The organism is Streptomyces sp. NPDC029014 (genome assembly GCF_055564695.1).
Genome location: NZ_JBVHVT010000029.1, coordinates 1 through 95,227, shown reverse-complemented (window position 1 = coordinate 95,227; position 95,227 = coordinate 1). Strand labels below are relative to the sequence as shown.

At 72.3% G+C, this 95,227-nt stretch carries 83 protein-coding genes, 3 tRNA genes and 2 pseudogenes; 48 read left to right on the top strand and 40 right to left on the bottom strand.

The features are described 5' to 3' along the window. Window positions 1-509 precede the first annotated feature (509 nt). The 6 genes from rsmG to rpmH all read right to left on the bottom strand — a co-directional run bounded on the left by rsmG (window position 510) and on the right by rpmH (window position 3,790). Window positions 510-1,226: a 16S rRNA (guanine(527)-N(7))-methyltransferase RsmG gene (gene rsmG, locus ACZ4VL_RS18110; RefSeq protein WP_361093074.1), complete on the bottom strand. Its 717-nt coding sequence runs from the start codon at window positions 1,224-1,226 to the stop codon at window positions 510-512. Between the two features lie 118 nt (window positions 1,227-1,344). After that, window positions 1,345-1,857 (bottom strand): Jag family protein, encoded by a 513-nt coding sequence (locus tag ACZ4VL_RS18105; protein WP_468200620.1) that lies wholly within the window; start codon window positions 1,855-1,857, stop codon window positions 1,345-1,347. Window positions 1,858-1,872: 15 nt separating this feature from the next. Then, on the bottom strand, window positions 1,873-2,976 hold the full coding sequence (gene yidC / locus ACZ4VL_RS18100) for a membrane protein insertase YidC (RefSeq protein WP_468200618.1): 1,104 nt from the start codon (window positions 2,974-2,976) through the stop codon (window positions 1,873-1,875). A gap of 3 nt (window positions 2,977-2,979) precedes the next feature. Further along, complete coding sequence (yidD, locus tag ACZ4VL_RS18095) at window positions 2,980-3,261, bottom strand: membrane protein insertion efficiency factor YidD (protein WP_179171824.1); 282 nt, start codon at window positions 3,259-3,261, stop codon at window positions 2,980-2,982. After that, window positions 3,258-3,632, bottom strand: a complete 375-nt coding sequence (gene rnpA / locus ACZ4VL_RS18090) for a ribonuclease P protein component (protein ID WP_361093065.1) — start codon at window positions 3,630-3,632, stop codon at window positions 3,258-3,260. The genes yidD and rnpA overlap by 4 nt, the downstream gene beginning before the upstream one ends. A 20-nt stretch (window positions 3,633-3,652) precedes the next feature. Further along, a complete protein-coding gene (gene rpmH / locus ACZ4VL_RS18085) occupies window positions 3,653-3,790 on the bottom strand; it encodes a 50S ribosomal protein L34 (protein WP_018547628.1) in 138 nt (45 codons plus the stop codon). A gap of 356 nt (window positions 3,791-4,146) precedes the next feature. On the opposite strand from rpmH, the gene dnaA reads away from it, so the two are divergent. The 11 genes from dnaA to ACZ4VL_RS18030 all read left to right on the top strand — a co-directional run bounded on the left by dnaA (window position 4,147) and on the right by ACZ4VL_RS18030 (window position 18,660). After that, window positions 4,147-5,928: a chromosomal replication initiator protein DnaA gene (gene dnaA, locus ACZ4VL_RS18080; protein WP_468200614.1), complete on the top strand. Its 1,782-nt coding sequence runs from the start codon at window positions 4,147-4,149 to the stop codon at window positions 5,926-5,928. 1,047 nt (window positions 5,929-6,975) lie between these two features. Beyond that, on the top strand, window positions 6,976-8,106 hold the full coding sequence (dnaN, locus tag ACZ4VL_RS18075; protein ID WP_361093059.1) for a DNA polymerase III subunit beta: 1,131 nt from the start codon (window positions 6,976-6,978) through the stop codon (window positions 8,104-8,106). A 204-nt stretch (window positions 8,107-8,310) separates the two neighbouring features. Then, entirely contained in the window at window positions 8,311-9,189 is an 879-nt protein-coding gene (gene gnd / locus ACZ4VL_RS18070; RefSeq protein WP_438312985.1) for a phosphogluconate dehydrogenase (NAD(+)-dependent, decarboxylating), read from the top strand. Window positions 9,190-9,299: 110 nt separating this feature from the next. Then, complete coding sequence (recF, locus tag ACZ4VL_RS18065) at window positions 9,300-10,436, top strand: DNA replication/repair protein RecF (RefSeq protein WP_468200611.1); 1,137 nt, start codon at window positions 9,300-9,302, stop codon at window positions 10,434-10,436. Next, entirely contained in the window at window positions 10,433-10,990 is a 558-nt protein-coding gene (locus ACZ4VL_RS18060) for a DciA family protein (RefSeq protein WP_468200608.1), read from the top strand. Before recF ends, ACZ4VL_RS18060 begins: the two co-directional genes overlap by 4 nt. A gap of 425 nt (window positions 10,991-11,415) precedes the next feature. Beyond that, window positions 11,416-13,476 carry a DNA topoisomerase (ATP-hydrolyzing) subunit B gene (gene gyrB, locus ACZ4VL_RS18055; protein WP_468200605.1) on the top strand — a complete coding sequence of 687 codons (2,061 nt, stop codon included), beginning with the start codon at window positions 11,416-11,418 and terminating at the stop codon, window positions 13,474-13,476. Window positions 13,477-13,517: 41 nt separating this feature from the next. After that, entirely contained in the window at window positions 13,518-16,109 is a 2,592-nt protein-coding gene (gyrA, locus tag ACZ4VL_RS18050) for a DNA gyrase subunit A (protein WP_468200602.1), read from the top strand. A 3-nt stretch (window positions 16,110-16,112) separates the two neighbouring features. After that, window positions 16,113-16,784: a DUF3566 domain-containing protein gene (locus ACZ4VL_RS18045; RefSeq protein WP_468200599.1), complete on the top strand. Its 672-nt coding sequence runs from the start codon at window positions 16,113-16,115 to the stop codon at window positions 16,782-16,784. 93 nt (window positions 16,785-16,877) lie between these two features. Further along, a tRNA-Ile gene (locus ACZ4VL_RS18040) sits at window positions 16,878-16,951 on the top strand. Window positions 16,952-17,096: 145 nt separating this feature from the next. Beyond that, entirely contained in the window at window positions 17,097-17,231 is a 135-nt protein-coding gene (locus ACZ4VL_RS18035) for a DLW-39 family protein (RefSeq protein WP_208809277.1), read from the top strand. A 145-nt stretch (window positions 17,232-17,376) separates the two neighbouring features. Next, window positions 17,377-18,660 (top strand): hypothetical protein, encoded by a 1,284-nt coding sequence (locus ACZ4VL_RS18030; RefSeq protein ID WP_468200597.1) that lies wholly within the window; start codon window positions 17,377-17,379, stop codon window positions 18,658-18,660. 10 nt (window positions 18,661-18,670) lie between these two features. Here ACZ4VL_RS18030 and ACZ4VL_RS18025 read toward each other — a convergent pair whose 3' ends face one another. Then, window positions 18,671-20,059: a serine/threonine-protein kinase gene (locus ACZ4VL_RS18025; RefSeq protein WP_468200594.1), complete on the bottom strand. Its 1,389-nt coding sequence runs from the start codon at window positions 20,057-20,059 to the stop codon at window positions 18,671-18,673. A gap of 94 nt (window positions 20,060-20,153) precedes the next feature. Then, the gene (locus ACZ4VL_RS18020; RefSeq protein WP_361093032.1) at window positions 20,154-20,702 is read right to left on the bottom strand and encodes a helix-turn-helix domain-containing protein; all 549 of its coding nucleotides are present in this window, start codon (window positions 20,700-20,702) and stop codon (window positions 20,154-20,156) included. Window positions 20,703-20,863: 161 nt separating this feature from the next. Here ACZ4VL_RS18020 and ACZ4VL_RS18015 point away from each other — a divergent pair. Both ACZ4VL_RS18015 and ACZ4VL_RS18010 read left to right on the top strand, forming a co-directional pair. Next, window positions 20,864-20,936: transfer RNA gene (locus tag ACZ4VL_RS18015), tRNA-Ala, on the top strand. 207 nt (window positions 20,937-21,143) lie between these two features. Further along, entirely contained in the window at window positions 21,144-21,623 is a 480-nt protein-coding gene (locus ACZ4VL_RS18010) for a LysM peptidoglycan-binding domain-containing protein (RefSeq protein ID WP_468200592.1), read from the top strand. A gap of 72 nt (window positions 21,624-21,695) precedes the next feature. Here ACZ4VL_RS18010 and ACZ4VL_RS18005 read toward each other — a convergent pair whose 3' ends face one another. Then, window positions 21,696-22,382, bottom strand: coding sequence for a DUF5324 family protein (locus ACZ4VL_RS18005; protein ID WP_468200589.1), 687 nt, complete (start codon window positions 22,380-22,382; stop codon window positions 21,696-21,698). A gap of 175 nt (window positions 22,383-22,557) precedes the next feature. On the opposite strand from ACZ4VL_RS18005, the gene ACZ4VL_RS18000 reads away from it, so the two are divergent. Together ACZ4VL_RS18000 and ACZ4VL_RS17995 are read left to right on the top strand one after the other, a co-directional pair. Further along, window positions 22,558-23,085, top strand: a complete 528-nt coding sequence (locus ACZ4VL_RS18000) for a peptidylprolyl isomerase (protein WP_468200638.1) — start codon at window positions 22,558-22,560, stop codon at window positions 23,083-23,085. Between the two features lie 124 nt (window positions 23,086-23,209). Next, entirely contained in the window at window positions 23,210-24,085 is an 876-nt protein-coding gene (locus tag ACZ4VL_RS17995) for a rhomboid family intramembrane serine protease (protein ID WP_468200587.1), read from the top strand. A 146-nt stretch (window positions 24,086-24,231) separates the two neighbouring features. On the opposite strand, the gene crgA is transcribed toward ACZ4VL_RS17995, so the two are convergent. Beyond that, a complete protein-coding gene (gene crgA / locus ACZ4VL_RS17990; RefSeq protein ID WP_468200584.1) occupies window positions 24,232-24,483 on the bottom strand; it encodes a cell division protein CrgA in 252 nt (83 codons plus the stop codon). A gap of 91 nt (window positions 24,484-24,574) precedes the next feature. Between crgA and ACZ4VL_RS17985 the strand changes: the two genes are divergently transcribed. From ACZ4VL_RS17985 to ACZ4VL_RS17965, 5 genes and pseudogenes are all read left to right on the top strand, one after another. Further along, window positions 24,575-25,363 carry a DUF881 domain-containing protein gene (locus ACZ4VL_RS17985; RefSeq protein WP_468200582.1) on the top strand — a complete coding sequence of 263 codons (789 nt, stop codon included), beginning with the start codon at window positions 24,575-24,577 and terminating at the stop codon, window positions 25,361-25,363. Window positions 25,364-25,410: 47 nt separating this feature from the next. After that, window positions 25,411-25,611, top strand: a complete 201-nt coding sequence (locus ACZ4VL_RS17980) for a hypothetical protein (RefSeq protein ID WP_179171779.1) — start codon at window positions 25,411-25,413, stop codon at window positions 25,609-25,611. Beyond that, window positions 25,608-26,246, top strand: coding sequence for an aminodeoxychorismate/anthranilate synthase component II (locus ACZ4VL_RS17975; protein ID WP_361093013.1), 639 nt, complete (start codon window positions 25,608-25,610; stop codon window positions 26,244-26,246). Before ACZ4VL_RS17980 ends, ACZ4VL_RS17975 begins: the two co-directional genes overlap by 4 nt. Before the next feature lie 8 nt (window positions 26,247-26,254). Then, window positions 26,255-27,055 (top strand): annotated as a pseudogene (locus tag ACZ4VL_RS17970) (class E sortase); the annotation flags it as partial. A 42-nt stretch (window positions 27,056-27,097) separates the two neighbouring features. Then, window positions 27,098-27,814 carry a class E sortase gene (locus ACZ4VL_RS17965; RefSeq protein ID WP_468200581.1) on the top strand — a complete coding sequence of 239 codons (717 nt, stop codon included), beginning with the start codon at window positions 27,098-27,100 and terminating at the stop codon, window positions 27,812-27,814. Window positions 27,815-27,901: 87 nt separating this feature from the next. On the opposite strand, the gene pknB is transcribed toward ACZ4VL_RS17965, so the two are convergent. From pknB to ACZ4VL_RS17935, 6 genes are all read right to left on the bottom strand, one after another. Further along, a complete protein-coding gene (gene pknB / locus ACZ4VL_RS17960) occupies window positions 27,902-29,923 on the bottom strand; it encodes a Stk1 family PASTA domain-containing Ser/Thr kinase (RefSeq protein ID WP_468200579.1) in 2,022 nt (673 codons plus the stop codon). A gap of 222 nt (window positions 29,924-30,145) precedes the next feature. Continuing rightward, the gene (locus ACZ4VL_RS17955) at window positions 30,146-31,612 is read right to left on the bottom strand and encodes a peptidoglycan D,D-transpeptidase FtsI family protein (protein ID WP_468200578.1); all 1,467 of its coding nucleotides are present in this window, start codon (window positions 31,610-31,612) and stop codon (window positions 30,146-30,148) included. Further along, entirely contained in the window at window positions 31,609-33,033 is a 1,425-nt protein-coding gene (locus ACZ4VL_RS17950) for an FtsW/RodA/SpoVE family cell cycle protein (protein ID WP_468200576.1), read from the bottom strand. Before ACZ4VL_RS17950 ends, ACZ4VL_RS17955 begins: the two co-directional genes overlap by 4 nt. Before the next feature lie 31 nt (window positions 33,034-33,064). Continuing rightward, entirely contained in the window at window positions 33,065-34,528 is a 1,464-nt protein-coding gene (locus ACZ4VL_RS17945) for a PP2C family protein-serine/threonine phosphatase (RefSeq protein ID WP_468200574.1), read from the bottom strand. A 144-nt stretch (window positions 34,529-34,672) separates the two neighbouring features. Beyond that, the gene (locus ACZ4VL_RS17940; protein ID WP_361092995.1) at window positions 34,673-35,173 is read right to left on the bottom strand and encodes an FHA domain-containing protein FhaB/FipA; all 501 of its coding nucleotides are present in this window, start codon (window positions 35,171-35,173) and stop codon (window positions 34,673-34,675) included. 10 nt (window positions 35,174-35,183) lie between these two features. Next, entirely contained in the window at window positions 35,184-35,996 is an 813-nt protein-coding gene (locus tag ACZ4VL_RS17935; protein ID WP_468200572.1) for an FhaA domain-containing protein, read from the bottom strand. Window positions 35,997-36,289: 293 nt separating this feature from the next. Here ACZ4VL_RS17935 and ACZ4VL_RS17930 point away from each other — a divergent pair. From ACZ4VL_RS17930 to ACZ4VL_RS17905, 6 genes are all read left to right on the top strand, one after another. Then, window positions 36,290-36,372, top strand: a tRNA-Leu gene (locus ACZ4VL_RS17930). A 183-nt stretch (window positions 36,373-36,555) separates the two neighbouring features. Continuing rightward, a complete protein-coding gene (locus ACZ4VL_RS17925) occupies window positions 36,556-38,223 on the top strand; it encodes a sensor histidine kinase (protein WP_468200636.1) in 1,668 nt (555 codons plus the stop codon). 23 nt (window positions 38,224-38,246) lie between these two features. Further along, window positions 38,247-38,894, top strand: a complete 648-nt coding sequence (locus ACZ4VL_RS17920; RefSeq protein ID WP_468200635.1) for a response regulator — start codon at window positions 38,247-38,249, stop codon at window positions 38,892-38,894. 115 nt (window positions 38,895-39,009) lie between these two features. Beyond that, window positions 39,010-40,437, top strand: coding sequence for a DUF2252 domain-containing protein (locus ACZ4VL_RS17915; RefSeq protein ID WP_468200632.1), 1,428 nt, complete (start codon window positions 39,010-39,012; stop codon window positions 40,435-40,437). Between the two features lie 129 nt (window positions 40,438-40,566). Next, window positions 40,567-41,424, top strand: coding sequence for a J domain-containing protein (locus ACZ4VL_RS17910; protein ID WP_468200571.1), 858 nt, complete (start codon window positions 40,567-40,569; stop codon window positions 41,422-41,424). Between the two features lie 55 nt (window positions 41,425-41,479). Beyond that, window positions 41,480-41,824 carry a rhodanese-like domain-containing protein gene (locus ACZ4VL_RS17905; protein WP_468200569.1) on the top strand — a complete coding sequence of 115 codons (345 nt, stop codon included), beginning with the start codon at window positions 41,480-41,482 and terminating at the stop codon, window positions 41,822-41,824. Window positions 41,825-41,843: 19 nt separating this feature from the next. On the opposite strand, the gene ACZ4VL_RS17900 is transcribed toward ACZ4VL_RS17905, so the two are convergent. The 6 genes from ACZ4VL_RS17900 to paaA form a co-directional block, all read right to left on the bottom strand. Continuing rightward, a complete protein-coding gene (locus tag ACZ4VL_RS17900; RefSeq protein ID WP_468200568.1) occupies window positions 41,844-42,986 on the bottom strand; it encodes an acyl-CoA dehydrogenase family protein in 1,143 nt (380 codons plus the stop codon). A 197-nt stretch (window positions 42,987-43,183) separates the two neighbouring features. Further along, entirely contained in the window at window positions 43,184-44,323 is a 1,140-nt protein-coding gene (locus ACZ4VL_RS17895) for a 2Fe-2S iron-sulfur cluster-binding protein (protein WP_468200567.1), read from the bottom strand. Continuing rightward, entirely contained in the window at window positions 44,324-44,842 is a 519-nt protein-coding gene (gene paaD, locus ACZ4VL_RS17890; RefSeq protein WP_438312954.1) for a 1,2-phenylacetyl-CoA epoxidase subunit PaaD, read from the bottom strand. Further along, window positions 44,836-45,567, bottom strand: coding sequence for a 1,2-phenylacetyl-CoA epoxidase subunit PaaC (gene paaC / locus ACZ4VL_RS17885; protein WP_468200566.1), 732 nt, complete (start codon window positions 45,565-45,567; stop codon window positions 44,836-44,838). Before paaC ends, paaD begins: the two co-directional genes overlap by 7 nt. Then, window positions 45,564-45,848, bottom strand: a complete 285-nt coding sequence (gene paaB / locus ACZ4VL_RS17880; RefSeq protein ID WP_468200564.1) for a 1,2-phenylacetyl-CoA epoxidase subunit PaaB — start codon at window positions 45,846-45,848, stop codon at window positions 45,564-45,566. Before paaB ends, paaC begins: the two co-directional genes overlap by 4 nt. Beyond that, window positions 45,845-46,858 carry a 1,2-phenylacetyl-CoA epoxidase subunit PaaA gene (gene paaA / locus ACZ4VL_RS17875; protein ID WP_468200563.1) on the bottom strand — a complete coding sequence of 338 codons (1,014 nt, stop codon included), beginning with the start codon at window positions 46,856-46,858 and terminating at the stop codon, window positions 45,845-45,847. The genes paaB and paaA overlap by 4 nt, the downstream gene beginning before the upstream one ends. Window positions 46,859-46,993: 135 nt before the next feature. On the opposite strand from paaA, the gene ACZ4VL_RS17870 reads away from it, so the two are divergent. The 3 genes from ACZ4VL_RS17870 (at window position 46,994) to ACZ4VL_RS17860 (ending at window position 50,027) form a co-directional block, all read left to right on the top strand. Next, window positions 46,994-47,743, top strand: a complete 750-nt coding sequence (locus ACZ4VL_RS17870; RefSeq protein ID WP_468200561.1) for a DUF5819 family protein — start codon at window positions 46,994-46,996, stop codon at window positions 47,741-47,743. Next, on the top strand, window positions 47,731-49,014 hold the full coding sequence (locus tag ACZ4VL_RS17865) for an HTTM domain-containing protein (RefSeq protein WP_468200560.1): 1,284 nt from the start codon (window positions 47,731-47,733) through the stop codon (window positions 49,012-49,014). Before ACZ4VL_RS17870 ends, ACZ4VL_RS17865 begins: the two co-directional genes overlap by 13 nt. Window positions 49,015-49,283: 269 nt before the next feature. Continuing rightward, complete coding sequence (locus ACZ4VL_RS17860) at window positions 49,284-50,027, top strand: TrmH family RNA methyltransferase (protein WP_468200558.1); 744 nt, start codon at window positions 49,284-49,286, stop codon at window positions 50,025-50,027. Window positions 50,028-50,034: 7 nt separating this feature from the next. Here ACZ4VL_RS17860 and paaN read toward each other — a convergent pair whose 3' ends face one another. Continuing rightward, window positions 50,035-51,735: a phenylacetic acid degradation protein PaaN gene (gene paaN, locus ACZ4VL_RS17855; RefSeq protein WP_468200556.1), complete on the bottom strand. Its 1,701-nt coding sequence runs from the start codon at window positions 51,733-51,735 to the stop codon at window positions 50,035-50,037. Between the two features lie 167 nt (window positions 51,736-51,902). Here paaN and ACZ4VL_RS17850 point away from each other — a divergent pair, with 167 nt between their 5' ends. From ACZ4VL_RS17850 to ACZ4VL_RS17835, 4 genes are all read left to right on the top strand, one after another. Next, complete coding sequence (locus ACZ4VL_RS17850) at window positions 51,903-53,468, top strand: 3-hydroxyacyl-CoA dehydrogenase (protein WP_468200554.1); 1,566 nt, start codon at window positions 51,903-51,905, stop codon at window positions 53,466-53,468. Next, a complete protein-coding gene (locus ACZ4VL_RS17845) occupies window positions 53,465-54,055 on the top strand; it encodes a TetR/AcrR family transcriptional regulator (RefSeq protein WP_468200552.1) in 591 nt (196 codons plus the stop codon). Before ACZ4VL_RS17850 ends, ACZ4VL_RS17845 begins: the two co-directional genes overlap by 4 nt. 145 nt (window positions 54,056-54,200) lie before the next feature. Continuing rightward, complete coding sequence (locus ACZ4VL_RS17840) at window positions 54,201-55,883, top strand: hypothetical protein (RefSeq protein ID WP_468200551.1); 1,683 nt, start codon at window positions 54,201-54,203, stop codon at window positions 55,881-55,883. Window positions 55,884-56,018: 135 nt separating this feature from the next. Next, the gene (locus tag ACZ4VL_RS17835; RefSeq protein WP_468200549.1) at window positions 56,019-56,573 is read left to right on the top strand and encodes a CAP domain-containing protein; all 555 of its coding nucleotides are present in this window, start codon (window positions 56,019-56,021) and stop codon (window positions 56,571-56,573) included. A 127-nt stretch (window positions 56,574-56,700) separates the two neighbouring features. Here the strand turns inward: ACZ4VL_RS17835 and ACZ4VL_RS17830 are convergent, their stop codons facing one another. Then, window positions 56,701-57,258: an Lrp/AsnC family transcriptional regulator gene (locus ACZ4VL_RS17830; RefSeq protein ID WP_468200630.1), complete on the bottom strand. Its 558-nt coding sequence runs from the start codon at window positions 57,256-57,258 to the stop codon at window positions 56,701-56,703. A gap of 193 nt (window positions 57,259-57,451) precedes the next feature. Between ACZ4VL_RS17830 and pdhA (ACZ4VL_RS17825) the strand changes: the two genes are divergently transcribed. The 3 genes from pdhA (ACZ4VL_RS17825) to ACZ4VL_RS17815 are packed head-to-tail and all read left to right on the top strand — an operon-like array spanning window position 57,452 to window position 60,941. Then, window positions 57,452-58,588 (top strand): pyruvate dehydrogenase (acetyl-transferring) E1 component subunit alpha, encoded by a 1,137-nt coding sequence (gene pdhA, locus ACZ4VL_RS17825; protein ID WP_468200547.1) that lies wholly within the window; start codon window positions 57,452-57,454, stop codon window positions 58,586-58,588. Beyond that, on the top strand, window positions 58,585-59,583 hold the full coding sequence (locus ACZ4VL_RS17820; protein WP_468200546.1) for an alpha-ketoacid dehydrogenase subunit beta: 999 nt from the start codon (window positions 58,585-58,587) through the stop codon (window positions 59,581-59,583). Before pdhA (ACZ4VL_RS17825) ends, ACZ4VL_RS17820 begins: the two co-directional genes overlap by 4 nt. Further along, a complete protein-coding gene (locus tag ACZ4VL_RS17815; protein WP_468200545.1) occupies window positions 59,583-60,941 on the top strand; it encodes a dihydrolipoamide acetyltransferase family protein in 1,359 nt (452 codons plus the stop codon). Before ACZ4VL_RS17820 ends, ACZ4VL_RS17815 begins: the two co-directional genes overlap by 1 nt. Window positions 60,942-60,984: 43 nt before the next feature. Here the strand turns inward: ACZ4VL_RS17815 and ACZ4VL_RS17810 are convergent. Both ACZ4VL_RS17810 and ACZ4VL_RS17805 read right to left on the bottom strand, forming a co-directional pair. Next, window positions 60,985-61,307 (bottom strand): annotated as a pseudogene (locus ACZ4VL_RS17810) (FAD-dependent oxidoreductase); the annotation flags it as partial. A 29-nt stretch (window positions 61,308-61,336) separates the two neighbouring features. Further along, window positions 61,337-62,314 (bottom strand): NAD(P)H-quinone oxidoreductase, encoded by a 978-nt coding sequence (locus tag ACZ4VL_RS17805; protein WP_468200544.1) that lies wholly within the window; start codon window positions 62,312-62,314, stop codon window positions 61,337-61,339. Between the two features lie 147 nt (window positions 62,315-62,461). Between ACZ4VL_RS17805 and ACZ4VL_RS17800 the strand changes: the two genes are divergently transcribed. Then, window positions 62,462-63,031: an RICIN domain-containing protein gene (locus ACZ4VL_RS17800; protein ID WP_468200543.1), complete on the top strand. Its 570-nt coding sequence runs from the start codon at window positions 62,462-62,464 to the stop codon at window positions 63,029-63,031. Between the two features lies 1 nt (window position 63,032). Here the strand turns inward: ACZ4VL_RS17800 and ACZ4VL_RS17795 are convergent, their stop codons facing one another. The 9 genes from ACZ4VL_RS17795 to ACZ4VL_RS17755 all read right to left on the bottom strand — a co-directional run bounded on the left by ACZ4VL_RS17795 (window position 63,033) and on the right by ACZ4VL_RS17755 (window position 74,144). Beyond that, window positions 63,033-64,133, bottom strand: coding sequence for a potassium channel family protein (locus tag ACZ4VL_RS17795; RefSeq protein ID WP_468200541.1), 1,101 nt, complete (start codon window positions 64,131-64,133; stop codon window positions 63,033-63,035). Beyond that, window positions 64,121-65,407, bottom strand: a complete 1,287-nt coding sequence (locus ACZ4VL_RS17790) for a molybdopterin molybdotransferase MoeA (protein ID WP_468200629.1) — start codon at window positions 65,405-65,407, stop codon at window positions 64,121-64,123. The genes ACZ4VL_RS17795 and ACZ4VL_RS17790 overlap by 13 nt, the downstream gene beginning before the upstream one ends. Before the next feature lie 23 nt (window positions 65,408-65,430). Continuing rightward, complete coding sequence (locus tag ACZ4VL_RS17785) at window positions 65,431-66,354, bottom strand: NTP transferase domain-containing protein (RefSeq protein ID WP_468200539.1); 924 nt, start codon at window positions 66,352-66,354, stop codon at window positions 65,431-65,433. Window positions 66,355-66,478: 124 nt separating this feature from the next. Continuing rightward, the gene (locus tag ACZ4VL_RS17780) at window positions 66,479-67,018 is read right to left on the bottom strand and encodes a bacterial proteasome activator family protein (protein WP_468200538.1); all 540 of its coding nucleotides are present in this window, start codon (window positions 67,016-67,018) and stop codon (window positions 66,479-66,481) included. A 94-nt stretch (window positions 67,019-67,112) separates the two neighbouring features. Then, window positions 67,113-69,842, bottom strand: a complete 2,730-nt coding sequence (locus tag ACZ4VL_RS17775; protein WP_468200626.1) for an FtsX-like permease family protein — start codon at window positions 69,840-69,842, stop codon at window positions 67,113-67,115. Between the two features lie 95 nt (window positions 69,843-69,937). Continuing rightward, window positions 69,938-70,672, bottom strand: a complete 735-nt coding sequence (locus ACZ4VL_RS17770; RefSeq protein WP_468200536.1) for an ABC transporter ATP-binding protein — start codon at window positions 70,670-70,672, stop codon at window positions 69,938-69,940. 26 nt (window positions 70,673-70,698) lie between these two features. After that, the gene (locus tag ACZ4VL_RS17765; RefSeq protein ID WP_468200534.1) at window positions 70,699-71,403 is read right to left on the bottom strand and encodes a PadR family transcriptional regulator; all 705 of its coding nucleotides are present in this window, start codon (window positions 71,401-71,403) and stop codon (window positions 70,699-70,701) included. Window positions 71,404-71,510: 107 nt separating this feature from the next. Further along, window positions 71,511-71,966 carry a hypothetical protein gene (locus ACZ4VL_RS17760; RefSeq protein WP_468200532.1) on the bottom strand — a complete coding sequence of 152 codons (456 nt, stop codon included), beginning with the start codon at window positions 71,964-71,966 and terminating at the stop codon, window positions 71,511-71,513. A 495-nt stretch (window positions 71,967-72,461) separates the two neighbouring features. Next, complete coding sequence (locus ACZ4VL_RS17755) at window positions 72,462-74,144, bottom strand: protein kinase domain-containing protein (RefSeq protein WP_468200530.1); 1,683 nt, start codon at window positions 74,142-74,144, stop codon at window positions 72,462-72,464. A 229-nt stretch (window positions 74,145-74,373) separates the two neighbouring features. On the opposite strand from ACZ4VL_RS17755, the gene ACZ4VL_RS17750 reads away from it, so the two are divergent. Continuing rightward, a complete protein-coding gene (locus tag ACZ4VL_RS17750) occupies window positions 74,374-75,981 on the top strand; it encodes a protein kinase domain-containing protein (protein ID WP_468200528.1) in 1,608 nt (535 codons plus the stop codon). 136 nt (window positions 75,982-76,117) lie between these two features. Here the strand turns inward: ACZ4VL_RS17750 and ACZ4VL_RS17745 are convergent, their stop codons facing one another. After that, the gene (locus tag ACZ4VL_RS17745; protein ID WP_468200527.1) at window positions 76,118-76,780 is read right to left on the bottom strand and encodes a response regulator; all 663 of its coding nucleotides are present in this window, start codon (window positions 76,778-76,780) and stop codon (window positions 76,118-76,120) included. 324 nt (window positions 76,781-77,104) lie between these two features. On the opposite strand from ACZ4VL_RS17745, the gene pdhA (ACZ4VL_RS17740) reads away from it, so the two are divergent. The 6 genes from pdhA (ACZ4VL_RS17740) to ACZ4VL_RS17715 all read left to right on the top strand — a co-directional run bounded on the left by pdhA (ACZ4VL_RS17740) (window position 77,105) and on the right by ACZ4VL_RS17715 (window position 84,696). Then, window positions 77,105-78,316 (top strand): pyruvate dehydrogenase (acetyl-transferring) E1 component subunit alpha, encoded by a 1,212-nt coding sequence (gene pdhA / locus ACZ4VL_RS17740; protein WP_468200525.1) that lies wholly within the window; start codon window positions 77,105-77,107, stop codon window positions 78,314-78,316. Next, window positions 78,316-79,296 (top strand): alpha-ketoacid dehydrogenase subunit beta, encoded by a 981-nt coding sequence (locus ACZ4VL_RS17735; protein WP_468200523.1) that lies wholly within the window; start codon window positions 78,316-78,318, stop codon window positions 79,294-79,296. The genes pdhA (ACZ4VL_RS17740) and ACZ4VL_RS17735 overlap by 1 nt, the downstream gene beginning before the upstream one ends. A gap of 12 nt (window positions 79,297-79,308) precedes the next feature. After that, entirely contained in the window at window positions 79,309-80,772 is a 1,464-nt protein-coding gene (locus ACZ4VL_RS17730) for a dihydrolipoamide acetyltransferase family protein (RefSeq protein WP_468200522.1), read from the top strand. Window positions 80,773-80,998: 226 nt separating this feature from the next. Continuing rightward, window positions 80,999-81,952, top strand: coding sequence for a GNAT family N-acetyltransferase (locus tag ACZ4VL_RS17725; RefSeq protein ID WP_468200520.1), 954 nt, complete (start codon window positions 80,999-81,001; stop codon window positions 81,950-81,952). A gap of 143 nt (window positions 81,953-82,095) precedes the next feature. Beyond that, window positions 82,096-82,866, top strand: a complete 771-nt coding sequence (locus ACZ4VL_RS17720; protein ID WP_468200519.1) for a hypothetical protein — start codon at window positions 82,096-82,098, stop codon at window positions 82,864-82,866. A 186-nt stretch (window positions 82,867-83,052) separates the two neighbouring features. Further along, window positions 83,053-84,696: a serine/threonine-protein kinase gene (locus tag ACZ4VL_RS17715; protein ID WP_468200623.1), complete on the top strand. Its 1,644-nt coding sequence runs from the start codon at window positions 83,053-83,055 to the stop codon at window positions 84,694-84,696. Window positions 84,697-84,903: 207 nt separating this feature from the next. Here ACZ4VL_RS17715 and ACZ4VL_RS17710 read toward each other — a convergent pair whose 3' ends face one another. Together ACZ4VL_RS17710 and ACZ4VL_RS17705 are read right to left on the bottom strand one after the other, a co-directional pair. Then, window positions 84,904-85,320 carry a PPOX class F420-dependent oxidoreductase gene (locus tag ACZ4VL_RS17710; protein WP_361092873.1) on the bottom strand — a complete coding sequence of 139 codons (417 nt, stop codon included), beginning with the start codon at window positions 85,318-85,320 and terminating at the stop codon, window positions 84,904-84,906. Between the two features lie 76 nt (window positions 85,321-85,396). Beyond that, window positions 85,397-86,302, bottom strand: coding sequence for an NAD(P)-dependent oxidoreductase (locus tag ACZ4VL_RS17705; protein ID WP_468200517.1), 906 nt, complete (start codon window positions 86,300-86,302; stop codon window positions 85,397-85,399). A 107-nt stretch (window positions 86,303-86,409) separates the two neighbouring features. Between ACZ4VL_RS17705 and ACZ4VL_RS17700 the strand changes: the two genes are divergently transcribed. Continuing rightward, window positions 86,410-87,006, top strand: coding sequence for a TetR/AcrR family transcriptional regulator (locus ACZ4VL_RS17700; protein ID WP_468200516.1), 597 nt, complete (start codon window positions 86,410-86,412; stop codon window positions 87,004-87,006). A 39-nt stretch (window positions 87,007-87,045) separates the two neighbouring features. Here ACZ4VL_RS17700 and ACZ4VL_RS17695 read toward each other — a convergent pair whose 3' ends face one another. Beyond that, window positions 87,046-88,281, bottom strand: a complete 1,236-nt coding sequence (locus ACZ4VL_RS17695; protein WP_468200514.1) for a DUF1266 domain-containing protein — start codon at window positions 88,279-88,281, stop codon at window positions 87,046-87,048. A 503-nt stretch (window positions 88,282-88,784) separates the two neighbouring features. Here ACZ4VL_RS17695 and ACZ4VL_RS17690 point away from each other — a divergent pair. Beyond that, window positions 88,785-89,942, top strand: a complete 1,158-nt coding sequence (locus ACZ4VL_RS17690) for an IS701 family transposase (RefSeq protein WP_468200512.1) — start codon at window positions 88,785-88,787, stop codon at window positions 89,940-89,942. A 23-nt stretch (window positions 89,943-89,965) separates the two neighbouring features. Here ACZ4VL_RS17690 and ACZ4VL_RS17685 read toward each other — a convergent pair whose 3' ends face one another. Next, a complete protein-coding gene (locus ACZ4VL_RS17685) occupies window positions 89,966-91,897 on the bottom strand; it encodes a helix-turn-helix domain-containing protein (RefSeq protein ID WP_468200511.1) in 1,932 nt (643 codons plus the stop codon). Window positions 91,898-92,194: 297 nt separating this feature from the next. On the opposite strand from ACZ4VL_RS17685, the gene ACZ4VL_RS17680 reads away from it, so the two are divergent. Further along, entirely contained in the window at window positions 92,195-92,935 is a 741-nt protein-coding gene (locus ACZ4VL_RS17680) for a methyltransferase domain-containing protein (RefSeq protein ID WP_468200509.1), read from the top strand. 23 nt (window positions 92,936-92,958) lie between these two features. Further along, window positions 92,959-95,145: an aminodeoxychorismate synthase component I gene (pabB, locus tag ACZ4VL_RS17675; protein ID WP_468200507.1), complete on the top strand. Its 2,187-nt coding sequence runs from the start codon at window positions 92,959-92,961 to the stop codon at window positions 95,143-95,145. Window positions 95,146-95,227 lie beyond the last annotated feature (82 nt).

The following is a 95,227-nucleotide window of genomic DNA, read 5'->3' as shown; positions in this document are numbered from 1 at the left end:
GTTGAGGACGTCCCCCCGCGGCCCCACAAAAACCCCGACAGGGGGGGGGGGTGGGGCGGGGAGGGGGTTTTGTGGTAAAAGGGGGGGGGGGGGGTTTTTCCACGGAAACCCCCCCCCCCCGCCACTTCAGAGCGGGGACCGGGGACCGGGTCGGCCATCGGCCCCGCGAGGTTGGCGTCGGACCGCACGGTGTCACTCTCCTCGGCATCGGGCTCGCGATGAACAGAGCCTGCCATGCCACCGGGGCCGCGAACCAGCGGGGCCCGTACTCCTGTGGATGAATCCACAGATGTGGACAACTCCGTCCTCCCTCCGTCCCTGGAGGACCGAGGGGGCGCGGCCGCCCGGCCGCGCCCGATGATTCCGTGCAGCAGAGAGCGACGTTTCACGTGAAACACGATGCCGGGACGGACGCAACAGGCCCCTACGACACTCCCAAATCCGCACCTATAGGGCCCAACACCCCCGCAGAGGGGTACCGGGAGCGAGCCACAGGGCGTAGCTGCGGGCTACCGTCGCCGGCGCGAGCGCCCCACCCGGGCCGCCTTGGCCCGCTTGGCCGCGAACCGCACGCCGCCGGGGCTCTCCCCGACCTCGACCCGCACCACCGTCGACATCGGGTCCACCACACCCTCGCCCACCTGGAGCACGGAGGTCTTCACCACACCGAGCTTCGTCAGCGCGACCTTCGCCGCCGCCAGCTCCTCCTCGGCGGTGTCGCCCTTGAGCGCCAGCATCTCGCCGTACGGACGCAGCAGGGGCACACCCCAGGCCGCCAGGCGGTCCAGCGGGGCCACTGCCCGCGCTGTCACCACGTGCACCGGCTGGACCTTGCCGAGCATCTCCTCGGCGCGGCCGCGCACCACCGTGACGTGGTCCAGGCCCAGCAGCTCCACAGCCTCCTGCAGGAAGGTCGTACGCCGGAGCAGCGGCTCCAGCAGCGTGATCTTCAGGTCCCGGCGCACCAGGGCCAGCGGGATCCCGGGCAGGCCGGCGCCCGAGCCCACGTCGCACACGGTGACGCCCTCGGGCACCACCTCCGACAGGACCGCGCAGTTGAGCAGGTGCCGCTCCCACAGGCGCGGCACCTCGCGCGGGCCGATCAGGCCGCGCTGGACCCCTGCATCCGCGAGCAGCTCCGCATACCGCACAGCTTCGGGGAAAAACTCGCCGAACACCGCACGCGCCTCTTCCGGCGCCGGGGGAAGCTCCGCTGCGTCCGTCACGGGGGACCGTCCTTCCGTTTTGCGTACCGCGTGATCGTGAAAACGCACTGGTACTGCCAGGCTGACAAACATCGGCCCCGCCTGCGACACAGACGGGGCCGAACACTCGGGCTGGGGATCAGGCCGGGAGCACAACGACGAAGCGCTCCGGCTCCACGCCCTCCGACTCGCTGCGCAGACCGGCGGCCGCCACGGCGTCGTGGACGACCTTCCGCTCGAACGGGGTCATCGGGGCCAGCCTCAGCGGCTCACCGGACGCCTTCACGTCGGCCGCTGCCTTGGCGCCCAGCGCGGCCAGCTCCTCACGCTTCTTGGCGCGGAACCCCGCGATGTCCAGCATCAGCCGGCTGCGGTCCCCGGTCTCACGGTGCACCGCGAGACGGGTCAGCTCCTGAAGGGCCTCCAGGACCTCGCCGTCACGGCCCACGAGCTTCTGCAGGTCACGACCGCCGGAGTCGCTCACGATCGAGACCGAGGCGCGGTCGGCCTCGACGTCCATGTCGATGTCGCCGTCGAGGTCGGCGATGTCGAGCAGACCTTCGAGGTAGTCGGCCGCGATCTCACCCTCCTGCTCGAGGCGGGTCAGGGTGTCGCCACTCTCAGCGGCGGCGGTGGTGGTGCCTTCCGTCACGGGAGGGACTCCTTCTTACTTCTTGGAAGAGGGCTTGGAGGGCGTCTGACGCTGCGCCTTCGTCTGGCGCTTCGGCTGCTGCCGCTTCTGGGCGGCGCTGCTCGCCGCGTCCGCGTCCGCCGTGGCCACGGCGGACTTGATCACGGAACCGTCCGTCTGGGCGGCCAGGCCCTGCTTCGTCAGAGCTGCGATGAACTTGCGCTCGTTGTCGTTGCGGTCCGGGCCCTTGGCCACGATCGTGGCGACGATCTTCTTCTTGCCCCGACCCTTTACCTGCCCGTGCGTGCCGACGGACTTGAGCAGGCGCGTCAGGTACTGGTCCTGTGCCTTGCTGCCCGGCGTCGGGTTCTGGTTGATCACGTACATCTGCTGGCCCATGGTCCAGACGTTGGTGGTCAGCCAGTAGACGAGCACACCGACGGGGAAGTTGATGCCCATGACCGCGAAGATCACCGGGAAGATGTACATCAGCATCTTCTGCTGCTGCATGAACGGCGTCTTGACCGAGAGGTCCACGTTCTTCTGCATCAGCTGACGCTGGGTGTAGAACTGCGACAGCGACATCATGATGATCATGACCGCGGTCACGATCCGGACGTCCATCAGCGTGGCGCCGAGCGCCTCCACCTTCTCCGGGCTGTCCATGAACTTGGCCGCGATCGGCGCGCCGAAGATCTTGGCCTCACGGGCGCTGTCGACCAGCTGCTGGTCCATGGCGCCGATGGTCTTGCCATTGGCGATGTTCGCCAGCACGTGGTAGAGCGCGAAGAAGAACGGCGACTGCGCCAGGATGGGGAGGCACGAGGAGAGCGGGTTGGTTCCCGTCTCCTTGTACAGCTTCATCATCTCTTCGGACTGACGCTGCTTGTCGTTCTTGTAGCGCTCCTGGATCGCCTTCATCTTCGGCTGGAGCGCCTGCATGCCACGCGTCGCCTTGATCTGCTTCACGAAGAGCGGGATCAGGCAGATACGGATCAGGATCACCAGGGACACGATGGACAGGCCCCAGGCCCACCCGCTGTCCGGCCCGAAGATCGCACCGTACAGCGAGTGGAACTGGACGATGATCCACGAGACGGGTGTGGTGATAAAGCTGAACAGACTGGCAATCGTGTCCACTAATCAGGCTCCTTGAGCATTGCGAGATCTACGCAACGCAGTGCGCAGCTGCTCGTGCCAACGCGGGCGTTTACGAGGTGGGACATGATCAACGCCACCCGCGGACCACGGGTTGCACCGCAGGATCCGCCAGGCGGTGAGGACGGTCCCCTTCACCGCACCATGCCGGTCGATGGCCGTGAACCCGTAGCGCGAGCACGAGGGGTAATAACGGCACACCGGGCCGAGCAGCGGACTGATGGTCCACTGGTACAGCTTGATCAAAGCGAGCAGCGGGTACTTCATCGAGCTGCGCCTCCCAGGAGCCGCAGCAGAGCGGCATCCAGGTCCTTGGCCAGGTCCTCGAGGCCGGCATCACCCGATCCGGGCAATGCCCTCACCACCACCAGGCTACCGGCGGGCAGGCGGGAGAGCCGCTCGCGAACGAGATGGCGCAGACGGCGCTTCACCCGGTTCCGGACGACGGCACCACCCACGGCCTTGCTGACGACGAAACCCGCACGGGTCGAGGGAACTGTCTCCCCCGACCCGTGCGGGTCCATTGCGCCGCTTGTACGTAGGTGGACGACGAGGAGCGGACGACCGGCCCTGCGGCCTCGGCGTACCGCACTCGCGAAGTCCTCGCGCCGCCTCAGCCGATTTTCGGGAGACAGCACGACGTCACTACCTGCGTGACTTACGCGGAGAGGGCAGCGCGGCCCTTGCTGCGGCGGTTCGCCAGGATGGCGCGGCCGGCACGGGTACGCATCCGCAGGCGGAAGCCGTGGGTCTTCGCGCGGCGACGGTTGTTCGGCTGGAAGGTGCGCTTGCTCACTCGGGGGCTCCAGAGAATGAATCGTTGTGGCGGGACATCGCCTGGCTGTCACCGTGCGCCCACGAGGAAGCTCGCGTGTTCGCCCGAGTGGCACCGCTCAACGACCACAGTCAGTGATCCTCGCCCATCGGTAGGCAGGCGGCAGCAGCCATCGACAACTCGACCTCGTTACGGTACGCGCGGCTACGCCGTCCGGTCAAACCGCGGCGGTGCCACCCCGCACTGTGCACAGGCTGTGGACAACGACTTGAACCCTACCCGTCGCGCTGACTACCGTTGCCTGACCCCGGTTTTTTTGTCCCGACCGTCCCAAAGAACCACACATTCGTGGGACCCCCTGTGAGAGAGCGTGCCCTGTGGCTGACGTACCTGCCGATCTTGCCGCAGTGTGGCCACGGGTGCTCGAGAAGCTCCTGGGGGAAGGACAGCAGGCGGTCGAGCCGAAGGACCAGCAGTGGGTCGAGCGCTGCCAGCCGCTGGCGCTCGTCGCCGACACGGCGCTGCTGGCCGTCCCGAACGAATACGGGAAGCGTGTCCTCGAAGGCCGCCTCGCCCCGCTGATCAGCGACGCGCTCAGCCGCGAGTGCGGCCGCCCCATCCGGATCGCCATCACCGTGGACGACTCCGCCGGGGAGCCCGCGCCGCCGGCCCCGCCCGCACCGCAGCGCGGCGACGCCTACGAGCCGTACGGCGGCCAGCGCTCCGGCGGCCACACCGGCCCCGGCCCGGGCGACGACCAGCTGCCCACCGCCCGCCCCGCCTACCCGGACTACCAGCAGCCGCGCCCCGAGCCCGGCGCCTGGCCCCGCGGCGGCCAGCAGGACGACTACGGCTGGCAGCAGCCGCGGCACGGCGGCTTCCCCGAGCGGGACCCGTACGCCTCCCCGCAGCCGGGCTACCTCCAGCAGCCCGATTCCGGCGGCTACGACCAGGGCTCCTACGAGCAGCAGCCGTACGACCCGTCCCCGTACGAGTCCCAGCAGCCGCACCCTTACGAGCAGAAGTACGAGCCGTCGTACGAACCCTCCGGCCCGCGTCCCGGACCCGGCCGGTCCGCGCCGCCGCCGGCCCCGTCCGGCGGTTCCACTTCGGGGCCGCTGGAGCCGACCGCCCGGCTGAACCCGAAGTACCTCTTCGACACCTTCGTCATCGGCGCTTCCAACCGCTTCGCGCACGCCGCGGCGGTGGCCGTCGCCGAGGCGCCCGCCAAGGCCTACAACCCGCTCTTCATCTACGGGGAGTCGGGCCTCGGCAAGACGCACCTGCTGCACGCCATCGGGCACTACGCGCGGAGCCTCTACCCGGGCACCCGCGTGCGGTACGTGAGCTCGGAGGAGTTCACCAACGAGTTCATCAACTCCATCCGCGACGGCAAGGGCGACGCGTTCCGCAAGCGCTACCGCGAGATGGACATCCTGCTGGTCGACGACATCCAGTTCCTGGCGAGCAAGGAGTCGACGCAGGAGGAGTTCTTCCACACCTTCAACACGCTCCACAACGCCAACAAGCAGATCGTGCTGTCCTCGGACCGCCCGCCCAAGCAGCTGGTCACCCTGGAGGACCGGCTCCGCAACCGCTTCGAGTGGGGCCTGATCACCGACGTCCAGCCGCCCGAGCTGGAGACGCGCATCGCGATCCTGCGCAAGAAGGCGGTCCAGGAGCAGCTCAACGCCCCGCCGGAGGTACTGGAGTTCATCGCCTCCCGCATCTCGCGCAACATCCGCGAGCTGGAGGGGGCGCTGATCCGGGTCACTGCCTTCGCGAGCCTGAACCGGCAGCCGGTCGACCTGGGGCTGACCGAGGACGTCCTCAAGAACCTGATCCCCGGGGGCGAGGACTCGGCGCCCGAGATCACGGCCTCCGACATCATGGCGGCCACGGCCGACTACTTCGGCCTGACGGTGGACGACCTCTGCGGCTCCTCGCGCAGCCGCGTCCTGGTCACCGCCCGGCAGATCGCGATGTACCTGTGCCGGGAGCTCACGGACCTGTCCCTGCCGAAGATCGGGGCGCAGTTCGGCGGGCGGGACCACACCACCGTCATGCACGCGGACCGCAAGATCCGCGCTCTGATGGCGGAGCGGCGCTCCATCTACAACCAGGTCACCGAGCTCACCAACCGCATCAAGAACGGCTGAGCCGCCTCGACGGCCGTCCGGCTGCCGGGGTCCCGCATCCCGGCACCGGCATTCGGCCGAGCCCGCAGCAACCCGGCCTCGAACCCCGAACCGCCGCATCCGGCCGTCCAGGGTTCGGGGCCGCCGCATTCGCCGTCCCCACCGCTTCCCCAGCCGCACCCGACGGGCCGTCAAGGGCCTCTCGGCGCCTTCCCAAACGCTTCGACAGGGCGCTTCCGGAGTATTCCGGGGGCGCCCTTCTTCGTGCGCGCGCCCCCAACTTGTTCGAATACGCCCCCCGTGGAGCAACTTGTCCACAGATTGCGGAACTTTCTCCGATCCACAGGTTGGGGACGGGTTTCCTCACCCACAATCTGTCCACAGGGCCTCTGATTGAGGGACCATCAGCCCAGGTCACGGCCCTGTGGAATTGTGCGTGAGAGATGTCCACAGCCTGTGGACACAAGATTCATCCACAGGCTCGTCCACCGCGTTATCCACCGCTCACCCACAGGTTGCCCCATCCTGTGCACAGGTTCCGACGGGTTACCCACACCGCTGTCCACTGTTCGGCAACCGAGTGCCCCTCCTCACCGACCGGAGTGAAAGCGGTCACACGGAAGTCGACGTTTGGGCTGTGGAGTACTTGGGGAAAGCTGGGGACACACCTGTGGAGTAGTCGGGGTCGCCTGGGGACGGCCTGTGCAGAACTTTCCGTTCTCCACAGCACCCCCCTGTTGTCCACCGGTGTCACCCACAGGGCATGGGGATAAAAAAGCTGCGCTGACCTGCAGCAACGGGCTTATCCACGGTTTCCACAGGCCCTACTACTACCCCCATGGACAGTTAGCTCGGATTCGGTTTTCAAGCAGGTGCTGTGCACAACGTGGTCGAGAGGCCTCCCCGACACCTCGCTCCCGATTTGACGGCCGGCAGCACCAGCTGTCGGCGCCGTACGTCAGACTGGTCCCCGGCACCGAGGCCCCGAGCCCTCCCGGGCAGCGGGCCGGCGGGCCGACGACGAAGGCCGGCAGACGGACGAGCGAGCAACAGCAGGAGGCGGTTCCGGTGAAGATCCGGGTGGAGCGCGACGTACTCGCGGAGGCGGTGGCCTGGGCTGCCCGCAGCCTCCCGGCCCGGCCGCCGGTCCCCGTACTCGCGGGCCTGCTGCTGAAGGCCGAGGACGGCACCCTGTCCCTCTCCGGCTTCGACTACGAGGTCTCGGCCCGCGTCTCCGTCGAGGCGGACGTGGAGGAGGACGGCACCGTCCTCGTCTCCGGCCGGCTCCTCGCCGACATCTGCCGCGCCCTCCCCAACCGGCCCGTGGAGATTTCCACAGACGGTGTACGGGCGACCGTGGTCTGCGGATCCTCTCGGTTCACCCTCCACACCCTGCCCGTGGAGGAGTACCCGGCCCTGCCCCAGATGCCGACCGCGACCGGCACGGTCTCCGGCGAGGTCTTCGCCGCGGCCGCCGCCCAGGTCGCCATCGCCGCCGGCCGCGACGACACGCTGCCCGTCCTGACCGGTGTCCGCATCGAGATCGAGGGCGACCGCGTCACCCTGGCCTCCACCGACCGCTACCGCTTCGCGGTCCGCGAGTTCCTGTGGAAGCCGGAGAACCCGGACGCCTCGGCCGTGGCCCTGGTGCCCGCCAAGACCCTCCTGGACACCGCCAAGTCCCTGACCAGCGGTGACACCGTCACCCTGGCGCTGTCCGGCTCCGGCGCCGGTGAGGGCCTGATCGGTTTCGAGGGCGCCGGCCGCCGCACCACCACCCGCCTCCTCGAGGGCGACCTGCCGAAGTACCGCACGCTCTTCCCGACGGAGTTCAACTCCATCGCGGTGATCGAGACCGCCCCGTTCGTCGAGGCCGTCAAGCGCGTGGCCCTGGTCGCCGAGCGCAACACCCCGGTCCGCCTGAGCTTCGAGACCGGCGTGCTCACGCTGGAGGCCGGCTCCTCCGACGATGCACAGGCTGTGGAGCGCGTCGACGCCTCCCTGGAGGGCGACGACATCTCGATCGCCTTCAACCCGACCTTCCTGCTCGACGGCCTGAGCGCCATCGACTCGCCGGTCGCCCAGCTCAGCTTCACGACGTCCACCAAGCCGGCGCTGCTGAGCGGCCGCCCCGCGGTCGACGCCGAGGCGGACGAGGCCTACAAGTACCTGATCATGCCGGTGCGCCTCTCCGGCTGACGCCCGCCGTCCACAGGGCCCGGTCCCGCAGCCGCGGAACCGGGCCCGACGGCGTTCTCCCGGACACGCATCCGGCCCCCGTACGGAGGGTGCCTGGAGCGCCCGTGGCGCCGGGCGGCACCGCCCGGCGTAGGCTCGGAGCCGGGTCTTCCGGGAATCGGGAGAATCCGGCACAAACGGCCACAACGCTTAAGGAACCACCTGATGGAGCTCGGTCTCGTCGGTCTCGGCAAGATGGGCGGCAACATGCGCGAGCGCATCCGCCGCGCAGGCCACACCGTCCTCGGATACGACCGCAATCCGGACCTCGCCGATGTCCACAGCCTGTCGGAACTTGTGGACGGCCTGCAGGCCCCCCGCGTGGTGTGGGTGATGGTCCCGGCCGGTGCCGCGACCCAGTCCACCATCGACGAGCTCGCGGAGCTGCTCTCGCCCGGCGACGTCGTCGTGGACGGCGGCAACTCGCGTTGGACCGACGACGAGAAGCACGCCGAGGAGCTCGCCGCCAAGGGCATCGGCTTCGTCGACTGCGGTGTTTCCGGCGGCGTGTGGGGCCTGGAGAACGGCTACGCGCTGATGTACGGCGGCGACAAGGAGCACGTGGCCGCGGTCCAGCCCGTCTTCGACGCCCTCAAGCCGGAGGGCGCGTACGGCTCCGTGCACGCCGGCAAGGTCGGCGCGGGCCACTTCGCGAAGATGGTCCACAACGGCATCGAGTACGCCATGATGCAGGCCTACGCCGAGGGCTGGGAGCTGCTGGAGAAGGTGGACTCTGTCACCGACGTCCGCGAGGTGTTCCGGTCCTGGCAGGAGGGGACGGTCATCCGTTCCTGGCTGCTCGACCTGGCCGTCAACGCGCTGGACGAGGACGAGCACCTGGAGCAGCTGCGCGGCTTCGCGCAGGACTCGGGCGAGGGCCGCTGGACGGTGGAGGCGGCGATCGACAACGCCGTGCCGCTGCCCGCGATCACCGCCTCGCTGTTCGCGCGGTTCGCCTCGCGCCAGGACGACTCGCCGCAGATGAAGATGATCGCCGCGCTGCGCAACCAGTTCGGCGGCCACGCGGTCGAGAAGAAGAACTAGTTGCTGCCGGCGCGGTGACCGCGCCCGCAGCAGCCCGAGCTGCACGGCAGCACGGAGCAGTACCGCAGTACAGAGCAGAACAGCAGGAAGCCGGGGGAGGTCGGCGCCGCATGCATGTCACGCATCTCTCGTTGGCCGACTTCCGCTCGTACGCCCGGGCCGAGGTTCCCCTCGACCCGGGCGTCACGGCTTTCGTGGGCCCCAACGGCCAGGGCAAGACCAACCTGGTCGAGGCCATCGGCTACCTGGCGACGCTCGGCAGCCACCGGGTGTCCTCGGACGCCCCCCTCGTGCGGATGGGGGCGCAGCGGGCCGTCGTCCGCGCGGCCGTCCGGCAGGGCGAACGCCAGCAGCTGGTCGAGCTGGAGCTCAACCCGGGGCGGGCGAACCGGGCCCGCATCAACCGGTCCTCCCAGGTCCGGCCGCGTGACGTGCTGGGGATCGTCCGGACGGTGCTGTTCGCACCGGAGGACCTGGCCCTGGTCAAGGGCGACCCGGGCGAGCGCCGCAAGCTCCTCGACGAGCTGGTGACGGCCCGCGCACCGCGGATGGCGGGCGTCCGGTCGGACTACGAGCGCGTCCTGAAGCAGCGGAACACCCTGCTGAAGTCCGCCGCGATGGCGCGCCGCCACGGCGGCCGCTCCATGGACCTGTCGACGCTGGACGTGTGGGACCAGCACCTGGCGCGCGCGGGCGCGGAGCTGCTCGCCCAGCGACTGGACCTGATCGCCGCCCTGCTGCCGCTGGCGGACAAGGCGTACGAGCAGCTCGCCCCCGGTGGTGGGCCGCTGGGCCTGGCGTACCGGTCCTCGGCGGGCGAGGCGGTGGACGCCGGGGCGGCGCGGACCCGGGACGAGCTGTACGCGGCGCTGCTCGACGCGCTCGCGCAGGTCCGCAAGCAGGAGGTCGAGCGGGGTGTGACCCTGGTGGGCCCGCACCGCGACGACGTGCTGCTGCGGCTCGGGGAGCTGCCGGCGAAGGGGTACGCGAGCCACGGCGAGTCGTGGTCGTACGCGCTGGCGCTGCGGCTGGCCTCGTACGAGCTGCTGCGCTCGGAGGGCGCCGAGCCGGTGCTGATCCTCGACGACGTGTTCGCGGAGCTGGACGCCCGGCGCCGGGAGCGACTGGCCGAGCTGGTGGCGCCGGCCGAGCAGGTGCTGGTGACGGCGGCTGTGGACGATGACGTTCCGGACGTGCTGACGGGGACCCGTTTCGCAGTGTCCGGCGGTGAGGTGACCCGGCTGTGAACGAGGACAAGCGGAATCCGCAGGAAGCGGCCGGCGCGGTCCCGGGGCGCAAGGCCCCCGAGCTCTCGGGAGTGGATCTCGCACGCCAGGCCCTGGCCGCGGCACGCGAGCAGGCGCGGGCGCGCGGAGCCGCGGCGGGCGGCGGGCGCGGCGGCCGGCACCAGCCGGGCCTGCGCTCGGGGGCGCGGGCGGACGGCCGGGACCCGATGCCGCTGATGGCGGCGCTGGACCGGCTGCGCACGGAGCGCGGCTGGGAGATGCCGATGGCGGTGGCCGGCGTGATGGAGCGCTGGCCGGAGATCGTCGGCCCGGAGATCGCGACGCACTGCGAACCGGAACGCTACGAGGACCGTGAGCTGGTCGTCCGGTGCGACTCCTCGGCGTGGGCGGCGCAGCTGAAGCTGCTGGCCCCGCAGCTGGTGGCCCGGTTGAACGGGGACCTCGGCCAGGGCACGGTCCGGCTGATCAAGGTGCAGGGTCCGGGCGGCCGGTCGAAGCGGTACGGCCCCTGGCGCGCCCCGGGCAGCACGGGCCCGGGCGACACCTACGGCTGAGGCCCCGAGACCGGGGCCCGGCCAGCCCCTGCCGGCCGCAGCCGGCCGATGCCCCGGGCAGCGGCGAGAGCTCCCGTCCCAGTAGTCACACCCGCCACGGCAGAGCCGTGGCGGGTCCTCTTCGCGGGCCCTCGAACCCCCCTGCCCGGGTGGCGTCCCTCACGGTAGTGGAAGGTTGACAGCCCGAAGCGCTGGAGGCCCGCGTGAGCCTCTTTGAGCCCCGGTCCGAATATGGGGAGTCGGAGAGAGGAGGTTCAGGGCGGCACATGCGTACTCAGGTACCGGCAAACCCCCATTCATGTCCGTGGTACCGGTAGACTGAAGCGAATCCCGCCTCGCCGCGGGATTCCGACGAAAACACGCTGACAACGCAGATCGACGCAGCCGCTCCTTCCCGGCAGCCCTGCCGGCCCGGAGTCCGGCCTGTGCTGTGCCAGAAAGGGCGCTTCGTGGCCGATTCCGGCAACCCCAACGACAACCAGTCCACAGCCGGCGAGAACGGGGAGGTCACCGCCTCGTACGACGCCTCCGCGATCCAGGTGCTGGAGGGCCTGGACGCGGTTCGCAAGCGGCCCGGCATGTACATCGGCTCCACCGGTGAGCGCGGCCTGCACCACCTGGTCTACGAGGTGGTCGACAACTCCGTCGACGAGGCGCTCGCCGGCTACGCGGACACCATCGACGTGACCATCCTGGCCGACGGCGGCGTGCGCGTGGTCGACAACGGCCGCGGCATCCCGGTCGGCATCGTGCCGTCCGAGGGCAAGCCGGCCGTCGAGGTCGTCCTGACGGTCCTGCACGCGGGCGGCAAGTTCGGCGGCGGAGGCTACGCCGTCTCCGGCGGTCTGCACGGCGTCGGTGTGTCCGTCGTGAACGCCCTGTCGACCAAGGTCGCGGTCGAGGTCAAGACCGACGGGCACCGCTGGACCCAGGACTACAAGATGGGCGTGCCGACGGCCCCGCTGGCCAAGAACGAGGAGACCGACGCGCACGGCACCTCGGTCACCTTCTGGGCCGACGGGGACATCTTCGAGACCACCGACTACTCCTTCGAGACGCTGTCCCGGCGCTTCCAGGAGATGGCCTTCCTGAACAAGGGCCTGACCATCTCGCTGACCGACGAGCGCGAGTCGGCGAAGGCCACCGCGGGCGCCGACGACCCGGAGGCGGACGCGGCCGAGCCCGTGGCGCGCACCGTCCGGTACCACTACGAGGGCGGCATCGTCGACTTCGTGAAGTACCTCAACTCGCGCAAGGGCGAGCTGATCCACCCGACCGTCATCGACGTCGAGGCCGAGGACAAGGAGCGGATGCTCTCGGTCGAGATCGCGATGCAGTGGAACTCGCAGTACAGCGAGGGCGTGTACTCCTTCGCCAACACGATCCACACGCACGAGGGCGGCACCCACGAGGAGGGCTTCCGCGCCGCGCTGACCTCCCTGGTCAACCGCTACGCGCGTGACAAGAAGCTGCTCCGCGAGAAGGACGACAACCTCACCGGCGACGACATCCGCGAGGGTCTGACCGCGATCATCTCGGTCAAGCTCGGCGAGCCGCAGTTCGAGGGCCAGACCAAGACCAAGCTGGGCAACACGGAGGCGAAGACCTTCGTCCAGAAGGTCGCGCACGAGCACCTGTCCGACTGGTTCGACCGCAACCCGGTCGAGACCGCGGACATCGTCCGCAAGGCCATCCAGGCGGCCACGGCCCGCGTCGCGGCCCGCAAGGCCCGCGACCTGACGCGCCGCAAGGGCCTGCTGGAGAGCGCCTCGCTGCCGGGCAAGCTGTCGGACTGCCAGTCGAACGACCCGACCAAGTGCGAGATCTTCATCGTCGAGGGTGACTCCGCCGGCGGTTCCGCGAAGTCCGGCCGCAACCCGATGTACCAGGCCATCCTGCCGATCCGCGGCAAGATCCTGAACGTCGAGAAGGCCCGTATCGACAAGATCCTCCAGAACACCGAGGTCCAGGCGCTGATCTCCGCCTTCGGCACCGGTATCCACGAGGACTTCGACATCGAGAAGCTCCGCTACCACAAGATCATTTTGATGGCGGACGCCGACGTCGACGGCCAGCACATCAACACCCTGCTGCTGACCTTCCTGTTCCGCTTCATGCGCCCGCTGGTCGAGGCCGGACACGTCTACCTCTCCCGCCCGCCGCTCTACAAGATCAAGTGGGGTCGCGACGACTTCGAGTACGCGTACTCGGACCGCGAGCGCGACGCCCTGGTCGAGCACGGCAAGCGCCAGGGCAAGCGGATCAAGGAGGACTCGATCCAGCGCTTCAAGGGTCTGGGCGAGATGAACGCCGAGGAGCTGCGCGTCACCACCATGGACGTGGACCACCGCGTGCTCGGCCAGGTCACCCTGGACGACGCGGCCCAGGCCGACGACCTGTTCTCGGTGCTGATGGGTGAGGACGTCGAGGCACGGCGCTCCTTCATCCAGCGCAACGCCAAGGACGTTCGCTTCCTCGACATCTGAGTCGGCTCTTCACGGCCGCCCGAAAGGACTTCTGACCAGCAATGGCCGACGAAACCACCCCCACCGCCGAGAACGCCGCGGAGGAGCAGCAGATGCGCATCGAGCCCGTCGGGCTCGAGACGGAGATGCAGCGCTCCTACCTCGACTACGCGATGTCCGTCATCGTGTCCCGTGCGCTGCCCGACGTGCGCGACGGCCTCAAGCCCGTCCACCGTCGCGTGCTGTACGCGATGTACGACGGCGGCTACCGGCCCGAGAAGGGCTTCTACAAGTGCGCCCGCGTCGTCGGCGACGTCATGGGCACGTACCACCCGCACGGTGACTCCTCGATCTACGACGCCCTGGTCCGCCTGGCCCAGCCGTGGTCGATGCGCATGCCGCTGGTGGACTCCAACGGCAACTTCGGCTCCCCGGGCAACGACCCGGCCGCCGCCATGCGCTACACCGAGTGCAAGATGGCGCCGCTGTCGATGGAGATGGTCCGCGACATCGACGAGGAGACCGTCGACTTCACGGACAACTACGACGGCCGCAACCAGGAGCCGACGGTCCTGCCGGCGCGCTTCCCGAACCTGCTGGTCAACGGCTCCGCCGGCATCGCCGTCGGCATGGCGACCAACATCCCGCCGCACAACCTGCGCGAGGTCGCCGAGGGCGCCCAGTGGTACCTGGCCAACCCGGAGGCCCCGCACGAGGAGCTGCTCGACGCGCTCATCGACCGCATCAAGGGCCCGGACTTCCCGACCGGCGCCCTGGTCGTGGGCCGCAAGGGCATCGAGGAGGCGTACCGCACCGGCCGCGGCTCCATCACGATGCGCGCCGTGGTCGAGGTCGAGGAGATCCAGAACCGCCAGTGCCTGGTGGTCACGGAGCTCCCGTACCAGGTGAACCCGGACAACCTCGCGCAGAAGATCGCCGACCTGGTGAAGGACGGCAGGATCGGCGGCATCGCCGACGTCCGCGACGAGACCTCCTCGCGCACCGGCCAGCGCCTGGTGATCGTGCTCAAGCGCGACGCCGTCGCCAAGGTCGTGCTCAACAACCTGTACAAGCACACCGATCTGCAGACCAACTTCGGTGCGAACATGCTGGCGCTGGTCGACGGCGTGCCGCGCACGCTGTCGCTCGACGCGTTCATCCGCCACTGGGTGCACCACCAGATCGAGGTCATCGTCCGGCGGACGAAGTTCCGCCTGCGCAAGGCCGAGGAGCGCGCCCACATCCTGCGCGGCCTGCTCAAGGCGCTGGACGCGATCGACGAGGTCATCGCCCTCATCCGGCGCAGCGAGACGGTCGAGGTCGCCCGTGACGGCCTGATGGGCCTGCTGGAGATCGACGAGATCCAGGCCAACGCCATCCTCGAGATGCAGCTGCGCCGCCTGGCGGCCCTGGAGCGGCAGAAGATCGTCGCCGAGCACGACGAGCTCCAGGCGAAGATCAACGAGTACAACGCGATCCTGGCCTCGCCGGAGAAGCAGCGCGCGATCGTCAGCGAGGAACTGGCGGCGATCGTCGACAAGTTCGGCGACGACCGCCGGTCGAAGCTGGTGCCGTTCGACGGCGACATGTCCATCGAGGACCTGATCGCCGAAGAGGACATCGTCGTCACGATCACCCGCGGCGGCTACGTCAAGCGCACCAAGACCGACGACTACCGCTCCCAGCGGCGCGGCGGCAAGGGCGTGCGCGGGACGAAGCTGAAGGAAGACGACATCGTCGACCACTTCTTCGTCTCGACCACGCACCACTGGCTGCTGTTCTTCACCAACAAGGGCCGGGTCTACCGGGCCAAGGCGTACGAGCTGCCCGACGCCGGACGCGACGCCCGCGGTCAGCACGTGGCCAACCTGCTGGCCTTCCAGCCGGACGAGCAGATCGCCGAGATCCTCGCGATCCGCGACTACGAGGCGGCCCCGTACCTGATCCTGGCCACCAAGGCGGGCCTGGTGAAGAAGACGGCGCTCAAGGACTACGACTCGCCCCGGTCGGGCGGCGTCATCGCCATCAACCTGCGCGAGCGGGAGGACGGCAGTGACGACGAGCTGATCGGCGCCGAGCTGGTGTCCGCCGAGGACGACCTGCTGCTGATCAGCAAGAAGGCGCAGTCGATCCGCTTCACCGCGACCGACGAGGCGCTGCGTCCGATGGGCCGTGCGACCTCCGGCGTGAAGGGCATGAGCTTCCGCGAGGGCGACGAGCTGCTGTCCATGAGCGTGGTCCGGCCCGGTACGTTCGTCTTCACCGCGACCGACGGCGGCTACGCCAAGCGGACGCCGGTCGACGAGTACCGCGTCCAGGGCCGTGGCGGCCTGGGCATCAAGGCCGCCAAGATCGTGGAGGACCGCGGTTCGCTCGTCGGCGCGCTCGTGGTCGACGATTCGGACGAGATCCTCGCCATCACGCTCGGCGGTGGTGTGATCCGTACGCGAGTCAACGAAGTCAGGGAGACCGGCCGTGACACCATGGGCGTACAGCTGATCAACCTGGGCAAGCGCGATGCCGTGGTAGGTATCGCTCGTAACGCCGAGGCCGGTCAGGAAGCTGACGAGGTCGAGGAGACCGAGGCAGCCGAAGGACAGGCCGCCGATGCCGCCGAGGGCGCGGAGCCCTCGGCCGGGGAGCACGAGGAGTAAGTCGTGAGTGGAGCCACGGGCGCCGGACCGGCCAAGACCGAGGAGGACGGTGCCCGTGGCCCCGCCGCGGACTCCGAGGGCGTGACCGCCGCAGGCGCCTCCGAGGGCAAGGGAACGGGGACGGCCGTGACGGACACGCGAGGGCAGGAGTCGAAGTCCAAGGCCAAGCAGGCGAAGCCGGCCGCGGAACAGCCGTACCAGCCGCCGCAGGCGTACGCGGCGCCCTCGGGCCCCGGCACGTCCCGGGGCGCCGGGGACCCCGCCGCGCAGCGCAAGCCGCGCACAGGGGCCCGTGTGACGCCCAGGACGCGCAAGGCGCGGCTGCGGGTGGCCAAGGCCGATCCGTGGTCGGTGATGAAGGTCAGCTTCCTGCTGTCCATCGCACTGGGCGTCTGCACCATCGTGGCGGCGGCCGTGCTGTGGATGGTCATGGACGCCATGGGTGTCTTCTCCACCGTCGGCAGCACCATCAGCGAGGCGACCGGTTCGAGCGAGAGCACGGGCTTCGACCTCCAGGCGTTCCTGTCGCTCCCGCGGGTGCTGACCTTCACCTCGGTGATCGCCGTGATCGACGTCGTACTGGCGACGGCGCTGGCGACGCTGGGCGCGTTCATCTACAACCTGTCGGCGGGCTTCGTCGGCGGTGTGGAGCTCACGCTGGCAGAGGACGAGTGACCGTCGGATGACCTGCGGGGAAGCCCCCGCGGATCGGATTTTGGCGGGACCGTGTCTGTGCGCTAATCTTCAGGAGTCAGCGCGCAGCGCGGAGGGGCTATAGCTCAGTTGGTTAGAGCGCATCCCTGATAAGGATGAGGCCACAGGTTCAAATCCTGTTAGCCCCACAGTGTGGAAGACCCCCAGGCCGGACGGCCCGGGGGTCTTCTTCGTTGGGCCGCCGGGGGCTTCCCAGGTCACCGAACGGTATCGATCGGTGTGTATTGTTGGCCGCCAGAAGTACCCAACGACGACGAAAGACGAGGTCGCGCGGTGAAGAAGCTGCTCCTGGTCGCACTGGCCGCCATCGGCGGTCTCCTCGTGTACCGCCAGATCCAGGCGGACCGCGCCGAGCAGGACCTGTGGACGGAGGCTACCGACTCCGTGCCCTCCGGTTCGGGCGTGTGAGACCCCAAGGCTGATCCATGAAGCCCCGGCTGCCACTGCGGCCGGGGCTTCATGCTGTTCCGTTTCGTAAATATTTGCGTTGCTTGAGCAAAACCGGGGGTGGGTTGTGATGGGGCGGGTGCGGACGGCGGCTCCGGTGGCGGCGGTGGCAGCCGCCCTGGGGCTGGTGGCGGCCCTGCCGGGGGTCGGGTACGCGGCCGTGGAGCCGTTGCCGTCGTACCGGCCGGCACCGGGCGCGCAGAAGGTGCAGGGAGCCGCGAGCACGGCCGACGCACCGCAGGTGGAGCCCGGCCGGGTCTACGCGGACGCCCTGGCCCCCGGCGAGCGCTTCTACCGGCTCAACCTGGACGACAGGTCCACCGTGTACGTCTCCGCCGTCCTGCAGCCCTCCCCCGGCGCGAAGATCGACTCCGGCAGCGACGGCGTCGAGGTCAGCGTCATGACCACCGCAGGGCGGGACTGCCCGGGCAGCCCCGGCCGGACGACCTTCGGGTACGGCAGCGGGGCGCGGCCCATCGGTGCTGCGGGCGGGCGCCTGCTGAAGGAGGACGCCGACTGCCAGCAGGCCGGCGTGTACTACGTGAAGGTCACCCGGGAGGCCGCCAAGGGCTCCGACCGGACGCCGTGGCCGGTGGAGCTGAAGGTGTCCCGCGAGCCCGGCCTGAAGACCGGCAGCGCACCCCTGGCCGCGCCCAGCTCTTGGCCGTCCGCCCCGCCGGTGCCACCGGGCAGCCAGGCGGTGCCGCGGGAGGGCGGCACCGGCTTCAACGACGCCCGCGCCCTGGGCGCCGGGGTGTGGCGCGACGGGCTGAGGCCGGGGCAGACGCGGTTCTACCGGGTGCCCGTGGACTGGGGGCAGCAGCTGGCGGTGAGCGCGGAGCTGGCGGCGGCGAAGCGGACCAAGGAGTACGCGTCGGCCTCCAAGGGGCTGATGGTCAGCGTGTACACCCCGTACCGCGGCCTGCTGGAGGACGAGGACGGCAGCTACGACGGCAAGCAGGCGGGCCTGACGCTGCCGCCGACGGCGCCGGTCGCCTACGAGAACCGCTTCGCGTCCGACAGCGCCCTGCGCTCGGCGCGGGTGGCCGGCTGGTACTACGTGGCGGTCACGTTGGGCGAGAAGGTCGCCGAGTTCACCGAGGACGCCACCCCGGTGCCGCTGACGCTGCGGTTGAACGTGGAGAACCGGGCCGTGCCCGCACCCCCGTACACGGAGAGCCCGGCCGCGCAGGGGTTCGCCGTGCAGGAGGACGACCGTACGGCCGCCCGGGACGGGCTGACGGAGCCGGAGGCGCTCGCGGCCGCCGACCGGCGCCGGACGATGGGCGTGGTCGCCGCCGGCGGCTTCGGAGCCGGGACGGTGCTGCTGCTCGTCCTCGGCGGCTGGCTGCTGCTGGCCCGGCGCGGCCGGGGCGCTCGGAGCGCCTGAGCGGCGGTCGTCAGAGCTGGGTGAGGGCCCAGGCGCCCACCGCGAAGCACAGCAGTGCGGCGGCCAGGAGGGCCGCTGCGGCCGTCCGGGACGGCGGGGCGATGCCGCCGGTACGGGCGGGGGCCCGGGCCTCGTCCTCGGCCTGGCCCCGGGCCGGCGGGTACGGGGCGGTGGTGGGCTCGGGCGGGGCCAGGTGGAAGCTGCCCGTCGTCGGGGCCGCGGCGGTGGCAGCCCGAGCCGGGTCGGGGCCGGGGACGGTCGCCGGGCCGGGGCCGGGGACGGGCGCCGTGGCCGCCGCGGTCGCCGTGTGCCGCGGGTCGGTACGGGCGGGCTCCGCCGTCGTGGCCGTCACCGCGGCCGCCGGCGCGGGCGCGGGAGGCGCGGGCAGCGTCGTCCGCGTCGGCACCGCGGAGGCCCTCGGATCTTCGGCGGACCCTGCTGTGGACCCTGCTGTGGGCCCGGCTGCGGGCCCGGGCGGAGCGGCCGGCGAGGCGGGCCCGGACGGTGTCGAGGCGGGGCTCTGCGGCCCCTGCGGGCCGAAGCCGGGTGGCAGGGGGCCGAGTTGGTCGAAGACCTCCACCGGTTCCGCGTCGGGAGGGGGCGTCGGGAGCAGCTCCACGGCCCCGGCAAGGGCCTTGCGTGCCCCTGTGGCGGTTTTGAAGCGGCTCTGGGGGTCCGGCTGCAGGAGGTTCGCGATCACGTCCCAGAGGGGCGCAGGGACGCCCTCGGGGGCGTCCGGGATCCCGTGCGCGAGGAACCGCTCCACCAGCGCCGCGGAATCGGGCTTGCGGCCCTGGAGCAGGTAGAGGGCGACCAGTCCGGCGGCGAACAGGTCGGCGGGGAAGTCCGGCTCTGCTCCGCGCAGTTGCTCGGGAGCGAAATAGCCGGGCGTGCCCACCACGTAGTCGGTCTCGGTCAGGCGCGGTTCGCCCTTGCGCATCGAGATGCCGAAGTCGGACAGCCGCAGGTGCGGCCGTCCGGTTCCCGTGGCCTCCAACAGGATGTTGGCCGGCTTGATGTCGCGGTGGACGACGCCTTCCGCGTGCACCGCCGCCAGCCCCGACAGGAGCTGGTCGAGCAGGGTGCAGACGAACCGCGGCGGCAGCGGGCCGTAGTCCCCGATCACGTGGGCGAGGGACCCGCCGGAGACGAGGTCCATGGTGAACAGGACCTTGTCGTCGTCCGCCGCCCAGCTGGCCGGGGCCAGCACGTGCGGGTGGTCGATGCGCAGGGCCTGCTCGCGGACGAACCGCAGCAGCATGTGGGCGTCGCCCTGCTGGAGCACCTTCGCGGCCACGTACCGGCGGCGGCGCTGGTCCCAGGCGCGCCACACCGCGCCCGCCCCGCCGCGCCCGATCGGGTCGATCAGTTCGTACCGGCCGGCGAAGACCTCACCCATGGCTGCGTCCGTCCCCCGTTGTCCTCGTCCGCCGTACGTGCGCCGTACGTGTGCCGTACGTGTGCCGGTGCCGTGCGCGCCGGTGCCGTGCGCGTCAGTTCTGGTGGGCCTCGTAGTGGGCCACCGCGTCGGCGGTGCGGCCCGCCCCGTACACCTTGAGGAACTCCGCGAGCTCCGGGTGGGTGGGAGCGAGGCTGTTCGCCGCGTCGATGATGTCACCGGCCGCGGAGACCGAGCGCAGCAGCGACTGGATCTCGCGGACGACGCGCTTGACGGTCGGGGCGCCGGAACCGGTGCTGGTCTGACCGCTGTTGCTGAGGACGGAGCCCCCCTGGGTCCGCTTGATCTCGTCCATCCGGTCGGTGGCCTCGGCGGCGCTGACGCTGCCGTCCGCCACCTGGCTCGCGAGGTCCTGCAGCGCCTGGACGCGCTGGACCACGGCCGGGTTTCCGATCTTGGCGCGCTGGCCGCTCATCAGCTGCGAGAGCATGGGGGCCGAGAGCCCGAGGACGGCAGCGAGGCGGGCCTGGTTCAGGCCGAGGTCGTCTATGAGCCGGCGGAACAGCGCGCCGAGGGGCTCCCCGTACCAACTGCGCTGAAGTTCTCTGGCTCTGGCTGTAGCCTCTTGTTGTACTGCGTCCACGCGTCCTACTCCCCTTCGCTGGTGCGAACCTCGCGAGCATCTTACGGAGAGTGGTCGCACGGTGGGAGTCCCCATCATTTTGCGGGATGAGGGGGAGAACCCGGTACTCTGTTCTGCGGAACGACCACTCCTTCGCGGGAGGTGGCCGCGTCCTCCCTTTCGGGGCTTTAGCTCAGTTGGTAGAGCGCTGCCTTTGCAAGGCAGATGTCAGGAGTTCGAGTCTCCTAAGCTCCACTTTTCAACCCCTTCTGACCTGCGGAAACGCAGATCGGGAGGGGTTTTGTCATGCTGTCTTCGGCAATGTTTCACGTGAAACGGCGCGCGCAAGGGGCCTCCCGGTCCCCCGGACGGGCCCGCCGCAGGGCCGGGCGGCGCCTCCTGGCGGACAGTGGGGACAGGCACCGAGCCCGGGGCACGAGACTGATCCGGAGGCGCACAGACATGGGACTCTTCGACTTCCTCAGGTCCGACAAGAAGAAACAGGCCGCCGCCGAGAAGGCGGTCGCCAGCGCGCCCGCCGACTACGCGACGACCTACGCCGACGCGGTCGCGGCCACCAGGGAGGCTGCCGAGCGCATGGCAGCCGCGGCCCCGCCGAAGCCCGCCCCCGCGCCTCCGAGGGTCGCCCGGGCCCCGCAGAAGCCCGCCGCGGCCTCCCACCCGGCGCACACCCCCACGCCCGCGTCCGCCGCGCACAAGGCGGTCCCCGCGGCTCCCGAGCCGACGGCCGGGACGGCCGCCGTGAAGCGCACGTACACCGTCCGGGCCGGGGACTCGCTGACCTCGATCGCCCTGCGGGAGCTGGGCAACGAGGGCCGCTGGCGCGAGCTCTACGCCATGAACCGGGGTGTCATCGGGGCCAACCCTCACCTGATCCACCCCGGACAGGTGCTCACCCTGCCCGGCCGACCCCCTGGTTGACCTCCCGTCAGGCGGTAGAACGCGTGGGGCCGGATCCCTCGGATCCGGCCCCACGCGTCATTTTCCCGGCGGCTACTCCTCGCCCGCCTCGCGCTCCTTCGCGGCCAGTTCGTCGTCGAACGTCGCCTGGGCCTCGTCGCGCGACGACAGCTCGGTGGCCGCGGGCGGCTCGACCAGCCAGTCGGGGTTGGACTGCTGGTCCCACCAGCGCCAGGCCAGGTACGCGGCGCCGGCCAGTACGCCGGCCAGGACCACGCCCTTGAGCACCCGGTTGCGGCGCTGGAGCCGTTCGTGGTGCTTGACGAGCTTCTTCACCTCCTGGGCCGTCATCTGGCCGCGCAGCGCCGCCAGGGCGGCCACGCCGACCGCGGCCGAGCGCAGTGCGGCCTCCTCGGCGACCGGCCGGCCGGCCGCGATGGCGCTCTCCAGCTTCGGCTGCGTGTAGTCGGCGGCCTGCCGGGCCACCCGCCGGGTCTGGTGCACCGCCTGCGTCGCGGCCCGGTCGACGTTCGGCGGCACATGGGCACGCGCGGCGATCATCCGGGGATGCAGATGGGCGTCGTACGCCGTACGCGCCTGACGCGAGGCCTGTTGGGCGGCCTGCGAGACCATCGGGCTCAGCCGCTCGTTCGCCTCGTGCGCGTACTGCACCGCCGCGTCCTTGGCGGATTCTGCGTACGGCGCCACCAGCTCCGCTGCGTGCCTCATCGTGTCCCGGGCGCTGTCGGCGACCAGGCGCACGCTGTCGTTGCGGGTCACGGGATCCTCCTCCTCGGTGGCGGACACAGTTCACCTTTCCACCCTTTGTCGGATCATGCCTGGCTTGGGGCCGGGCGGCATGCGCGACAGGGCATCCGGGTGGGGGATTTCTGTGGCGTACGGCCCTCCGTGGGAGGATCTGGGATCGACAGTGCTGACTATGGAAGGCAGATCCGTGGCCGAGAAGCTCTACGCCACCCTGAAGACCAACCACGGCGACATCGAGATCGAGCTTCTGGAGAACTTCGCTCCGAAGACCGTCCGGAACTTCGTGGAGCTCGCCACGGGCGCCCGTGAGTGGACCCGTCCCACCGACGGTCAGAAGACCACGGACGCGCTCTACGACGGCACCGTCTTCCACCGCGTGATCAGCGGCTTCATGATCCAGGGCGGCGACCCCCTCGGCAACGGCACCGGCGGTCCCGGCTACCAGTTCGCCGACGAGTTCCACCCGGACCTGGCCTTCACCAAGCCGTACCTGCTCGCCATGGCCAACGCGGGCCCGGGTACCAACGGCTGCCAGTTCTTCATCACCGTCGCCCCCACCGCCTGGCTCACCCGCAAGCACACGATCTTCGGCGAGGTCACCGACAAGGCCAGCCGGACCGTCGTGGACACGATCGCCGGCCTGCCGACGAACCCGCGCACCGAGCGCCCGCTGGACGACGTGATCATCAAGTCCGTCTCCGTCGAGCGGCGCTGACCGGGCGGCTCGGGCCGGCCCCGGGAACCTTCCGCCCCGCCCGTCCGTCCTGAGGGCATACCGGACCGGCGGGATGCACCGCCGTCCCGCTGCCGAGCCGTCCTGCCGCTGACCGAGGGAACCGATGGACACCGACCGTCTGCCGGGCTGCTACCGCCACCCGGACCGCGACACGGGAATCCGCTGTACCCGCTGCGAGCGCCCCATCTGCCCCGAGTGCATGATCAGTGCCTCGGTCGGCTTCCAGTGCCCCGAGTGCGTCCGCGAGGGCTCCGGGACCGGCCACCGGCCGGCCGCGAACGCTCCGCGCACCCTCGCGGGCGGGACCGTGGCCGCCGACCCGCACCTGGTCACCAAGGTCCTCATCGGGATCAACGTGGCGGTCTTCCTGGCCGGCCTGCTCTTCCCTCCGCTCGTGGTGCAGCTGGAGCTGCTCGGCCGGTACGTCGAGTACCTCGGCGGCCCCGTCGAGGGCGTCTCCACCGGCCAGTACCACCGGCTGCTGACCTCGGTGTTCCTGCACGCGGAGTGGTGGCACATCGCGGGGAACATGCTGGCCCTGTGGGTGATCGGAGGCCCGCTGGAAGCGGCGCTGGGCCGGATCCGCTACCTCGCCGTCTACGTGCTGTCCGGGCTGGGCGCGAGCGCCTTCGTGTACCTGCTGACCGCGCCGAACACCCCGACGCTCGGTGCCTCCGGGGCCGTCTTCGGGCTGCTCGGGGCCACCGTCGTGCTGGCGCGCCGGCTGCGCTACGAGATGCGCCCGGTCATCACCATGGTCGTGCTCATGCTGGTGCTGACCTTCGTGCCGTTCGGCGGCTCGCTGTCGGTGTCCTGGCAGGCCCATGTCGGCGGGCTGCTGACCGGTCTGCTGCTCGGGCTGGCCATGTTGGCCCCGGGGACCGGGGGAAAGCGGGCCTTCGTCCAATGGGGGACGTGCGCGTTGGTGTTCCTGCTGGCAGCAGGCCTGGTACTGGCCCGTACGGCCGAACTCACCTGATCACACCGGCGTCAACGCTCCACAGAGTTATCCACAGATGGTCTGTCTTTTCCTCAGGTGTGGATGACGCTGTGGATAACTCATGGGGAGAGCTTGCGGGGCGGCGGCACCCTGTGCCTACCGCCCCGCACCAGCCCGCGAGCCGCCTACTTCCACTGAGTGGAAACGCCGAATCCCGCCGCAATGAACCCGAATCCGACTACAATGTTCCAATTTCCGATGGACTCGATCGGAAGCTGGGTCTCGCTCACATAAAACACGACAATCCAGGCCAGGCCGATCAGGAAGAGTGCCAGCATGACCGGAGCGACCCAGCTGCGGTTGGTCAGCTTGATCTGCTGCACCTTCGTCGGCGGCGGCGTGTAGTCGTCCTTCTTGCGGATACGTGACTTCGGCACGAGGGGCTTCTCCTGTCGATGCGCTGGGGACCTGCCTGCCCCGGGCGTCCGTTAGCGTAGTGGACCTGTGGCGTTGAAGGAGAAGGGTACGTTGAGCAATTCCGACGACTCCTCCGCGGGTACCCGCCGGCGGTTCCGGGCGGTCCGGCTGCTCACCGCCGCCGTCTTCGCCCTGGCGGGCCTGATCTTCATCACCAGCTTCAACACGTCCAAGGGTACGAACATCCGGACGGACGCCTCGCTGCTCAAGCTCTCGGACCTGATCCACGAGCGCAGCCAGAACAACGCGGAACTGGAACAGACCACCGCCGCCCTCCGCAGCCGGGTCGACGCCCTCGCCGACCGCGACGACGGCAGCACCAAGGCCGAGGACGCCAAGCTGGCCGCCCTGCGCACCGCCTCCGGCACCGAAGCCCTCTCCGGCAAGGGCCTGACCGTCACCCTCAACGACGCCCCGCCCGGCGCCACGGCCCGCATCCCCAACGTGCCCGAGCCGCAGCCCAACGACCTCGTGATCCACCAGCAGGACCTCCAGGCCGTCGTGAACGCCCTGTGGCAGGGCGGCGCCCAGGGCATCCAGGTCATGGACCAGCGGCTGATCTCCACCAGCGCGGTGCGCTGCGTGGGCAACACGCTGATCCTCCAGGGCCGGGTCTACTCGCCCCCGTACAAGGTGACGGCGGTCGGCGACCCGGGCGCGTTGCGCAAGGCCCTGGCGTCCTCCCCGGCCCTGCAGAACTACCAGATGTACGTGACGGCGTACGGGCTCGGCTGGAAGGTGGACGAGCACAAGGAGCTGACGCTGCCCGGATACTCCGGCACGGTGGACCTCCACTACGCGAGGCCGGTCGAGAGCTCCTCCGCGACAAGCACCCCCTGACGCCGGGCCGCGGGCTTTAGTCTGTGTGCGTACCGCCCCCGCGGTGCGTGAGCGAAAGGGACGCGGACGGCATGTACGGCTGGATCTGGCGGCATCTGCCGGGCAACGCGTGGGTACGCGCGCTGATCTCCCTCGTACTGGTCCTCGCGGTGGTCTTCGTGCTGTTCCAGTACGTCTTCCCGTGGGCCGAGCCGCTCCTTCCGTTCAACGATGTGACGGTGGACGAGGGATCGGGAGCGACTCCGTGAGCGCGCGCATTCTGGTTGTCGACAACTACGACAGCTTTGTCTTCAACCTGGTCCAGTACCTGTACCAGCTCGGCGCGGAGTGCGAGGTGCTGCGCAACGACGAGGTGGAGCTCTCCCACGCGCAGGACGGCTTCGACGGCGTCCTGCTCTCGCCTGGTCCCGGCACCCCGGAGGAGGCCGGCGTCTGCGTCGACATGGTCCGCCACTGCGCCGCCACCGGCGTCCCGGTCTTCGGTGTCTGCCTCGGCATGCAGTCGATGGCGGTCGCCTACGGCGGCGTCGTGGACCGCGCCCCGGAGCTGCTGCACGGCAAGACCTCCCCGGTGGTCCACGACGGGCTCGGCGTCTTCGAGGGGCTGCCGTCGCCGTTCACCGCGACCCGCTATCACTCCCTCGCCGCCGAGCCGCAGACCCTCCCGGACGTCCTGGAGGTCACCGCGCGCACCGAGGACGGGATCATCATGGGGCTGCGGCACCGGGAGCACGACGTGGAGGGCGTGCAGTTCCATCCCGAGTCGGTGCTGACCGAGCACGGCCACCGGATGCTCGCGAACTGGCTGGTGCGCTGCGGGGACGAGGGTGCCGTCGAGCGCTCGGCGGGGCTGGCCCCGGTGGTGGGCAAGGCCGTCGCGTGACCTCGCTCGCGCCGTCCGCGCCCCCCGAGGGCCGGGCCGCGCGGCGCAGGGCCGCCCAGCAGGCCGGGAAACGCGCGCGGCGGCGCGGCGGTGGGCGGCGGCGCAAGCGGCCGGCCTCGGGCGGGCCGCTCGTCGTCGTGAGCCGGACGCTCGGGGAGCTGTGCATCACGTTGGGCGTGGTGATGCTGCTCTTCGTGGCCTACCAGCTCTGGTACACGAACGTGCTCGCCCAGCGCACCGCCGACGGGGCCGCGGGCTCGTTGCGCCAGACCTGGCAGCAGGCCCCCGGGGGCGCCGCCGCCCCGCCGCCGGCGGCCTTCGAACCGGGCCAGGGCTTCGCGATCCTGCACATCCCGAAGCTGGACGTGAAGGTGCCGGTCGCGGAGGGCGTGAGCAAGCCCAAGGTGCTCGACCGGGGCATGGTCGGGCACTACGGGGACGGCGCCCTGAAGAGCGCGATGCCCGCGGACAAGCAGGGCAACTTCGCGCTGGCGGGACACCGCAACACCCATGGCGAACCGTTCCGCTTCATCAACCGGCTGGAGCCCGGCGACCCGATCGTGGTCGAGACCCGCGACGCGTACTACACGTACGAGATGACCTCGGTCCTGCCGCAGACACCGCCGACGAACGTGGCCGTGCTCAAACCCGTACCGGAGGGCTCCGGCTTCACCGCCCCGGGCCGGTACATCACGCTGACGACCTGCACCCCGGAGTTCACCAGCACCTACCGCATGATCGTATGGGGCAGGATGGTGGACGAACGCCCGCGCGGCCAGGGCGCTCCGCCCGCGCTGGCCGCCCGGTAGGCCGGCGGCAGCTCGCCGCCCCCGCTCGAAGGACGAACCGCCGTGTCCCGTACCGCGCCGCCCCGCCGCAGCAATGTGCTCGCGGCGTTCCTGAGCCTGCTCGGCGAGTTCCTGATCACGGCCGGCCTGGTGCTCGGCCTGTTCGTGGCGTACTCGCTGTGGTGGACGAACGTCCTCGCGGACCGGCAGGCCTCGGCACGCGGCGACGAGATCCGCCGCCAGTGGCAGGGCGCGACCCCGACGGCGGGGACGCCCGCGCAGCCCGGCGCCCTGGACACCCAGGGCGGTGTGGGCTTCCTGCACGTGCCCGCGATGAAGAACGGCGAGGTGCTGGTCAAGCGGGGCACGGCGCCGGAGGTCCTCAACGACGGCGTGGCCGGCTACTACACGGACCCGGTGAAGGCGGCGCTGCCCTGGGAGAAGACGGGGAACTTCTCGCTGGCGGCGCACCGCGACGGGCACGGCGCGAAGTTCCACGCCATCGACAAGGTGAAGAAGGGCGACGCGGTCGTCTTCGAGACCCGCGACACCTGGTACGTGTACAAGGTCTTCGCCGAGCTGCGCCAGACCTCCAAGTACGACGTCGACGTGATCGCGCCCGTCCCGAAGGGGTCGGGGCGGACGGCGCCGGGCCGCTACATCACGCTGACCACCTGCACGCCGGTGTACACCTCCAAGTACCGGTACGTCGTGTGGGGCGAGCTGGTCCGTACGGAGAAGGTCGACGCGAAGCGGACACCGCCGGCCGAACTGCGCTGAGCACACGGCCGAGAACACGGAGGAGGCCCGGCCGCCCCTCCCCGTCGGGAAGGGCGGCCGGGCCTCCTGCGTCGTACGTCGTGCGGGTCAGCGGCCGCCCAGGCCGCCGAACAACCCGGTGTTCTGGCCGCCCTGCGGGTTGCCGTTGCCGCCGAACGTCTGCACGTTCACGACCGTGCCCTGGGGGACCGGGGTGCCCGCGTTCGGGTCGGTCCTCACGACGATCGCGTTGTCGTCCGAGGGGCCCGACAGGATCTGGCCGAAGGTCAGTCCCCGGGCTGCGAGTTCCTGCTTGGCCTGCCCGACGGTCCGTCCGGTGAGGTTCGGGACCTGTGTCTGCTGTGCTCCTTTTGAGATCGACACGTTCACCGTCGTGCCTGGGGCCAGCTGCTCGCCCGGCTGGTACTGCTGCTGGACGATCGTCTTCGGCGGGGCGCCGGGGGAGTCGACCTCGGTGGTGCTGCCCAGTTTCAGCTTGGCGTCGGACAACGCCTTGGCGGCCTGCTCCTTGGTCTTGCCGAGGAGGTCCGGCATCGCGGACTTGGCGGGCTCCTTGGCGACGGTCAGCGTGACCGTCGAGCCCTTCTGGGCCTGGCCGTTCTTCGGGCTCTGGTCCAGGACGGTGCCGGGGGTGCGGTCGGAGTCCTGGGTCTTCTTCTCGACCTGGAACCCCTTGTCCTTGAGCGCCTTCTCCGCTTCCTCGAAGCTGATGTTGACGACGTTGGGGACGGCCACCGGCGGGGCGCCCGAGGAGACCGTCAGCTTGACGGTGGAGCCGTGCTCGGCCCGGGTGTCGGGCGCGGGGTCCTGCTTGCAGACGTTGCCCTTGGGCTGGTTGTCGCAGGTCTCGTCGGCCGCTCTCTCGACCTTGAGGCCCACGTTGTCGGCGTTCTTCTGCGCCTGCTCGAAGGTCTCGCCGATCAGCTTGGGCACGAGGGGCCGGTTGTCGGCGCCGCCGTTGAACAGCGAGCGGCCGATGAGGATGGCGCCGACCAGGACGAGGACGCCGGCCGTGACGAGCAGGATCGTCGAGGCCTTGCTCTTCTTCTGGTTCTGGCGGCGGCCGTGGCCCTGGTCGTACCCGCCGGGGCCCTGGTCCCCGTACCCGTAGCCGCCCTCGCCCGGGGTCGGCGGGAGCATGGAGGTCTGGCCGGCCTCGGCGGGGCGCAGGGCGGCGGTGGGCTGGTCGTAGCCCTGGTGTCCGTAGCCGTTGCCCGGTTCGGGGTAGCCGTAGCCGGCGGCGCCCATGGCGGCGGTCGCGGCGACGGGCTGGCCCTCCAGGCAGGCCTCGATGTCGGCGCGCATCTCGTCGGCCGACTGGTAGCGGTAGTCGGGGTCCTTGACCAGCGCCTTGAGGACGATCGCGTCCATCTCGGGCGTGATCTCGGGGTCGAAGTTCGACGGCGGCTGGGGCTCTTCCCGCACGTGCTGGTAGGCGACGGCCACGGGGGAGTCGCCGATGAACGGCGGGCGGACGCAGAGCAGTTCGTAGAGCAGGCAGCCCGCGGAGTACAGGTCGGAGCGGGCGTCGACCTGCTCGCCCTTGGCCTGCTCAGGGGAGAGGTACTGGGCGGTGCCGATGACGGCCGCGGTCTGCGTCATGGTCATGCCGGAGTCGCCCATGGCGCGGGCGATGCCGAAGTCCATGACCTTGACCTGGCCGGTCCGGGTCAGCATGACGTTGGCGGGCTTGATGTCGCGGTGGACGATGCCGGCGCGGTGGGAGTACTCCAGGGCCTGGAGGATGCCGATGCACATCTCCAGGGTGCGCTCGGGCAGCAGTTTGCGGCCGGAGTGCAGCAGCTCGCGCAGGGTGGAGCCGTCGACGTACTCCATCACGATGTACGGGATGGAGATGTTGTCGACGTAGTCCTCGCCGGTGTCGTAGACCGCGACGATCGCCGGGTGGTTGAGCGACGCGGCCGACTGGGCCTCGCGGCGGAACCGGGCCTGGAACGACGGGTCGCGGGCGAGATCGGCGCGCAGGGTCTTGACGGCGACGGTACGGCCGAGCCGGGTGTCGTGGGCGAGGTACACCTCGGCCATGCCACCGCGGCCGAGCACGTGGCTCAGCTCGTACCGGCCGCCGAGGCGACGCGGCTCTTCCATAACGTTCCAGCCCTCTCCGTCAGTCCCGACCGCACCCGTGTGTGGTCCGGCGGTGTGCTGTCCGCGCAAAGGCTACCGGCCGATCGTCGGTGATCGGTTCGTGACCACAGCCTGATACCGGACCGGTACCGTACGCTCGGTTCCGGGCGGGATCAGTGCCCCAGGTCACTCCGTGCAGGTCCTTCACGGGTCATCCCGTCGTTCCATTGTCCGCGCCGCCCGTCAGCTCTTGCTGCTGAGCACGGCCTGCATGACGGCCTTGGCGACCGGGGCGGCGAGGCCGCCACCGCTGATGTCGTCGCGGCTGGCCTCGCTGTCCTCGATGACGACGGCCACGGCGACCGGGCTGGTTCCGTCGGCGGCCTTGGCGTAGGAGATGAACCAGGCGTACGGGCGCTTGGCGTTCTTCTCGCCGTGCTGGGCGGTACCGGTCTTGCCGCCGACCGTCGCGCCCTTGATCTTCGCGTTCGTTCCGGTGCCCGCCTCGACGACGTTGACCATCATCTGCTGGATCTTCTGCGCGTTGGCGGCGGAGAGGGGCCGGCTCATCTCCTGCGGCTCGTGCTTCTCGATGACGTCCAGGTTGGGCGCGGTGAGCTGGTCGACCATGTACGGCTTCATCAGCTTGCCGTCGTTGGCGATCGCGGCGGTGACCATGGCCATCTGGAGCGGGGTGGCCGCGGTGTTGAACTGGCCGATGGCGCTCTGGGCGTTGCCGTCCTTGCCCATGGTCTTGTCGTAGATGCTCGCGAACGCGCGGACCGGGGTGTCGATCTTGTCGTTGTTGAAGCCGAACTTCTGGGCCGTCTCGACCATCTTGTCGCGGCCGACCTTGTCGCCGAGCATCGCGAAGACCGAGTTGCAGGAGACCTTCAGCGCGTCGTTCAGGCTGGCCTTCTCGCAGCCCTTGGCGTGGTTGACCATCGGGGTCTTCGTGCCGGGCAGGAAGTACGGCTCCGGGGTGTCGGTCGGCGCGTCGATGTTGGTGACGACACCGTTCTCCAGGGCCGCGGCCGCGGTGACCACCTTGAAGGTGGAGCCGGGCGGGTAGGTCTCGCGCAGCGCGCGGTTGACGAGCTTCTTGTCCTCGCTGTCCTTGAGCTCGACCCAGGCCTTCTCGTCGGTCTTGGAGTTGCCGGCGAAGGCGGACGGGTCGAACGAGGGCTTGCTCACCAGGGCCAGGATGGCGCCGGTGCGCGGGTCGATGGCCGCGACCGCGCCCGTCTTGTCCCCGAGCGAGTCGAACGCGGCCTTCTGCACGTCCGGCATGAGCGTGGTGACGACGTTGCCGCCGGCCTTCTTGTCGCCGGTGAACATGCCGATGGTGCGGTCGAAGAACAGCCGGTCGTCGTTGCCGGTGAGGATCTTGTCCTCAAGGGACTCGAGCTGCGTGGAGCCGAACGCCTGCGACGCGTAGCCGGTCACCGGGGCCCACATCGGGCCCTCGACGTAGGTCCGCTTGTACTTGTAGTCGCTGCCGTCGGTCGCGACGGAGCCGGTGATGGACTGCCCGCCCTTGACGATGATGTTGCCGCGCTGGGTGGCGTACTGGGCGATCTGGACCCGTCGGTTCTCCTTGCGGGTGCTCAGCTCCTCGGCGTGGACGTACTGCAGCCAGTTCGTCCGGATCAGCAGGGCGAGGATGAGCAGTCCGCAGAAGAGCGAGATGCGGCGCAGGGGCTTGTTCATGACGGACGGACCACCTGGGTCATCTCGGAGTCGGGGGACGGCGCGGGGGCCGGCGCGGGACGGCGGGCGGTGTCGCTGATCCGGATGAGGATGCCGACCAGGACCCAGTTGGCGAGCACGGAGGAACCGCCGTACGCCAGGAAGGGCATGGTCATGCCGGTGAGGGGGATGAGGCCCATGACGCCGCCGGCGACGACGAAGATCTGCAGCGAGAAGGCGCCGGAGAGCCCGATGGCGAAGAGCTTGCCGAAGGGGTCCCGGGCGGCGAGCGCGGTGCGCACGCCCCGTTCGATGATCAGGCCGTAGAGCAGCAGGAAGGCCATGACACCGGCCAGGCCGAGCTCCTCGCCGACGGTGGAGAAGATGAAGTCGGAGTTGGCGGCGAAGCCGATGAGGTCCGAGTTGCCCTGGCCCCAGCCGGCACCGAGGACGCCGCCGGAACCGAAGCTCATGATCGACTGGCCGACCTGCTCGCAGGCACCGGACTTGGAGTAGCAGCCGAAGGGGTCGAGCCAGGCGTTGACACGTGCCTGCACGTGGCTGGCGAACGTGCCGACGACGACGGCGCCGCCGACGCTCATGAGCAGGCCGATCACGATCCAGCTGGTGCGCTCGGTGGCGACGTACAGCATGATCACGAACATGCCGAAGAACAGCAGCGAGGTGCCGAGGTCGTTCTCGAAGATGAGGACGAGCAGGCTCATCGCCCAGATCATCAGGATCGGGCCGAGGTCGCGGCCGCGTGGCAGGTAGAGGCCCATGAAGCGGCGGCTGGCCAGGGCCAGGGCGTCGCGCTTCACCATCAGGTAGCCGGCGAAGAAGATCGCGATGACGATCTTCGCGAACTCGCCGGGCTGGATCGAGAAGCCGCCGACGCTGATCCAGATCTTGGCGCCGAAGACGTCCGCGCCCAGACCCGGGATGACCGGCAGGACCAGCAGGACCAGCGCGCCCGCCATCGAGATGTACGTGAACCGCTGCAGGGTGCGGTGGTCCTTCAGGAGCAGCAGCACGGCTGCGAACATGGCGATGGCCACCGCGGTGTACATCATCTGGCGCGGCGCGGACTCGGAGAAGGCGCCGAAGCTGCGCTTGGCGAGGTTCTGCAGGCGCTCGGACTGGTCCAGCCGCCAGACCAGCACGCAGCCGAGCCCGTTCAGGAGGGTCGCGATCGGCAGCAGCAGCGGGTCGGCGTACTTGGCGTAGCGGCGCACGACGACGTGGGCGATGCCCGCGAGCACGGCGAGGCCGCCGCCGTAGACGAGCATGCCGGGGGGCAGCTCGCCGTGGATCGCGAGCCCCACGTTGGCGTAGGCGAAGATCGAGATGACCACGGCGAAGACGAGCAGAATCAGCTCGGTGTTCCGCCTGCTCGGCAGCTCGATGGCGCCGATGGTGGTCGTGTTGGTGACAACGCTCATGGTGTGGTGGGCCCCCTGTGCCCGCGTATGACTACTGCTTCCCGCACAGGCCCACCAGCTGCTGCTCTGCCGGAGTCAGGCTGCCGGGGCCCGGTGTCTGGTTGTTCTGCTCCGCGGTGCGGCGCTCCTCGTCCTTCTTACACGCGGAAACCTGCACTCCGAGTTCATCGATCTTCTGGCGGGCCCCGTCGAGGCTGGTCTCGCTGATGGTCGCCTCGACCTGCTTGCGCTTGAAGGGCGGAAGGTACTTCAGTTCGATGTCGGAGCGGTCCGTCTCCACCTTGGAGAGTTCCAGCGGGCCCAGCTTCTGGCTGATGCCGCGGAAGAGCGCGACGTGGTCGCCCTTGACGCCGACGTAGTACTGGGTCTGCGTCCAGCGGTGGGCGGCGTACAGGCCGCCGCCGACGACTCCGGCCACGATCAGCAGGATCAGCGTGCGGGCGGTCCACTTGCGCCCTTTGCTGCGGCGCCGGCGGGGGTTGTCGTACGCGTCCTCGAAGCGGGCCTCGTCGTCGTACGGCTCGGGGTCGCCGAAGCTGCCGTACGCGCCGCCCTGGCCGTGGCTCTGGTCGGGGTAGCCGTAGCCGGGGGCGTCGCCGCTGCCGGGCGGGCCGAAGGCGCCGGCGGGCGGCGGGACCTGGCGGCCCAGGCCCGCGGCGCGGCCCGCCGGGGTCTGCATGGCGCCGCCGTCGAAGAGCTGGTGCTGGTTCTCGGCGACCGCGCCGACGACGACCGGGGTGTCGTTCAGCTGGGCGGCGAGGGTGTCCCCGCTGTCGGTGTCGAGGACGTCGGCGACGATGCAGGTGATGTTGTCCGGTCCGCCGCCGCGCAGGGCGAGCTGGATCAGGGACTGCACCGTCTCGTGCGGGCCGTGGTAGTCGGCGAGGGTCTCTTCCAGGGTCTGGTGGGAGACGACGCCCGACAGGCCGTCGGAGCAGATCAGGTAGCGGTCTCCGACGCGGACCTCGCGGACGGACAGGTCCGGCTCGACCGTGTCGCCGCTGCCCAGGGCGCGCATCAGCAGGGAGCGCTGAGGGTGGGTGGTGGCTTCCTCTTCGGTGATGCGGCCCTCGTCGACGAGGCGCTGCACCCACGTGTGGTCCTGGGTGATCTGCGTCAGGACCCCGTCGCGCAGCAGGTAGGCGCGGGAGTCGCCGACGTGCACCAGACCGAGCCGCTGGCCGGTCCACAGCAGGGCGGTGAGGGTGGTGCCCATGCCCTCGAGCTGGGCGTCCTCCTCGACCATGACGCGCAGCTGCTCGTTGGCGCGCTGCACGGCCGTGCCGAGCGCGGTCAGGATGTCGGAGCCCGGGACGTCGTCGTCGAGCTGCACGAGCGAGGAGATCACCTCGGAGCTGGCGACCTCGCCTGCAGCCTGGCCGCCCATGCCGTCGGCGACCGCGAGGAGACGGGGGCCGGCGTAGCCGGAGTCCTCGTTGCCCTCGCGGATCATGCCCTTGTGTGATCCGGCGGCGAACCGCAGGGACAGACTCATGTGCACCTGCCCTGTCGACGCTTCCTCGGGGTACAACCGGTCTCGAGCCACACTGCCCACCCTCCGGTCGGGAGCGCGCTCGGGTCCGCGTCCTGCACGGGACGGACTGCCGCGGCTCGCTCGCTCCGCTCGCTCATTCTCGTACTACTTCCGCAGCTCGATGACGGTCTTGCCGATGCGGATCGGGGCGCCCGGCGGAATGGGCGTCGGGGTGGTCAGCCGGGTCCGGTCGAGATACGTGCCGTTCGTGGACCCGAGATCCTCGACGATCCACTGGCCGTCCCGGTCGGGGTAGATCCTGGCATGCCGGCTGGAGGCGTAGTCGTCGTCCAGCACGATCGTGGAGTCGTGGGCGCGGCCCAGGGTGATCGTCTGGCCGGCGAGGGCCACCGTGGTTCCCGTCAGGGTCCCCTCGGAGACGACGAGCTTGGTGGGCGCCCCGCGCCGCTGGCGCTGCTGCGGGGGCGCGGCGGCCTGGCGGCCGGCTTGCTGCGGCGCCGCCCCGCCGCTGCCCCGGCGCGAGCCGCGCTGGGTGACGCGCGTACCGAAGAGGTCGCTGCGGATGACCTGAACGGCCACGATGACGAACAGCCACAGAACGGCCAGGAAACCCAGCCGCATGACCGTCAGGGTCAGCTCTGACATTGCCCCCGCTTCACCCTTCGGCTTGCCGGTAAATGATGGTGGTACTGCCCACGACGATCCGCGAGCCGTCGCGGAGCGTAGCGCGGGTGGTGTGCTGCCCGTCCACCACGATGCCGTTGGTGGACCCGAGATCCTGGATCGTCGAGGGCGCTCCGGTCCGGATCTCACAGTGCCGGCGGGATACGCCGGGGTCGTCGATCCGCACGTCGGCCTCGGTGCTCCGGCCGAGTACGAGGGTGGGGCGGGAAATCTGGTGCCGGGTGCCGTTGATCTCGATCCAGTGGCGCTTGGCGGCGCCGCCCGGCGGCACGGGGCCCGGTCCGCCCGCACTCGGCCTGCGGCCCGGTGCGCCGCCCGGAGGCGGCCCGGCCGGCATCGGCGGCGCGGCGACCGGCGGGTAGCCGTAGCCGCCGCCCTGCTGGTTCTGGGGCGCCTGCGGCTGGGAGGTGCTCCCGGCCAGGGTACGGCTGCGGACGCGGTAGAGGCCGGTGTCGAGGTCCTCGGCCTTCTCCAGGTGGACCTTGATCGGTCCCATGAAGCTGTAGCGCTGCTGCTTGGCGTAGTCGCGGACGAGGCCCGCGAGCTCGTCGCCGAGCTGCCCCGAGTACGGGCTGAGGCGCTCGTAGTCGCCCGCGCTCAGCTCCACGATGAAGTCGTTGGGGACGACCGTCCGCTCACGGTTCCAGATCGTGGCGTTGTTGTCGCACTCCCGCTGGAGGGCTCCGGCGATCTCGACGGGCTGGACCTCGGACTTGAAGACCTTGGCGAAGGTGCCGTTCACCAGACCTTCGAGTCGCTGCTCGAACCGCTTCAGAACTCCCATGGGGCACCTCCTCCGTCATTGTCGCCCTGTACTGCTTACTGATCGTATCCACGCGTGGCGGATTCGGGTGGTTCCCCCTGGGTCCCGTCCGGACGAGTGTTGGTCCTCACAAGGGATCGTAGGGGTGCGCAAGGGACAGTGTCCCGCACCGGGAGTGCTGTGCGGGAGGGGCGATCGCGGCGGGATCGGGGGGCCCGGGGAAAGCGATGTGAATCCACCCCCGATGACGTGCTAATGTTTCGTTCGTCGCCAGGGGGACGGACCGAAAGGGAAGATCCACTGGGACGCTGCTCGGGCGAGTGGCGGAACGGCAGACGCGCTGGCTTCAGGTGCCAGTGTCCTTCGGGACGTGGGGGTTCAAATCCCCCCTCGCCCACAGATGGAACCCCCGCTTCGGAGAAATCCGAAGCGGGGGTTCTTCGTTGTGCCCGGACCGGATCCGACGCCGGGCCAACTTCCGTGCCGGGTCGGCGACTTTCGTCGCGCCGGCCACGACGAAAGAGGGCGTTGCCGCCGCGGCCGGGATGTCTAGGGTCGTCGCGTGGATGCGACGGCGAAGATGCGGACGGGCTGGAACTGGCTGCGGGGACCCGAGCCGTGGACCCGGCGGACGCTCGCCGGCGATCTGGCGATTGCGGTAATGGTCACTCTGCTCGGGCTGGGCGTCGAGGAGCTGGAGAACGGCAGCCCGGCACGGATGCTGGCCAGCGGGGTGGCCGTGGCCGCCCTCGTGCTGCTGCGCCGGCGGCTGCCGGCCGGGACCCTCGTCTGCGCTGCGGCGGTGGCCCCGTTCCTGCCCGGCACGGTGCTGGCCATCATCCCGCTCAGCTGGTCCGCGGGCCGCCGGATCGTCGGCGTCGGGCGGGCGCTGACCGCCTTCACCCTGGCGTTCCTCGCCTCGGTCGGCTTCTCCGTGGTCGAGCAGTGGTCCCAGATGCGGCCCCTGCTGGTGATCGTGTTCACCACGCTCATGTTCCTCGTCACCACCGTGATGCCAGGTCTGGCCAGCCGGTACTGGTCGCAGCGCCGGACCCTGCTGCGGGCCCTGCAGGAGCGCAACGGGCAGCTGATGCGGGAGCGCGCCATGGTCGCCGGGCAGGCCCGGCTGCGTGAGCGGCAGCGGATAGCCCAGGACATGCACGACAGCCTCGGCCACCAGCTGGCGCTGATCGCCGTCCACACCGGCGCGCTGGAGGTGGACCCCCAGCTCACCGACCGCCAGCGGGAGGCCGTGGGCGTGCTGCGGCAGGCCTCGGTGTCGGCCATGCACGAACTGCGCGAGGTCGTCGGGATCCTGCGCGACGGGGTGGAGGCCGAGGCCCCCGTTGAGGACGCGCAGCCCGCGGCCCGCGGCGTGGCCGGTATCACGGGCATCGTGGAGGCGGCGCGCTCCGCCGGCACCGACGTACGGCTGGCCGCGCAGGGGCGCCCGAGGCCGCTGGTGGCGGCCTGCGACCACGCGGCGTACCGGATCGTGCAGGAGGCGCTGACGAACGCGTACAAGCACGCCCCGGGGGCCGCCATCACGGTCGAGCTGCGGTACGAGGACGACTCGCTGGTGGTGGAGATCGCCAACGGCCCGGTTCCGGCGGGGGCGGGGGCGGGCGAGGTGGTCTCGGGCGGGCAGGGCCTGACCGGGCTGCGGGAGCGGGCCCGGCTCGTCGGCGGGATGGTCCACGCGGGCTCCACCGAGGGCGGCGGGTTCCGGGTGGCCGGCGTGCTGCCGTACGGGACGGAGCCGGCCGGGGCCGAGGACGTCGCGGACGACTTCGGGCAGCAGGCCCAGGCGCTGGCCGCGGCCGCCGCGGGGCCGCCGATGGACTGGGCGGCCGTGGACCGGGAGCTGGCGGTGCGCGGGCGCAGCCGGACCGGCGGCGTCGCCCTGGGCTGCGGCATCGCGGTCGCGGCGCTCGTGGTGTTCGTGATCGTGGTCGGGGCGGTCATGACGCTGCTGGTGGGATCGGTGACCAAGGCGATGCTCAGCCCCGAGGAGTACGAGCGGATCCAGGTCGGGGAGAGCGAGCGGGCGGTGCGCGACCGGCTGCCCTCGGGCGAGAGCTTCCTGACCGAGGGCCTGGACCGCAAGGGCCCGCTGAAGCCCGCCGGTTCGTCGTGCGTGGCATGGCTGTCCTCGGAAGGCGGGGAACTCGGCGACGATACGGTTTTCCGGTTCTGCTTCAAGGACGGCAAGCTCGTCGACAAGCAGTCGTACGTGGTCAAGCAGTAGGAGCGCGCGGGGTGACAGCCAAGGTGATCCGAGTGGTGATCGCTGATGACGAGCCGCTGATCCGGGCCGGCATCAGGATGATCCTGACGTCGGCGCCGGACATCGAGGTCGTCGCCGAGGCGGCGAACGGCCGCGAGGCCGTGGAGCTGGCCCGCTCGCACGCGCCGGACGTGGTGCTCCTCGACATCCAGATGCCCGTGATGGACGGCCTGACCGCGCTCGGGGAGCTCGGCCGGGCCGTGCCCGATGTGCGGGCGCTGGTCCTGACCACGTTCGGGGAGAAGGAGAACGTGCTGCGGGCCCTCGGCCAGGGCAGTGCCGGGTTCCTGCTCAAGGACTCCGCGCCGGGCGAGCTGATCGGCGCGGTCCGGGCGGCGGCGGCCGGAGACGCGTACCTCTCGCCGGGGGCGACCCGGCACGTCGTCGACCAGTTGGCGTCCGGCCGGGCGGCGGCGCGCAGCGAGGAGGCCAGGCGGCGGATCGCCGAGTTGAGCGAGCGCGAGCGCGGTGTGCTGGCCCTGCTGGGCGAGGGGCTGTCCAATGCGGACGCGGGCCGGCGGCTGCACATGAGCGAGGCGACGGTGAAGACGTACGTCAGCCGGATCCTGGCGAAGCTGGGCTGCGAGAACCGCGTGCAGGCGGCCCTGCTGGCCAGGGACGCGGGGCTGTAGATACGGTCGGGCCCGGAACGACGGAACGGTCGGGCCCGGAACGATGGAACAACGGAACAACGGAAATGCGCCGGCAGGGCCCGGCGGTCACGGGCGGGGGCACGGCAGCATGGCGATGACGGAACGGCACGCGGGGGACGCGGCGGGCGCGGAGTGCGAGGGGCGGCTGCCGGAGGTCCCCGGGTTCGGGCCGCGGACGGAGGACGGCTCGCCCCGGGAGGCCGGCAAGGCCCTGCGCAACCGGGTGCCGCGCTCGGCGCACGCCCGCTTCGAGCTGCCCGCCGGGCGGCCGGACGCGGTGCGCGCGGTGGAGGAGTCCAATGCCGGGCGGGTGTCCGAGCTGACGCCGATACGGGTCGGCAGGATGGCCGCGAACCCCTTCGCGTTCCTGCGCGGGGCGGCCGGGCTGATGGCCCACGACCTGACCACCGGCCCGGTCACCGGCATCGGGGCGCAGATCTGCGGTGACGCGCACGCCGCGAACTTCGGCCTGTACGGGGACGCCCGCGGCCGGCTCGTCATGGACCTCAACGACTTCGACGAGACCGTCTTCGGCCCCTGGGAGTGGGACCTGAAGCGGCTGGCGACCTCGCTGATCCTCGCCGGCCGGGTGGCCGGCACGGACGAGGACACCTGCCGGGCGGCCGCCCTCGACGCGGTCGGCACCTACCGCCGCACCATGCGGCTGCTGGCCAAGCTGCCGGCGATGGACGCCTGGAACGCCATCGCGGACGAGCGGCTCGTCGCGCACGCCGACGCCCGGGACATGCTCGGCATCCTCCAGCGGGTCGTGGACAAGGCCCGCAGCAACACCTCGGCGCGGTTCGCCGCCAAGTCGACCGAGCCCTGCCCCGACAACGGGCGGCGCTTCGTGGACGCCCTGCCGGTGCTCCGCCGGGTCGGGGACGCGGAGGCCGCTGTCGTCGCGGCCTCGCTGGGCCCCTACCTGAAGACGCTGCAGGGGGACCGGCTGCCGCTGCTCGCCCGGTACGCCATCCACGACGTCGCGTTCCGCGTGGTCGGCACGGGCAGCGTCGGCACCCGCTCGTACGTGGTGCTGCTGCTGGACCACCGGGGCGAGCCGCTCGTGCTCCAGGTCAAGGAGGCCCGTCCCTCGGTGCTGCTGCCCCACCTGCCCGCCGTGGGCTTCACGACCAAGGTCGAGGAGCACGAGGGCCGCCGGGTGGTGTCCGGGCAGAAGCGCATGCAGGTGGTCTCGGACATCCTGCTGGGCTGGACCACGGTCGAGGGGCGCCAGTACCAGGTCCGCCAGTTCCGCAACCGCAAGGGCAGCGTGGACCCGGCGGCGCTCTCCGCCGACCAGCTCGACGACTACGGCCGGATGACCGGTGCCCTGCTGGCCCGGGCGCACGCGCACAGCGCCGACCCGCGGCTGCTGTCCGGGTACTGCGGGAAGAACGAGGAGCTGGACGAGGCGTTCGCCGCGTTCGCGGTGGCCTACGCCGACCGCACCGAGGCCGACCACGCGGACCTGGTGGCGGCGGTGAAGGCGGGGCGGATCGCCGCGGAGTCCGGGGTCTGAGCGGGAGAACCGGGGCCGGCCACGGGATGCGGTGGCCGGCCGCGTCCGGCGGCCCGGCCGTGGTCACGGTCCAGGGTCGATGTTTCACGTGAAACCCGGGCCGGGGCGGACCGGGCTTAGGGTGGCCGGGTGAGCGAGCAGCAGAGTGAAGAGACCGCCTCCGCGACCTCCGGCGCATCCGGCCCGGCCGGTCAGCCCTCCGGTGACGAGCGGCCCGAGGCCCGCCTGGAGCGGGCCGTACGGGCCGCCGAGCAGGCGCTGATCGAGTTCGAGATCGCGGTGGAGACCTTCCGGGTGGAGGTCGAGAACTTCTCCCGGCTGCACCACCAGAAGCTCGGCCCGATGTACGCGCGGCTCGACGAGCTGGACGCCCTGATCGCCGAGGCGAAGGCCGAGCGCAGCGGTGACGCCGAGGACCTGCGGCTGGCCCGTGAGGCGCGCTCCCTGGTGATGCCCATGCCCGGGGTGGACGAGCTGTTCCACGACTGGATGGGCTCCGAAGGGATCTCCGACGACGCGGGCGCGATGCTCACCGACCGGCCGGTGCGGCCGCCGCAGCGGGTGCGCCCGACGGAGGAGGTCAAGCGCCTGTACCGCGAGCTGGTCCGGCAGGCCCACCCGGACCTCGCCCAGGACGAGGCGGAGCGGCACCGGCGCGACGCGTTCATCGCCCGGGTCAACGCAGCATACGGGCGGGGTGAGGAGCAGTTGCTGCGCGAGCTGGCCGAGGAGTGGGCGGCCGGCCCGGCGGCGGTGGCGGAGCGGCGGCTGAGCGAGAGCGAGGAGCTGTACGCCCGGCTGGAGTGGCTGGCGCAGCGCAAGGAGCTGCTCACGGTGGTGGCCCGCGAGCTGGAGGACAGCGCGATCGGGGCGATGCTGCGGATGGCCCCGGAGGATCCGGACCGGCTGCTGGACGAGATCGCCGAGCAGCTGCTGGCCCAGGTGTCCGAGAAGGAGGCCCAGCTCGCCGCCCTGGCCGCGGGGTGAGCCGGGCCGGCTCGGCTAAGTTGGAGCCCCGACCCGTGATGAGAGAAGGCGACGTATGAACTTCGGACCGCTTCCCTCGGTGGACGCCGCCGCGGTGCCCTCCGAAGGCTTTGTGCTGGACGTCCGCGAGGACGACGAGTGGGCCGCCGGGCACGTGGAAGGCGCCCTGCACATCCCGATGAGTGACTTCGCGGCCCGCTTCGGCGAGCTGACGGAGGCCGTCGAGGACGGCCGCCGCGTGCACGTGATGTGCCGGGTGGGCGGGCGCTCCGCGCAGGTCACCCAGTACCTGGTGCGCCAGGGCATCGACGCCGTGAACGTCGACGGCGGGATGCAGGCCTGGCACGGGGCCGGGCGCCCGATGGTGACCGACAGCGGCACCCCGGCCTTCGTGCTGTAGGACGTGCCGCAGGGCCGCGTCAGGCGAGGGCGTGGGCGGCCAGCAGGTCGCCCAGGGCCTCCTCGTGCGCGGCGGCCGGCCCGAGCTGGAGCTCCCACTGCTTGGCCCAGGCGTGGTAGCGGTGGAGCGGGTAGTCGGTGTCGGCGCCGAAGCCGCCGTGCAGGTGTTGGGCGGTCTGCACGACCCGGCGCACCCCCTCCGCGGCCCAGATCTTGGCGACGGCGATGTCCCCGGCGGGCGGCAGCGGGCCACCGGCCCCGCCGGTCGCCGCGTCGATCCGCCAGGCGGCCTGCCACAAGGTGGCCTCCATGGCGCGCAGGTCGATGTAGCGGTCCGCGGCCTGCACGGCGACCGCCTGGAAGGTGGCCACCGGGAAGCCGAACTGTTCGCGCTTGCCCGTGTACTCGCTGGTCATGGCCAGCACGGCCGTGCCGAGGCCGAGCGCGAGGGCGCAGGTCCCGACGGTGAGGAGCCGGTGCAGCCGTTCCCAGGCCGCCGGGGCGGCGATCAGGTGGGCCGCGGGCACCCGGACGCCGTCCAGGGTGAGTTCGGCGAACAGCTCCCCGCTGGTGGAGTACTGGTCGGCCGGGGCGAGGCCCTCGGCGCCGCGCGGGACGAGCGCGAGCACGGCCTCTCCCGAGCCGGTGTGGGCCGGTACGGCCGTCCAATCCGCACGGTGGGCCCAGGGCACGGCGGTCTGCATCCCGTCGAGGATCCAGTCGGTACCCTCGCGGCGTGCGGTGACGGCGAGTTCGGCGGGGTCGTGGCCGCTTCGGCCGTGGGCGGCGGCGGTGAGGACGAGCTCCCCGGTCGCGGCGCCGGGCAGCAGGGCGCGGGCGAGTTCGGGGCTGCCGTGGGCCTGGACGACGGCGGCGGTGGTGCAGTGCTCCAGCAGCGGCACCCGGGCCAGCCGCTTGCCCGCCTCGCGCAGCACCAGGCACAGGGCGACGGCGTCGAGGCCGGAGCCCCCGTACTCCTCGGCCAGGACCAGGCTCAGCAGGTCGGAGCCGGCGAGCCGGGCCCACAGGGGCCGGTCGAAGTCGTCGGCGACGGCGCCCGGGATCAGGGCGGGGCTGGGCACGCCGTCCGGGGCGACCCCGGCGAAGACGGCCCTCGCCGCCTCGGCGGCGGCCTGCTGCTCCTCGGTGAAGGTGAAGTCCACTGCCTGTCCTCCCGCGTGCACGGAACCCGGCGTCCGCCTCGATCTGACGGAGCGTCAAGATAGGGCAGGATCCGGGAATTGGACAGGCCTGTGGCGGGGGGGGGGGGGGGGGGGGGGGGGGGGGGGGGGGGGGGGGGGGGGGGGGGGGGGGGTGTTGGCTCTCCCCCCCCCCCCCCCCCCCCCCCCCCCCGACCGGCTCAGCGGTCGAAGTCGATCTCCACTTCCTCGGTCACCGCGTGGGACTGGCAGGCCAGCACGAACCCGGCCTCCGTCTCCTCCGCCTCCAGCGCGAAGTTGCGGTCCATCCGGACCTCGCCCTTGACCACGAAGGCGCGGCAGGTGCCGCACACCCCGCCCTTGCAGGCGTACGGGGCGTCCGCGCGGTTGCGCAGCACCGTGTCCAGCAGGGACTCCCCGCCCTGGACCGGCCAGGTGCCGGAGCGGCCGTCGAGGCGGGCGGTGACCCGGCCGTCCGCGGGCGCCGCGGCCGCCGCGGGAGCGGGTGCGGCGGCGTCCTCGACGTGGAAGACCTCCTCGTGGACCCGGCCGCGCCCGACGCCGAGCGCGCCCAGGGCCCGCTCCGCGGAGACGACCAGCCCGTAGGGGCCGCACAGGTACCAGCCGGTGACGTCGGCGACGGGCAGCAGCGCCGGGAGCAGGCCCTTCAGGCGCTCCTCGTCCAGCCGGCCGGACGGCAGTCCGGCCTCCTGCTCCTCCCGGGACAGCACGGTGACGAGCTGGAAGCGGTCCGGGTAGCGGTCCTTGAGGTCGGCGACCTCCTCCAGGAACATCGTCGAGGCCTGGGTGCGGTCGGTGCGCACCAGGCAGAACCGGGCGTCGGGCCGGGCCGCCAGCAGCGTCGCCGCGATCGACAGCACGGGGGTGATACCGCTGCCGCCGACGACCGCCGCGTAGTGCCCGCCCGCCGGTGCGGCGGCGGGGTCCAGGACGAAGCGGCCGGCCGGGACCATCACGTCCAGCGCGTCCCCGGTGGCGACCTCCTTGTGCGCGAAGGTGGAGAACTCCCCGCCCTCCACGAGCCGTACGCCGACCTGGAGCAGCTCCGGGCCGGGGCCGGCGGGGTCCGGGGCGGGCGAGCAGATCGAGTAGGTCCGGCGGACCTCCGCGCCCTCGGGGGTCGTACGGCGCAGGGTGAGGTGCTGGCCGGCGGCGTGCCGGTAGTCGGCGCGCAGCTCTGCGGGGACCGCGAGGGTCAGTGCCACGGAGTCGTCGGTGAGCCGGTCGACCGCGGACACCGTCAGCCGGTGGAAGGCGCCGTGGCGCGGGGGACGCGCGGAGCCCGGCGCCGGCGTGGGCGACGGCGTGGACGCGGCCATCTACAGCTCCTTGAAGTGGTCGAACGGTTCGCGGCACGCGGTGCAGCGGCGCAGCGCCTTGCACGCGGTGGACGAGAACCTGCTGAGCAGCTCGGTCTCGGTCGACCCGCAGTGCGGGCAGCGGACCGAGAGGGCGACGGGGACCGGCCCGCCCGCCGCGTGCGGGCGGGGCGGGGCGATGCCGAACTCGGCCAGCTTGCGCCGGCCTTCGGCGCTGATGTCGTCGGTCGACCAGGCGGGCGACAGGACGGTGCGCACCCGGACGTCCGCTATGCCGTGCCCGGTCAGGGCCCGCTCGATGTCGGCGGACATGGCCTCGATGGCGGGGCATCCGGTGTACGTGGGCGTGAGGGTGACCTCGGCGTGACCGTCCTCGTGCATCCGCACGCCGCGGACGACACCGAGCTCGGCCAGGGTGAGCACGGGCAGCTCGGGGTCGGGCACGGAGCCGGCCAGCTCGGTCAGCTCCGCCTCCAGGCGGCTCAGGGTCTCGGGCGCCTCCTGCGCGCGGGTCACCATGTCGCCCCCGGGTGGCTGCGGTGCAGGTGCTGCATCTCGGCCAGCATCCGGCCGAACGGCTCGGTGTGCAGGCCCTGCCGGCCGGCCCCGGCCGCCCAGGCGCCGGTGCGCGGGCCCTCGGGGAGGGACAGCCCGGCCCGCTCCAGGACGCCGCCCAGCGCGGTCAGCCAGCGGTCCTCCAGTGCGGACCAGTCGACCCCGTCGAGGCCGTCCACCGGCTGGAACAGCTCGCCGGTGTACTTCCACAGCGCGTCGAGGCCGTCCCGCATGCGCCGGCGGCTCTCCTCGGTGCCGTCGCCGAGCCGCAGCGTCCACTGCTCGGCGTGGTCGCGGTGGTACGCGGTCTCCTTGACGGCCTTCGCGGCCAGCGGGGCGAACGGGCCGTCCCCGGCGGCGAGTTGCGTGTGCAGCTCGTGCTGGTACAGGGAGAAGTACAGCTGGCGGGCGATGGTGTGGGCGAAGTCGCCGTTGGGCTGCTCCACCAGCTGGGTGTTGCGGAAGGACCGCTCCTCCCGCAGGAACGCCAGCTCGTCCTCGTCGCCGACCATCGACAGCAGGACACGGGCCTGGCCGAGCAGGTCGAGCGCGATGTTGGCGAGCGCGACCTCCTCCTCCAGGACGGGGGCGTGGCCGGCCCACTCGCCCAGGCGGTGGGAGAGGACCAGCGCGTCGTCCCCGAGGGCGAGGGCGGCCGCGGCCGGCACGGCGACGTCGGTGCCGGTCACAGGTGGCTCACCCCTTCGGGGATGTCGTAGAAGGTGGGGTGCCGGTACGGCTTGTCGGCCGACGGCGCGAAGAACGGGTCCCGCTCGTCCGGGGAGGACGCGGTGATCTCGGCGGAGGGCACCACCCAGATGGACACGCCCTCGCTGCGCCGGGTGTAGAGGTCGCGGGCGTTGCGCAGGGCCATCTCCGCGTCGGGCGCGTGCAGGCTGCCGGCGTGTGTGTGCGAGAGGCCGCGCCGCGAGCGCACGAACACCTCCCACAGCGGCCAGTTCTGCGTCATACCCCTGCCTCCTCGTTCGTTGCTGCGGCGGCCGGTGCCGCCGTCTGCTTGGCCGCGTACGCCGCGGCCGCCTCGCGGACCCACGCGCCTTCCTCGTGTGCCCGGCGGCGCTGGGTGAGCCGCTGCTCGTTGCACGGGCCGTTGCCCTTGAGCACGTCCCAGAACTCGGTCCAGTCGATGGCGCCGAAGTCGTGGTGCCCGCGCTCCTCGTTCCACTTCAGGTCCGGGTCGGGCAGGGTCAGACCGAGGGTCTCGGCCTGCGGTACGGCGATGTCCACGAAGCGCTGGCGCAGCTCGTCGTTGGAGTGCCGCTTGATCCGCCACTCCATCGACTGCTCCGAGTGCGACGACTCGGCGTCCGGCGGGCCGAACATCATCAGCGAGGGCCACCACCAGCGGTCCACCGCGTCCTGCGCCATCGCGTGCTGCTCCGGAGTGCCCTGGGAGAGGGCGAGGAGCAGCTCGAAGCCCTGGCGCTGGTGGAAGGACTCCTCCTTGCAGATCCGGACCATGGCGCGGGCGTACGGCCCGTAGGAGCAGCGGCACAGCGGCACCTGGTTGGTGATCGCCGCGCCGTCCACGAGCCAGCCGATCGCGCCGACGTCGGCCCAGGTCAGCGTCGGGTAGTTGAAGATCGACGAGTACTTCTGCTTGCCCGCGTGGAGCTTGTCGAGCAGCTCGTCGCGGCTGGTGCCGAGGGTCTCGGCGGCGCTGTACAGGTACAGCCCGTGCCCGGCCTCGTCCTGCACCTTGGCCATCAGGATCGCCTTGCGGCGCAGCGAGGGCGCGCGGGTGATCCAGTTGGCCTCGGGCTGCATGCCGATGATCTCGGAGTGGGCGTGCTGGGCCATCTGGCGGACGAGCGTCGAGCGGTACTCGTCGGGCATCCAGTCACGCGGCTCGACGCGCTCGTCGGCCGCCACCGCGGCGTCGAAGGCCGCCGTGAGCTGTGCCGCGAGGCCGGCATCCAGCCTCGCGTCCTGCCCCGATTCCGGGGTCACTGCCACCATCCCGGCTCCCTGCCAGAGTCTGTTGACCGCCCGACCGACCGATCGTTCGGTTCGTTCTCTTCAATGGTGAGACGGCGGCCCGTAGGGTGTCAACCTCTCTGGTCAACCCTGTGGACGCCGAACGATCGGGACGCGATGGAATCGAACGAGCGAGAGACCGCGGAAGCGGACGATCCGCCCGCCCGGCCGCCGACGGTCCCGCAGGCCGTACCGCCGGTCGTCCCGCCGGCCACGGCGCCGGTCGTCCTCCCGTTCCGCCCGGCGGGGATCGCGGGGCTGTCCCGCCCGTACCGGGTCGTCGCGGCCCTCGCCCTGGCCGCGACCGGCCTCGCCGCCTGCGCCCACCTGGCCCTGGTCTTCCTGCACGTCGCCCCGACCAACACGCTGAGCAAGCGGCACGCGGCGGCGGTCGACGGCTGGATCTACCCCGAGTTCGAACAGAACTGGAAGCTCTTCGCCCCCAACCCGCTCCAGCAGAACATCGCGGTCGAGGTCCGCGCGGAGTACCGGACCCCCGGCGGCGACGTGGTCGCCGGTCCCTGGCACGACCTGTCCGCCGCCGACGGCGCGGCCATCGAGCACAGCCTGCTGCCCAGCCACACCCGGCAGAACGAGCTGCGCCGGGCCTGGGACTTCTTCACCGGCTCCCACGACGAGGACGACACCCCGAACGGCGAGCGCGGCGACCTGTCGGAGCAGTACCTGCGGCGGATCGCCCTGAACCGGCTCGGCGAGGTCCGGACGGCCGGCCGGGACGGCGAGGTCGGCGAGGTCGTGCGGATCCAGCTGCGCTCGGCCACGCGCGCCGTGGCCGCGCCGGCGTGGAGCGACGAGCGGACCGACACCCAGACGTACTACCGGGAGCTGCCGTGGTGGACGGTCTGAGACGGGGGCGGGCCGCCGCGGCACGGGGGCTGGCGAAGGTCACCGGGGAGGCGCTCGGGCCCTACCAGAGCGCCGTCGTGCGGATCGGCTTCGCCGGGACCTGGCTCTTCTTCCTGCTGCGGGAGTACCCGAACCGGCACGAACTGTACGGGCCCGACGGCCCCTGGAGCTGGGAGCTGTCCCGAAGGCTCATCGAGTCGAACCACGCCTTCACGGTGCTGCTGTGGTCGGAATCGGTGTGGTGGTTCGAGACCGTCTACCTGGTGTCCGTGCTCGCCGCCGCGCTGCTGGTGCTGGGCTGGCGGACCAGGGCCACGTCCGTGGTGTTCATGGTCGGGGTGCTGTCCCTGCAGAACCGCAGCGTGTTCATGGGCGACGGCGGCGACAACGTCATCCACCTGATGGCGATCTACCTGGTGCTCACGCGGTGCGCGCAGGTGTGGTCGCTGGACGCCCGGCGGGCCCGGCTGCGGGGGTCCGCCTCGGCGGGGGCGGCCGGGCCGGTGCTGTGGGGCGTGCTGGGTGCGGTGTTCGTGTACGGGGCCGTGACCGGGCAGTTCGGGCTCGGCTGGACGGCGGCCTTCGCGGCGCTGTGGGTGGCCGCCGCGGTGTGGTGGATGGCCGAGCGGAACGAGGCGCTCGCAGCGGTGGAGGGGGTCGGGCGGAGCGAGGGGCGGGCCCTGCTGGACGTGCTGGCCAACGTCGTGCACAACGCCGGGATGCTGGTGATCATGGCGGAGGTCTGCCTGATCTACGCCACGGCGGGCTGGTACAAGGTCCAGGGCTCTCGGTGGCAGGACGGGACCGCCCTGTACTACCCGCTCGGGCTGGACTACTTCAGCCCGTGGCCCGGGCTGTCGGCGCTGCTGGCGGGCAGTGGGACGGTGGTGATGCTGCTGACGTACGGGACGGTCGTGCTGCAGGTGGCGTTTCCGTTCACGGTGTTCCAGCGGCGGATCAAGAACGTGCTGCTCGGCGTGATGATGGTGGAGCACGCGGGGATTGCGGTGCTGCTGGGGTTGCCGTTCTTTTCGTTGGCGATGATCGCCGCCGATGCGGTGTTCTTGCCGACCGGGTTCTTGGTGGGGATGGGGGTGGGGGTTCTGCGGGTGCGGGGGCGCTGGGCCGCGGTGTTTTCGCCGTCGCCGTCGCCGTCGCCGTCGCCGTCGTCGCCGCCGCGGTCGTCGTCGCCGTTGGCCTTGCCGGCGCCGGCCGGGAGTGGCGGACCGGATTCCGATCCGGACCCGGCTGCGGCCGCGGGGCCGCGGTAGTCGCCGCTGCGCGGAGCATCTCCCCGCCCCGCCCTTCCTCCGTTCCCCGGGCTCCGCCCGGACCCGTTCGCCTCAATCGCCGGCGGGGCTGCATCGGGGCTCGGCCCGGAGCCGCGCCTCAAACGCCGGCGGGGCTGGGTGGTGGCGGTGGGGCTTGGTTCGGGCTCGGCCCGGAGCCGCGCCTCAAACGCCGGCGGGGCTGGGTGGTGGCGGCCGGGCTGGGTGGTTCCGCGGGGTTGGGGATCGAGGTGGGGGTTAGGGTCGGGGTTATGGGTGAGGGTGTGGTGGGGGAGTGGCGGGAGGGTGTGGAGCAGGGGCTCGTCGTGCTCGACGGGTTTCATGCGCTGAAGCACGCGCTGCGGTTCGGGGCCGATGTGCGGGTGGCCGTGGCCGATGATCCCGAGGCGGTGCGGGCGCTGGCCGCTCAGCTGGCTCCCGATGTGGGCGGTGACCTCGATCGGGTGCTGCGGGTCGGCGAGTTGCGGACCTTCCTCCCCCGCGTGCACCCCACAGGCGTCGCCGCGCTCGCCGTGCGGCCCGATGCCGCCGAAGCGCGGGCCCGGCTGGAGCGGATGCCGCGTACCGCGCCCGTCGTCGTCCTCGACAATCCGCGGAACCTCGGCAACGTGGGCGCCGTGGTGCGGCTCGCCGCCGGCTTCGGGGCGACGGGCGTCGTCACCCGTGGCGACCTGGACCCATGGCACCCGAACGTGGTGCGCGCCGGAGCCGGGTTGCACTACGCCACCACCGTGCAGTCGGTGACCCTGGAGACCCTTCCGGCCGGGCCCGTGTACGCGCTCGACCCGGAGGGCGAGGACATCCGTGCCCTCACCCTCCCGGACGACGCGCTGCTGGCCTTCGGCTCCGAGCGGCACGGGATCTCGCCCGAGCTGCGCGCCCGGGCGGACCACCTCGTGTCCCTGCCGATGCGCCCGCAGGTGTCCAGCTACAACCTGGCCACCAGCGTGGCCATGACCCTGTTCCACTGGGGCGGCCCCCGCCCGCAGCACTAGCCGCACGTCACGCCTGGCGGCGGACCTCCACCATGCGGAAGCGGTTCGAGACGAACGCCCCGTCGCACAGCGCCGCGTTCGCGGCCGGGTTGCCGCCGGAGCCGTGGAAGTCGGAGAACGCCGCGGTCTGGTTGACGTAGACCCCGCCGGTCAGGTTCAGCGAGAGCTGCGCCGACTCCTCCAGGCAGACCTCCTCGATCGCCCGCTCGGTGTCCCCGGAGGTGGTGTACGCCCCCACCGTCATCGCGCCCTTCTCGCGCACCGTGCGGCGCAGCAGGGCGAGGGCGTCCTCGGTGCCGTCCACGGCCACCGCGAAGGAGACCGGGCCGAAGCACTCGGAGAGGTAGGGCGCCGAGTCGTCCGCCTTGGCCGCGTCCAGCTTCACCAGGACCGGGGTGCGCACGACGGCGTCCGGGAACTCGGGGTTGGCCACCTCGCGGGAGGCCAGCGCGACCTCGCCGAGGCCGGCGGCCGCCTCCAGGCGGGCCTTGACGTCCGGGTTGACCAGCGCGCCCAGGAGCGCGTTGGCGCGGGCGTCGTCGCCGAGCAGGCCGCCGACCGAGGCCGCGATGTCGGCGACGACCTCGTCGTACGTCTTGCGGCCGGCGTCCGTGTCGATGCCGTCCCGCGGGATCAGCAGGTTCTGCGGGGTGGTGCACATCTGGCCGCTGTACAGCGACAGGGAGAAGGCGAGGTTCGCCAGCATGCCCTTGTAGTTGTCCGTGGAGTCGACGACGACCGTGTTGACGCCGGCCTTCTCCGTGTACACCTGGGCCTGGCGGGCGTTGGCCTCCAGCCAGTCGCCGAACTCCGTGGAGCCGGTGTAGTCGATCACCCTGATCTCGGGGCGGACGGCCAGGTCCTTGGCGACGCCCTCGCCCGGGCGGTCGACGGCCAGCGCGACCAGATCGGGGGCGAAGCCCGCCTCCTGCAGCACCTCGCGGGCGACCTTCACCGTGAGCGCGAGCGGGAGGACGGCCCGCGGGTGCGGCTTGACCAGCACCGCGTTGCCGGTGGCGAGCGAGGCGAACAGGCCCGGGTAGCCGTTCCACGTCGGGAAGGTGTTGCAGCCGATCACCAGGGCGATGCCGCGCGGGACCGCCGTGAAGGTCTTGCCCAGCTGGAGCGGGTCCTTCTTGCCCTGCGGCTTGGACCAGTCGGCCCGGCCCGGGACACGGGTCTGCTCCTCGTACGCGTACGCCACGGCCTCCAGGCCGCGGTCCTGCGCGTGGGGGCCGCCCGCCTGGAAGGCCATCATGAACGCCTGGCCGCTGGTGTGCATGACCGCGTGGGCGAACTCGTGCGTCCGCGCGCTGATGCGGGCCAGGATCTCGATGCAGACCAGGGCGCGCGCCTCCGGACCGGCGTCCCGCCAGGCGCCCATGCCCGCGCGCATCGCGGGGAGCAGCACGTCCGGGTCGACGTGCGGGTACTCGATGCCCAGGGCCGGGCCGTACGGGGAGACCTCGCCGCCCGTCCAGCCGTCGGTGCCGGGCTGGTCCAGGTCGAAGCGGGTGCCCTTCAGGGCCTCGAAGGCGGCGAGCCCGTCGGCCGGCGCGGTCTCGCCGTACGCCTTGGGGTGCTCGGGGTGCGGGGACCAGTAGGCACGGCTGCGGATGGCCTCCAGCGCCTGGTCCAGGGTGGGCCGGTGCTTGGCGGACAGCTCCGACAGGGCGGGCAGCTGGGGGACGGTGGGCTCGGCGGCCATCAGGGACCAACTCCTCGTTGAGCCGGGCAAGATCAGACTGGATCGCAGACTGGGATCAGGCAAGGGCGGGTGAAGAAGAGCAGACTGGAGTTAGAGTAACCGAACGATCGGTCGGGACAAGAGGGCCCGGCGGACCTGTGGATAACTCGGTGCGGGAGGATCAGGACATGACAGCAATCGAACGGTCCCGCACCGTTGCGGTGATCGGCGCCGGCACCATGGGCCAGGGCATCGCCCAGGTCGCGCTCCTCGCAGGTCACCGGGTGCTGATCTACGACATCAACGCCGCCCTCGCCGCCGACGGCGTCGCCATCGTCCAGGACCGTGTCGATCGCATGGCCGCCAAGGGCCGTCTGGAGCCCGCCGAGGCCGAGGCCGCGAACGGCCGGATCGCTCCGGCCTCCGCCCTCCCCGACCTCGCGGACGCCGCGCTCGTCGTCGAGGCGGTCGTCGAGGACACCGCCGTCAAGCGCGCGCTCTTCGCGGCACTCGAACAGGTGGTGGCCCCGGACGCCCTGCTGGCCACCAACACCTCCTCCCTCTCCGTCACCGAGCTGGCCGCCGGGCTCGCGCACCCCGGCCGCTTCCTCGGCCTGCACTTCTTCAACCCGGCCCCGCTGCTCCCGCTCGTCGAGGTGGTCAGCGGCCACGCGACCGACCCGGCCGCCGCCGAGCGCGCCCACCGCACGATGCTGGGCTGGGGGAAGACCCCGGTGCGCTGCGCCGACACCCCGGGCTTCATCGTCAACCGCATCGCCCGTCCCTTCTACGCCGAGGCCTTCGCGGTGTACGAGGAGCAGGGCGCCGACCCGGCCACCATCGACGCCGTGCTCCGCGAGTCCGGCGGCTTCAAGATGGGCCCGTTCGCGCTGACCGACCTGATCGGGCAGGACGTCAACGAGGCCGTCACCCGGTCGGTGTGGGAGTCCTTCTTCCGCAGCCCCAAGTTCACCCCCTCGCTCGCGCAGCGCCGGCTGGTCCAGTCGGGCCGCCTCGGCCGCAAGTCGGGGCACGGCTGGTTCCCGTACGGGTCGGACGCGCCGGCCCCGGTCCCGCACACCGCCGCGCCCGAGGAGGCCCCGGAGAAGGTCACCGTGGTCGGCGACCTGGGCCCCGCCGCGGACCTCGTCGACCTGATGGAGGAGGCCGGGATCGCGGTCACGGCCGCCGGCACCGGGGGCCCGTACATCCAGCTGCCCGGCGAGGGGCAGCTGGTGCTCGCGGACGGCAAGACCTCCGTGGAGTTCACCGACGTCGTCTACTTCGACCTCGCCCTCGACTACCGCGGGGCCACCCGCATCGCGCTCTCCGCGGGCGAGGACACCAGCGAGCAGACCGTCGCCGAGGCCGTGGGGCTGTTCCAGCGGCTCGGCAAGCAGGTCTCCGTCATCGGCGACGTCCCGGGCATGATCGTGGCCCGCACGGTGGCGATGCTGATCGACCTGACCGCCGACGCCGTCGCCCGGGGCGTGGCCTCCGCCGAGGACATCGACACGGCGATGCGGCTCGGCGTCAACTACCCGCTGGGCCCGTCCGCATGGCACGAGCGGCTCGGCAGCGACTGGGCGTACGACCTGCTGCACAACCTCGACGAACGCTGCCCCGGCGGCCGCTACGCACCCTCGCTGGCGCTGTTCAGGCTGGGCTACGCGGAATCCCCCGAGGAGGCCGGGGGCGCCCCCGAGGCCCCCGAGGGCGCCGTGGACGCCGCCGCGGCGGAGGAGGGCGCGTGACGACCGCCCGGCGGGACACCTACACCCCCGAGTCGCTCCTGACGGTCGCGGTCCAGGTCTTCAACGAGCGCGGCTACGACGGCACCTCCATGGAGCACCTCTCCAAGGCCGCCGGCATCTCCAAGTCCTCGATCTACCACCACGTCGCGGGCAAGGAGGAACTCCTCAGCCGCGCCGTCAGCCGGGCGCTCGACGGGCTGTTCGCCGTGCTCGACGAGCCGGGTGCGCTGCAGGGCCGGGCGGTCGAGCGGGTCGAGTACGTCACGCGCCGCACGGTGGAGGTCCTGGTCTCCGAGCTGCCGTACGTGACCCTGCTGCTGCGGGTCCGGGGCAACACCCGGACCGAGCGCTGGGCGCTGGAGCGCCGCCGGGAGTTCGACCACCAGGTCGCGGAGCTCCTCAAGGCCGCCGCGGCCGACGGGGACCTGCGGGCGGACGTGGACATCCGACTGGCCACCCGCCTGCTGTTCGGGATGGTCAACTCCCTGGTGGAGTGGTACCGCCCGCACCCCGGCACCACCCCGGACCAGCTCGCCGACGCCGTGGTCCACATGGCTTTCGACGGGCTGCGCACGGTCCGCGGCTGACCGGCGGAGCGGTTCGTCTGGGTTGCGGCGATTCTGGCCGAAAAACTGTGCGATGAAGGGCCCCCTCCGGCATGTACGCTGAGCGCGATTCACATTCCTGAGCGTGTTCAAAACTGGGGGGCCGGTGCGCAATCGCCGTCTTGTAATGTCCGCTGCCGTCGCCGTCGCGGCCAGCGTCGGAATGGCCCTGGCGCCGGTCGTGGCGCAGGCCGCTCCCGCCGCACCCGCGGCCAAGGGCAAGTCCGTACGGGGCGTGGACGCGGGCAAGCTGGTCCAGCCCGAGGCCAAGACCTTCCACAGCCCCGCCGAGCGCTCGGTCCGCAAGACCCTGCGCACGGCGAAGGGCCAGACCGCCGCCGCCGAGGCCGCGCCGCTGACGGCGGGCACGGCCTCCGCGGGCAACCCGGACCTCGCGGTCGTCCTCAACGCCAAGCCCACGTCGGCGCACGGCATCGAGCTCCAGTCCTCGATCGTCAGCGCCCCGGGCGTCACGCTGAAGCTGACCGTCGACTGGGGCGACGGTGCGGTGGACGTGTCCGACGGCACCCCCGGCCTGGAGACGACCCAGCAGCACCGCTACGCCGAGCTGGGCGAGTACAACGTCAAGGTCACCGTGACGGACGCGACGAACCAGGTCGAGGTCGTCAACCAGCTGCCGCTCTCGACGATCGGCTCGGACTTCACCCCGCACACCCCGACCCGTCTGCTGGACACCCGCAGCGGGACCGGCGCCCCGAAGGCCAAGGTCGCGCCCTACACCTCGGCCCGGGTGAAGATAGCCGGCAACGCGAAGATTCCGGCCGGTGCCAGCGCCGTCGCCCTGAACGTCACCGCCACCAACACCACCAGCGGCGGCCACGTCACGGCCTTCGCGTCCGGCGGCAAGCGCCCGACCACCTCGAACCTCAACTACGAGGCCAACCAGACCGTTCCGAACATGGTGATCGTGCCGGTCGGCAAGGACGGGTACGTCGAGCTGTACAACGGCGGCTGGGAGACGATCGACCTCATCGCCGACGTCACCGGCTACTTCACCCACAGCGCGTCCAGCGGCTACACCCCGATGACGCCGGTCCGCTTCGTGGACACCCGCGAGGGCCTGGGCACCGCCCGCGGCCAGCTCGCCGGCCAGGGCACGTTCGGCACCCAGATCAGCGGCCTGCGGGGCGTCCCGGGCGGCATCACCGCCGTGGCGCTGAACGTGACCGTCACCAACCCGCGTGAGGACGGCCACCTCACCGTCTTCCCGAGCGACGTGCAGGCCCCGAGCACCTCGAACCTGAACTTCCGCGCGGGCCAGACCATCGCCAACTCGGTGATCGTCCCGGTCGGCCCCGACGGCAGCATCAAGGTCCGCAACGGCGCCTGGGCCGGGACCGACGTCATCGTCGACGTCGTCGGCTACTACAGCCCCGACAGCCAGGGCGCGTACATGTCGACCGCCCCGAGCCGCCTGATCGACACCCGCGACCCGGTGAAGTGGGGCAACGAGCCGCTGGCCGCCCGCAACTACATCTGGCTGAACGCGTCCCACAAGGAGCAGGGCATCGCCGGGTACGTCATGAACACCACCGTGACGAGCCCCGCCGAGGCCGGCTTCCTGTCGGTCGCCCCGGACACGAACGCGCCCACCGACTACTTCAACGACACCGTCGTGGAGCAGGTCCGGCCCACCGCGTCCAGCCTCAACTGGGCGGCGAACAAGACCGTTGCGAACCTGGTCCAGGCGAGCTCCGGCGGCACCAACGGCGTCGTCGACTTCTGGAACCAGAGCTGGGGCCCGATCCACCTGATCGTGGACATCTTCGGCTACTACGAGACGAAGTAGGCGCCCGCGGCGGCGGCCCGGTCCCGGATGGCGACCGGGCCGCCCCGATGGCAGCCTGGAAGGGAAGTTCCCGGCGACCGGTCGCCACCTCCGCACCACTGTGCACCCCAGTTCGTCCGCGGGAGGTGGACCCTCGTGACAAGCCGTGCTCCTCGAACCCGCTGTCTTCTCGGCCCCCTCGTGGCGGCCGTCCTCTCCGCCGCCCTGGTACCCGTCGCGGCGCCGCCCGCCGCGGCCCAGGGCTGCGACACCTCCGTGCTGTGCCTCATCAACGCCCAGCGCACCAGCCGGGGGCTGCCCGCCCTGACCGTCAACCAGCCGCTGACGAACGCGGCCCGGCAGCACGCCGTGGCCTCCGTCCAGCAGAAGTGGTGGGGTCCGGGCAAGGACCCGCACCGGAACCCGCAGACGGGCTCCACGCCGCAGAGCCGCATCACCGCGGCCGGCTACTGCCCCAACCCGCGGTCCTGGGCGTTCGCCGAGATCACCTACACCGGCTGGGGCACCGGCGGCAGCCCGAAGGCCGCCGTGAACTGGTGGATGAACAGCCCGGGCCACCGGGCGATCATCCTCGACGGCTCCCTGCGCGACGCCGGCCCCTGGGCGCAGGCCGGTTCGGCCGACCCGGCCGGATCCGGCGCGGCCAACGCCTGGACCTACGTGGTGACCTTCGGCCGCTGCCAGCGGTGATCCGGTCCGCATCTCGCCGGTCCGCATCCGGCCGGTCCGCATCCGGCCGGTCCGCATCCGGCCGGTCCGCATCCGGCCGGTCCCGGGCCGGCCGGTCCCGGGCCGGCCCGGCTCTCCCGGAGGACCGCTAGTCCTCCGGGAGAGCCGGGCCGGCTCCGCCGCCGTCCGGGGCCTGGTCGAGCAGGTCCGTCTCCTCGAAGACCAGCAGGGTGCGCGTGGAGAGCACCTCGGGAATGGCCTGGAGGCGGGTGAGGACCAACTCGCGCAGGGTCCGGTTGTCGGGGGTGTGGACCAGCAGCAGGACGTCGAAGTCGCCGCTGACCAGGGCGATGTGCGCGGCGCCCGGCAGCTCGCGCAGCTTCTCGCGGACCGTGCGCCAGGAGTTCTGGACGATCTTCAGGGTGATATAGGCAGAGGCGCCCTGACCTGCGCGTTCGTGGTTGACGCGGGCCGTGAAGCCGCGGATCACCCCGTCGTCGATGAGCCGGTTGATCCGGGCGTAGGCGTTCGCCCGCGACACGTGGACCTGCTCGGCCACCGAGCGTATCGACGCGCGGCCGTCCGCCTGCAGCAGGCGCATGATCGACCGGTCGATGGGGTCCAGCGGGCGGGGCGGGGCGGAAGGGACGTATGGGCCGGAGGAGGAAACCCCCGGCGGTACCGGTGCGGAACCGCTCGCGGCCATTTGTTCATCCGGCATTGCCCACTGCCTCCCTCTCCTGGACGTCCTGCACCCATCCCAGGCCCCCGGCGCCAGTTTGTCCACAGCCTGGAGCCGCATGTAGCCAAATTGCGCCATCGACCGAACAATCGGTTGGTGAGGCGCCTCACAGCCGAGGTACTTCCTGCCCGCTTCCCAAAAGGAGGTGTACGCCGCCATGACGGTCCAAGAGCTGCCCGGTGCCGGGGCGTCCCACCGCACCACCCCGCCGCCCGCCTGGAGTCCCCGGACGGACCCCGCCCCGCTGCTCCCGGACCCCGCGCCGTACCGGGTGCTGGGCACGCCGGCCGCAGAGAAGCTCGACCCCGAGCTGATGCGCCGCTGCTACGCCGAGCTGGTGCGCGGCCGGCGCTACAACGCGCAGGCGACGGCCCTCACCCGGCAGGGCCGGCTCGCGGTGTACCCCTCCACGGTCGGCCAGGAGGCCTGCGAGATCGCGGCCGCGCTGGTCCTCCAGGAGCAGGACTGGCTCTTCCCCAGCTACCGCGACACCCTCGCGGCCGTGGCGCGCGGCCTGGACCCGGTCCAGGCGCTGACCCTGCTGCGCGGCGACTGGCACACCGGCTACGACCCCCGCGAGCACCGGATCGCCCCGCTGTCGACCCCGCTCGCCACCCAGCTGCCGCACGCAGTGGGCCTGGCGCACGCCGCGCGGCTGCGCGGTGACGAGGTCGTCGCCCTCGCCATGATCGGCGACGGCGGCACCAGCGAGGGCGACTTCCACGAGGCCCTGAACTTCGCGGCCGTCTGGCAGGCCCCGGTGGTCTTCCTCGTCCAGAACAACGGCTTCGCCATCTCCGTACCGCTCGCCAAGCAGACCGCCGCCCCGAGCCTCGCCCACAAGGCCGTCGGCTACGGCATGCCCGGCCGCCTCGTCGACGGCAACGACATCGCCGCCGTCCACGAGGTGCTGTCCGAGGCGGTCCGGCGGGCCCGGTCCGGCGGTGGCCCGACCCTGATCGAAGCCGTCACGTACCGCATGGAAGCCCACACGAACGCCGACGACGCGACCCGCTACCGCGGCGACGCCGAGGTCGAGGCGTGGAAGGGGCACGACCCGGTGGCCCTGCTGGAGCGCGAGCTGACCGCCCGCGGCATCCTCGACGAGGCGGGCATCGAGGCCGCCAAGGAGGCGGCCGAGCAGATGGCGGCCGCCCTGCGGGAGCGGATGAACGCGGACCCGGTCCTGAACCCGATGGACCTGTTCGAGCACGTCTACGCGGAGCAGACCGGCCGGCTGCGCGAGCAGGCGGACATGCTGAGGGCCGAGCTCGACGCGGAGGAACAGTCGTGACCACGGTGGCGGCGAAGCCCGCGACGATGGCGCAGGCCCTGAACAGGGCCATGCGCGACGCCATGGCGGAGGACCCGACGGTCCACGTCATGGGTGAGGACGTCGGCGCCCTCGGCGGCGTCTTCCGCATCACGGACGGCCTCACGAAGGAGTTCGGCGAGGACCGCTGCACGGACACCCCGCTCGCGGAGGCCGGCATCCTCGGCACCGCCGTCGGCATGGCCATGTACGGGCTGCGGCCGGTCGTCGAGATGCAGTTCGACGCGTTCGCCTACCCGGCGTTCGAGCAGCTCATCTCGCACGTGGCGCGGATGCGCAACCGCACCCGCGGCGCGATGCCGCTGCCGATCACCATCCGCGTGCCGTACGGCGGCGGGATCGGCGGCGTGGAGCACCACAGCGACTCCTCCGAGGCGTACTACATCGCCACCCCCGGCCTGCACGTGGTGACCCCGGCGACCGTCGAGGACGCGTACGGGCTGCTGCGCGCGTCGATCGCGAGCGACGACCCGGTCATCTTCCTGGAACCGAAGCGGCTGTACTGGTCGAAGGCCGCCTGGAACCCCGAGGCGCCCGCCGCCGTACCGGGCATCGGCACGGCGCAGGTCCGGCGTCCGGGCACGAGCGCGACGCTGATCACCTACGGGCCGTCCCTGCCGGTGTGCCTGGAGGCGGCCGAGGCCGCCCGCGAGGAGGGCTGGGACCTGGAGGTCGTCGACCTGCGCTCGCTGGTGCCGCTCGACGAGGAGACCGTCATGGCCGCCGTGCGCCGTACCGGGCGCGCGGTCGTGGTGCACGAGGCGAACGGCTTCGGCGGACCGGGCGCGGAGCTCGTCGCCCGCATCCAGGAGAAGTGCTTCCACCACCTGGAGGCGCCGGTGCTGCGCGTCACGGGCTTCGACATCCCGTACCCGCCGCCGATGCTGGAGAAGCACCACCTGCCCGGTGTGGACCGGATCCTGGACACCGTGGCCCGCCTGCAGTGGGAGAACTGATGGCGCAGGTAATGGAGTTCAAGCTCCCCGACCTCGGGGAGGGACTGACCGAGGCCGAGATCGTCCGCTGGCTGGTGGCGGTCGGCGACGTCGTCGCCGTCGACCAGCCCGTGGTCGAGGTCGAGACGGCCAAGGCGATGGTGGAGGTCCCGTGCCCCTACGGCGGTGTGGTCACCGCCCGCTTCGGGGAGGAGGGCACGGAACTCCCCGTCGGAGCACCGCTGATCACGGTGGCGGTGGGTGCGGGTGCGGGCGACGCCGCTGCGGTGGCCGGTTCGGGCGCGGAGCCGGAGGCGTCCGGCTCCGGCAACGTCCTGGTCGGCTACGGCACGGACCACTCCCGCCCGGCGCGTCGGAGGCGGGTGCGACCGGGCTCCGCCGCGCCGGCTCCCGCCCCTGCCGCCGCCGCTCCCGCCGCTCCCGTCGCGGCCCTGGCGCCGGCGGCCGCAGCGGTGGCCGTTGCCGCCCCGGCGGCCCTGGTCACCGGGCCGGTACCGGTGATCTCGCCCCTGGTGCGCAAGCTCGCGCGGGACCACGGGATCGACCTGCGCGCCCTGCGCGGCTCCGGCCCCGAGGGCCTGATCCTGCGCGCGGACGTCGAGGCGGCCGTCAAGGCCCCGGCGCCGGCTCCGGCCCCCGTTCCGGCGGCGGCCGCTGCGGTCGAGGCGGCCGGTGAGCGCATCCCGCTCAAGGGACTGCGCGGCGCGGTGGCCGACAAGCTCTCGCGCAGCCGCCGGGAGATCCCGGACGCCACGTGCTGGGTCGACGCCGATGCGACCGAGCTGATGGCGGCCCGGGCGGCGATGAACGCCGCGGGCGGCCCGAAGGTCTCGGTGCTCGCGCTGCTGGCCCGGATCTGCACCGCGGCGCTCGCCCGCTACCCGGAGCTCAACTCCACGGTGGACCTCGCGGCGAACGAGATCGTCCGGCTGCCCGCCGTGCACCTCGGCTTCGCCGCCCAGACCGAGCGCGGCCTGGTCGTGCCGGTGGTGCGCGACGCCCAGGGGCGCAGCGCCGAGTCGCTGACGGCGGAGTTCGCCCGGATGACGGAGCTGGCCCGCACGGGCAAGCTGGCCCCGTCGGACCTCACGGGCGGCACGTTCACGCTGAACAACTACGGGGTGTTCGGGGTGGACGGGTCCACGCCGATCATCAACCACCCGGAGGCGGCGATGCTCGGGGTGGGCCGGATCGTCCCCAAGCCGTGGGTCCACCAGGGCGAGCTGGCGGTCCGCCAGGTGGTCCAGCTGTCCCTCACGTTCGACCACCGGGTCTGCGACGGCGGGGCCGCGGGCGGCTTCCTGCGGTACGTGGCCGACTGCGTCGAGTCCCCGGCGGTCCTGCTGCGCTCGCTGTAGCCGCACGGGGCCGGCAGTACACCGCCGCGGCTCCCGGTACGGGTCACACGGCCCGCGCCGGGAGCCGCGGCGGCGTCCAGTCCGCATGCCGCAGGATGCCGCGGACCACGACCCCGGACGGGCCAGTCGCAGCGCGCCGTTGCGTTCGCAGGGACACCGCCCCGGGGTGGCCGGGCAGCCCGGCCCGCCGAGCCGTCCGGCCCGCCGAGCCGCCCGGCCCCTGGCCCAGGTTCGGCGTCATCGCGTGCGCGGCGTCCCCTGCAGGGCGACCCGACCCGCGGCGTAGGAGGGCAGCGGGGTCACCAGCTCGTGGACGTCGTGGTGCAGCACGTCCTCGGGGCGGGTGGCCGCCAGCAGCCGGGCGACCGCCATCGAGTAGCCGCCCGCGGGGGCGCTCACATCGTCAGCAGGAGCTTGCCCACGTGGCTGCTGGACTCCATCGTCCGGTGCGCCTCGGCCACCTCACGGACGGGGTACACGGCGTGCACGACCGGGCGGATCCGGCCCGCCGCCACCAGCGGCCACACGTGCTCCCGCACCGCCGCGACGATGGCCGCCTTCTCGGTCTGCGGTCGGGCCCGCAGCGTGGTCCCGGCGATGGCCGCCCGCTTCGACAGCAGGGTGCCCAGGTTCAGTTCGGCCTTGACCCCGCCCTGGAGCCCGATGATGGCGAGCCGCCCGTTCACGGCGAGGGCGTCGACGTTCCGCGCCAGGTACTTCGCCCCGATGATGTCCAGGATCACGTCGGCCCCGGCACCGCCCGTCGCGGCCCGCACCTCCGCCACGAAGTCCTGCTCGCGGTAGTCGATCAGGACGTCCGCGCCCAGCTCCTTGCAGCGGGCCAGCTTCTCGGGTCCGCCGGCGGTCACCGCCACCGTCGCGCCGACGGCCTTCGCGAGCTGGATCGCCATGGTGCCGATGCCGCTGGAGCCGCCGTGCACCAGCACGGTCTCGCCCGGCCGTACGTGGGCCACCATGAACAGGTTCGACCAGACCGTGCAGGCCGCCTCCGGCAGGGCCGCCGCGGTCACCAGGTCCACGCCCTCCGGAACGGGCAGCAGCTGGCCCGCCGGCACAGCCACCCGCTCGGCGTACCCGCCGCCGCTGAGCAGTGCGCACACCTCGTCGCCCACGGCCCAGCCGGAGACGCCCGGGCCGACCGCCGAGATCCGGCCCGAGCACTCCAGGCCCGGGTGGGGCGAGGCGCCGGGCGGTGGGTTGTAGAAGCCCTGGCGCTGCAGGACGTCGGCACGGTTGACCGCGCTCGCGGCGACGTCGACGAGGACCTCGCCCTCGCCGGGCACCGGGTCGGGGGCCTCGGCCCAGACGAGGGCCTCGGGGCCGCCGGGCTGCTCGATGGAGATCGCATGCATGGCCCGGAGCGTACGCCAACTCCCCGGTTGCGGGCCCCCTCCCCGGCGCCGATAGTGGGAGGGTCGTCCGACCTTGATCAGCGGTCGCCGGCAGGGCCGTTCGCCCGCGCCGGCGCCTTTCCCGCGGAATCGAGAGAGGGGCAGTCCATGCGCACGTCCCCCCGCATCCGCCGGCTGGCGACGGCCGCGACGGCCTTCGCGGCCGGCGGCCTCATGCTGCTCCCCGTTCCCGCCGTGGCACACCCGGCCGCACCCGCCGACCCGGGCCCGGTGTCGGGAGCCTCGTTCCAGCTCGTCAACGCGCAGACCGGCACGTGCGCGACCGTCGCCGGGGGTGTCTCCACGGCAAACAACACCGAGCTCGTCCAGTTCAGCTGTGACACGCACCCGTCGCGCCGGTGGATCCTCACCCACTACAACGGCCGCTCGTACCAGCTCGTCAACGACCAGACCGACAAGTGCGCGACGGTCGCCGGCGGCGAGTCCGTCGAGAACAACGTCGGCCTCGTCCAGTTCACCTGCGACAGCCACCCCTCGCGCCGTTGGAGGGTCACCAACTGGGACAGCGCGAGCAGCTCCTACCAGCTCGTCAACGCGGGCACCGGCCTGTGCATGACGGTGGCGGGCGGGGTCTCCACCGACAACAACGTCAGGCTGGTGCAGTACGACTGCGACACCCACCCGTCGCGCCGCTGGAGCCTGCGCCTGGCGGGATGACCTACTCCTTCGCGCCGGCCCCTTCGCCCGGGGAGGCGGGCGGAGCCGCGCGGACGATGGTGATGAGACGGTCCGTCAGCTGGAGCGGGCTCGCGTGCGGGTCGTCGTACGGGATCAGCCGGTGGCCGCGGAGCACGCTGACCACCAGGTCGTCGGTCTCCCGTACGCTCCGGCCCACCTCCGCCTTGTTGACCGGCCGCTCCATGATGTCCAGCCCGCTGCCCTGCTGGATCAGGTCCTCCATCACCGTGCCGGCGCTGGGACTCAGGACCGACAGGCCCAGGAGCCGCCCGGCCGCGCTCGCGCTGGTGATGACCGCGTCGGCACCCGACTGGCGCAGCAGCGGGGCGTTCTCCTCCTCGCGGACCGCGGCGACGATCTTCGCTCCGCGGTTGAGCTGCCGCGCCGTCAGGGTGACCAGCACCGCCGTGTCGTCCCGCTGGGTGGCGATGATGACCTGACGGGCCCTCTGCACCTCGGCGCGGAGCAGGACATCGGAGCGGGTCGCGTCGCCCACCACCCCCGTGAACCCCTCGGCGTTGGCCGTGTCGATCACCTTGGAGCTGGGGTCCACGATGACGACCCGGTCCTTCCTGAGGCCGGTGGCCAGCAGGGTCATCAGGGCGGAGCGCCCCTTGGTGCCGAAGCCGACGACGACCGTGTGCTCGCGCAAGTTCTTCCTCCAGCGGCCCAGCCGCCACTCTTCCCTGGTCTTCTCGGTCAGCACTTCCAGGGTGGTTCCCACCAGGATGATCAGGAACAGCACCCGCAGCGGAGTGATGAGCAGGATGTTGACCAACCGGGCGCTGTCGCTGTACGGGACGATGTCGCCGTAGCCGGTCGTCGACAGGGTCACGGTGGCGTAGTAGATGCAGTCCAGCAGGTCGACCGTGTCGTTCGCGTTGTCGTGGTAGCCGCCGCGGTCGAGCCAGACGATCAGGACCGTCAGGAACAGCACGAACAGGGCCATCAGCACCCGTTTGGCGACCTGCCGGATCGGCTTCTCCACCACCCGCCGGGGCAGTTGGACGCGGCGCGAGACGAGGTTCTCGCCCGCTTCCCGGGCGATCGCGTCCTGGCCGTGGAGTTTCACGTGAAACATCCTCCCGAGACCCACGGCAGGTCGAGGATCTCCAGGTCCTGCCCCGCCCGCGCACCGTGCGGCGGTACGACGGCCAGCGCATCGGCGGCGGCGATGCCGCGCAGCATCGCCGGGCCGTTGTAGCGCAGCGGTACGGCGTGCTCGTCGGTCAGCATGACCGGAACGAGCCGGGTGTCGTACGGGTGGCCGGGGATCCCGCCCTGGACGGGGACGGCGTACCGGGGGCGCTGCCGGCGGCCGGCGAGGGCGCGCAGCAGTGGTTCGGCGAGGGTCAGCAGGCCGGAGACGGCGGCGAGCGGGTTGCCGGGCAGCCCGACGAGGTGGCGGCCCTCGGTGCGGTCGCCGAGCCGGGCCAGCAGCATGGGGTGCCCGGGGCGTACGGCCACCCCGTCGACCAGCAGCTCCGCCCCGGCCCGGTGCAGGACGCGGTGGACGTGGTCCACGGGCCCGGAGGCGGTGCCGCCGGTGGTGATGACCACGTCGGCCGTGGAGCCGGTGACCGCGTCCAGCAGGGCCTCCGCGCCGGCCGGGTCGTCGCCGATCCGGCGGGTGCCGATGACCTCGGCCCCGATCCGGGTCAGCCAGGGGGCCAGCATGGGGCTGAGGGCGTCGCGGATGAGGCCGTCGTGCGGGCGGCCCTCGGTGAGCAGTTCGTCGCCGAGGACCAGCACCTCCACCCGGGGCCGCGGGCGGGTGGCCAGCTCGTCGTACCCGGCGGCCGCGGCGAGGCCCAGCACGGCCGGGGTGACCAGCGATCCGGCGGGCAGCATCAGGTCGCCGGAGCGGCACTCCTGGCCGCGCGGGCGGATGTCCTGGCCGGTCTGCACCGGCCGGTCGGCGTAGAGGTGGGAGCCGGACTCCCGGGAGTGCTCGCTGCGCAGCACGGCGGTGGTGTCGGCGGGGACCCGGGCGCCGGTGGCGATCCGGACGGCCTCCCCGTCGGCCAGCGGCTCGGGGCGCGCGGAGCCGGCCAGCACCCCCTCCCCCGGGCGCACCGTCCAGGGGCCGGGCCCGGCGACGGCCCAGCCGTCCATGGCGGAGGTGTCGAAGGACGGCAGGTCGGTGAGGGCTTCCAAGGGCTGGTCCAGCACCTCCCCGAGGGCCTCGGTCAGCGGCACGCGGTGGATGCGGGCGCGGACGCCTGCTCCGGCGCGGGCGGCGGCCTCGCGGGCCTGCGTCCAGCCGAGGGCACGGCGCCCGGCCGGGCCCGGGCCGGGGCCGCCGCCGGCGGGGGCGCGGCTGACCAGGGCGAGGGCCTCGTCGAGGGCCTCCATGGCGCGGTCGGCGTCGGTGGGGCTCATCCGGGGGTGCTCTCTCCGGACGCGGTGCCGTCCCCGGTCTCGGCCGCCCAGCGCAGCGCCAGCTCGGCGGCCTTGCGGGAGGCTTCCGCGACGGCGGCGGCGGGATCCGCTCCGGCGGCTTCGGCACGGGCCGCCGCGTAGCCGACCAGGAAGGTGGTCAGCGGGGCGGCGGGCCGGGCGACGCCGTGGGCGGCGTCACGGGCGAGGTCGAGCAGGGCCTTGGTGTCGACGTCCACGTCGATGCCGAGCTCGGCCTTGGCTGCGGTGATCCATTGGTCCAGCACGTTTCCATGCTCCCTGATCCTGGCGCGGGCTGAAGCAAGATCCTCCCAGGTGTCGCAGTCGAAGGAGGCGAGCGGCTCCGTGTCCGTCACGTGCGTCAGCCGCAGCTCGGCGGTGAGCGCGCGCAGGGGCAGCCCGGACAGGGTGCCGTGCTCGGCGGCCAGCAGGGCGATCTCGCGGCGCAGCGGCTCGGCCCGGTAGGCGGCGACCAGGGGCTGGTCGCGGCCGGTGCGGTCGCGCAGCAGGGCGCCTTCAGGGCCCTCCGGATCCACCGGGCCTTCCGGGCCCTCGCCGTCCGCGGCGCCCTGCGCACCGGACGCCGAGAGCAGGGACCGGACGGTGCCCCGGTCGAGGAAGGGGAGGTCGGCGGAGAGGACGAGGACCAGCTCGGCCGTGGTCTGCCGCAGTCCGGCGTCGAGGGCGGCCACCGGCCCGGCGCCGGGCGGGTTCTCCCGGGCCCAGCGGACCGGCCGGGCCGTGGGCCGGCGGTCCCCGACCACCACGGTGGCCGCCGCGTCGGCGCAGGCGTCGAGGACGCGGTCGAGCAGGGTCCGGCCGCCCACGCGGAGGCCCGGCTTGTCCGCACCGCCGAGTCGCCGCGCGGCGCCGCCGGCGAGGACGATCGCGTCGTAGCTCATGCCCCGAGTATGCGCGGACCATGTCCCGGCCGGGGAAACGCACTTGCCGCGGCTCGGACGTGAAACGGGCGGGGCCGGTGCGATCCGGCCCCGCCCGCGTGCTCGTCGCCGCTCGCGCGGTGGCTTACAGGTACGGTCCCGAGCGGACGGGCCGCTGCGGGCCTTCCTCGTCGTCGTCGTGGGACGCGCCGGCCGGCAGGGCCCGGCGCATCTGCTCCAGTTGGGCCCGCGCCGCCATCTGCTGCGCGAACAGGGCGGTCTGGATGCCGTGGAAGAGACCTTCCAACCAGCCCACCAACTGGGCCTGCGCGATCCGCAGTTCCGCCTCGGAGGGCACGGCCTCCTCGGTGAACGGCAGGGAGAGCCGCTCCAGTTCCTCGACGAGCTCCGGAGCCAGGCCGTCCTCGAGCTCCTTGACCGACGCGGCGTGGATGTCCTTCAGGCGGACCCGGCTCGCCTCGTCCAGAGGCGCGGCGCGGACCTCTTCCAGAAGTTGCTTGATCATGCTGCCGATCCGCATGACCTTGGCGGGCTGTTCGACCATTTCCGTCACCGGGACCTCGCGCGACTCGTCATCGGCGCCGCCGACCGCCATCCCGTCCTGTCCCACGATCAGGACGTGCGGGGGACTGTCCTGCGACCGTTCACTCCTCGGCATCTCCATGCCTGTCATTCTCTCGCACACCTGGGTTCTCAGACGGTGTGCCCCCGTACGCGCGTGATCCACCCTGTACGGGGGCGGCAACACCGGGTGACCGTCAGGCGGCTGCGCGCCTGGCGAGCCCGTCGCCGGACCGGGTCACCAGGGCGGCCAGCAGGGCGGCGCCGAGCGGGACCAGGAGCAGCAGCGTCCCGAACGTCTCCCACGGCAGCACGACCGGCACGTACACCGTGTGGTCCGGGCTGCCGGGGAGTTCCAGGAGTCGCTCGGCCTCGTGCCGCTGGAAGAGCCGCAGACCGACCGCGGGCAGGATTCCGGACGCGGTGCCCAGGACGACTCCCATGAGGGCCACCAGGCCGCACTGGAAACCGCTGAGGGCCCGTCGCACCCGTGGGGGCGCGCCGACCGCCGACAGGGTCTTCAGGTCCGCCTCGGCGTCGGTCTGTGCGAGTCCTGTCGCGATGCCGGCGGCGCCGAGGGTGACCAGGCCGGCGAAGACGGTCAGCACGAGCAGGGCGACCCTGTCGCCGCCCTGGTAGCCGGACTCGATCTGGACCGGGGCCTCCACGCCGATCCGGTCGATCTGCGCGGCCAGCTGCTGCCGCTGCCGGTCGGTGGCCGCCCCGTCCAGGGTGAAGTACGAGGCGAACGGCCGGGTGGTGAGTCCGGCCGCCCGGGCGGCGGACGGCGGCAGGACCAGGGCGATGCCGTAGCCGTCGAGGCCTTCGGGCGCCTGGTGCACGGCGAACACCTTGTCCTCGCCGGGGGCGTCGTCGCCCGATCCGCTCACTGCACGGTCCGCCTCGGCGCTGATCAGCCGCACCGTGACCCGGCCGTCCTTGACGTCGCGCCGGTCGAAGGAGACGGCCCGCCCCGACTTCAGCGCGGAGACCGTACCCGGGTCCGTGACGGCGAGGGCGGTCAGCAGCTTCTCGTCGGCGACGACCAGCGGGTACGCCGAGACGTGCCGGGGGACGGCGCACCGCCAGTCCCGGCGCAGCGCCTTCTGCTCCGCCGCGGTGAAGGAGGAGAGCTTGACGCCGGCCGCGTGCAGCGGGCAGCGCTGGTCCGCGGGCCGGAAGACCTCGGCCCGGCCGCAGCCCTCGCCGTGCGCGTCCTGGTCGCAGTCGGGCGCCCCGACCTGGACGTAGTCCACGTCCGCCCGTACGGACAGCGGGAGTTCGCGGCTCACGGCCTCGCGGACGGCCGCCATGGCCTTCTGGTGCCCCTCCTCCTGCAGCTCCACCCGGCCGGCGCCGGCCGGCAGGTCGGCGACGTACTCGAACCGGGCCTGGGCGTCGCTGCTGTGCTCGTAGGTGGCGACCGCGACGGTACCGGCGACGGCGGCCATGACGGCGGCCACGGCGGGCGCGGTACGGCCCCGGTTGCGCACGGCGTCGCGCAGGGCGAGCCGGGGCGACAGCGGCAGCCAGCGCCCGAGCCGCCCGAACAGGCCGACCAGCACCGGGGTGAGGGCGACGAGGCCGAGCTCGGCGAGGGCGCTGCCGAGCACGACGATGCTGGCGCCCATCGCGGCGGCGCTTCCGAGCAGGGCGATCGCCGTGCCGAGGCCGAGGGCCGCGAGCCCCACGAAGGGCAGGACGCGGTTGGCCCGGCGGATGCCGCGCCGGCCGGTCAGCGAGGACAGCACGGTCTGGCGGGAGGCGCCGACGGCCGGGGCCACCGCGGCCAGCAGCCCGGTCACGACGGCGAGCAGCGCGATCCCGGCGATCTCCAGCGGGCGGAAGTCGAGGCTGCCGAAGCGCACGCCGACGAACTCCTCCAGCCACGGCCGCAGGGCCACGGTGAGCAGCGTGCCGGCCGCGGTGCCGAGGACGGCCGCGGCCGCGCCGATGACCAGGCCTCCGGAGAGCACGATGGCCCGGATGTGGCACCGGTCGCCGCCGTTGGCGCCGACGAGCCCGAGCTGGCGGCGTGCGCGGCGGGCGCCGACCGCGAAGGCGGGCCCGGCCAGCAGGCAGATCTCCAGCACCGCGAGGCCGACGACCGTGGCGAGCACGGCCATTTCGCTCGCCCGCGTCTGCTGCGGTCCCTCCTGGAGGAGGTCGTCCGTCTGCGCGTAGAGCGGCACGTCGGAGGGGGCCGGCGGGTGCAGGGTGACGGCGCGGGACTGGACCAGGACGCCCTTGGTGTTGGCCTCCTTGACCATGTTCCACGTGAAACCACCGGGCCCGGTCTTCACGAGGTACGTGTCGTGGGCGACCACTCCGGGCACCCCGGCGGACTGGAGCTCCTTGTCGAGCGGGGTCAGCAGGGTGCCGGGCGGGGCGATGACCTCTTCCCTGCCGAGTTCCGACGGCACGTCGTACGCGCCCACGATCCGGTACCAGGTGGCCGAGCCGCGGGGGGTGAACTGCGAACCGACGAACAGGCCGGAGGCGTTCAGGAAGGCGTTGGTGGCGACCACCTCGCCGGTCTCCTCGGGCGCCCGCCCGCGGTCCATCACGACCATGCCCCCGACCAGCGGGTCGGCCAGGTCGAGCTCGCGGAGGTCGGTGTCGAGCAGCCCGTACCGGGTGCGGACCTTGGCGCGGCCGGTGCTGTCCTTGACCGAGGTGGTGCCCGCCGGGAGCGCGGAGGCCAGCTGCTGCGGGTCCGGCTCCCGCGACTGCCCGGGGGTGAAGCCGCCGACGGGCTCGAAGCCGGCGCCGTCGGGCGTCTGGTAGACGGGGACCGCCACGCCCGAGGAGGTCAGGGCGGCGTCGGCGGCGCCCATCGTGCGGGTGAGGTTCTCGGCGGGCGAGAGCAGGGCGCTGCGCAGGGTCAGGTCCGTCGCGCTGACCCCGATGATCGGCAGGGCGATCATCGCGAGGACGAGGGAGCTGCGGCCCTTGGCGCGCCAGGCTTCGCGGCGGGCTATCCGGATGGCCGCGATCCAGGAGTGGTACGCCTTCACGGGCGTCACGCCCGGCCCGGGAGCAGCGAGTCGGCGTCGCTGCGCACGGTCGAGTCGACGATGCTGCCGTCGCGTACGAAGACCACGCGGTCGGCCCAGGCGGCGAAGCGCGGTTCGTGGGTGACGAGGATGCCGGCGGCCCCGGCGTCGCAGCGCGCGCGGAGCAGGGCGAGGACGGATTCGCCGGTCTCGGAGTCGAGGGCGCCGGTGGGTTCGTCGGCGAGGACGAGGCGGCGGTCGCCGACGAGGGCGCGGGCGATGGCCACCCGCTGCTGCTGGCCGCCCGACATCTCGTCGGGGAACCGGTCGGCGGTCGCGCCGAGCTCCATCTCCTCCAGGGCGGCGAGGGCGGCGGTCCGGGCCTTGCGGGCGGACACCCCGTCGAGTTCGAGGGGCAGGGCGATGTTCTCGGCGGCGGTGAGGGCCGGGATCAGGTTGTAGTCCTGGAAGACGTAGCCGATGCTGCGGCGGCGCAGGGCGGCGAGCTGGCGGCGGCTCACGGCGGTGATGTCGGTGCCCTCGACGACGACGCGGCCGCTGGTGGGCCGGTCGAGCCCGCCCGCGAGGCTGAGCAGCGTGGACTTGCCGGAGCCGGAGGGCCCCATGACGGCGACGAGTTCGCCGGGGTACACGGCGAGGTCGATGCCCCGCAGCGCGTGCACCTCGGTGGCGCCGGTGCCGTGCGTGCGGACGAGTCTGTCGAGCTGGAGTACGGGCTGCGCGGGGCGCTGGTCGGGCATGGGTCCCCCCTGGGACGGCGGTGTCGTCAGCTCCGCGGGGAGCGGGCGGCGCGGGGCTTCGGGGCGGCGGCGGGGCCGGAGGAGGCAGGTTCGTCGGTGGTGGGGTCGTCGGTGGTGGGGCCGTCGGCGGGGCCGGAGGCGGGTTCGGCGGCCTGGGGAAGGGTGGTTGCGGCTCTCCGGCCGGCCGTGAGGGAGAGCCGGACGAGCCGGGACTCGCTGTGGTCGAGCCAGCGGGCCTCGGCTTCGGTCTGGAAGATCAGCTGTTCGAGGACCAGGAGCCAGGCCACGTCGTCGCGTTCGTGGGACTCGCCCTTCTCGATGGCGGCGAGTGCCTGCACCTTGAGCCGGGTGTAGTCCTGCATCGCCTTGATCGTGGCGTGCCGCTGGGCCTGGATGACGGCGCGGATGTCCACGTCGGGCGAGCCCACCGCCATGGCGAGCTTGATGGACAGCTCGTCGCGGGGCGGGTTGGCGCGGTCGACGGGGCGCGCGTACCACTCGCGCAGTTCTGCCCGGCCGGTGTCGGTGATGGCGTAGAGGGTGTGGCCGGCGGTGTCCTCGCCGCCGGGGGCGACGAGTCCGTCGCGCTCCAGGCGGGCGAGGGTGGTGTACACCTGCCCGACGTTCAGGGGCCAGGTGGCGCCGGTGCGGGACTCGAACTCGGTGCGCAGCTGGGAGCCGTACCGGGGTCCTTGTTCCAGCAGGGCGAGAAGGCCGTGGCGGATCGACATACCGAGTATGTATACCGAGTATGTTGCTCCCCGCAAGGCGTTCCCCGGGACGGTCCGCACGCGTCGATCCCGTGGTGCGTGCGGAATCCCGTGCGTTTCGTGGCAGGTCAGAGGCCCTTGCGCAGCCGCACCCCGAGGTAGCCCAGCCCCAGCCCCATCAGGGCGAAGCCGGTGCCGAGCGGGAGCAGGTGCGCGGCCAGGTCGGCGGCCCGTTCGTTCGGCTCGGTGGCGAGGGTGGAGGGGAGTCGCCCGCCCGGGGTCTGCCGCGCCGGAGGCGGCTCGGGCGGAGGCGGGGTGGCGGGCGCGGGCGGGCGGGGCCGCACCGGGGGGAAGGGGCGGGAGGCGAGGACGGCCTCCGGGTTCGCGGGCTCGGCCGCGGGACGCCCCGGCCGCACCCGCCCGACCCCGGCGACGCTGCCGGCCAGCTTCCCGTACTCCTCCTCGCCGGGGGCTTCGTCGGCCTGATCGGCGGTCCGGGGCGCCGCCGCGGGCGCCGCGGCCAGGAGGGAGGCGGAGGCGGCCGGGGCGGCGGGCGACAGCGCCGCGGCGAGCAGCAGGGCCACGGCGGGCAGGTGCCGGGTCCGCGCGACCGGCAGGCGCCAGGTCCGTGCGACCCGCAGGCGCCAGGTCTGAGGGACCCGAGGGAGCCAGATCTGAGGGACCGGCAGGCGCCAGGTCTGAGGGACCCCCGGGAGCCAGGTCCGCGGGACCCGCGGGCGCCAGGTCCGTGCGACCGGCAGGTGTCGGGTCCGTGCGACCCGCGGGCGCCGGGTCCGTACGACCCGTAGGCGTGGGGGCCGCGTGACCGGTGGGCGTGGCGCCCGGATTCTTCGGTTCACGGGGAGCCCCTCCCATGCGTGGGGGTCCCCCCGGACGGAGTCTGGGGGAGGCCGGGATGTTCACGCTCAGATTCACATGGTGGGGCAAAACAGGCATCCCGGGCGCCCTATCGCGGGTGCCCGGGATGCGGTGTCCCGTACATGGAGCCGAACGGCGGACAGCCGTCCGGTCGGCGGGGCCGGCAGCCGGCCGCAGGGGCCGGCCCGCCCGCCGTTCGCCTACTGCGGGTCGCCCGTGGAGATGACCAGCGTGAACTCGGTGCCGTCCTTGTCGATCTTGCCGCCCGCTTCGGGCAGCTGAGACAGCACCGTGTCCTCGCCGTAGACCGCCTCGTCCCGCTTCTCGATCTTGTACTTCCAGCCCGCGGCCTGGATGCACTCCTTCACCGAGCGGACGTTCTTGTACCGGAAGTCCGGCGCCACGACCTTGGAGGCGTCGCTGTAGTGCTTGGTCGGCTCCTTGCACTTCTGCAGGTCGATGGTGCGGCTGGTGTCCGGGCCCTTGTGCCCGGCCTTGGCGGAGCCGGACGGGTTGGTCGCCGGGCCGCCCGTGGTCGTCTGCTGGTTGGCCTGGTCGTTCTTGCCGCCCTCGTCGTCGCCGTTGTTGACGACGGCGTAGACGAGGCCGCCGATGGCCAGCAGCGCCACCGCGATCGCACCCACGACCACCGGCATGTTCCGCTTGCCGCCCGCGCCACCGGCGCCGACCGACGCCTGCTGGGCGGTGGAGGAGGCGAACGGCGGCGGGGTCTGCGGCGCGTACCCCTGCGCCACCGGCTGCTGCGGCGGGTAGGCGTACCCGCCCTGACCGTGCGTCTGCGCCATGGGCGGCGGGGTCGGCGCGTACCCGGCCGGGGCCGGGGTCGGCGCGTACGGCTGCTGCACCTGCTGGGCCGTCGGCGCCGGGAAGCCGGAGTCCAGCGGCGGGAACACGGCCGAGCCGACTCCCGCTCCGCTGCCGCCGGTGTGGGCGCCCGGGACGATGGCCGGGGCACCGGTCTGACCGGCCGCCAGCACCCGTGCGATCTCGTCCCGCATCGTCGCCGCGGTGGGGAAGCGCTCGTTCGGGTTCTTCTTCAGGGCCCGCGCCACCAGAGCGTCCATCGCCGGGGTGAGCGAGCGGTTGACGGAGGACGGGGCGACCGGCTCCTCCTGCACGTGGGCGTACGCGATGGCCAGCGGCGAGTCGGCGTCGAAGGGGAGCCGGCCGGTCAGCAGCTGGAACAGCATGATGCCGACCGAGTACAGGTCGGAGCGGGCGTCGACGCCGCGCCCCAGCGCCTGCTCGGGCGACAGGTACTGCGGGGTGCCGACGACCATGCCGGTCTGCGTCATCGACGTGACGCCGGACTGCATGGCGCGGGCGATGCCGAAGTCCATCACCTTGACCACGCCGCGCTTGGTCATCATCACGTTGCCGGGCTTGATGTCGCGGTGGACCAGCCCCATCTCGTGGCTGGTGTCCAGCGCGGCCAGCACGTCGGCCGTCACCTTCAGCGCCTTCTCGGCGGGCATCGCCCCGTACTGGCGGACGTCCGCGGCGAGTGCCGAGCCGAGCGGCTGGCCCTCCACGTACTCCATGACGATGTACGGCATGACCGCCGCGTCGCTGCGGCCGTCGGGGAAAGTGACCTCGCCCTCACCCGTGTCGAAGACCGAGACGATGTTCGTGTGCGACAGTTTCGCAACAGCCTGGGCCTCGCGGCGGAACCGCTCGCGGAAGGACGCCTCCCGGCCCAGGTCGCTGTGCAGCGTCTTGATGGCGACCTGCCGGTCGAGCGCACTGTCGTACGCCAGGTAGACGGACGCCATACCGCCCGCGCCGAGCAAGTCCCTTAGCTGGTAACGGCCACCGGCCAGAGATCCGCCCGCGTACTGGGCCTGATTGCCGTCCTGGCTCATGGCTGTTGCTTCCCCTCGGGGTGTGTCTCTACGCGTCCGGCTGATCGCATGTCGGGCCCAGTCTGCCGGAGGGCAAGCACACGTCAAGCCAGGTACCCGTTCCGTGACGACAAGGCCACCACGAGCCATTGTCCGAACGGCCACCTGTTCCGAGGCTGTAGCGTTCATCGGAGCACACGAAATGGACCTACCGCTCAGCGGCGGCCGAGAGAGACGACGGCGAGGACTCATGGCACCCGAACCCGAGGACAGCGGCGCCGGGATGGCAGACGATCCTGAGCATTGGGGCGCCGGCGGCCTGGTCGGCGACGGCCGCTACCGGCTGACCCACCGCCTGGGCCGCGGCGGCATGGCCGAGGTCTTCGCCGCCGAGGACGTCCGGCTGGGCCGGACCGTGGCCGTGAAGCTGCTGCGCCCCGACCTCGCCGAGGACCCCGTCTCCAAGGCCCGCTTCACGCGCGAGGCGCAGTCGGTCGCCGGGCTGAACCACCACGCCGTCGTCGCCGTGTACGACTCGGGCGAGGACAAGGTCGGCCCGAACACCGTCCCCTACATCGTCATGGAGCTGGTCGAGGGCCGCACCATCCGCGACCTCCTCATCAGTGCGGAGGCCCCCGGGCCCGAGCAGGCCCTCATCATCGTCTCGGGTGTGCTGGAGGCGCTGGCCTACTCGCACCAGCACGGCATCGTCCACCGCGACATCAAGCCCGCCAACGTCATCATCACCGACACCGGTGCCGTGAAGGTGATGGACTTCGGCATCGCCCGCGCCCTGCACGGCGCCCAGTCGACGATGACCCAGACCGGCATGGTCATGGGCACCCCGCAGTACCTGTCGCCCGAGCAGGCCCTCGGCAAGGCCGTGGACCACCGATCCGACCTGTACGCCACCGGCTGCCTGCTGTACGAACTGCTCGCGCTGCGCCCCCCGTTCACCGGCGAGACCCCGCTGTCCGTGGTCTACCAGCACGTCCAGGACGCGCCGGTGCCGCCCTCGCAGCTGCCGGAGGGCCAGACCATCCCGCAGGAGCTCGACGGCCTGGTCATGCGCGCCCTCGCCAAGGACCCTGACGACCGGTTCCAGAGTGCCGAGGAGATGCGCGGGCTCGTCCAGTACGCCCTGCAGATGCTCCAGGACCAGGGGCCGAACACCGGCACCTGGAACACCGGCCCGGTCACCATGGCCCTGCCGCACGGCCGCGGCGGCGCGGCGCCCACCACCGCGATGCCCGTCGCCCAGCCCGGCGGCCGACAGCCGTACGCCGCGCACTCCGCGACCTCGCAGTTCCAGCAGCCGATGGTGCCGCCGCTGAACCCGGACGACGGCACGGCCTTCCCCGGCGGCGGGTACGACACGCACGGGCACCACCCGGGCCACGGCGGGGGCCGTGACGGCTACGACGCCTACGACCGGTACGACGACCGCGGCAGCGGCCGTTGGAAGGTGTGGCTGTTCGCGGTCCTCGCCATCGTCGCGATCGCGGGCGGGGTGGCGTACGCCGTCAACACGATGGGCGGCAAGAACAAGGGCGGCGACAACAAGACGCCGGTCGTCCAGAGTTCCTCCAGCGCCAAGCAGGGCGCCCCGTCCGTGCCGCAGAACACGCCGTCGACGAGCGAGACGTCGAATTCCTCGCGGCCGACGGACGACTTCACGCCGTCGCAGACCCGCCCCAGGAACTCGCCGAGCTTCACGCCCTCGCCCTCGTCGTCGCAGATCAGCCCGTCGCCCTCGGTGACGAAGTCGACCCCGGCGCCGACGAAGTCCGGGGGGCCGTCGCCCTCGAAGAGCCAGTCCGGGCCGGCCGATCCGAATCCGCTGGACGAATCGAACTGAGCCCCTGCGGAACCAGAACCGGAACCGGATGGAATTGATCCGGTTCTGGTTCCGGATCCGGTTCCGTTCCGAGGAATACGAGCCCCGTCGCCTGCAGGTGACGGGGCTTCGTGCGACGGGGCTTCGTGCGACGGGGCTACGCGCGCCGCTCCGCCTGCAGGCGGGCCACGTACGCGGCGGCCTGGGAGCGGCGCTCCATGCCCAGCTTGGACAGCAGGCTGGAGACGTAGTTCTTGATGGTCTTCTCGGCGAGGTGCAGCCGCTCGCCGATGGCGCGGTTGGTCAGGCCCTCGCCGATCAGGTCGAGGATCTTGCGCTCCTGCTCCGTCAGCCGGGCCAGGCGGTCGTCGCCGCGGCCGCCGCTGCCGTCGCGCAGCCGCTCCAGCACCCGGGCCGTGGCCACCGGGTCCAGCAGGGACTTGCCCGCCGCCACGTCCCGTACGGCGCCGAGCAGCTCATTGCCGCGGATGGCCTTGAGCACGTAACCGGAGGCGCCGGCCATGATCGCGTCGAAGAGGGCCTCGTCGTCGGCGAACGAGGTCAGCATCAGGCACTTGATGCCCTCGTCCTGCGAGCGGACCTCGCGGCAGACCTCCACCCCGCTGCCGTCCGGCAGGCGCACGTCGAGGACGGCCACATCGGGGCGCGTGGCGGGAATGCGGACCAAGGCGTCTGCGGCGGTGCCGGCCTCTCCGACGATCTCGATGTCCTCTTCGACCGACAGGAGCTCATGGACACCGCGCCGTACCACTTCGTGGTCGTCCAGGAGGAATACCTTGATTTTTCCGTCTTCGCGCACGAACTCAGTTTCACACACTCACCCCTTCCCTGAGGTCGTTACCCGGGATAACGTGCCGTTGTTCCGGCCCCCTGCAAGGCTGTGACCAGTGCTTGTTCCCCGCTGTGCGGATTTACTTGGAAATCCAAGCAAAAACGCAGGTCAAGTAGGGTTTCGCAGTTATGCACGGCACTGGGTAACGTGATTGCGCAGGACTGTCGCCGGGGCACCTGTCACGCCTGAATCCCGTACACGACCGCACCCACCCCGTGCGCGGGTACGGATCCAGGTGAGCCGCACTGGACCCCGGAGAACCCGGGAGCCGGACCGACGGAGGAGCAACACGTGACCGTGGAGAGCACTGCCGCGCGCAAGCCGCGACGCAGCAGCGGCACCAAGCGGGCGGCAGGCGCTGCGAGCGCCTCCAAGACCCCCGCAGCGAAGGCTGTCGCCACCGCGCAGAACGCCGAGCCGCAGCTCGTACAGCTGCTGACCCCCGAGGGGGAGCGGGTCGGCGCAGAAAACCCTGACAACGCGGAGTTCCTGTCCTACGTCGAGGACATCACCACCGAGGACCTGCGCGCGCTCTACCGCGACATGGTGCTGACCCGCCGCTTCGACGGCGAGGCGACCGCCCTGCAGCGCCAGGGCGAGCTGGGCCTGTGGGCCTCGCTGCTCGGCCAGGAGGCCGCCCAGATCGGCTCCGGCCGGGCCCTGCGCGACGACGACTACGTCTTCCCGACCTACCGCGAGCACGGGGTGGCCTGGTGCCGCGGGGTCGACCCGACGAACCTCCTCGGCATGTTCCGCGGCGTGAACCACGGCGGCTGGGACCCCAACGGCAACAACTTCCACCTGTACACGATCGTGATCGGCTCGCAGACGCTGCACGCGACCGGTTACGCGATGGGCGTGGCCAAGGACGGCGCGGACTCCGCCGTCATCGCCTACTTCGGCGACGGCGCGTCCAGCCAGGGCGACGTGGCCGAGGCCTTCACCTTCTCGGCGGTCTACAACGCCCCCGTGGTGTTCTTCTGCCAGAACAACCAGTGGGCGATCTCCGAGCCGACCGAGCGCCAGATGCGCGTCCCGCTGTACCAGCGCGCGCAGGGCTTCGGCTTCCCCGGCGTCCGCGTCGACGGCAACGACGTCCTGGCCTGCCTCGCGGTGACCCGCTGGGCCCTGGACCGGGCGCGCCGCGGCGAGGGCCCGACGCTGGTCGAGGCGTACACGTACCGCATGGGCGCGCACACCACCTCCGACGACCCGACGAAGTACCGGCGCGACGAGGAGACGCAGGCCTGGGAGGCGAAGGACCCGATCCTGCGCCTGAAGGCCCACCTGCTGGCCACCGGCGGCGCCGACGAGGCCTTCTTCGAGGAGCTGGAGGTCGAGAGCGAGGCCCTGGGCAAGCGGGTGCGCGAGGTCGTGCGCGCCATGCCCGACCCCGACACCATGGCGATCTTCGAGAACGTCTACGCGGACGGGCACGCGCTCGTCGACGAGGAGCGCGCCCAGTTCGCCGCCTACCTCGCGTCCTTCGAGGAGGGTCACTGATGGCTGTCGAGAAGATGTCGATCGCGAAGGCGCTCAACGAGTCGCTGCGCAAGGCCCTGGAGACGGACCCCAAGGTCCTGATCATGGGTGAGGACGTCGGCAAGCTGGGCGGTGTCTTCCGGATCACCGACGGCCTGCAGAAGGACTTCGGCGAGGACCGGGTCATCGACACCCCGCTGGCCGAGTCCGGCATCGTCGGCACCGCGGTCGGCCTGGCGCTGCGCGGCTACCGGCCGGTCGTCGAGATCCAGTTCGACGGGTTCGTCTTCCCCGCGTACGACCAGATCGTCACGCAGCTCGCGAAGATGCACGCCCGCGCCCTGGGCAAGGTCAAGATGCCCGTCGTCGTGCGCATCCCGTACGGCGGCGCGATCGGTGCGGTCGAGCACCACTCGGAGTCCCCGGAGGCCCTCTTCGCGCACGTCGCGGGCCTGAAGGTGGTCTCGCCGTCGAACGCGAGCGACGCGTACTGGATGCTCCAGCAGGCGATCCTCAGCGACGACCCGGTGATCTTCTTCGAGCCGAAGCGGCGCTACTGGGACAAGGGCGAGGTCGACACCGACGCCATCCCGACCGCGCTGCACACCTCGCGGGTCGTGCGCGAGGGCGCGGACCTCACCCTGGCGGCGTACGGCCCCATGGTGAAGGTCTGCCTGGAGGCGGCGGCCGCGGCGGCCGAGGAGGGCAAGTCGGTGGAGGTCGTCGACCTGCGCTCGATGTCCCCGGTCGACTTCGACGGCATCCAGGCCTCCGTGGAGAAGACCCGCCGGCTCGTGGTCGTCCACGAGGCCCCGGTGTTCCTGGGCGTGGGCTCCGAGATCGCCGCTCGCATCACGGAGCGGTGCTTCTACCACCTGGAGGCGCCGGTGCTGCGCGTGGGCGGCTTCCACACGCCGTATCCGCCGGCCCGCCTGGAGGAGGAGTACCTGCCGGGTCTTGACAGGGTGCTCGACGCCGTCGACCGCTCGCTGGCGTACTGAGGAGAGCCCCCCGTGACCATCCGCGAATTCAAGATGCCCGACGTGGGCGAGGGCCTCACCGAGGCCGAGATCCTCAAGTGGTACGTCCAGCCGGGTGACACCGTCACCGACGGGCAGGTCGTCTGCGAGGTCGAGACGGCGAAGGCGGCCGTCGAGCTGCCGATCCCCTTCGACGGCACCGTGCACGCGCTGCTGTTCGAGGAGGGCACCACGGTCGATGTCGGCCAGGTGATCATCTCGGTGCAGACCGGCGCCGCGTCCGAGGCGCCCGCCGCCCAGGTCGCCGCTGCCGCCCCGGCCCCGGCCGCCGAGGCGCAGGCTCCGGCCGAGGAGCCCGCGCCCGAGGGCCGCCAGCCCGTGCTGGTCGGCTACGGCGTCGCCCAGTCCTCGACGAAGCGCCGCCCGCGCAAGGCCGTCCCGGCCGCCGCCGGTGCCCCGGCGCCGGTCGGCGCCGCGGCCCCCGTGGCCGCCCCGGCTCCCGTGGCCGTCCCGGCACCCCTCCTCAACGGCAACGGGCACGCGCACACCCTCGGGGAGCGGCCGCTGGCCAAGCCGCCGGTCCGCAAGCTCGCCAAGGACCTCGGCATCGACCTGGCCACCGTGGTCCCCACCGGCGACGGCGGGGTCGTGACCCGCGAGGACGTGCACGCCGCCGCCGCGGCCGCGCTCGCCCCGCAGGCCGCCGCGCCCGCCCCGGTCGCCGCCCCGGTCCCGGCCCCGGCCCAGGCCGAGGCGCCCGCCCGGGCGGCCGCCGCCGCGCCGGCCGAGCCCGGCGCCCGGGAGACCCGTATCCCGGTCAAGGGCGTCCGCAAGGTCACCGCCCAGGCCATGGTCGGCTCGGCGTTCACCGCGCCGCACGTCACCGAGTTCATCACCTTCGACATCACGAAGACGATGAAGCTGGTGCAGGAGCTCAAGGACGACCCCGAGCTGGCCGGCCTGCGGATCAACCCGCTGCTGCTCATCGCCAAGGCGGTCCTGGTGGCCGTCCGCCGCAACCCGGACGTCAACGCGTCCTGGGACGAGGCGGCCCAGGAGATCGTGCTCAAGCACTACGTCAACCTGGGCATCGCGGCGGCCACCCCCCGCGGCCTGATCGTCCCGAACATCAAGGACGCCCACGCCAAGTCGCTGCCGGAGCTCTCCCAGGCCCTGTCCGAGCTGGTCGCCACGGCCCGCGACGGCAAGACCTCCCCGGCCGACATGCAGGGCGGCACCCTCACCATCACCAACGTCGGCGTCTTCGGCGTCGACACCGGCACGCCCATCCTGAACCCCGGCGAGTCCGCGATCCTCGCGGTCGGCGCGATCCGGCTCCAGCCGTGGGTCCACAAGGGCAAGGTGAAGCCGCGCCACGTCACGACCCTGGCGCTGTCCTTCGACCACCGCCTGATCGACGGCGAGCTCGGCTCCAAGTTCCTGGCCGACATCGCCGCCGTGCTGGAGAACCCGCGCCGCCTGGTCACCTGGCAGTAGCCGGCGGCTCCACCGCTCCACCTGCTCCACCCGCTCCACCGTCCGATGGCCGGTCCCCGCTCCAGGGGGCCGGCCATCGGCCGTCGCCGGGCGGGTGCGCACCGGTGGTCGCCGCACCCGGTGGTCGCCGCACCCGGCGGGTGCCGTGCCCGGCGGGTGCCGTGCCCGGTCGGCGGCGCCGCCGAAATCCCTGGCCAGGGCCGACACCCCGTGTGATCATCCACGGATGATCTTCCGTGCTGCCACTGCCGACCCCGACGACCTGGACCGGGCCGCCGCCCCCGCCGACGGCCCCGTCCCCGGCCTGCCCCCCGAGAAGGTCCGCGAGGAGTTCGCCGCCCGTCGCTTCCGCCCCGAGTGGACCTGGTTCGCCGAGGACGCGGACGGGGAGGTGCTCGCCCGCGCCCTGTGGTGGGGCCGTGCCGACAGTGAGCGGCCCATCGCCCTCGACTGCCTCCAGGTCCGCTCCTCGGTCGCCGACCCGGCGGCCCTCGCCGCCGGGCTGCTGGCCGCCGGGCACGGGTCCTTCGGCGCCCTCCCCCTCTACAACCTCTCCCTGCCCGCGGACTGGCGGACCCGCCCGGACCTGGTCGAGGCGGTGGCCTGGCGCCGGGATGCCGCGCAGCGGACGGGCCTGGTCCGGGAGATCGAGCGGCTGCGCTACGAGTGGACCCCGTCCGCCGGGACCGCCGGGACCGCCGGGACCGCCGGGTCGACGGGGCGGCTCGTCTTCCGGGAGGGCACCGACGAGGAGTTCCTCGACGCCTTCGTCCGGGTCTGCGAGGGCAGCCTCGACCTGGCCACGCAGAGCGAGCTGCGGGTGCGGACCCCCGAGCAGCTGGCCCGCGAGGACATGGCGTTCTACCTGGACTGCCCGGGCGAACGTTCCTGGTGGCGGCTCGCCGAGCTGCCGGACGGCACGCTCGCCGGCCTGGCCGTCCCGTCGGCGACCCCGTACCACCGCAACGTCGGCTACCTGGGCGTCGTGCCCGAGCAGCGCGGGCGGGGCCTGATCGACGAGGTCCTCGCCGAGATCACCCGCTTCCACGCGGCCGCGGGCGCCGACCGCATCACCGCGACGACGGACACCGTCAACGCCCCCATGGCCGCCGCCTTCGCCCGCGCGGGCTACGAGGTCTCCGAGATCCGCCTGGTCCTGGAGGCCCCCGAGCACGACTGACCCGCGCGGCGCGGACCCGGACGCCGGAGCCCGCCCGCCCGGGTCGCCCCGCCCACCCCGGCCGGCGGGCCGGAACGGCGGCTCGGGCGGCGCGCGGAGGGTCCGGGAGGGTAGCCTTCCGGGCCTGAAGGGGGGCGTGCCGGTTGACCATCGCCGAGTTGCAGGTCTACTCCGTCGAGGAGGCCGACCTCGCGGGCGGGCTCTGCACCGTCCGCTGCATCGGGGGCGTCGCCCGGACCGGCCAGGTGTACGCCGCCGGGGACGCACGCCTCGGCCTGCGCGGCATCGAGCGGCACGGGCACCGGGCGGGGTCCCTCCGCGCCGGCCAGGCGGCACGCGTCCGTCTCACGGGCGCCATGACCGCGCTGCTGGCCCGCGGGCAGGTGCTGACCGCGGTGCCGCCCGGCGGTCATGCGCTGGCCGACCTGGAGGCCTGGCTGGCCACCGACCCGCCGCTGGCCGACGAGCCGCACCCGCTGACCCTGCGCTCCCACGGCGTGTCCGGGATGCAGGACGACGCGCTGCCCGACGGGATGCGGTTGCGCTGGGGCCGGGTGGCGCTGGCCGCGGTGGACCGCACGGCCGCCTGGGCGGAACGGCATCCGCTGGACCACGCGATCGACCGGGCCGGCGTAGGGGCCTACCTCATCCGGCAGTTCGGCCCCGGCCCCTGCCTCGGCGGCGACCCGGCCGGACTCTGCCGCGAGCTGCTGGACCTGATCGACCTGACCCCGGCCCAGGCGGCCGCGGAGGGGCTGGCCTGGCGCGACCTGCCGCGCCGCCGCATCCGCCACCTGCGCCGCATCAAGCTCATGCTGAACAGCATGGCCACGGTCCGCCCCCACCTGGCGGGGACCTCGGACACCGCCCGGGCCGTGGACGCCTGGGCAGGGGTCCGGGCCGTGCTGCCCTGAGCCCCCCGCACGGGCGGGGGAGGCCGCCGCGTATGCGGTGTGGCGGTGGGTCGCTTGCGGCATCATGGCCGTCGTCTGCGAACGGGATCGGGGGAGCGGGTGTCGCTGCACGACGGGCCGGGGAGCGACGGCCACACGGTGATCGCCGGGCGCTACCGGCTGCAGGAGAAGCTCGGCCGGGGCGGCATGGGGGTCGTGTGGCGGGCCACCGACGAGCTGCTCGGGCGTCCGGTCGCGGTCAAGGCGCTGTCCCTGGAGGCCGGGGCGGACCCGGCGGGCGCCCTGCGCGAGGCGCGGGCCGTGGCCCAGGTCCGCCACCCCCACGTGATCGTGGTCCACGACGTGGTCGAGCACGAGGGGCGGCCCGTCATCGTGATGGAGCTGGTCGACGGCGGGTCGCTCGCCGACCGGCTCGCCGGCCCGGGCGGGACGCTCTCCCCGGCGGAGGCCGCCGGCGTGGGGCTCGCCCTGCTCGACGCACTGTCCGCGGGGCACGCCCTCGGAGTCCTGCACCGGGACGTGAAGCCCGCCAACGTGCTGCTGGAGGCGGGGACGGGCCGGGTGGTGCTGACCGACTTCGGCATCGCGAGCCTGCCCGGGACGACGACGATCAGCGGGACCGGGGTGTTCGCGGGGACCCCCGAGTACTCGGCGCCGGAGCGGATGCAGGGCGCCCCCGGTGGCCCGCCCTCGGACCTGTGGTCGCTCGGCGCGCTGCTGTGCGCGGCGGTGGCGGGCGAGTCGCCGTTCCGCCGGGACTCGCTCGGCGCGGTCCTGCACGCCGTCGTGTACGAGGAGATCCGGCCGACGGCCCGGCTGGGGCCGCTCGTACCGGTGGTCCGCGGCCTGCTGGAGCGGGACCCGGAGCGGCGGACGGGGGCCCCGGAGGTGCGGCGGCTGCTGGCCGCGTGCGCGGCCGGCAGCGGTGGCGACGGCGGTGGGGCGGACGGGGAGACGGCGGCCTCCGCCGCGGGGGCCGGGTACACGCCCACCGAACAGGTGGACCGGGCGCCGGACCCCGCCGGCGGCCCGGACGGGCGGGAGAACCGCATCGACCGGGAGCGGCCCGCGGACCGGGACGGCCGACCGCGGCTGCGCGGGGCGCGGGCCGCACTTGTCGTGGCCGGCGCCGTCGCGGCCTGCGCCGGTGCCGTGACGGCGGTGACGCTGCTCGACGGCCGGACCTCGAAGGGCCCGGGCGGCGCGGCGGCCTCGGCGCCGGCCGTCCCCGCGCCCCCGGGGTCCGCGGCCCCGTCGGCCGGAGCGTCCGCGCCGTCCCCGTCCCCGTCCCCCTCGCCCTCGCCCTCCGCCGGGGTGCCGTCGCCGGGCGCGTCGGTGACCGTACCGGTGCCGCAGTCCCCGGCGCCCGCGCAGTCGGGGGGCGTTCCGGCCGGGTACACGAAGGTCCAGGACCTGCGCGGGTTCAGCCTGGCCGTGCCCCGGGGGGCGGTCCGCTCCACGGACGGCGAGCGGACCTTCTACATCACGGCGGACGACGCCGTCCGGGTCGGCATCAAGTTCGGGTCGGTGCCGCCCGGCGGGGCGATGGGGTCGATGCAGGCCGCCGACGCACGGGGGCCGGTGACCAACACGGGGTACCGCGACAACCGGGTCACGGCCACCACGCACGACGGACTGCCCGCCGCGTTCTGGGAGTTCACCTGGAACGGCTTCTCCGCCGCCGAAGGCCCCCGGCACACGTACGACCTCGCCTGGGAGCAGGACGGGACGCTGTTCGACGTGTGGGTGTCGGCCCCGGTCGGCCGCGCCGAGGAGGCCAAGGGCGTCTTCGACACGGCGGTGGCCACCTTCGCCGCCACCGGCCACTGACGGGCCGGAGCGGCGTCGGCGCGCGCCGCCCGGCCCGCCGGCCCGGATAGTGCTGTGACCGGAAAGGTTCACCACCTCGCGACGCCCGGCACGGCACCTCGCCGCGTTGTCGGACCGCACAAGTACGTCCAGTACGAGCCGCGGCCCTCCGCCTTGCGATGCACCGCACCGGACGTCGCGAGGCGGCAAACCTTTCAGGCCACAGCACTAGCCCGCCTTGGCGGCGTTGCCGAGGACCTTGGTCGGGGTGATGCGGACGACCACGCGGACGTCCTCCGCCGGCGCCTCCAGGTACTCCTTGCCGCCGCCCGGGCCGAGGTACTGCTCCGCGATGCGGGCGGCGACCGCGCGGCCGGTGTCCTCCGTGACGGTGGCTGTGCCGCGGATCTCCGCGTAGAGGTACGGGTTGGCCAGGTCGAACACGGTCAGGCCGACGCGCGGGTCGCGCAGGATGTTCCGCTCCTTGCGCCGCCCCTGCTCCGTGGAGACCAGCAGGTCGCCGCCGTCACGGGAGACCCACACCACCGAACTCTGCGGGCTGCCGTCGGGGTTGAGCGTGGACAGGACAGCCGGGTGCGGGGCGTCGAGCAGGCTGCGTACGGTGTCGTTCAGCTCAATCGTCATGCGGGCGAGGCTAGTGGGGGCCCGGGGGCGCGTACAGGAAGTTCCGCCGACTCCCGGTGGTCGGGGAACGGGTCGGCTACGCCCCGGCCGGGGTCCCCATGAGGGCGACCAGGGCGGAGAAGCTGTCGGCGGCGTGGCCGGCGTCCACGCCGCGGCGGACGAGCGCGGTCACCGCGGCCGGCAGGGTGGTGTCGACCCCCGCGGCGGCATGGGTGTGCCGGACGTGCTCGACGCTGGCCAGCGCCATCGCCAGGCGGTCCACGTCGCCGTCGTGCCGGCCGGCGTCGATGCGGTCGGCGTAGAACCCGAAGAAGTCGGGGAGGGAGTTCGCCGTGTCGGTGGCGTGCTGCAGGACGTCGGCCGCGGTCAGGCCGCTGGCGCGGGCGAGGGCGACCGCCTGCCAGTAGCCCAGCATGGCCGTCCAGAACACGGTCATGCCGAGCTGGTAGAAGAGCGCGGCCGCGCCCGGGTCCTCGCCCCGGTGGTCGGTCCGGCCGGTGATGACCTCCAGCAGCGGCCGGACGGTGTCGAACACCTCCCGCGGCCCGCTGTAGAAGGTGACCGACGCGGCCCCGCCGATCCCGGAAGGCGGCACGGTGACGCCTCCGGTGAGCTGTACGGCGCCCCGCTCGGCGGCCCAGCGGGCGGCTGCGCGCGCCTGCTCGGGGGTGTCCGAGGAGAGGTTGACCAGGACCCGGCCGGCGAGCGCGGCGGCAGCCGGCTCCAGCACCTCGTACATCGCGGCGTAGTCGGTGAGGCTGACGACCGCCACCTCGCTCGCGCCCAGGGCCTGCGCCACGTCGGGTGCGAGCCGGGCGCCGCGGGCCACCAGGGCGTCGGCGCGCGCGGCGGTCCGGTTCCACAGGGTGACCCCGTACCCGCGGTCGAGGAAGGCCGCGGCCATCGCCCGCCCCATCGGGCCGAGGCCGATGACGGTGACCGACGGGCGTCCGGTGCCGGTCCCGGTGCTGGTGCTGTGCATGAGAATCCCACCCCTCACTAGAACGAGCGCTCTATCCAGAGCATGGGTGGAAACGTAGCACAGCTCTGGAACGAGCGCTCTACTCACTGGCCGGGTACGGTGGCCCCATGCAGAACACCACCCGGGAGCGGATCGTCGTCGCCGCAGCGCGCCTGCTGCAGCGGCAGGGCTACGTCGGCACCGGCATCAAGCAGATCGCCAAGGAGGCGGAGGCCACCCTCGGCTCCGTCTACCACTTCTTCCCCGGCGGCAAGGAGGCCGTCGCCGTGGCCGCGATCGAGCACGGCAGCCGGGAGTTCGCCGGGCTGCTGCGCGAGGCGTTGGACGCGTCCGAGGACCCGGCGGAGGCGGTGGTCGCCTGCACCGCCCGCCTCGCCGAGGAGCTCCGCGCCTCCGGCTGGACCGACGGCTGCCCCGTCACGGCGGCGGCGCTGGAGACCCTCGGCACCGACTCCGGGATCCAACAGGCCTGCGCGGAGGCGCTGCGCGGCTGGGAGCGGCTGGTCCTCGACAAGCTGCTGGCCGCCGGTCTCGGCCCCGCGGACGCCCGTGAGCTGGCGAGCACCGTCATCAGCACCCTGGAGGGCGCCGAGGTCACGGCCCAGGTCAACCGCAGCGCGGAGCCGCTGCACGCGGCGGGCCGCCAACTGGCCCGCCTGGTGCGCTCGTACGCACCCCGACAGACGGCCCCGGTCGGGGCCTGAGGGAGCCGGACCCGGCCATCGGCCGGCGGCCGGGTCCGGCTAGCGGTCGGACTGGTTCCAGGGGAGGTTGAGCCAGGGACTGCCGGGGTCGGTGGTCAGGGCCTGGTGGACGGCGGCCATGTCCGTGTACCAGTGCCCGTACTCCTCCTCGTCGAACTGCAGGCAGCGGCCGAGGACGAAGCCCGCCGAGAGGTCCTCCCAGGACCGGTAGGCGAGCCGGCACATGCGGCCGGCGCGGACGACGGCCTCCTCGGTCTCCTCGACCGTGCAGAAACGGGCGCCGAGGCCCCAGCGGGCCATCTGGGAGGCCCGCCCGTAGTCCCAGGCCTCGACCGAGCGGACGTACCTGTCCTCGCCGAGGATCCCGTCGGCGCGGAAGCGCTGCTCGTAGCGGGTGATCCGGCCGATGACCCGCTGGACGCCCGCGACCTCCCCCTCGATCTCCGCCGTCGAGCGCGGCCGGGCGGTGGTGACGCCGTCGGGGGTGATGCGGGGTTCGGCTGCGCGTTCGGCGTTGGCGCGGAGGGTGGCCTCGGTGGCGTGCCGCCAGTGCTCGGTGTCGACGGGCCCGGCGAACTCCTTGGCGAGGGCCACCCGGATGCGCAGCGTGAACTCCCAGACCGAGCTGACCATGTCGGCCGCCAGCAGCCGCTCGGTGGTGGCGAGCCACTGCTCGCGGTTGGTGACGCCCCACCAGTCGCGGAGCTTCTCGCGCTCCTTGGCGTAGCCCTCACCGTGGTAGCCGAGGGCGTTCCAGAACAGTCCGTTGCGCACGGAGAGGTGGGCGCCGCAGGCCAGCCCGAAGGCGGCGGGCCCGTGCAGCGGGCCGCCGACGTGCAGGGCGTGGACGGTGTTCTCCTTCAGGCCGTACTCGGTGGCCCGGTTCCAGTGGAACTTCCACACTTCGCGGTCGGCGGGCGAGGACGGGAGGAAGGCCTCGCACGGGCTGCCCGGGTTGACGGCGAGGTACGGGGGGTCGCCCGGGTCGATGCGGTGCGCGAACCAGCTGAGGCTGTGGCGCGAGAACACCTGGTCGGGGGTGGGGGCGGGGAGCATGCCGGCCGTGTACGCGACGAAGCAGGGGGCGGAGCCGGCCTGGGGGAAGCGGACGGGCTGCAGGTACACGGCGTTCGGATGCTGGTCCAGGTAGGCACGGGACTGCGGGACGAACAGCTCGGCGCGGGCGAGGGCGTCGAAGTAGGCGGGCCAGTCGTTGGCGGTCTTGGCCTCGTACAGCTGTCGTTCGATGATGCTCGGCGCGTTCCAGGTGCCCATGTGGGAGAACCCTAACGGGGGCCTCCGGGGGCCGCGGACCGGCCCGTACCGTCCGGTCGGAGGGCCGTGGTCGGGGCCGTGGTGGGGGCCGTGGACGGGGCCGGGGCGGAGGGGCCGGGGGTGGCCGCGCCTACGCAGGAGGGTTCCCTTCCGGTTGAGCTGCGCAGAGGGTGCGCGGCGGTGGTCCCGCCACCGTGCGCGGACTCGGTGACGGTGGTGGGGCCACCATGCCGTGGTGCATCAGGCCTGGTGGGGCGCCCGGGGCCCATGGTCCAGTGCCTTTCCGGCCCCCTTCGAGCAGCCCCCGAACCGCCTCGGGCCTGGCCAGGGCATCGGGTGCGGCCCACCGGACGGCCACGCCGCCGTTCCGGCTCGTTCGGGCGTGATGGTCCGCCCTGCACATGCGGGCGAATGTGTGTGACGGCTCCACCTGTTCCGGCAACTCCCCCCAACCCCAGGGTTGAAGCGCTGAGGAGGAAGCCGGGGGAAGGGATGGATGCATCATGAGCGCACCGAGTCTCGAACGACTGGAGACGCTGAGCAGCCGGTTCGTGCCGGACCTCGTCGTCGACGAACTCTGCGCCGAGCTGTTCGCCTCGCTGCCGCGTAGCGACCAGCGCCGCAAGGGCGAGGTGTACCTGCGCGGGCTGCTCAAGGCCGAGGGCCGCAAGTCGATACGGAACATCGCGGCCCACGTCGGCGACCGGGCGGCCGAGCAGAGCCTCCACCACTTCGTCGTGTCCTCCACCTGGGACTGGGGCCCCGTACGGGCCGCCCTCGCCCGGTACCTCGAGCGCGCCCTGCGGCCCCGCGCCTGGGTGGTGCAGCCGGTGGTCATCTCCAAGGCCGGGACCGAGTCGGTGGGCGTCGCGCGCCGCTTCGTGCCGGAGCGCGGCCAGATGGTCAACAGCCAGGTGGCGTTCGGGGTGTGGTCCGTCGCGGAGGAGCAGAGCAGCCCCGTCAACTGGCGGCTCGCGCTCACCCAGAAGTGGCGGGACAGCGTGGGCCCGCTCTCGCCGAACGTGCACCGGTCCGAGCTGGCGACGAGCCCGCTGGAGTGCGCCGCCGGAGCCGTGGAGGAGCTGCGGGACTGGGTCGGCCAGCCGCACCGGCCCGTGGTGTTCGACCTGCCCGACGTCGATCCGGCGGCGGTGGCCCGCCGCTTCGCCCCGGTCGGCCTGCACTTCGTGGCGACGGCCCGCGGCTCGATGCGGGTGCGGTGCGCCGACCCGGTGCTGCCGTCCAGCGGGAACCGCGAACTGGCCGCGCACCAGCTGCTGCTGATGGCCCGTACGCTGCGCCGGCCGGTGACCTGGCTGGACCCGGTGACGCTGCAGCCGCGCACCTCGCTGGTCGTGGGGGTGCGGGTGGAGGTGCCGCAGGCGCCGGGCCCGGTCCTGCTGTTCGGCGAGTGGGCCGATCCGCGCGGCTGGCCCGAGCGGTGCTGGGTCAGCGACATGACCCAGGCACCTCCCGGGGCGCTGCTGCGGCTGGCGAAGCGGGCGCAGAACGTGGAGCACGACTTCGCGACGGTCTCCCAGAAGGTGGGCATGACCGACTTCGGCGGGAGGTCCTTCGGCGGGTGGCACCGGCACACCACCCTGGCGTCGGCGGCGCACGCGGTGCGGATGCTCACGGAGCGCAGGGGCGGCGAGCGGTAGCCCTCCGCCCCTGCGGCGCCGGTTCAGCCGATCGCGTGGCGGGGGGCCGGGGTGCGGCGGCCCGGACTGAGGGCCTGGCGGGTCCGCTGGAGCTGGAGGGCGAGCTGCACCTGGAGGGCCTGGGTGGGCTTCTGCCAGTCCTCGCCGAGGATCTCGGTGATCCGCTCCAGCCTGCGGGAGACCGTGTTGGGGTGGACGTGCAGGGACTCCGCCGCCCGGGAGGGGCTGTTGGCGGAGGCGAAGTACGCCTCCATGGTGCGGATCAGCTCGGTGTACTGCTGGTCGTCGTAGTCGAGGACCGGGCCGATGGTGTCGTTGATGAACCGGTCGATGTTCGGCTTCTCGGAGAGGAGGACGCCGAGGAACCCCAGCTCGTCGGGGGAGGCGGTGCTCCCGGCACCGGTGAGCGCGGCCACCGCGTCCAGGCAGCGCCGGGCCTCCTGGTGCATGCGGGCGACGCCCGACGGGTTGTCGACCGGCCCGGCCGAGCCGGCGGTGACGGGCCGGCCGAGGACCTCGGTGAGCTCCTTGGACGCCGCGCGGGCGATGGCGCCGGCCTCGGTGCCGGGGAGCAGCAGCACCACGCCGTCGCCGTCCACGCTCTTGAGGCCGTGGTGGCGGTTGGCGTACGAGGCGGCCCAGGCGGCGACCCGGCCCTGGACCCCGCCTTCGGGCCGGGCGATGACGATGACGTGCGGCTCGTCGAGGTTGAGGGCGAGCCGTCGGCTCTGCTCGGCGATCTGCACCGGGGACAGCGAGGTGCCGCGCAGCAGGTCCTGGAAGAACTCGTCCCGCATGTGCCCCTCGGCGGCGGCCATGCCCTGCTCCATCAGTAAGACCACCGCCGTGACCTGCGCGGTGAGGGCGAGGAGTTGGACCTGGAGGTAGCTGGCCGGCTGCGCGGTGGAGAGGATCAGGGTGCCCAGCATCTCGTCGCCGGCGGCGATCGAGGCGACCCACACCCCGTCGGCGGTGCTGCGGGGCTGGCGGTCGGTGTGCGCGTCGAGCAGGACGGTGCGGATCTCCGCCTCGTCCAGCTGCGGGGGATCGCCGACGGGGCAGGCCAGGGTGCGGCCGGCGGCGTCGCGCACGACGAGGGTGCCCTCCAGGCCCTTGACCGCCTCGGCGGCCAGGCTGCCCAGGCCCACGCCCTGGAGGACGAGGTCGAGGAGGCGGCCGTGGGTCTCCCGCAGCTGGCGGGCTGTGGTGGAGGAGTCCAGGGCGCGCGAGGTGTCCTGCTCCAGCTCCTCGACCTCGAAACGGGTTTGCTCCAGCAGACGTGCCTTCTCGATTGCAACGGTTGCGAGGTCGGCGAGCGAACTCATCAGCGAGACCTCGTCCGGGGTGAAGTGCCGAATGTTCCGGTCTGCCACGTACAGGGCGCCGAGGCTGGCCCCGGCGTGCCGCAGCGGGACGGCCATGACGGCGTGCAGCCCTTCGGCCTGCACCACCTCGTCGATGATCGGGCTGTGGTGGAAGCTGGCGTCGCTCATGTAGTCGGCCGACCAGAACGGGGCCGAGCCCTCGGCGGCGCGCCGGCCGACGCCGCCGCCGGTGAGGGGGATGGCGAAGCCGATGGTGAGGGCGGAGGCGTGGCCGTCGGCGGAGCGGACCTTGGAGAAGCCCTCCTCCAGGTCGTCGAAGCTCACCCACGCCATGTCGAGGCCGAGCAGGAGCCGTGCCCGGCGGGTGATCACCTTGAGCAGTTCGTCGAGGTCGTAGGGCAGGGTGAGGTCACGGGCGGTGTCGACGAGGGCGGCGAGGCCGGCCTCGCGCTGTTGGCGACGTACGAAGAGGGCCCGGATGCCGAGGCTCTGGTCCCGGGCCCTGGTGAGTTGGACGAGATCTTCTCCGGACAGGCCTGACTCGCGCGCTTTGCGGACCACCTCGTCGAAGGCGGCTGCGGGCGCCTCTCTGTTCAGCAGTTCCAGCATTTCGTAAGCGTGGTCGACCACGATTTTCCCCCCGACCCCCATAAAAGCCGTTCACGTTTGCACGAAGCAGGGTGCAAGCAATCCCATGGCCCGCCAGAAAGTATCTCTTGGGGTAAGAATCGGTCAAGAATCGCTTGGGTCCGGCTCCAGGTCAGACACCGGGAGGGTGGCCCGATCACCACGCTCCCCGAGCGATGCTGTCATCTGGACACCTTCTGGTCGAGGTCCACTCAAGGGCAGGCTGATCACCGAGCGTTCCGGTGGCGTCACCACCATCGGGGGCGCCCATCAGCCACGGTGCTTCCTTGAGGAGTTCGCATGACCCAGCTGACCCAGCTGTCTCAGCTGCAGAGTTACGAGCGGTCGCTGCTGCGCAGCAGGCTGTCCCTGACCAGGGCCGACCGTCCGCGGGTGTTCACCCTGGCCGGCCGGGAGTGGGACCTGTTCGACGAGGTCTTCGCACCGGTGTACTCCCCGTCCACGACGGTGGCCCTGGACCTCCTCGGTCTGGGCGGCGTCGACCCCGCGCCGCGGTCGGGTTCGTTCCTGGAGATCGGCTGCGGTACCGGCGTGATCGCCGTGACCGCCGCCCTGGCCGGATACGACCGTGTCGTGGCGGCCGATATCAGCCCCTCCGCCGTGGAGAACGCGGCCGTCAACGCGGAGCGGCACCGAGTGACGGACCGTCTGCGGGCCTGCCACAGCGACCTGTTCTCCGGTCTGCGCGAGCAGGATCGTTTCGACACCGTCTTCTGGAGCTCCAACTACGTGATGGGGCCCGAGAGCTACGAGTACAAGTCGGTGCACGAGCGGGCGTACGTGGACACCGGCTACCGGGCGCACCGCCGGTTCCTGGAACAGGCCGTGCACTGGACGACGGCCGACGGCCGGGTCCTGCTGCACTTCAGCGACCGCGGTGACACGGAGGCGCTGTACCGGATAGCAGACGCCGCCGGGCGCGAGCTGGAGACGGTGGCCAGCGTGCGGGTGCGCGAGGGGGAGTACGGAGAAGACATGGTCGAGCACATGCTGATCGAAATCAGGCCAGTCGCGGCTTGATTCGAGTGGGGGGATATTTCGCCGTGCGTACGCTACTTGTCGACAATTACGACTCGTTTACGTATAACCTCTTCCACTATCTGGCCGAGGTGAATGGCAGGGAGCCGGAGGTCGTCCGTAATGACGACCCGAACTGGAAGATCGCACAACTCTCGGCGTTCGACAACGTCGTCGTCTCGCCCGGCCCCGGAACGCCTCGCCGGTCCGCCGACTTCGGCATCTGCACCGAGATCATCGAGCACTCCGACCTGCCCCTCTTCGGCATCTGCCTCGGCCACCAGGGGATCGGCCACGTGCACGGCGCCACCGTCGACCGCGCCCCGGAGCCCCGGCACGGCCGCACGTCGCCGGTCCTGCACGACGGAACGGGCCTGTTCGACGGGCTCCCCTCGCCGCTGGAGGCGGTCCGCTACCACTCGCTGACCGTGACGGACCTGCCCGCCGCACTGGAGGCCACCGCGTGGACCCCGGACGGCGTCCTGATGGGCCTGCGGCACCGCACCCGGCCGCAGTGGGGGGTGCAGTTCCATCCCGAGTCGATTTGCAGTCGCTACGGAATCCAGCTGCTTGCAAACTTCGCCGAGCTGACCCGCGCCCACGGGACCGGACGGCGCTCCGCGCCGGTCGCGCAGCCCGTCCCCACCGCGGCCGTCCCCACCGCGCCCGTCCCCACCGCGCCCGTCCCCGCCCCGGCCGCCGTCGAGGCCCCGGTGCGCCGGCTCCGGCTCGTCGCCCACGCGCTCCCCACCCGCTGGGACGCCGAGACCGTCTACGACCAGCTCTTCCGCGGCAACGACCACGCCTACTGGCTGGACAGCAGCCTGCCCGGCAGCGACCGCGGCCGCTTCTCCGTCATGGGCGACGCCACCGGCCCGCTGGCCCGGATCGCCTCGGCCGACGTGTGGAGCAAGGTCGTCACCGTCGACTCGGCGGACGGCCGCAGCGAGCTCGTCGCCGCCCCCTTCCTGGAGTGGATCGACCGCGACCTGCGCTCCCTGCGCACCGAGCTCCCCGAACACCCCGCCCTCCCCTTCGACTTCACCCTCGGCTGGGTCGGCTACCTCGGCTACGAGCTCAAGGCCGAGTGCGGCGGAGACCTCGTCCACCGCTCCCCCGTGGCCGACGCCACGATGGTCTTCGCCGACCGCGCCCTGGTCCTCGACCACGCCGAGCGGACCACCTACCTGCTCGCCCTCGCCGAGGACGCCGCTGAGGACGCCGCCGACGCCGCCGCCTCCGCCGTCTCCGAGGCCTCCGCCGCCGCGGCCGACGCCTGGCTGGTCGGCACCGCCGAACGCCTGGTCCAACTCGCCGGGTCCACCCTGCCGGCCCCCCGCCCGCAGGAGGGCGGCGGTGAGATCCGGCTGCGCCACGACCGCGGCGCCTACCTGGACCTCATCGACACCTGCCTGGAGGAGATCGCCGCCGGGGAGACCTACGAGGTGTGCCTCACCAACATGGCCGAGGCCGATACCGCCCTCGACCCCTGGGCGGCGTACCGCACCCTGCGCCGCACCAGCCCGGCGCCGTTCGCCGCCCTCCTCCAGTTCGGCGGGCTCGACGTGCTCAGCACCTCGCCCGAGCGGTTCCTGCGCGTCTCGCCGGACGGCCTGGTCGAGTCCTCGCCGATCAAGGGCACCCGGCCGCGCGGCGCCACCCCGGAGGAGGACGCGGCCCTCGTCGAGGACCTGCTCGGCGACGAGAAGGACCGCTCCGAGAACCTCATGATCGTCGACCTGGTCCGCAACGACCTCGGCCGCTGCGCGGTCCCCGGCACCGTCGAGGCCGAGGAACTGTTCCGGATCGAGAGCTACGCCACCGTCCACCAGCTCGTGAGCACCGTACGGGCCCGCCTGCGCCCCGAGCTGACGGCCGTGGACTGCGTCCGCGCCGCCTTCCCCGGCGGCTCGATGACCGGCGCCCCGAAGATCCGCACCATGCAGATCATCGACCGTCTCGAAGCGGGCCCGCGCGGGGTCTACTCCGGCGCGATCGGCTACTTCTCGCTCTCCGGCGCCGCGGACCTGAGCATCGTCATCCGCACCGCCACCGTCACCGCCGACCGCGTCTCCTACGGGGTGGGCGGGGCCGTGGTCGCCCTGTCCGACCCGGACGCCGAGTACGAGGAGACCGCCGTCAAGGCAGCTCCGCTGCTGGCGCTGACGCGAACCCGGTTCCCGGATCGGAGGTCGGCACGGATCCCGTCCTGACCGCCTCGGCGGGGTGGGGGGGGGGAAGACGAGAGGAGATCCACACAAAAGACACCCCGCCCCCATGCACACCCCAACACCC

What these genes read in the sequence shown, in the direction of transcription:
- yidD (WP_179171824.1), bottom strand. Translation starts at nt 3,261, where the DNA reads ATGAAGTACCCGCTGCTCGCTTTGATCAAGCTGTACCAGTGGACCATC.
- gnd (WP_438312985.1), top strand. Translation starts at nt 8,311, where the DNA reads ATGGAGCTCGGTCTCGTCGGTCTCGGCAAGATGGGCGGCAACATGCGC.
- recF (WP_468200611.1), top strand. Translation starts at nt 9,300, where the DNA reads ATGCATGTCACGCATCTCTCGTTGGCCGACTTCCGCTCGTACGCCCGG.
- gyrA (WP_468200602.1), top strand. Translation starts at nt 13,518, where the DNA reads ATGGCCGACGAAACCACCCCCACCGCCGAGAACGCCGCGGAGGAGCAG.
- ACZ4VL_RS18025 (WP_468200594.1), bottom strand. Translation starts at nt 20,059, where the DNA reads ATGGGTGAGGTCTTCGCCGGCCGGTACGAACTGATCGACCCGATCGGG.
- ACZ4VL_RS18010 (WP_468200592.1), top strand. Translation starts at nt 21,144, where the DNA reads ATGGGACTCTTCGACTTCCTCAGGTCCGACAAGAAGAAACAGGCCGCC.
- ACZ4VL_RS17995 (WP_468200587.1), top strand. Translation starts at nt 23,210, where the DNA reads ATGGACACCGACCGTCTGCCGGGCTGCTACCGCCACCCGGACCGCGAC.
- pknB (WP_468200579.1), bottom strand. Translation starts at nt 29,923, where the DNA reads ATGGAAGAGCCGCGTCGCCTCGGCGGCCGGTACGAGCTGAGCCACGTG.
- ACZ4VL_RS17955 (WP_468200578.1), bottom strand. Translation starts at nt 31,612, where the DNA reads ATGAACAAGCCCCTGCGCCGCATCTCGCTCTTCTGCGGACTGCTCATC.
- ACZ4VL_RS17950 (WP_468200576.1), bottom strand. Translation starts at nt 33,033, where the DNA reads ATGAGCGTTGTCACCAACACGACCACCATCGGCGCCATCGAGCTGCCG.
- ACZ4VL_RS17945 (WP_468200574.1), bottom strand. Translation starts at nt 34,528, where the DNA reads ATGAGTCTGTCCCTGCGGTTCGCCGCCGGATCACACAAGGGCATGATC.
- ACZ4VL_RS17940 (WP_361092995.1), bottom strand. Translation starts at nt 35,173, where the DNA reads ATGTCAGAGCTGACCCTGACGGTCATGCGGCTGGGTTTCCTGGCCGTT.
- ACZ4VL_RS17935 (WP_468200572.1), bottom strand. Translation starts at nt 35,996, where the DNA reads ATGGGAGTTCTGAAGCGGTTCGAGCAGCGACTCGAAGGTCTGGTGAAC.
- ACZ4VL_RS17925 (WP_468200636.1), top strand. Translation starts at nt 36,556, where the DNA reads ATGCGGACGGGCTGGAACTGGCTGCGGGGACCCGAGCCGTGGACCCGG.
- ACZ4VL_RS17915 (WP_468200632.1), top strand. Translation starts at nt 39,010, where the DNA reads ATGACGGAACGGCACGCGGGGGACGCGGCGGGCGCGGAGTGCGAGGGG.
- ACZ4VL_RS17905 (WP_468200569.1), top strand. Translation starts at nt 41,480, where the DNA reads ATGAACTTCGGACCGCTTCCCTCGGTGGACGCCGCCGCGGTGCCCTCC.
- ACZ4VL_RS17895 (WP_468200567.1), bottom strand. Translation starts at nt 44,323, where the DNA reads ATGGCCGCGTCCACGCCGTCGCCCACGCCGGCGCCGGGCTCCGCGCGT.
- paaD (WP_438312954.1), bottom strand. Translation starts at nt 44,842, where the DNA reads ATGGTGACCCGCGCGCAGGAGGCGCCCGAGACCCTGAGCCGCCTGGAG.
- paaB (WP_468200564.1), bottom strand. Translation starts at nt 45,848, where the DNA reads ATGACGCAGAACTGGCCGCTGTGGGAGGTGTTCGTGCGCTCGCGGCGC.
- paaA (WP_468200563.1), bottom strand. Translation starts at nt 46,858, where the DNA reads ATGGTGGCAGTGACCCCGGAATCGGGGCAGGACGCGAGGCTGGATGCC.
- ACZ4VL_RS17870 (WP_468200561.1), top strand. Translation starts at nt 46,994, where the DNA reads ATGGAATCGAACGAGCGAGAGACCGCGGAAGCGGACGATCCGCCCGCC.
- ACZ4VL_RS17860 (WP_468200558.1), top strand. Translation starts at nt 49,284, where the DNA reads ATGGGTGAGGGTGTGGTGGGGGAGTGGCGGGAGGGTGTGGAGCAGGGG.
- paaN (WP_468200556.1), bottom strand. Translation starts at nt 51,735, where the DNA reads ATGGCCGCCGAGCCCACCGTCCCCCAGCTGCCCGCCCTGTCGGAGCTG.
- ACZ4VL_RS17850 (WP_468200554.1), top strand. Translation starts at nt 51,903, where the DNA reads ATGACAGCAATCGAACGGTCCCGCACCGTTGCGGTGATCGGCGCCGGC.
- ACZ4VL_RS17840 (WP_468200551.1), top strand. Translation starts at nt 54,201, where the DNA reads ATGTCCGCTGCCGTCGCCGTCGCGGCCAGCGTCGGAATGGCCCTGGCG.
- ACZ4VL_RS17830 (WP_468200630.1), bottom strand. Translation starts at nt 57,258, where the DNA reads ATGGCCGCGAGCGGTTCCGCACCGGTACCGCCGGGGGTTTCCTCCTCC.
- pdhA (WP_468200547.1), top strand. Translation starts at nt 57,452, where the DNA reads ATGACGGTCCAAGAGCTGCCCGGTGCCGGGGCGTCCCACCGCACCACC.
- ACZ4VL_RS17815 (WP_468200545.1), top strand. Translation starts at nt 59,583, where the DNA reads ATGGCGCAGGTAATGGAGTTCAAGCTCCCCGACCTCGGGGAGGGACTG.
- ACZ4VL_RS17805 (WP_468200544.1), bottom strand. Translation starts at nt 62,314, where the DNA reads ATGCATGCGATCTCCATCGAGCAGCCCGGCGGCCCCGAGGCCCTCGTC.
- ACZ4VL_RS17800 (WP_468200543.1), top strand. Translation starts at nt 62,462, where the DNA reads ATGCGCACGTCCCCCCGCATCCGCCGGCTGGCGACGGCCGCGACGGCC.
- ACZ4VL_RS17795 (WP_468200541.1), bottom strand. Translation starts at nt 64,133, where the DNA reads ATGTTTCACGTGAAACTCCACGGCCAGGACGCGATCGCCCGGGAAGCG.
- ACZ4VL_RS17790 (WP_468200629.1), bottom strand. Translation starts at nt 65,407, where the DNA reads ATGGAGGCCCTCGACGAGGCCCTCGCCCTGGTCAGCCGCGCCCCCGCC.
- ACZ4VL_RS17785 (WP_468200539.1), bottom strand. Translation starts at nt 66,354, where the DNA reads ATGAGCTACGACGCGATCGTCCTCGCCGGCGGCGCCGCGCGGCGACTC.
- ACZ4VL_RS17780 (WP_468200538.1), bottom strand. Translation starts at nt 67,018, where the DNA reads ATGGAGATGCCGAGGAGTGAACGGTCGCAGGACAGTCCCCCGCACGTC.
- ACZ4VL_RS17775 (WP_468200626.1), bottom strand. Translation starts at nt 69,842, where the DNA reads ATGATCGCCCTGCCGATCATCGGGGTCAGCGCGACGGACCTGACCCTG.
- ACZ4VL_RS17770 (WP_468200536.1), bottom strand. Translation starts at nt 70,672, where the DNA reads ATGCCCGACCAGCGCCCCGCGCAGCCCGTACTCCAGCTCGACAGACTC.
- ACZ4VL_RS17765 (WP_468200534.1), bottom strand. Translation starts at nt 71,403, where the DNA reads ATGTCGATCCGCCACGGCCTTCTCGCCCTGCTGGAACAAGGACCCCGG.
- ACZ4VL_RS17755 (WP_468200530.1), bottom strand. Translation starts at nt 74,144, where the DNA reads ATGAGCCAGGACGGCAATCAGGCCCAGTACGCGGGCGGATCTCTGGCC.
- ACZ4VL_RS17750 (WP_468200528.1), top strand. Translation starts at nt 74,374, where the DNA reads ATGGCACCCGAACCCGAGGACAGCGGCGCCGGGATGGCAGACGATCCT.
- ACZ4VL_RS17735 (WP_468200523.1), top strand. Translation starts at nt 78,316, where the DNA reads ATGGCTGTCGAGAAGATGTCGATCGCGAAGGCGCTCAACGAGTCGCTG.
- ACZ4VL_RS17725 (WP_468200520.1), top strand. Translation starts at nt 80,999, where the DNA reads ATGATCTTCCGTGCTGCCACTGCCGACCCCGACGACCTGGACCGGGCC.
- ACZ4VL_RS17715 (WP_468200623.1), top strand. Translation starts at nt 83,053, where the DNA reads ATGGGGGTCGTGTGGCGGGCCACCGACGAGCTGCTCGGGCGTCCGGTC.
- ACZ4VL_RS17710 (WP_361092873.1), bottom strand. Translation starts at nt 85,320, where the DNA reads ATGACGATTGAGCTGAACGACACCGTACGCAGCCTGCTCGACGCCCCG.
- ACZ4VL_RS17705 (WP_468200517.1), bottom strand. Translation starts at nt 86,302, where the DNA reads ATGCACAGCACCAGCACCGGGACCGGCACCGGACGCCCGTCGGTCACC.
- ACZ4VL_RS17700 (WP_468200516.1), top strand. Translation starts at nt 86,410, where the DNA reads ATGCAGAACACCACCCGGGAGCGGATCGTCGTCGCCGCAGCGCGCCTG.
- ACZ4VL_RS17695 (WP_468200514.1), bottom strand. Translation starts at nt 88,281, where the DNA reads ATGGGCACCTGGAACGCGCCGAGCATCATCGAACGACAGCTGTACGAG.
- ACZ4VL_RS17690 (WP_468200512.1), top strand. Translation starts at nt 88,785, where the DNA reads ATGAGCGCACCGAGTCTCGAACGACTGGAGACGCTGAGCAGCCGGTTC.
- ACZ4VL_RS17680 (WP_468200509.1), top strand. Translation starts at nt 92,195, where the DNA reads ATGACCCAGCTGACCCAGCTGTCTCAGCTGCAGAGTTACGAGCGGTCG.